This is a genomic window from Conexibacter sp. DBS9H8 (genome assembly GCF_023330685.1).
Lineage (GTDB): Bacteria > Actinomycetota > Thermoleophilia > Solirubrobacterales > Solirubrobacteraceae > Palsa-465.
This window is the reverse complement of the sequence record NZ_CP097128.1, coordinates 1,357,032-1,471,173: the sequence shown is the minus strand read 5'-3', so window position 1 is coordinate 1,471,173 and position 114,142 is coordinate 1,357,032. Positions and strand designations below refer to the sequence as shown.

The 114,142-nt window shown below is 71.7% G+C and carries 102 protein-coding genes, 4 tRNA genes and 4 pseudogenes (2 of these 110 only partly in view); 80 read left to right on the top strand and 30 right to left on the bottom strand.

Translation table 11 applies throughout. The features are described 5' to 3' along the window. On the bottom strand, positions 1–975 hold the 5' portion of the coding sequence (locus M3M55_RS06925; RefSeq protein WP_249012092.1) for a glycosyltransferase family 2 protein. The gene continues 138 nt to the left of window position 1, outside the view; the window shows 975 of its 1,113 coding nt (coding positions 1–975); its start codon is at positions 973–975; the stop codon falls past the left edge of the window. 336 nt (positions 976–1,311) lie between these two features. On the opposite strand from M3M55_RS06925, the gene M3M55_RS06920 reads away from it, so the two are divergent. The 15 genes and pseudogenes from M3M55_RS06920 to M3M55_RS06850 all read left to right on the top strand — a co-directional run bounded on the left by M3M55_RS06920 (position 1,312) and on the right by M3M55_RS06850 (position 17,476). Further along, positions 1,312–4,029, top strand: a complete 2,718-nt coding sequence (locus M3M55_RS06920) for a hypothetical protein (protein WP_249012091.1) — start codon at positions 1,312–1,314, stop codon at positions 4,027–4,029. 64 nt (positions 4,030–4,093) lie between these two features. Beyond that, positions 4,094–4,933 (top strand): SDR family oxidoreductase, encoded by an 840-nt coding sequence (locus tag M3M55_RS06915; RefSeq protein WP_249012090.1) that lies wholly within the window; start codon positions 4,094–4,096, stop codon positions 4,931–4,933. 117 nt (positions 4,934–5,050) lie between these two features. Next, positions 5,051–6,952: an RNA polymerase sigma factor gene (locus tag M3M55_RS06910; RefSeq protein WP_249012089.1), complete on the top strand. Its 1,902-nt coding sequence runs from the start codon at positions 5,051–5,053 to the stop codon at positions 6,950–6,952. Positions 6,953–7,471: 519 nt separating this feature from the next. After that, a complete protein-coding gene (locus tag M3M55_RS06905; protein WP_249012088.1) occupies positions 7,472–7,645 on the top strand; it encodes a hypothetical protein in 174 nt (57 codons plus the stop codon). 212 nt (positions 7,646–7,857) lie between these two features. Next, a complete protein-coding gene (locus M3M55_RS06900) occupies positions 7,858–8,703 on the top strand; it encodes a hypothetical protein (protein ID WP_249012087.1) in 846 nt (281 codons plus the stop codon). Between the two features lie 10 nt (positions 8,704–8,713). After that, positions 8,714–10,456: an FAD-binding protein gene (locus M3M55_RS06895; protein WP_249012086.1), complete on the top strand. Its 1,743-nt coding sequence runs from the start codon at positions 8,714–8,716 to the stop codon at positions 10,454–10,456. Then, on the top strand, positions 10,453–11,235 hold the full coding sequence (locus tag M3M55_RS06890) for a succinate dehydrogenase/fumarate reductase iron-sulfur subunit (RefSeq protein ID WP_249012085.1): 783 nt from the start codon (positions 10,453–10,455) through the stop codon (positions 11,233–11,235). Before M3M55_RS06895 ends, M3M55_RS06890 begins: the two co-directional genes overlap by 4 nt. Positions 11,236–11,257: 22 nt before the next feature. Then, a pseudogene (locus M3M55_RS17415) lies at positions 11,258–11,323 on the top strand (hypothetical protein); the annotation flags it as partial. A gap of 219 nt (positions 11,324–11,542) precedes the next feature. Beyond that, complete coding sequence (locus tag M3M55_RS06880) at positions 11,543–11,962, top strand: hypothetical protein (RefSeq protein ID WP_249012084.1); 420 nt, start codon at positions 11,543–11,545, stop codon at positions 11,960–11,962. Between the two features lie 79 nt (positions 11,963–12,041). Next, entirely contained in the window at positions 12,042–12,716 is a 675-nt protein-coding gene (locus M3M55_RS06875; RefSeq protein ID WP_249012083.1) for a Bax inhibitor-1 family protein, read from the top strand. A gap of 72 nt (positions 12,717–12,788) precedes the next feature. Further along, positions 12,789–13,487, top strand: coding sequence for a hypothetical protein (locus M3M55_RS06870; protein WP_249012082.1), 699 nt, complete (start codon positions 12,789–12,791; stop codon positions 13,485–13,487). Further along, positions 13,484–14,203, top strand: a complete 720-nt coding sequence (locus M3M55_RS06865; RefSeq protein WP_249012081.1) for a universal stress protein — start codon at positions 13,484–13,486, stop codon at positions 14,201–14,203. The genes M3M55_RS06870 and M3M55_RS06865 overlap by 4 nt, the downstream gene beginning before the upstream one ends. 57 nt (positions 14,204–14,260) lie before the next feature. Continuing rightward, on the top strand, positions 14,261–14,578 hold the full coding sequence (locus tag M3M55_RS06860) for a hypothetical protein (protein WP_249012080.1): 318 nt from the start codon (positions 14,261–14,263) through the stop codon (positions 14,576–14,578). 206 nt (positions 14,579–14,784) lie between these two features. Next, entirely contained in the window at positions 14,785–16,185 is a 1,401-nt protein-coding gene (locus M3M55_RS06855) for an ammonium transporter (RefSeq protein WP_249012079.1), read from the top strand. Positions 16,186–16,321: 136 nt separating this feature from the next. After that, positions 16,322–17,476, top strand: a complete 1,155-nt coding sequence (locus M3M55_RS06850) for a CdaR family transcriptional regulator (protein WP_249012078.1) — start codon at positions 16,322–16,324, stop codon at positions 17,474–17,476. A gap of 17 nt (positions 17,477–17,493) precedes the next feature. Here M3M55_RS06850 and M3M55_RS06845 read toward each other — a convergent pair whose 3' ends face one another. Both M3M55_RS06845 and crtI read right to left on the bottom strand, forming a co-directional pair. Then, positions 17,494–18,330, bottom strand: a complete 837-nt coding sequence (locus tag M3M55_RS06845; protein ID WP_249012077.1) for a phytoene/squalene synthase family protein — start codon at positions 18,328–18,330, stop codon at positions 17,494–17,496. Next, a complete protein-coding gene (gene crtI, locus M3M55_RS06840; protein ID WP_249012076.1) occupies positions 18,327–19,787 on the bottom strand; it encodes a phytoene desaturase family protein in 1,461 nt (486 codons plus the stop codon). The genes M3M55_RS06845 and crtI overlap by 4 nt, the downstream gene beginning before the upstream one ends. A 105-nt stretch (positions 19,788–19,892) precedes the next feature. Here crtI and M3M55_RS06835 point away from each other — a divergent pair, with 105 nt between their 5' ends. The 3 genes from M3M55_RS06835 to M3M55_RS06825 all read left to right on the top strand — a co-directional run bounded on the left by M3M55_RS06835 (position 19,893) and on the right by M3M55_RS06825 (position 21,982). After that, the gene (locus tag M3M55_RS06835; protein WP_249012075.1) at positions 19,893–21,182 is read left to right on the top strand and encodes a lycopene cyclase family protein; all 1,290 of its coding nucleotides are present in this window, start codon (positions 19,893–19,895) and stop codon (positions 21,180–21,182) included. Positions 21,183–21,185: 3 nt separating this feature from the next. After that, entirely contained in the window at positions 21,186–21,842 is a 657-nt protein-coding gene (locus M3M55_RS06830) for a sterol desaturase family protein (protein ID WP_249012074.1), read from the top strand. Between the two features lie 50 nt (positions 21,843–21,892). Continuing rightward, a tRNA-Ser gene (locus M3M55_RS06825) sits at positions 21,893–21,982 on the top strand. 81 nt (positions 21,983–22,063) lie between these two features. Here the strand turns inward: M3M55_RS06825 and M3M55_RS06820 are convergent. Continuing rightward, the gene (locus M3M55_RS06820; protein WP_249012073.1) at positions 22,064–22,597 is read right to left on the bottom strand and encodes a glutathione peroxidase; all 534 of its coding nucleotides are present in this window, start codon (positions 22,595–22,597) and stop codon (positions 22,064–22,066) included. A 43-nt stretch (positions 22,598–22,640) separates the two neighbouring features. Between M3M55_RS06820 and M3M55_RS06815 the strand changes: the two genes are divergently transcribed. After that, positions 22,641–22,727, top strand: a tRNA-Ser gene (locus M3M55_RS06815). A gap of 107 nt (positions 22,728–22,834) precedes the next feature. Here the strand turns inward: M3M55_RS06815 and M3M55_RS06810 are convergent. The 4 genes from M3M55_RS06810 to M3M55_RS06795 all read right to left on the bottom strand — a co-directional run bounded on the left by M3M55_RS06810 (position 22,835) and on the right by M3M55_RS06795 (position 30,327). After that, the gene (locus tag M3M55_RS06810) at positions 22,835–25,729 is read right to left on the bottom strand and encodes a penicillin acylase family protein (protein ID WP_249012072.1); all 2,895 of its coding nucleotides are present in this window, start codon (positions 25,727–25,729) and stop codon (positions 22,835–22,837) included. Between the two features lie 57 nt (positions 25,730–25,786). Beyond that, positions 25,787–26,941 (bottom strand): glycoside hydrolase family 3 N-terminal domain-containing protein, encoded by a 1,155-nt coding sequence (locus M3M55_RS06805; RefSeq protein WP_249012071.1) that lies wholly within the window; start codon positions 26,939–26,941, stop codon positions 25,787–25,789. A 32-nt stretch (positions 26,942–26,973) separates the two neighbouring features. Then, positions 26,974–29,334, bottom strand: a complete 2,361-nt coding sequence (locus M3M55_RS06800) for an Ig-like domain repeat protein (protein ID WP_249012070.1) — start codon at positions 29,332–29,334, stop codon at positions 26,974–26,976. A 138-nt stretch (positions 29,335–29,472) separates the two neighbouring features. After that, the gene (locus M3M55_RS06795; protein ID WP_249012069.1) at positions 29,473–30,327 is read right to left on the bottom strand and encodes an alpha/beta fold hydrolase; all 855 of its coding nucleotides are present in this window, start codon (positions 30,325–30,327) and stop codon (positions 29,473–29,475) included. Positions 30,328–30,433: 106 nt separating this feature from the next. Between M3M55_RS06795 and M3M55_RS06790 the strand changes: the two genes are divergently transcribed. The 11 genes and pseudogenes from M3M55_RS06790 (at position 30,434) to M3M55_RS17580 (ending at position 38,714) form a co-directional block, all read left to right on the top strand. Then, complete coding sequence (locus tag M3M55_RS06790) at positions 30,434–30,628, top strand: CsbD family protein (protein ID WP_249012068.1); 195 nt, start codon at positions 30,434–30,436, stop codon at positions 30,626–30,628. Positions 30,629–30,795: 167 nt separating this feature from the next. Next, positions 30,796–31,710, top strand: a complete 915-nt coding sequence (locus tag M3M55_RS06785; protein WP_249012067.1) for a hypothetical protein — start codon at positions 30,796–30,798, stop codon at positions 31,708–31,710. Further along, complete coding sequence (argG, locus tag M3M55_RS06780; RefSeq protein WP_249012066.1) at positions 31,703–32,947, top strand: argininosuccinate synthase; 1,245 nt, start codon at positions 31,703–31,705, stop codon at positions 32,945–32,947. The genes M3M55_RS06785 and argG overlap by 8 nt, the downstream gene beginning before the upstream one ends. Next, positions 32,944–34,413: an argininosuccinate lyase gene (gene argH, locus M3M55_RS06775; protein ID WP_305883321.1), complete on the top strand. Its 1,470-nt coding sequence runs from the start codon at positions 32,944–32,946 to the stop codon at positions 34,411–34,413. Before argG ends, argH begins: the two co-directional genes overlap by 4 nt. Then, entirely contained in the window at positions 34,410–35,636 is a 1,227-nt protein-coding gene (locus M3M55_RS06765; protein WP_249012065.1) for a M20/M25/M40 family metallo-hydrolase, read from the top strand. Before argH ends, M3M55_RS06765 begins: the two co-directional genes overlap by 4 nt. Positions 35,637–35,750: 114 nt before the next feature. Further along, positions 35,751–35,824 (top strand) — tRNA-Arg (locus M3M55_RS06760). 351 nt (positions 35,825–36,175) lie between these two features. Continuing rightward, positions 36,176–36,469: a helix-turn-helix transcriptional regulator gene (locus tag M3M55_RS06755; RefSeq protein WP_249012064.1), complete on the top strand. Its 294-nt coding sequence runs from the start codon at positions 36,176–36,178 to the stop codon at positions 36,467–36,469. Between the two features lie 298 nt (positions 36,470–36,767). Further along, entirely contained in the window at positions 36,768–37,067 is a 300-nt protein-coding gene (locus M3M55_RS06750) for an SHOCT domain-containing protein (protein ID WP_249012063.1), read from the top strand. Further along, the gene (locus M3M55_RS06745) at positions 37,064–37,792 is read left to right on the top strand and encodes a class I SAM-dependent methyltransferase (protein WP_249012062.1); all 729 of its coding nucleotides are present in this window, start codon (positions 37,064–37,066) and stop codon (positions 37,790–37,792) included. Before M3M55_RS06750 ends, M3M55_RS06745 begins: the two co-directional genes overlap by 4 nt. Positions 37,793–37,857: 65 nt before the next feature. Continuing rightward, positions 37,858–38,304, top strand: a pseudogene (locus tag M3M55_RS17585) (VOC family protein); the annotation flags it as partial. Positions 38,305–38,358: 54 nt separating this feature from the next. After that, positions 38,359–38,714: pseudogene (locus tag M3M55_RS17580) on the top strand (VOC family protein). 13 nt (positions 38,715–38,727) lie between these two features. Here the strand turns inward: M3M55_RS17580 and M3M55_RS17575 are convergent. Further along, positions 38,728–39,084: a hypothetical protein gene (locus M3M55_RS17575; protein ID WP_371878743.1), complete on the bottom strand. Its 357-nt coding sequence runs from the start codon at positions 39,082–39,084 to the stop codon at positions 38,728–38,730. Positions 39,085–39,357: 273 nt separating this feature from the next. On the opposite strand from M3M55_RS17575, the gene M3M55_RS06735 reads away from it, so the two are divergent. The 8 genes and pseudogenes from M3M55_RS06735 to M3M55_RS06705 all read left to right on the top strand — a co-directional run. Then, the gene (locus M3M55_RS06735) at positions 39,358–40,566 is read left to right on the top strand and encodes a cation:proton antiporter (RefSeq protein ID WP_249012060.1); all 1,209 of its coding nucleotides are present in this window, start codon (positions 39,358–39,360) and stop codon (positions 40,564–40,566) included. A 75-nt stretch (positions 40,567–40,641) separates the two neighbouring features. Then, complete coding sequence (locus M3M55_RS06730; protein WP_249012059.1) at positions 40,642–40,896, top strand: hypothetical protein; 255 nt, start codon at positions 40,642–40,644, stop codon at positions 40,894–40,896. Further along, positions 40,896–41,165 carry a hypothetical protein gene (locus tag M3M55_RS06725; protein ID WP_249012058.1) on the top strand — a complete coding sequence of 90 codons (270 nt, stop codon included), beginning with the start codon at positions 40,896–40,898 and terminating at the stop codon, positions 41,163–41,165. The genes M3M55_RS06730 and M3M55_RS06725 overlap by 1 nt, the downstream gene beginning before the upstream one ends. A 24-nt stretch (positions 41,166–41,189) precedes the next feature. Next, entirely contained in the window at positions 41,190–41,495 is a 306-nt protein-coding gene (locus M3M55_RS17570; RefSeq protein WP_371878742.1) for a chemotaxis protein CheB, read from the top strand. After that, positions 41,458–41,742, top strand: coding sequence for a hypothetical protein (locus M3M55_RS06720; protein WP_249012057.1), 285 nt, complete (start codon positions 41,458–41,460; stop codon positions 41,740–41,742). The genes M3M55_RS17570 and M3M55_RS06720 overlap by 38 nt, the downstream gene beginning before the upstream one ends. After that, positions 41,739–42,326 (top strand): chemotaxis protein CheW, encoded by a 588-nt coding sequence (locus M3M55_RS06715; protein WP_249012056.1) that lies wholly within the window; start codon positions 41,739–41,741, stop codon positions 42,324–42,326. Before M3M55_RS06720 ends, M3M55_RS06715 begins: the two co-directional genes overlap by 4 nt. After that, entirely contained in the window at positions 42,212–43,090 is an 879-nt protein-coding gene (locus tag M3M55_RS06710) for a diguanylate cyclase (protein WP_249012406.1), read from the top strand. Before M3M55_RS06715 ends, M3M55_RS06710 begins: the two co-directional genes overlap by 115 nt. Next, positions 43,041–45,032 (top strand): annotated as a pseudogene (locus M3M55_RS06705) (glycosyltransferase family 2 protein); the annotation flags it as partial. The gene M3M55_RS06710 and the pseudogene M3M55_RS06705, both read left to right, overlap by 50 nt. 88 nt (positions 45,033–45,120) lie before the next feature. Here M3M55_RS06705 and M3M55_RS06700 read toward each other — a convergent pair. Further along, positions 45,121–47,097 (bottom strand): chloride channel protein, encoded by a 1,977-nt coding sequence (locus tag M3M55_RS06700; protein WP_371878734.1) that lies wholly within the window; start codon positions 47,095–47,097, stop codon positions 45,121–45,123. Between the two features lie 112 nt (positions 47,098–47,209). On the opposite strand from M3M55_RS06700, the gene M3M55_RS06695 reads away from it, so the two are divergent. From M3M55_RS06695 to M3M55_RS06660, 8 genes are all read left to right on the top strand, one after another. Further along, entirely contained in the window at positions 47,210–47,413 is a 204-nt protein-coding gene (locus tag M3M55_RS06695; RefSeq protein ID WP_249012054.1) for a heavy-metal-associated domain-containing protein, read from the top strand. Positions 47,414–47,444: 31 nt separating this feature from the next. Beyond that, positions 47,445–49,634, top strand: a complete 2,190-nt coding sequence (locus M3M55_RS06690; protein WP_249012053.1) for a cation-translocating P-type ATPase — start codon at positions 47,445–47,447, stop codon at positions 49,632–49,634. A gap of 32 nt (positions 49,635–49,666) precedes the next feature. Beyond that, the gene (locus M3M55_RS06685; protein WP_249012052.1) at positions 49,667–50,035 is read left to right on the top strand and encodes a metal-sensitive transcriptional regulator; all 369 of its coding nucleotides are present in this window, start codon (positions 49,667–49,669) and stop codon (positions 50,033–50,035) included. 172 nt (positions 50,036–50,207) lie between these two features. Next, positions 50,208–51,227, top strand: a complete 1,020-nt coding sequence (locus M3M55_RS06680; RefSeq protein WP_249012051.1) for a hypothetical protein — start codon at positions 50,208–50,210, stop codon at positions 51,225–51,227. A 64-nt stretch (positions 51,228–51,291) separates the two neighbouring features. Further along, the gene (locus tag M3M55_RS06675) at positions 51,292–52,731 is read left to right on the top strand and encodes an aminotransferase class V-fold PLP-dependent enzyme (RefSeq protein WP_249012050.1); all 1,440 of its coding nucleotides are present in this window, start codon (positions 51,292–51,294) and stop codon (positions 52,729–52,731) included. A gap of 605 nt (positions 52,732–53,336) precedes the next feature. Beyond that, entirely contained in the window at positions 53,337–53,684 is a 348-nt protein-coding gene (locus tag M3M55_RS06670) for a hypothetical protein (RefSeq protein WP_249012049.1), read from the top strand. Between the two features lie 104 nt (positions 53,685–53,788). After that, positions 53,789–55,600 (top strand): recombinase family protein, encoded by a 1,812-nt coding sequence (locus M3M55_RS06665; RefSeq protein WP_249012048.1) that lies wholly within the window; start codon positions 53,789–53,791, stop codon positions 55,598–55,600. Positions 55,601–55,810: 210 nt separating this feature from the next. Then, positions 55,811–57,397, top strand: a complete 1,587-nt coding sequence (locus tag M3M55_RS06660; RefSeq protein ID WP_249012047.1) for an FMN-binding glutamate synthase family protein — start codon at positions 55,811–55,813, stop codon at positions 57,395–57,397. 25 nt (positions 57,398–57,422) lie between these two features. On the opposite strand, the gene M3M55_RS06655 is transcribed toward M3M55_RS06660, so the two are convergent. From M3M55_RS06655 to M3M55_RS06645, 3 genes are read right to left on the bottom strand one after another with little or no spacing between them, the layout of a single operon-like run. Continuing rightward, entirely contained in the window at positions 57,423–58,469 is a 1,047-nt protein-coding gene (locus M3M55_RS06655; RefSeq protein ID WP_249012046.1) for a Gfo/Idh/MocA family oxidoreductase, read from the bottom strand. 11 nt (positions 58,470–58,480) lie between these two features. Continuing rightward, entirely contained in the window at positions 58,481–60,064 is a 1,584-nt protein-coding gene (locus M3M55_RS06650) for a GMC family oxidoreductase (protein WP_249012045.1), read from the bottom strand. A 17-nt stretch (positions 60,065–60,081) separates the two neighbouring features. Further along, positions 60,082–61,314, bottom strand: a complete 1,233-nt coding sequence (locus M3M55_RS06645) for a cytochrome P450 (protein ID WP_249012044.1) — start codon at positions 61,312–61,314, stop codon at positions 60,082–60,084. 149 nt (positions 61,315–61,463) lie between these two features. Between M3M55_RS06645 and M3M55_RS06640 the strand changes: the two genes are divergently transcribed. Then, positions 61,464–62,108 (top strand): TetR/AcrR family transcriptional regulator, encoded by a 645-nt coding sequence (locus tag M3M55_RS06640; RefSeq protein WP_249012043.1) that lies wholly within the window; start codon positions 61,464–61,466, stop codon positions 62,106–62,108. Here the strand turns inward: M3M55_RS06640 and M3M55_RS06635 are convergent. The 3 genes from M3M55_RS06635 to M3M55_RS06625 are packed head-to-tail and all read right to left on the bottom strand — an operon-like array spanning position 62,081 to position 66,416. Then, complete coding sequence (locus M3M55_RS06635; protein WP_249012042.1) at positions 62,081–63,658, bottom strand: glycoside hydrolase family 6 protein; 1,578 nt, start codon at positions 63,656–63,658, stop codon at positions 62,081–62,083. The genes M3M55_RS06640 and M3M55_RS06635 overlap by 28 nt on opposite strands. Before the next feature lie 42 nt (positions 63,659–63,700). Continuing rightward, positions 63,701–65,965, bottom strand: coding sequence for a chorismate-binding protein (locus M3M55_RS06630; RefSeq protein WP_249012041.1), 2,265 nt, complete (start codon positions 65,963–65,965; stop codon positions 63,701–63,703). Between the two features lie 7 nt (positions 65,966–65,972). Next, positions 65,973–66,416 carry a Fur family transcriptional regulator gene (locus M3M55_RS06625; RefSeq protein WP_249012040.1) on the bottom strand — a complete coding sequence of 148 codons (444 nt, stop codon included), beginning with the start codon at positions 66,414–66,416 and terminating at the stop codon, positions 65,973–65,975. A gap of 134 nt (positions 66,417–66,550) precedes the next feature. Between M3M55_RS06625 and M3M55_RS06620 the strand changes: the two genes are divergently transcribed. The 4 genes from M3M55_RS06620 to M3M55_RS06605 are packed head-to-tail and all read left to right on the top strand — an operon-like array spanning position 66,551 to position 69,966. After that, a complete protein-coding gene (locus M3M55_RS06620) occupies positions 66,551–67,462 on the top strand; it encodes a metal ABC transporter solute-binding protein, Zn/Mn family (RefSeq protein WP_371878741.1) in 912 nt (303 codons plus the stop codon). A 4-nt stretch (positions 67,463–67,466) separates the two neighbouring features. After that, the gene (locus tag M3M55_RS06615; RefSeq protein ID WP_249012038.1) at positions 67,467–68,258 is read left to right on the top strand and encodes a metal ABC transporter ATP-binding protein; all 792 of its coding nucleotides are present in this window, start codon (positions 67,467–67,469) and stop codon (positions 68,256–68,258) included. Positions 68,259–68,269: 11 nt separating this feature from the next. After that, positions 68,270–69,187 carry a metal ABC transporter permease gene (locus M3M55_RS06610; RefSeq protein WP_249012037.1) on the top strand — a complete coding sequence of 306 codons (918 nt, stop codon included), beginning with the start codon at positions 68,270–68,272 and terminating at the stop codon, positions 69,185–69,187. Then, positions 69,187–69,966, top strand: coding sequence for a metal ABC transporter permease (locus M3M55_RS06605; RefSeq protein ID WP_249012036.1), 780 nt, complete (start codon positions 69,187–69,189; stop codon positions 69,964–69,966). The genes M3M55_RS06610 and M3M55_RS06605 overlap by 1 nt, the downstream gene beginning before the upstream one ends. Here M3M55_RS06605 and M3M55_RS06600 read toward each other — a convergent pair. Both M3M55_RS06600 and M3M55_RS06595 read right to left on the bottom strand, forming a co-directional pair. Then, the gene (locus M3M55_RS06600; protein ID WP_249012035.1) at positions 69,947–70,201 is read right to left on the bottom strand and encodes a hypothetical protein; all 255 of its coding nucleotides are present in this window, start codon (positions 70,199–70,201) and stop codon (positions 69,947–69,949) included. The genes M3M55_RS06605 and M3M55_RS06600 overlap by 20 nt on opposite strands. 3 nt (positions 70,202–70,204) lie before the next feature. Continuing rightward, entirely contained in the window at positions 70,205–71,635 is a 1,431-nt protein-coding gene (locus tag M3M55_RS06595) for an NRAMP family divalent metal transporter (RefSeq protein WP_249012034.1), read from the bottom strand. A 53-nt stretch (positions 71,636–71,688) separates the two neighbouring features. Between M3M55_RS06595 and M3M55_RS06590 the strand changes: the two genes are divergently transcribed. Further along, positions 71,689–72,372 carry a metal-dependent transcriptional regulator gene (locus M3M55_RS06590; protein WP_249012033.1) on the top strand — a complete coding sequence of 228 codons (684 nt, stop codon included), beginning with the start codon at positions 71,689–71,691 and terminating at the stop codon, positions 72,370–72,372. A 58-nt stretch (positions 72,373–72,430) separates the two neighbouring features. Then, positions 72,431–75,412, top strand: coding sequence for a penicillin acylase family protein (locus tag M3M55_RS06585; protein WP_249012032.1), 2,982 nt, complete (start codon positions 72,431–72,433; stop codon positions 75,410–75,412). Here the strand turns inward: M3M55_RS06585 and M3M55_RS06580 are convergent. Further along, a complete protein-coding gene (locus tag M3M55_RS06580) occupies positions 75,375–76,982 on the bottom strand; it encodes a serine/threonine-protein kinase (protein WP_249012031.1) in 1,608 nt (535 codons plus the stop codon). The genes M3M55_RS06585 and M3M55_RS06580 overlap by 38 nt on opposite strands. A gap of 34 nt (positions 76,983–77,016) precedes the next feature. On the opposite strand from M3M55_RS06580, the gene M3M55_RS06575 reads away from it, so the two are divergent. After that, a complete protein-coding gene (locus M3M55_RS06575; protein WP_249012030.1) occupies positions 77,017–77,709 on the top strand; it encodes a PASTA domain-containing protein in 693 nt (230 codons plus the stop codon). An 8-nt stretch (positions 77,710–77,717) separates the two neighbouring features. Here M3M55_RS06575 and M3M55_RS06570 read toward each other — a convergent pair whose 3' ends face one another. Both M3M55_RS06570 and M3M55_RS06565 read right to left on the bottom strand, forming a co-directional pair. Then, the gene (locus M3M55_RS06570) at positions 77,718–77,984 is read right to left on the bottom strand and encodes a DUF6295 family protein (RefSeq protein WP_249012029.1); all 267 of its coding nucleotides are present in this window, start codon (positions 77,982–77,984) and stop codon (positions 77,718–77,720) included. A 6-nt stretch (positions 77,985–77,990) separates the two neighbouring features. Beyond that, positions 77,991–78,734, bottom strand: a complete 744-nt coding sequence (locus M3M55_RS06565; protein ID WP_249012028.1) for a dienelactone hydrolase family protein — start codon at positions 78,732–78,734, stop codon at positions 77,991–77,993. 141 nt (positions 78,735–78,875) lie between these two features. Here M3M55_RS06565 and M3M55_RS06560 point away from each other — a divergent pair, with 141 nt between their 5' ends. Further along, positions 78,876–79,625: a hypothetical protein gene (locus M3M55_RS06560; RefSeq protein ID WP_249012027.1), complete on the top strand. Its 750-nt coding sequence runs from the start codon at positions 78,876–78,878 to the stop codon at positions 79,623–79,625. Between the two features lie 40 nt (positions 79,626–79,665). Here M3M55_RS06560 and M3M55_RS06555 read toward each other — a convergent pair whose 3' ends face one another. The 3 genes from M3M55_RS06555 to M3M55_RS06545 form a co-directional block, all read right to left on the bottom strand. Next, positions 79,666–80,016 (bottom strand): hypothetical protein, encoded by a 351-nt coding sequence (locus M3M55_RS06555; protein ID WP_249012026.1) that lies wholly within the window; start codon positions 80,014–80,016, stop codon positions 79,666–79,668. A gap of 56 nt (positions 80,017–80,072) precedes the next feature. Continuing rightward, complete coding sequence (locus tag M3M55_RS06550; protein WP_249012025.1) at positions 80,073–80,855, bottom strand: LLM class F420-dependent oxidoreductase; 783 nt, start codon at positions 80,853–80,855, stop codon at positions 80,073–80,075. Positions 80,856–80,936: 81 nt separating this feature from the next. Continuing rightward, positions 80,937–81,362 (bottom strand): cupredoxin domain-containing protein, encoded by a 426-nt coding sequence (locus tag M3M55_RS06545; protein WP_249012024.1) that lies wholly within the window; start codon positions 81,360–81,362, stop codon positions 80,937–80,939. A 161-nt stretch (positions 81,363–81,523) separates the two neighbouring features. On the opposite strand from M3M55_RS06545, the gene M3M55_RS06540 reads away from it, so the two are divergent. The 8 genes from M3M55_RS06540 (at position 81,524) to pyrE (ending at position 86,025) form a co-directional block, all read left to right on the top strand. Further along, positions 81,524–82,258, top strand: a complete 735-nt coding sequence (locus tag M3M55_RS06540) for a ferritin-like domain-containing protein (RefSeq protein WP_249012023.1) — start codon at positions 81,524–81,526, stop codon at positions 82,256–82,258. Positions 82,259–82,338: 80 nt separating this feature from the next. After that, positions 82,339–82,914: a ferritin-like domain-containing protein gene (locus M3M55_RS06535; RefSeq protein ID WP_249012022.1), complete on the top strand. Its 576-nt coding sequence runs from the start codon at positions 82,339–82,341 to the stop codon at positions 82,912–82,914. A gap of 238 nt (positions 82,915–83,152) precedes the next feature. Further along, positions 83,153–83,225, top strand: a tRNA-Thr gene (locus M3M55_RS06530). Positions 83,226–83,571: 346 nt separating this feature from the next. Next, complete coding sequence (locus M3M55_RS06525) at positions 83,572–83,727, top strand: hypothetical protein (protein ID WP_249012021.1); 156 nt, start codon at positions 83,572–83,574, stop codon at positions 83,725–83,727. Between the two features lie 20 nt (positions 83,728–83,747). Continuing rightward, the gene (locus M3M55_RS06520; RefSeq protein ID WP_249012020.1) at positions 83,748–84,059 is read left to right on the top strand and encodes a hypothetical protein; all 312 of its coding nucleotides are present in this window, start codon (positions 83,748–83,750) and stop codon (positions 84,057–84,059) included. Between the two features lie 15 nt (positions 84,060–84,074). Continuing rightward, the gene (locus M3M55_RS06515; protein WP_249012019.1) at positions 84,075–84,326 is read left to right on the top strand and encodes a ribbon-helix-helix protein, CopG family; all 252 of its coding nucleotides are present in this window, start codon (positions 84,075–84,077) and stop codon (positions 84,324–84,326) included. Further along, positions 84,310–84,723, top strand: a complete 414-nt coding sequence (locus tag M3M55_RS06510; protein WP_249012018.1) for a putative toxin-antitoxin system toxin component, PIN family — start codon at positions 84,310–84,312, stop codon at positions 84,721–84,723. The genes M3M55_RS06515 and M3M55_RS06510 overlap by 17 nt, the downstream gene beginning before the upstream one ends. 363 nt (positions 84,724–85,086) lie before the next feature. After that, positions 85,087–86,025, top strand: a complete 939-nt coding sequence (pyrE, locus tag M3M55_RS06505; RefSeq protein ID WP_371878733.1) for an orotate phosphoribosyltransferase — start codon at positions 85,087–85,089, stop codon at positions 86,023–86,025. A 121-nt stretch (positions 86,026–86,146) separates the two neighbouring features. Here the strand turns inward: pyrE and M3M55_RS06500 are convergent, their stop codons facing one another. Next, positions 86,147–86,857 carry a phosphotransferase gene (locus tag M3M55_RS06500; protein WP_249012017.1) on the bottom strand — a complete coding sequence of 237 codons (711 nt, stop codon included), beginning with the start codon at positions 86,855–86,857 and terminating at the stop codon, positions 86,147–86,149. Between the two features lie 501 nt (positions 86,858–87,358). On the opposite strand from M3M55_RS06500, the gene M3M55_RS06495 reads away from it, so the two are divergent. The 4 genes from M3M55_RS06495 (at position 87,359) to M3M55_RS06480 (ending at position 89,594) form a co-directional block, all read left to right on the top strand. Further along, positions 87,359–87,595, top strand: coding sequence for a CopG family transcriptional regulator (locus M3M55_RS06495; protein ID WP_249012016.1), 237 nt, complete (start codon positions 87,359–87,361; stop codon positions 87,593–87,595). After that, a complete protein-coding gene (locus tag M3M55_RS06490; RefSeq protein WP_249012015.1) occupies positions 87,592–88,014 on the top strand; it encodes a type II toxin-antitoxin system VapC family toxin in 423 nt (140 codons plus the stop codon). The genes M3M55_RS06495 and M3M55_RS06490 overlap by 4 nt, the downstream gene beginning before the upstream one ends. 152 nt (positions 88,015–88,166) lie before the next feature. Then, positions 88,167–89,069 (top strand): GNAT family N-acetyltransferase, encoded by a 903-nt coding sequence (locus tag M3M55_RS06485; RefSeq protein ID WP_249012014.1) that lies wholly within the window; start codon positions 88,167–88,169, stop codon positions 89,067–89,069. 24 nt (positions 89,070–89,093) lie between these two features. Continuing rightward, positions 89,094–89,594, top strand: a complete 501-nt coding sequence (locus M3M55_RS06480; RefSeq protein WP_249012013.1) for a hypothetical protein — start codon at positions 89,094–89,096, stop codon at positions 89,592–89,594. A 90-nt stretch (positions 89,595–89,684) separates the two neighbouring features. Here M3M55_RS06480 and M3M55_RS06475 read toward each other — a convergent pair whose 3' ends face one another. Then, positions 89,685–89,837 (bottom strand): hypothetical protein, encoded by a 153-nt coding sequence (locus M3M55_RS06475; protein WP_249012012.1) that lies wholly within the window; start codon positions 89,835–89,837, stop codon positions 89,685–89,687. Between the two features lie 71 nt (positions 89,838–89,908). Here M3M55_RS06475 and M3M55_RS06470 point away from each other — a divergent pair, with 71 nt between their 5' ends. Both M3M55_RS06470 and M3M55_RS06465 read left to right on the top strand, forming a co-directional pair. Continuing rightward, positions 89,909–92,818: a LuxR family transcriptional regulator gene (locus M3M55_RS06470; protein WP_249012011.1), complete on the top strand. Its 2,910-nt coding sequence runs from the start codon at positions 89,909–89,911 to the stop codon at positions 92,816–92,818. 149 nt (positions 92,819–92,967) lie between these two features. Next, complete coding sequence (locus M3M55_RS06465) at positions 92,968–96,630, top strand: right-handed parallel beta-helix repeat-containing protein (RefSeq protein ID WP_249012010.1); 3,663 nt, start codon at positions 92,968–92,970, stop codon at positions 96,628–96,630. Positions 96,631–96,656: 26 nt separating this feature from the next. On the opposite strand, the gene M3M55_RS06460 is transcribed toward M3M55_RS06465, so the two are convergent. Next, complete coding sequence (locus M3M55_RS06460) at positions 96,657–96,950, bottom strand: putative quinol monooxygenase (protein ID WP_249012009.1); 294 nt, start codon at positions 96,948–96,950, stop codon at positions 96,657–96,659. Between the two features lie 199 nt (positions 96,951–97,149). Between M3M55_RS06460 and glgX the strand changes: the two genes are divergently transcribed. The 4 genes from glgX (at position 97,150) to M3M55_RS06440 (ending at position 102,283) form a co-directional block, all read left to right on the top strand. After that, positions 97,150–99,282, top strand: a complete 2,133-nt coding sequence (glgX, locus tag M3M55_RS06455; protein ID WP_249012008.1) for a glycogen debranching protein GlgX — start codon at positions 97,150–97,152, stop codon at positions 99,280–99,282. A 5-nt stretch (positions 99,283–99,287) separates the two neighbouring features. After that, positions 99,288–101,000: a DEAD/DEAH box helicase gene (locus M3M55_RS06450; RefSeq protein ID WP_371878732.1), complete on the top strand. Its 1,713-nt coding sequence runs from the start codon at positions 99,288–99,290 to the stop codon at positions 100,998–101,000. 11 nt (positions 101,001–101,011) lie between these two features. Next, on the top strand, positions 101,012–101,974 hold the full coding sequence (locus tag M3M55_RS06445) for an asparaginase domain-containing protein (RefSeq protein ID WP_249012006.1): 963 nt from the start codon (positions 101,012–101,014) through the stop codon (positions 101,972–101,974). 132 nt (positions 101,975–102,106) lie between these two features. Continuing rightward, positions 102,107–102,283 carry a hypothetical protein gene (locus M3M55_RS06440; protein WP_249012005.1) on the top strand — a complete coding sequence of 59 codons (177 nt, stop codon included), beginning with the start codon at positions 102,107–102,109 and terminating at the stop codon, positions 102,281–102,283. A 73-nt stretch (positions 102,284–102,356) separates the two neighbouring features. Here M3M55_RS06440 and M3M55_RS06435 read toward each other — a convergent pair whose 3' ends face one another. Both M3M55_RS06435 and M3M55_RS06430 read right to left on the bottom strand, forming a co-directional pair. Further along, entirely contained in the window at positions 102,357–102,911 is a 555-nt protein-coding gene (locus tag M3M55_RS06435; RefSeq protein ID WP_249012004.1) for a type 1 glutamine amidotransferase domain-containing protein, read from the bottom strand. A 128-nt stretch (positions 102,912–103,039) separates the two neighbouring features. Next, entirely contained in the window at positions 103,040–104,077 is a 1,038-nt protein-coding gene (locus tag M3M55_RS06430) for a dipeptidase (protein WP_249012003.1), read from the bottom strand. 246 nt (positions 104,078–104,323) lie between these two features. Between M3M55_RS06430 and M3M55_RS06425 the strand changes: the two genes are divergently transcribed. Continuing rightward, on the top strand, positions 104,324–105,301 hold the full coding sequence (locus M3M55_RS06425; protein WP_249012002.1) for a GGDEF domain-containing protein: 978 nt from the start codon (positions 104,324–104,326) through the stop codon (positions 105,299–105,301). A gap of 57 nt (positions 105,302–105,358) precedes the next feature. Here the strand turns inward: M3M55_RS06425 and M3M55_RS06420 are convergent, their stop codons facing one another. Continuing rightward, a complete protein-coding gene (locus tag M3M55_RS06420; RefSeq protein WP_249012001.1) occupies positions 105,359–106,174 on the bottom strand; it encodes an SDR family oxidoreductase in 816 nt (271 codons plus the stop codon). Between the two features lie 236 nt (positions 106,175–106,410). Here M3M55_RS06420 and M3M55_RS06415 point away from each other — a divergent pair, with 236 nt between their 5' ends. The 6 genes from M3M55_RS06415 to M3M55_RS06390 form a co-directional block, all read left to right on the top strand. After that, entirely contained in the window at positions 106,411–107,829 is a 1,419-nt protein-coding gene (locus M3M55_RS06415; RefSeq protein WP_249012000.1) for a class II 3-deoxy-7-phosphoheptulonate synthase, read from the top strand. Between the two features lie 112 nt (positions 107,830–107,941). Then, entirely contained in the window at positions 107,942–109,108 is a 1,167-nt protein-coding gene (locus M3M55_RS06410) for a glycosyltransferase family 1 protein (RefSeq protein WP_249011999.1), read from the top strand. Beyond that, positions 109,105–110,169 (top strand): lysylphosphatidylglycerol synthase transmembrane domain-containing protein, encoded by a 1,065-nt coding sequence (locus tag M3M55_RS06405; RefSeq protein ID WP_249011998.1) that lies wholly within the window; start codon positions 109,105–109,107, stop codon positions 110,167–110,169. Before M3M55_RS06410 ends, M3M55_RS06405 begins: the two co-directional genes overlap by 4 nt. A 69-nt stretch (positions 110,170–110,238) precedes the next feature. Continuing rightward, positions 110,239–111,231 carry a CHAP domain-containing protein gene (locus M3M55_RS06400; protein WP_249011997.1) on the top strand — a complete coding sequence of 331 codons (993 nt, stop codon included), beginning with the start codon at positions 110,239–110,241 and terminating at the stop codon, positions 111,229–111,231. Between the two features lie 11 nt (positions 111,232–111,242). Next, entirely contained in the window at positions 111,243–112,226 is a 984-nt protein-coding gene (locus tag M3M55_RS06395; protein ID WP_249011996.1) for an NADPH:quinone reductase, read from the top strand. Positions 112,227–112,298: 72 nt separating this feature from the next. After that, positions 112,299–114,142, top strand: partial view of a protease pro-enzyme activation domain-containing protein gene (locus M3M55_RS06390; RefSeq protein WP_249011995.1) — the 5' portion only. Its footprint extends 613 nt past the window's final position; only the first 1,844 of its 2,457 coding nucleotides appear in the window; it begins with the start codon at positions 112,299–112,301; the stop codon falls past the right edge of the window.

Below are 114,142 nucleotides of genomic sequence, written 5' to 3'. Positions count from 1 at the left end.
GGCCAAGCGAGTGCGACCGTGTCCGGTGCGGGCGGCAAGAACATCGCGGCGCTCGGAGCCGGCCGGCACCCACTGGGGCGTTCCCGGCGCGGGCACCTTGATCGGCACGAGGCGCACCGGTTCTGCATCAGCCGGCGTCCGACGGGTGGCGTGAAGGCGCTGGTGCAGCAGGGTGCCCAGCACACGCCACCCATCCCGCCACGCATGCAGATTCGACACCCCCGAACGACGACACAACTCCCAGGACGGCACCTCCACCACCGACAACCCCGCCCGCAACGCCGAACACACCAACTCCATCTCAATCTCAAACCCATCCGCAACCAACCCCAACCGCCCCACATCCCGCCGCCAAAACGCACAAAACCCATAACACAAATCCGTGAACGCCACCCCGAACAGCCGATTCGCCAACCACACAAACCCCCGATTCCCGACATCCCGCAACCACGTGAAATCAGACGACCCACCCCCCGGCAAATACCGCGACCCCTTCACAAACTGAGCCCCCCCCACCAATGCATCGACAAACACCCCCACCTCACGCGGATCCGTCGACCCATCCGCATCCAACATCACCACCACATCACCTGAGGCCGCCGCAAACCCCGCCCGCAACGCCGCCCCCTTCCCCCGCGCCCGCTGATGCACCACCACCACATCCGGACGCACATCCGCCACCACCAACTCCGTCCCATCCACCGACAACCCATCCACCAACACCACCTCATCCACCCACCCAGGCAAATTCTCCATCACCCACCCCACCGACTCCTCCTCATTCAACGCCGGCACCACCACACTCACCGACGGACGGACGGCATCCGCCGCCGCTGTGACGGTCGTGCCCCGCCGCTCGGCGGAGGGCCCGGGCGCGGGGCGTCGTGCGGCTGCGGAAGGCCCGGGCAGCGCCCGGAGGATCGCCGTCGCGAGGAGGGCAGCGAGACCGATGATCGTGAGGACGGCGAAGAGCATTGGCGGAGACCTCGTGTGTTCAGCTGAAGAGCGGGCGTGCGGGTGCGGGGACGGGATCGATCACCGCGAAGACCCGCCCCGGCGGCTCGCCTTCGCGTGCACCGCCCCGGAACGTGCCGCCTGGTCATGACCCCTGTCCACAGCGCGTTGTGTTCGTCGGCGGCACGTGGCCCGACTTCGGCCCCATGCCTCATCCGTTTGATGCCGTGAAGGCTACCGGATGACTCCTGTGAGGTCGAGTACATTTACGCTCCAAATTTCAGGTTTTCGGGTTTGTCGAGGGTGCTCGACGGTGATGCGGTCCTCACCGGGCGCGGGAGCGAATATGGTGGCGCCATGTGCCCCGTACCCGAGCCTGCGCCCGCCGGGTCGACGGCGGAGGCGTCCGCCGAGGCTGCGCCCGCGCCGGAGGCGGCGCGCCTGGCCGATCCCGCCTGGCGTCGGTGGGGCCCCTTTCTGTCCGAGCGCGCGTGGGGGACCGTCCGCGAGGACTACTCCCCCGACGGGGAGGCGTGGCGATCCTTCCCCCACGACCACGCCCGCTCGCGCGCCTACCGATGGTCCGAGGATGGCCTCGGGGGGATCTGTGATGAGCGCCAGCGCCTCTGTTTCGCCTTCAGCTTCTGGAACGGCGCCGACCCGTTTCTCAAGGAACGGATCTTCGGCCTCAACGGGGAACAGGGCAATCACGGTGAGGACGCCAAGGAGTATTGGTGGTACCTCGACTCGACGCCGAGCCACAGTTGGATGCGCTGGCGCTATGTCTATCCCCAGCGAGCCTTTCCCTATCAGGATCTGATCGACGCGAACGCGCGCCGGGGACGCGAGCAACCCGAGTACGAGCTGCTCGACACCGGGGTGTTTGCCGAGGACCGCTACTGGGAGATCACCGCCGACTACGCCAAGGCGGGACCTGACGACCTGCGGATTCGGCTGTCGATCGTCAATCGCGGTCCCGAGCCGGCGAGCCTGCACGTCCTGCCGACCCTGTGGTTCCGTAACCGCTGGAGCTGGCAGCCGGGCGCGGTGGCGCCGGCGATCCGGCGTGACGGTGACGCGCTGGTGACCGGTGCCGAGGATGGCCTCGACGCCTACCGGCTGTCGGCGTCGCTGCCGCCGGTGGGGTCGGCGACACCGACCGGAGACCGCGCTGACCCGGGCGCGGGCGCCGTCACCCGACCCGGCGTGGTCACGCCGCTCTTCTGCGACAACGAGACGAATGCCACGGCGCTGTGGGGAAACCCCGAGAGCCCCGCCTACCCCAAGGACGGCATCGCCGACCACGTCGTCTCAGGCGGCGCCGCCGGGACGGTCAACCCCGCCGAACGGGGCAGCAAGGCGGCGCTATGGGTGACGCTCACCATCCCGGCCGGCGAGACCGCCGAACTTGCGTTGGTGCTGTGCGCGGAGGGGGCGGAGGTGGCGACCGACAGCTCAGCCGTATGGGAGGAGCGCCGCCGTGAGGCCGACGACTTCTACCGCCAGCTCGCGCCGACCGCCGACGCTGACCGCGCACGCGTGCTGCGTCAAGCCTGCGCGGGCATGCTCTGGTCCAAGCAGTTCTACCACTACGACGTGGGCCGCTGGCTGGACGGCGATCCCGGTCAGCCGCCCCCGCCGCCCGAGCGGCACCAGGGCCGCAACGCCCACTGGCGCCACCTGTCCAACCATGACGTGATCTCGATGCCCGACAAGTGGGAGTACCCGTGGTACGCCGCCTGGGACCTCGCCTTCCACACGATCGTGCTCGCCCACCTCGACCCCGGCTTCGCCAAGGAGCAGCTGCGGCTGCTGACCCGCGAGTGGTACGCCCACCCCGCCGGCAAGCTTCCCGCGTATGAGTGGAACTTCGACGACGTCAACCCGCCCGTCCACGCGATCGCGGCGCTGGCGGTCTACCGCCGCGACGGTTCCCGCGACCCGACCTGGCTCGCGCGGATCTTCCACAAGCTGTTGCTCAACTTCAGCTGGTGGGCCAACGCGAAGGATCCTGAGGAGCGCAACCTGTTCGGCGGCGGGTTCCTCGGCATGGACAACGTCGGCCCCTTTGACCGCTCGACGCCACTCCCGGACGGTCTTGTCCTCGAACAGGCCGACGGCACGGGCTGGATGGCGATCTACTGCCTGTCGATGCTGGAGATCGCCCTTGTCCTCGCCCACCACGATCGCGCCTATGAGGACGTCGCGATCACGTTCTTCGAGCACTTCACCCTGATCGCCGAGGCGATCAACGCCCACGGCCTGTGGGATGAAACCGACGGCTTCTACTACGACCGGGTGCGCCGCCCCGCCGACGGCACGGTGTGGCCGGTGCGAGTGGCGAGCATGACCGGCCTCATCCCGCTCTGCGCCGTCGCCACGGCCGAGCACACCGACGGCCTCAACGAGTTCAACCGGCGCGTCGGCGACTACCTGCGCCTCCACCCCGAGGCCCGCGATTACGTGCGCCCGGCCGTGGACGGGCGGCCGATGCTGATGGCCCTCGTCGGCCCGGAGAAGCTGACGGCGATCCTCTCCCGAGCGCTGGACCCGGACGAGTTTCTCTCCCCCCACGGCCTGCGTGCCCTGTCCGCCCGTTACCGCGACCGCCCCTACGCGTTCTTCATCGACGGTGAGCTGACCGCCTCCGTCGACTATGAGCCGGCCGAGTCGACGACGCCGCTGTTCGGCGGGAACTCCAACTGGCGGGGCCCCGTGTGGTTTCCGGTCAACTACCTCGTGCTCGGCGCACTGGCGCGGTTTGCCGCCGCCGACCCGGCCGGGGCGGTCCGCTGCCCAGCCCCGGGCCAGGCCGGCGGCCAGCTCACACTCGCCGAGGTGGTCAGCGACCTGTCCGAACGGCTCGTCTCGATCTTCTGCGCCGACGCCGACGGGCAGCGCCCGGTGTTCGGCGCCGCGGCCGGAATGCCGGCCGAATGGCAGGAGAACCTCCTCTTTCACGAGTACTTTCACGGTGACACGGGAGCCGGTCTCGGCGCCTCGCACCAGACGGGGTGGACGGGGCTGGTCGCCGACCTGATCATCGGCGGCCTCCAGGGGACCGAGACGAAATGAGCGCGGCCCGGGCGCCCACAGACCCGGCGGACCGGGCGCGCCGTCGGCCTGTCAGAATCGCGCCGTGAATTCAAGCTTCCGTCCCAATCTGTTCGACGGCCAAGTTGCCATCGTCTCCGGCGCCGGCTCGGGAATCGGCCGTGTCACCGCCCTCGAGCTCGCCGCGCTCGGCGCCGAGGTGTGGGTCTGTGGCCGGCGCCCGGAGCCGATCGAGGAGACCGCCGGGCTCGACCCGCACGGACGCATCCACCCGGTCGTCGCCGACATCCGCGAGGAGGCGGACGTCGAACGATTCCTCGACGCCGTACTCGGCGCCCACCCGAGGATCGACCTCCTCGTCAACAACGCAGGCGGACAGTTCCTCGCACCGGCGGAGACGATCAGCCCAAAGGGCTTTCGCACCGTCATCCGACTCAACGTCGAGGGGACGTGGCTGATGACCCATGCGGTCGCAACCCGGTCGATGATCCCATCCGGCGGCGGCAAGGTCGTCTCGGTCACCCTGTCGCCCCACAACGGACAGCCGGGGATGGCCCACTCCTCCGCCGCCCGGGCTGCGGTGGAGAACCTGATGCGCGTGCTGTCGATCGAATGGGCGCGCTTCAACATCAAGCTCAACGCGGTCGCCGCCGGACAGATCGGGACCGACGTCTTCTACACGAAGTACCCGCGCGAGGTCGTTGACACGATGGCCGCGTCCGTCCCCCTCGGCCGGGTCGGGACCCCGGAGGAGATCGCCGGGGCGATCCTCTACCTCGCCTCACCGGTCGGCGACTTCGTCTCCGGGACCGTTCTCACCGTCGACGGTGCCCGCGATGACTGGCTCGGCCCGTTCCCCCCACGAGAGATGGCCGGCGCCGACGGCAGCATGGTCGCCGAGCAGCGCAAGCCTCGGCGGGACTGACCCCGGCGTCGACAGCGGCGACCACTCGCACCGAACCATCCGCGTCCGGCGGCGATAAAGTTTGGCGATGACGGTCCTGACTTTCGCTCTCGCCTCCGCGTGACGACAATGTGAGTGATGGGGACGGCATTGACCCGAGATGCGCGCCCGCCCGGCGACCGCGCCGGCGCGGCGCCGACCGACCCGGTGGAGGTCGACGACCCGGCCGTTGCCGAACGGGCCCGCGACGACCGCTTGGCGCGCCGCGTGCGAACAGGCGACGATCGTGCCTTCGAGGCGCTCTACTGGCGCTACCAGGTGCCGCTGTCGCGGTATGCGCGCTCGATCGTCGGATCCGAGGCCGATGCGCAGGACGTCATGCAGACGGCGATGACCAAGGCCCTGCTCGCGCTGCGCGCCAACCGTCGCGACGCCCCGATGAAGGCGTGGTTGTTCCGGATCGTGCACAACGAGGCGATCTCCCTGCTGCGCCGCCGGCCGCCGGGGACCGATCGCGACCCGGAGTCGATCGTCGAGCTGGCGCTCGGCGAGAGCCGGGCCGCAGACGTGGTCGCCGAGGAGCGGGCCGCGCTGGCCACCCTCGTCGCGGACCTCAACGAGCTGGGCGAGCGCCAGCGCGCCGCGCTCGTGCTGCGGGAGCTGAGCGGGCTCACGCACGAGGAGATCGCCGCCGCGCTCGGGATCAGCGTCGGCGTCGCCCGCCAGACCGTGCTGGAGGCACGCCGGTCGCTGATGGAGTTCGGTCAGGGGCGTGAGATGAGCTGCGAGGAGATCCAGACGCTCGTGTCCGCGGGGGACCGGCGCACGCTGAAGGCCCGCCGCGTGCGCGGCCACCTTCGCGACTGCCAGGCCTGTACCGCCTTCTCGGGCGCGATCGACGCGCGAAGCCGTGCCCTGTCGGTGCTCGCTCCCCCGCTGCCGATCGCCGCCGCCGCCCTCCCGCTGCTGGGGGCGCTCGGCCACACCGGAGGAACGGGCGGCACCGCGACGACAGGCGGATCAGGCGCCTCGGGAGCCGCCACGGGAACCGCGGGCGGGTCCGCATCGGGCAGTGCGGCCCTCACCACCAAGGCGGGCCTCGGAGCGATCAGCGCCGTCAAAGTCGCCGCCGGCGGAGCGGCCCTCGTCGCAGCCGCCGGCGGTTCCCTCGCCGTGCTCGGCCACGCCGGCCGTCCGCATCGTGCGGGGGGCGCGCCGATGGTCCACAGCGACGTCCGCAGCGGCGATCGACCGACCTCCGGCCAGCCCGGCGGAGGAGCCGGCGCACAGCGGACGCCCGCAGGGGCGTTCAGCCGAACGTACGCCGGTCACAGCCCCGGACGCGACACGCCGGTCGGTGCCGGTCACCCACCGGCGCACGCTCAGGGCACCTCCGACGGCCACGCCCATGGCGCCGGCGCGACCCACGCGAGTGGCAGATCCGCTCGCCTCGGCGCCGGCCCACCCCGGCACGCCGGTTCGACGACCCACGGCCGCGCCGGGACAGCCGGCAGTTCGGCGACGCACGGCGGCGCGGGCCACCACAGCAACTCCGGGAGCGACGGCCGGTCAGGCACGCACGGCACCCTCGGGACCCATGGCCGATCGGGAGGCGCCAGCGCGAGCGGCCGCCACGGCGGCGCAGGCACCCACGGGCCCGGCGGCTCCAGCCGTCGCGGCGGAACGTCGAGCACCACGTCCGGCCGTCCCGCCGGCACCGGCCGCCAGACCAGCTCAACTCCCACCGGCGCACCGACCACGGCGAGACACGGCGGCGGACGTGGAGGCGCGAGCGCCTCCACCGGTTCCAGCGGGTCGGGCAGCGCCAACGCGACCGCGGGGACGGCGGGAACCACCACGACCGGCACCGCCACGACCGGCACCGCAGCGGGCGGGGGCGACACGAGCGGCGCCGGAACGGCCAGCCGCGGCACCGTCGCCGGCCGAACGACTCCGTCGACCGCGACGCCACCGACCGCGAACCTGGGCACGGCGTCTCCGGCTGGGGGACTCCCCTCGGGCAGCACCACCGCGGGCTGACGCGCCGCGTCCGGGACTAGCGGCAGTCGGTCCTGACGTCGGCTGGACCCGCGCGTCTCTCTTTCGACGGGAAGCGGAGGCCCGGCGTGTCCAGCCCAAGGAGAGAGAGTGCCGTTTTCCCGTTGCATCAGTCAACCCGCCGACGATCCGACGCCGCGTCCACCGGCAAGCGAGCCAGCCGCCAGGGTCGGCTCTCGCCCGCGGCAAGGGCGGCCCCTGCGCACTTTTTTCCGCATCCGGCCGACTTCGCCGGTCCGCCGGCGTTGGAACAGGCAACGGACGGAGAGCACCTCCGCCCTGGGACCTGAGGTCCGCGCCTGTCCCCCGGTGCGGCACTGAGGTTCGGGACCATACGGCCCCGCCAGGCCGGACCGGGAGTGCCCTCACCCTGAGGGCCTCCCCCGGTCCGGCCGCCATCGCACCCGGTCCGTTCTGCGGGCAAGCTCACATTGAGCCGACCGGTCCGCTGCGACAGTCATCGGTGTCGGTCCCCTCCACCCCCGTCTGAAAGGAGCACGGTTGACCCTCTCCGTCACCCTGATCCTGCTCTGCCTCGCCGTCGTCCTGACCCTCGCTGCCGGACGCATCATCAGCGGGCGAGAGACCCCGCGCCACCCGCCGGCGCCCACCGCGCCCGGCCGCGTCGAGTCCGAGCTGCTCCGGCGCCGCCTGCGCTCACGTCACAGCGCATGAAGTGATGGCCCGCCCCGCGCCCGATTGTGAGCGCTCACGCGGCCGGGGGGCCGGTCCGGCAGACCGGCCGAAACCGGGCCGTCTCGAAACCCGTCCGAACCCGCCGCGCGGGCCGGCCTCGGACCGGCCGGTCCTTTAGGCGCCCTTAGAGATAAGGTGCAGGGGACGGAGCAGCCCCACCGTTTTCAAAAGACCAGTAGGAAAAGGCCCCAATGAGCACTACGACAGAAACCGTGAAGCCGGGACCGGCCGGCGGCGCTCTGAGCGCCAAACCGAGTCCGACCTACGGCAGCCCACGCAAGCTCGGTGACACCGCCCGCCGGGACCGCTGGTGGATCGGCCCCGCCTGGGTCGTCACCTCGCTGACGCTCTTCGGCATCTACACGATCGTTCGGGTGATCGTCTCGACCAGGTACTCGGGCATCTACACCGACGGTGCGCACCTGCAGTCCCCGATGTTCTCGCCCGACCTGGCGGGCATCTTCGGATTCAAGACAACCCTGCCGTGGTCGTTCCTCGTGCTGTGGGCTCCGCTCGGGATGCGGAGCACCTGTTACTACTACCGCAAGAGCATCTACCGCTCCTACTTCCTCGCCCCGCCGTCCTGCGCGGTCGCCGGCGCGGCCCGGCGCAAGTACGACGGCGAGACGAAGTTCCCGTTCGTGTTCATGAACTTCCATCGGTTCTTCTGGTACGCGGCGGCGATCGTCGTCGGGTTCCTCTGGTTCGACGCGATCCGTGGTCTTTTCTACACCGTCCACGGCACCACCCACTTCGGGGTGAGTCTCGGCTCGTTGATCATGTTCGTCGACGTGATCGCCCTGTCGGGCTTCACCTTCGGCTGCAACAGTTTCCGTCACCTGATCGGCGGCGGACTCAACTGCTTCGACTGCTCGAGCTCGGCCAAGACCCGGCACGGGCTCTGGCAGCGCGTCAACATCCTCAACGTCAACCACCGGCAGTGGGCGTGGATCTCGATGTTCACCGTCTGGGGAACCGACCTCTACATCTGGCTCGCCGGCAGCGGCGTGTTCACCGACCCCCATCACATCTTCTAGAGGCGAAGCCATGGCCAAGATCGATACCCACAGCTATGACGTGATCGTGATCGGCTCGGGCGGCTCGGGCCTGCGGGCGGCGATCGCCGCCGCCGAGGCCGGGGCGCGGACCGCGGTCGTCTGCAAGTCCCTGCTGGGCAAGGCCCACACGGTGATGGCCGAGGGTGGGATGGCCGCCTCGCTCGGCAACGTCGCCCCGGAGGACAACTGGGGCACCCACTTCCAGGACACGATGTTCGGCGGCAAGTACCTGAGCAACTGGCGGATGGCCGAGCTGCACGCCCGCGAGGTGCCCGACCGGGCGATCGAACTCGAGCACTGGGGCGCCGTGTTCGACCGCACTCCCGAGCGCAAGATGTCCCAGCGTGCCTTCGGCGGGCACACCTACAACCGGCTCGTGCACATCGGCGACCGTACCGGCCTCGAGTTGATCCGAACGCTGCAGGACAAGACCGTCCACTCCGGCATCGACGTGTTCATGGAGACGACGGTCACGACCCTGATCAAGGAGGGCGACCGGGTCGTCGGCTGCTTCGGCTTCCGTCGCCCGACCGGGGAGTTCATCAGCTTCGCCACCAAGGCGCTCGTGCTCGCCACGGGCGGCTCCGGGCGGATCTACAAGATCACCTCGAACTCCCAGGACTGCACCGGGGACGGGTACCACCTCGCCTACGCGGCGGGCGCGGAGATGGTCGACATGGAGTTCATCCAGTTCCACCCGACCGGGATGGTGTACCCGCCCGGCGTCGCCGGACTGCTCGTCACCGAGGCGGTCCGCGGTGAGGGCGGACGGCTGTTCAACGCCAAGGGCGAGCGGTTCATGGAGCATTACGACCCCAAGCGGATGGAGCTGTCCACCCGTGACGTCGTCGCCCGGTCGATCTACACCGAGGTCAAGGAGGGGCGTGGCTCCCCGCACGGCGGCGCCTTCCTCGATGTCACTCACCTCGACCCCGAGTACGTCAAGATGCGGCTCCCGTCGATGTATGAGCAGTTCAAGGAACTCGCCGGCGTCGACATCACCAAGGAGCCGATGCAGGTCGGCCCGACCTGCCACTACTTCATGGGCGGGATCAAGGTCGACGCCGACACCGGCCAGACGTGTGTCCCGGGCCTGTTCGCCACCGGGGAGGCGTCCGGCGGGATGAACGGCGCCAACCGTCTCGGCGGCAACTCCCTTGGCGACCTACTCGTGTTCGGCCGCCGGGCCGGGATCGGTGCGGCGGAGGTCGCCAACGGGCTCGAGCCGGTGCGCCTGTCCGAGGACGCGGTCGCCGAGGCGCACCGCCAGGCCGAGGAGGACCTCACCGGCGGCCACCTCGACGGTGCCGAGAACCCGTTCAAGCTGCACAAGGAGCTGCAGAAGGCGATGGGGGACGGCGTCGGGATCTTCCGGGACCGGGAGGGACTCGAGGAGGCGATCGCCAAGGTCGAGGTCCTCTACGGGCGCGCCCAGGCCGCCCGTGCCCCGTCCCCGCGCCCTGACTACAACCCCGGCTGGCAGCTCTGTCAGGAGCTGCGCAACATGACGACCGTCTCTTTGATGATCGCCAAGGCCGCGCTGCTGCGAGAGGAGAGCCGCGGCGGTCACAGCCGCCTCGACTTCACCGCCTACGACGACTACTGGGCCGAGCACAACATCGTCCAGCGCGGGACCGGACCCGATCTCGAGCTGATTCCGACACCGGTCCTGAAGAAGGACGATCTGACCGAACTGGTCGAGGCCCGCAAGCTACAGGAGGCCGCCGCATGAGCGAGCATGAGATGAAGGGTGGCCCGCGCACGTTCCAGATCTGGCGCGGAGACGAGGCGGGCGGCGAGCTCGTGGAGTACCACCTCGAGACCGAGCCGGGGATGGTCGTCCTGGACGCGGTGCTCGAGATCCAGCGCGAGCAGGAGCCCGACCTCGCCGTGCGCTGGAACTGCAAGGCGGCCAAGTGCGGCTCGTGCTCGGCCGAGATCAACGGCAAGCCGCGGCTGATGTGCAAGACCCGGCTGGACCACCTGCCCGCGGACGAGCCGATCCAGGTCGAGCCGATGCGGGCCTTCCCGCCGATCCGCGACCTCGTCACCGACGTGTCCTGGAACTATGAGGTGAACAAGAAGATCCCGCCGTTCAGCCCGCGGGAGACCGCCGGGGAGATCTTCGAGATCGGCCAGGCCGACACGGACCGGATGAGCGAGTTCCGCAAGTGCATCGAGTGCTTCATGTGCCAGGACGTCTGCCACATCCTCCGCGACCACCGGCTGCAGGAGAAGTACTACGGGCCGCGGTTCATGGTCCGGCTCGCCTCCCTGGAGATGCACCCCCTCGACGGGGTCGACCGGATCGACCTGATCGCCGATCAGGCCGGGGTCGGCCTGTGCAACATCACCAAGTGCTGCACCGAGGTCTGCCCGGAGAACATCCACATCACCGACAACGCGATCATCCCGTTGAAGGAACGTGTCGCCGACGAACGGTATGACCCGCTGCTGAAGATCCTGCGCCGGACCGGGCGGAACCGGCGGGACGGACGCAAGAAGGTCTGAGCGCGAGCCCGTCCGCGGCGGCCTGGGGGCGCTTCGCCCCTCCCCCACCGGTGATCTGCACCTCGGGGCGCCGCGGACCGCGCTCGTCACCTGGCTGATGGCCCGCCCGGCGGGAGGTCGCTTCCTTCTGCGCCCGCTCCGCCTGCCCGCCTCCCCGGGGCACGCCGAACGCGAGCCCGCGGTTCCCGATGGTTCTCTGACCCCCGTTTGGGGTAGTGACCAACCTTGGCCCGCGGGCCACGTTAGGACGCATACGGACCGACCTCTGAAGCGGCACGGGACCCCGAAAGAAAGCACTGTCACCACCATGCTCACCTGCCCTGACGGGCGTGCCCAGCAGCCCGACCGCCGCCGTGTCGGCGCCGAGCGCGAGCTCCTGCTCAACAACCTGCCCCTCGCCGCCCGTCTCGCCCGGGACGGCGCCGACGACCACGCCGAGGACCCGACCCGGTTCGGGCGAGCGCTCGTCGGACTCGTGGACGCGGCCGCGAGCTTCGGCGCCGCGGGCGCGACCGGACGGTTCGGCGCCTACGCCGAACCCCGGATCGCGGCCGCCCTCGCCGAGTCGGCCGATCCCGTCCGGCTCGCCGATGCCCGGGCGACGATCGCCGCGGCGATCGCCAGCCGCCAGCGGGTGCGGGAGCTCGCTGCCTTCCTTGGCGTTCCGCCCGCCGCACTGGGGGGTGGGCTCGCCGACGCGCTCAGGTCGGACGGCCGCGCCGTCTGATGATCTTCTTCGAGTGAGATTTTCCCCGATCGTCTACCGTTTGCGCTAATCACCAACCATCTCAGGAGCTGTCAGAGAGATGCCTACCTACGAACAACTTGGATTCGGGCAGGGCGCCAGCCTCACCGGCGATCGTGCACGCTCCGTCTTCGGCCACGTGATGGGCCTCGTCGCCTGCACGCTCGGATTTGCGGCGCTCGGCGCCTATATCGCCCGCGATCTCAACGGCGGCGGTGGAATCATCTTCTTCCTGCTCGCCTTCGGCGGCCTGTTCGGACTCAACCACGCCGCCGCCCGCGGCCGCGAGTCCCTCGCCACGGCGATGCTGTTCGGCGTCGGCCTGCTGCTCGGCCTCGCGGTCGGACCGATCCTCAACTACTACGCCCACGCCAACCCCGGCGCGGTCTATGAGGCGGCCGGCTCGACGGGACTGTTCGTCGCGGCCCTCGGTACCTACGGCTACAGCACCCGGCGTGACCTGTCGGTCTATATGCGCGGGCTCCTGTGGGCGTTCCTCGCGGTGTTCGTCTTCGGCCTCGTCGCCCTGTTCGTGGCGATCCCCGGGTCGAACATCATCTACTGCGTCGCGATGCTCGTGATCTTCGGCGGATTCACCGCCTTTGATTTTCAGCGGCTCGCCCGCAACCCGAGTTATCAGACGGCCGCGCCGATCGCCGCGGCGATCTTCCTCGACATCTTCAACGTCTTCCTGCTGCTGCTGAGCCTGTTCGGCGGCGGCTCGAGCCGTCGCTAGACCCGCCGAGGCGCAACGATCCGTCCCACGGTTCGGGCGGCCCTCGCGGCCGCCGCCCTCGCGGCCGGACTGGTGCTCAGCGCGTGCGGAGCCCAGTCCGGCCCCTCGTCGGTCGCGACAGGCCCGCCGTCGGCCGCGACCGCCGGCCTGACGAGCACGACGACGACGTACACCTACACGGTCGTCGGCACGACCCCCAGCGGTCAGACCGAGACCGAGACCGACGCGTACGTGAGCACGACGCCAGCCGGCCCGAACGGGGTCGCGCTCGAGCCGGGGCCACTGCTGCCGGCCGCGAGCCCCAGCCTCACCGGTCAGACGATCGACGGGATCGGCTGCAGCCGGCTGACCCAGCTCGCCTACCAGGCCTACGCGCACCTGCAGATCGACCGTCGCGGCCGGCCCCAGGCCCTGCCGGGCGGGATCGGGCTCGTCACGCCGGTGCCGTCAGCCACCGGCACGGTGACCACCTACAGCGCGGACCTGTGCTCCTACTGGATCCACACCCGCGCCGCCAACGGCCTGATTGAGGTCGACTCCCCCGCCCCGGAGACCTTCACGCTCGGGGACCTGTTCGACATCTGGGGCCAGCCGCTCGGCGTCCGGCGGGTCGCCGGGGACCGCGGCCGGGTCACCGCAATCGTCAATGGTCGCCGCTGGCACGGCAGCCCACGGGCGATCCCGCTGCGCGAGCACGAGTCGATCGAGCTGGCGGTCGGGCGTCCGATCCCGCGCTTCCATGCCGTCGACTGGGCGGCGACACAGCTGTGAGCGGGGCGGTGATCGTCTCCTATGACGGGACCGCCAACGATGATGACGCGCTCGTCCTCGGAGCCGGACTCGTCCGTCGGGGCGGCGGGACCCTCGCCCTCGCCTATGTCCGACACTCCCGCGAGATCGATCCGCGCCGGGAGGCGCTCGCCCAGTTCGACGCCGAGCGGCGTCTGCGCAGCGGCCTCGCCCTGCTCGACGTTCCCGACGCAGACGTGCATGTCCTGTTCAGCGCCTCAACCGCCGACGGCCTCACTGAGCTGGCGGCAGCGACCGCAGCCGCGGTGATCGTGTTCGGCTCCGACTACCGCACCGCACCCGGGCGGGCCGAGCCGGGCGCGAGCGCCCAACGCCTGCTTGACGGGGCCCCGACGGCGATTGCCGTCGCCCGGGCGGGCCTGCGTCTCACCCGCAGCCGGCCGTTGGCCACCGTCGCCGCCGTCAACCCACAGGACGACCCGGCCGTCGAGGCGACCGTCGTCGCGCTGAACCAACGGCTCGGCGCCCGGCGGGTGGGGGCGGAGACCGACGGTGTCGACCTGCTCGTCGTCGGCTCGCGGCCGGGAGCGCGCACCGGCCGCGTCGCGCTGTCGGGCCGCACTCGCGCCACGCTCAACGGCGCCCGCGGATCGGTGCTCGTGCTCGCACGCGAACGGCCGCTGGCGCTTGGGAACGCCGGGTCCGGCCCCGCCACGGCCGGCCCCGCCGGCCCCTGAGCGCGCTCGAAGGCCCCTTGCCCCACCCCGTACGCTGTGGGCGCGATGCCCGGAGCGATGCCCCCTGACCACGCCCGTGCCGTCCGTGAGCACCGACCCCTCAGCCGCGCCCAGCGACGGCTCGCGCTGATCGCCACGACGGCCGTCATCGCGCTCACCACGGTCGTCATCCTCCTCACCACCGGGGGCCCGCCTCAGCTCGGCTGCATCAACACCTATCTGCCGGGCGCGATGGGCGCGGAGGCGTTGCACGAGTGCGGGAGCGAGGCGCGGCAGACCTGCGCGACCCTGCACGACTCCTTCCGTCAGTACGGCCAGGTCGGCGAGCTGATCATGGAACGGGCCTGCCGGACCGGCCGACTGCCTGTCGGCTGACCGCTGGCTGGCCATCTGGACAGAACCGCTTGGCCACAGGGCCGTGGCCGTATGTCGAATCGGTCCTGATCAGGCTTAGACGAGCGGACATGGCCGCGCCCGAGCCGCTCGGGGACCCTTTCCGGTGTACCGACCCGTCGGGTCGTACGGCCGCGGTGACGCGGCGATGTCAACCGAGTCCCTCTGAGGCGAGGGCAAGGAGATCCATGACCACCTTTAGTAACTACGCGGGGACGTGGCTTGTCGGGGGCGACACCGCCTGGCAGATCACCGCCGCGACGCTCGTCGGACTGATGAGCATCCCCGGACTGGCGGTCCTGTATGGCGGCGTCATGCAGAAGCGCTGGTCGATCAACTCGATGATGCTGACCTTTGCCGGGTTCTCGACGGTGGTGATCGTCTGGGTCCTGTACGCGTACAAGATGGGCTTCGGCCACTCGTGGACGGGTGCGGGCACCGGGTTCTTCCATAACTTCATCGGGCGGCCCGGCCCGGTGCTGAGCCCAAGCGGGGAGCAGAGCCAGGGGATCATCCCGACGTCGGCCACGGCGACGGGCTTCCCGATGTCGGCCCTCGTCTACTTCCAGCTCGTCTTCGCCGCGATCACGCCGCTGCTGATGCTCGGATCGGTGCTCGGTCGGATCAGCTTCAAGGCGTGGATTCCCTTCACCGCCCTGTGGTGCTCGATCGTCTACACCGTCGACGCGTTCCTGATCTGGGGCGGCGGCTTCTTCGCCCAGAAGGGCGCCCTCGACTTCTCCGGTGGGTACGTGATCCACCTCTCCGCCGGTGTCTCGGGGTTCGTCCTCGCGGCGGTGATCGGTCCACGACTGGAACGCGACCGGGAGATCGACGCGCCGAACAACGTCGCGATGGTCGCCGTCGGCGCCGGACTGCTGTGGATGGGCTGGAACGGCTTCAACGGCGGGGACCCGTACACGGCGAACGCCTCGGCGGCCGCGGCTGTGCTCAACACGAACCTGACGACCGCCGTCGCGCTGATGATCTGGGTCGCCTGGGACTACCTCACCGGTCGCAAGCCGAGCCTGCTCGGAGCGATCAACGGGATGATCACCGGATTGGTGGCGATCACACCCGCCGCCGGTTACGTCGACGGCTGGGGGGCGATCGCGCTCGGGGTGATCGCGTCGACGATCGTCTACTTCGCGCTCAACTATCTCAGCCGGGTGCGACCGTTCCGCAACGTCGACGACACCCTCGGGGTGATCTACACCCATGGGATCGCCGGCTTCGCCGGCGGGTTGCTCGTCGGCATCTTCGCCGACCCGAACATGGCGGTGAACTATTCGGTCCACAAGGTCGGGCACAAGCTCGTCTACCTCGCCCACGGCTCTTCGGCCGGGCTGATCTACGGCAGCGGACACCTGTTGCTGTGGCAGTTGATCGCCGGCGTGTGGGTGATCCTCTGGTCCGGCGTGGCGACCTTCGTGATCGCCAAACTCGTCAACCTCGTCATCCCCCTGCGGATGTCGGAGGAGAACATGGAGATCGGCGACGTCGCCGAGCACGGCCACGAGGTCTACCCCTCTGACGTTCCGTCACTCGGGTACCCGGGCACGGTGACCGCCGCACCGGCCCGCGCCTGAGGCCGGTGCGGGCCGACCGGGCCAGGCAAGCGACGGAAGCCCTGCGGTGGGACACGCCCACGCACCGGGCACCGGCCCTGAGGATTCCGGGGGGGCGGCATTTGCCGCCCCCCCGGTCCCTGGGGCCCACCGTCGGATGAGCCCGATCCGGCTCGTCGAAGCCGCCCTCGACGGCCTCGACCTGACCGGGCTCGTGGCGGCGACCGCCGCGGGCTGTGGCCGGGCCGTCAGCGCCGTCCTCCCCGACCTCGGCCCGCCCCGCCACGCGCCGGAGGGCGCCCCAGGCCGGGATGGGCGGCTGCTCGACTACGCCGCCGCCCTGCGTGGCGGTGCCCCGGCGACCCTCCCGGACGGGGTTGCCGGGGTCGCGCCGGTCAGGATCGGCGGGTCGACCGTCGGGGTCATCGCCGCCTTCGGCGCCGGACCGGCCGGCGCGGCTCTCGAGCCGTGGCTCGAGGCGGCCGCGGCCGCCGCCGCCGTGATCGCCCGCCTCGGCAGCGGAGAGGAACCGGGACGTGACGGCGGACAGAACGGTCGCCGGCGCTTGCTGCACGCGCTCGAGAGCGCCGATCCGGCCGAGCTGGGCCGCCTCCTCGAGCGAGCCGCCGCCTCCGGGGTCGAACTCCGCGCCGGCGCGATCGGTGTCTGCGCGCTCGGTCCCGCCGACTGCCTCGAGGTGCCGACCGCGCCCGCCGGAACGCTCGTCGACGCCGTCGAGCCCGGTCGGGTCCTCGGCCTGCTCCCCGCCGGGCTGGCGGGGGCAGACGTGCTGATCGACCGCTGGCTCGCTGACTGGCGTGCCTGCGGAGCCGACGGGGCGCGCTCGGCGGCACGGACCGGCCCCGGAGAGGTCCAGGGCGCCCTGTGGGAGGCGGCGCTGCTGGCCGAACTGGCCGCCGGACCCGGGCTCACCCCGCTCTCCGATGCCCAGGGTGACACCTACCGTCTGCTCGTCGGGCTGTTCCTCCACACGCCCGAGGCGGTCGTCGCCCTGCGGGCAGGGACTGTCGAGGAGCTCGAGCGCTACGACGCCCTGCACGACACCGAACTGGCCGTCACCCTCGCGGCGTTCCTCGCCCACGACGGGTCGACGACCGACACCGCCGAGGCGCTCGGCCTGCACCGCCACACCGTCGGGTACCGGCTCAGCCGGATCCAGGAGGTGGCGGGCCTCTCCCCCTATGACTCCGAGGGCCGGGAGCGACTCTCGCTCGGGCTCAAGGCCGACCGGATCCTCGCCGCCGACCGCCGGCGGCGGGCCCGGTGGCCCGCCGCCGGACCGGGCGCCTGAGCGCGCGCCGCCGCGGTTCAGGCAGCGCCGAGGATGACCCGGCCGGCGATGGCGAGCTTGCGGGCGTCGGAGACGACCGCGCGTGCGGCGAGCCCGCGGCGGTCGCGCCGTTCGATCTCCCGCAGGATCTCCCGGTAGAGGGCGGCGGCGAGCCCGACGGCGAAGCGGCCGTGACGGAGGCTGGCGATTCCAGCCTCCCCCTCCCGGTAGAGGTCGTCGGCCTCCCGGATGAGAGCGCCGAGCAGCCGGCCGCGCCGGCCCGGCTCGAGTCCTCCGGGATGGCGGTCGCGTACCTCCTCGCTCACGTACAGCCGCCCGGCGGCGAGATCCTCATCGAGGTCGCGGAGGATGTTCGTGCGCTGCATCGCGATCCCGAGCGCGACCGCGCAGGCGTCCGCGTCCGGACCCGCGGCGCCGAGCAGGCCGACCATCGCCAGCCCGACCGTGCCCGCCACCCGGTAGCAGTAGCGGTCGACGTCACGTTCGCTGAGAAACGGCGCGGGCGCGAGGTCCTGCTCCATGCCGAGGCAGAAGTCGCTGACCGCCTCCCGGGAGAGCGGGTGCCGGCGGGCGAGGTCGTCGAGGGCCCGCACCTCCGGACTGTCGGCACCGGGCTGAGAGCGGGCCCAGGCGCCGACGGCGGCGACCCGGTCGGCCGCCTCCGGGTGGCGGTCGTCGACGAGGTCGTCAAGGGTGCGAAAGACGAGGTAGAGGCGAGCGACGTCATCGCGCAGGGCGGGTGGCAGCAAACCTGAGGCGAGCGAGAACGTCGTCGCCCGGGACGACATCACGGCACGGGCGGCGTCGAGGCCGGCGGTGACCGGACGGGAGGCGGCCGGCGCCGCCCGGCTCACCGGTGACTCCAGGCGGCGGCGGTCAGCCGGTGGTCGGCGGCGACGAGCCCCGCGGTCACCTCCGCGCCGAGCAGCACACCGGGGATTCCGGCACCCGGGTGGGTGCCCGCGCCGACGTGGTAGACGCCCCGGACCCCGCGCACCCGGTTGGGGGGACGGAACAGCGCCGACTGGGCGAGCGTCGGCTCGAGCGAGAAGGCGTTGCCGTCGACTGCCCCGAACCGATCCCTGAAGTCAAGCGGGGAGAACCGGTGCTCGGAGACGATCGAGCCGGCCAGACCGTCCATCCCGTAGGCCTGCTCCATGTCGGCGAGCAGCCGGTCCCGGAGCCCGTCGGCCGCCTCGGACCAGTCGACGGGGGCCCGCAGGTTCGGTACCGGCAGCAGGATCGCGAGCGAGTCACCGCCCGGGGTGGCCATCGCCGCCTCAGTCCGGGCGGGGGCGTGCAGGTAGGTGGAGAAGGAGTTCGGCAGGCCCCGCGCCCGGGTGACCGTGTGAATGAAGCTGCGGTACTCGCCGACGAGCAGGGTGTGGTGGAGCAGGCTGCGCTGGACCCGGTCGAGGCCGAGGTAGAGCAGGAAGCAGGACATCGACGGGGTCATCGGCCGCAGCGTCGGACGGCCGAGGAGGGCGTCGGTGCTGAGCACGTCGGCGTTGGAGATGACGACGTCGGCGTCCACCCGCTCGCCGCTGATCAGCCGCACCCCGCGCACCTGACCGCCACGGGTCTCGATCGCCTCGACGCGCTCGCGGTAGCGGACGTTGAGCGGACGGGCCATCGCCTGCACGAGGCTGTAGACCCCACCGTCGGTGTACCAGCCGCCGTCGAGGACCTGCAGGTAGACGAGCGCGCCGTAGATCGACGGGACCCGGTAGGGGTCACCGCCGATGAACAGCGAGTGGAAGGAGAACGCCTCCTGCACGCGCGGGTGGTTGAAGTAGCGGGCAACGAACCCGTGCAGCGGGCCGATCGCCCGGGTCCGGGCCATCATCGGCAACAGGCCGAGAAACGAGCCGACGTCCTGGATCGCCCGCCGGCCCGCCCCGAGGATCCCCTGCTCATAGATCGGTTTCAGGGCCGCGAGGAACGCGTCGAGGCGGCCGGCGTCGGCGGCGGAGAAGCGGGCGATCTCCGCCTTCAGCGCCTCCGCGGACTGGTGGAAGTCAAAGGCCCGCTCCTCCCCGGCCCAACGGATCCGGTAGAGCGGGTCGATGCGGTGGAGGGTGACCTCGGAGTGCAGGTCCAGCCCGCCGGCGGCGAAGGTCTCCTCGAGCACCCACGGCATCGTGATCAGCGACGGCCCGGTGTCCCAGGTGAACCCGTCCGCGCGGATCTGCCCGGCGCGTCCGCCCGGACTGGGCCGCCGCTCGAGGACGGTCACCTCCGCGCCGAGGGCCTGGAGGCGAAGGGCGGCCGCCAGCCCGCCGAGCCCGGCCCCGATGACGACGACCTTCACCGGCCCACCTCGGTCGCTGGGGGGCGGGCGCGAGAGCGGCCCGGCCCGACGTGCCCGTGCAGCATGATGGGACCAGACGGTACCGCCTGCCCGTCGCCGCCCGCCGTGAGACCCGCCACCCATCCGCCGATCATCGTCCTCGGTGCCGGCCTGTCCGGCCTCTCCCTGACCTGCGCGCTGCTTGACGCGGGAGTCCGCTCGTCGATCACCCTGATCGACCGCCGCCGCGGCTACACCCGCGACCGCACGTGGTGCACGTGGGAGACCGCCGACCTGCGCTTTCCCAGCGCGGTCACCCACCGCTGGGCGAGCTGGTCTGTCGGTGGACCCGACGGGGTCCAGATCGCCACCAGCCACCGGCACCCCTACGTCCACCTGGCCGCCGAGCGGGTCTACGTCGCCGCGCTGGAGCGGATCGACGCGGCGCCGACGGTCACCCTCTGTCTCGGGGAGAGCGTCCGTGACGCCGTCTGCGGCCCCGGCCCCGGCCCCGGCCCCGGAGCGCCGGTGAGGGTCACGACCTCCGCACGGACCCTCGAGGCCCCGCTCGTCTTCGACGCGCTCGGCCCCCACAGCCCCCTCGCTGCCGGGGCGCCACCGGACCGCCTCGACTTCGCCCAGCGGTTCGTCGGCTGGGAGATCGAGTCCGACCGACCGGTCTTCAACCCTGCCGTGGCGACCCTGATGGACTTCCTCCCCCACGCCGGGGTCGGGGTCACGTTTCTCTACCTGCTCCCGTTCTCCCCGACCCGGGCGCTGATCGAACACACGGCGATCGAACCGCTCGCCGCCCCTGCCGTCGACCGCGACGCCGCCCTGGCCGAGGAGATCGCCCGGCGCTGGCCGGAGATCCGGTACGAGTGCCGCCACCGCGAACGGGGGCTGATCCCGATGACCCCGCGCCGGTTCCCGACCGAGCGCGGCCCGGGCCTCTATACGATCGGCGCGGCTGCGGGAGCGATCCGCCCCTCGAGCGGGTACGCCTACAGCCGGATCCAGCGCCAGGTGAGCGCGGTGGCGGGAGCGGTCGCCACCGGGCGTCCGCTCCCGGGCGACGTCGCCGACCCCCGGACCCTTCTCCTCGACCGCGCCTTCCTGCAGGCGCTCGCGAGCAGCCCCGACCCCGCGCGGTTGTTTCAGGCGGCTGCCGCGATGGAACCGGACGCCTTCGCCCGGTTCATGACCGACGCCGGCGGCCCTCGTGACGTGCTTGCCGCCGTGCGGGCCCTGCCGGTGCGCGAGATGGGCGCGGCGGCGCTGGCGAGCCTGGCCGGCGGGTGGGGGCGGGCCGGCCGGCGGGGATGGGCGCCCGCGGGCGACGGACCCGGCGGAGCTGAGCGCCCGCGGGCGGCGGACCCGGCGACGGCGTCGGGCCGGGTGCCCCGATATCCTTAGGGGATGCCTCTGCTCGCTGACCGGTCCGAGGAACTTGCGGGGATGAGCCGCTCGGAGGTGCTTCGGGCCTCCCCGCCGATGTTCCGCTGGGCGTGGCTTGACCGCCTCTCCCGCGTCCACCCCGCCGTCCCGCCGCTGCTGTTCGGCCCGGCCATCGTCGCGATGTTCGTGATCGGTCTCGCCGACGGGTCGGGTGTGATGACCGTCGTCTGGGTGCTTGCGGGCTACCTGTTCTGGACACTCACCGAGTACTGGCTGCACCGGATCGTCTTCCATTTCGAGCCCGAGGGCGGCTTCGGCCGGGAGCTGCACTGGATCATCCACGGCGTCCACCACGACCACCCCAACGACCCGATGCGGCTGGTGATGCCCCCGTCGCTGTCGGTGCCCCTGGCCGTCCTGTTCGACTTCGTCTTCTACCTCGTGCTCGGCGCGCCCGCCTTCTGGGTGTTCGGCGCCGCCTTCCTCGCCGGCTACCTCAGCTACGACATGCTCCACTACCACGTCCACCACCACCGGCCGACGACGTGGCTGGGCAAGCGCCTGCGGGAGCTGCACATGCGCCACCACTTCCAGGACCATGACCGGGGCTACGGGGTGTCGGCCCCGTTCTGGGATCACGTCTTCGGGACCGCGCCCGAACCCCGGCCCCGTGCCTGAGTCCGGACGCCACTAAACTGGCCGTCTCCCCGCGGGTCGGGGAGCCAACTGGAGAGGTGGCCGAGTGGCTGAAGGCGCTCGCCTGCTAAGCGAGTATGGGGTTTAAAGCCCCATCGGGAGTTCGAATCTCCTCCTCTCCGCTGACTGACCGGTCGCCGTCTGTCCCCGCCAAGGGGGGCGGACGGCGACCGTCAGCGGGCGGTGTGGGCGCGTGCGAGCGCTCAGCCCGGAAGGGCGGCCTCGATCGCGGAGATCACCTCCGGCGCCTCCGGCTTGACCTTCGTCCCGAACCGGCGGATGAGGTGGCCGTCCGCGTCGATCAGATACTTGGTGAAGTTCCAGTTCGGCGGCGCGCTGTTGGGCTGGGTGATCAGGTCTGACCAGAGCGGGTCGGGGTCGGCCCGGACGCTCGTGGGCGCCGTCAACGGGAAGCTGACGCCGTAGTTCTTCCGACAGAACGCGCCGACCTCATCGGCGCTGTCGAACTCCTGGTCGGCAAAATCGCCCGACGGCGATCCGAGGATCTGCAGCCCGCGCTCACCGTAGGTCTCATACAGGTGCTGGAGCCCGGCGTACTGGGGGGTGAAACCGCACTTGGACGCCGTGTTGACGATCAGCGTCGGCCGCCCCCGGAGCGTGTTGAGATCGAGGGTGCTTCCGTCCAGCAGCGTGACCGAGTGGTCGTAGAGATCGCTCGCGCTCCCCCGCTTGGCCGGACGCTTGAAGTACATCTTGGCTGTGGACAGGATGCTCATGGCCCCCATGGTGCCACTACCATGCGTCATCCGTCGCGTCCCCGGAGGGGTGGCAGAGCGGTTGAATGCACCGGTCTTGAAAACCGGCATGGGTGTGAGCCCATCGCGGGTTCGAATCCCGCCCCCTCCGCTGTCCCGGGCCGGACGTGCCGCACTCGCGACGGGCACCTGCAACGTTCCTCCTCACACGCGCCGAGCCGCATGGCGGCGAGTTCTGGCTCCTCGCGAGCCCGAGCCCTAATTCATGTGGCCGTAGATGGTGTCGGCCTGCTGGAAGGTGGGCCGGTTGACCCACTCGATCATCGGCATCGAGATCGTGCCGATCGCCCGGAAGTTGATCGCGTCAGCGCACATCTGATCGCCCGCCGCGCACGGACCGCTCGCCGGGTAGACCTGGTCGGCGCTCTCTGAGGCGGCCTGCGTGAGCGTCCGGATCAGCGCCGCGCGGCAGGCCGCGCGCGACCCGGCGCCGCAGAAGATCCGGTTGAGGCCGCCCTTGACGACATGGCCGGCGAGGATCGAGCGCAGGTCCTCCTGAACGATGCCGTAGAACCCGACGTCGAAGGACGAGCCGAGGTGCCCCGGCCCGTATGGCGGGTTGTCGATCGAGTAGTCCGACTCGACCGTGGCGAGCAACTTCGGGCCGAGCACACGGCCGAACTCGGCGTTGACGAGCAGCGGATACCACGCGTCCATCAGCTGCACCGCGGCGCCCTGCTGGTAGGTCCCGTGGGGACCGGGGTTGGCGGTGTTGATCCGGTGCGCTCCGGTGGCCACCCAGGTCCTCAGCTCCGCGACCGCCGTCGCGATCGGGCTCGAGCGCGGCAGCCGACCGATGATCTTGAGCGCGTAGGGGAGGACCGCGACACCGCGGAGATCCTGGGTGCCGGCGCTGCCCATCGCGTTGACCAGGTCCGTCAGCGACATCTTGCCGTGCCCGAGCTTCAGGTAATGCTGAATCTGGGCGTCGAGCAGTTGGGAGCGCCACACCGAGCTGTACTGCTGTCCGGTGGCGGCGTCGTTGTAACCCGGTGCCTGCTTGTTGTTCCAGCTCGTCAGGTACGCCTGGTCGATCACGTGGGGGTGGGCCGACTGCGGCGTGTCCCGTTCGACGAGTGTCTGCGGGCTGAGCTGCGGGGTGCCCTTGTACCCCGCCCAGGCCGAGGACGCCCAGGACGGGAACAGCGGGTCGGTGTGGGGCGCCCGCACCGGGTTCAACCCCGAGTTGAAGTAGCCGATGTGCTTGCTGTCGGCGTAGAACCAGTTGAACGTGTAGCCGATCTGGTCGGCGGCGTCGAAGAAGTCCTGCGGGCTGCGGATCTCCGCCGGGGTGTTGAACGCCTCGAACCCGAGCGCCGAGTCGAGCTCGTGGAAGTAGGTCGAGCGCAGGTTCGTGTAGGCAACCGGCCGCCCGTGAACGGTGGCGCGGGCGGTGACGAGGCCGTAGGCGGTGCGGTAGGTCGTGAAGGTGACCGAGCCCGCCGGCGTCGAGTCGGCGAGGTTCGGCTTCCAGGACTCGCTGTCGGTCAGCGCCTGCATCGCCACGCAGCTGCCGTGGTAGAGGTAGTAGTCCGAACTCGTCGAGACCGGACCGCCGGACGGGTTGCACAGCCGCACCGCGAAGGTGTCGATGATGTTCTGCCCGGCCGAGGTCGCCGACCACGCGTAGTCAGGCCCGTGGCCGAGCTCGACGTACAGGTTGACCCCCGGGAACGCGGCCCCGGCCGCGTCGATCCCCGGTCCGTGGATGTCCTCCTCCATGAGGATCTGCGGGGCGAAGTAGCCGACCTGGGGTCCCATCACCTCGATCGGGTGACCGTTGGTCGAATGCCGGGCGCTGACCAGCAGCGCGTTGGACATCGCCCGGGGGAAGGCGAACAGCCCGTGGGAGGCGGCGCTGGCGATCCCCGCCGTCAACAGGGACGGGGAGACGCGGTGGGGCAGGGCACCGCCGGTCACCTCACTCGGGTACTGGACCGAGCCGGGGTCGGGCAGCGCGATCGTCGACAGGACCCGGCGCGAGGGCATCGGCAGCTGCTGGTAGGGGAAGCGGTGACCGTGCACGGTGGTCGGGGCGGTCGGATCCTTCGGGTCGTCGAAGCTCATGAACGTCGCAAAGCCGGAGTGGTCGACGCGCACCGTGTGCCGGTGGCGCCCGTGATGACGGGCGCGGTGGCGGCCGGGGCGGCGGGTCAGGGCCGTGATCGCCCGGCCGCCCCGGCGGCGTGCGGGGACCTTCACGAGCTCGGGGGAGCCGGGCACGTTCGCGTGCTCACGGCCGAACTTGGCGAGCATCTGCTCGTACAGGATCGCGTTGTTGAGCTGTCCGCCGCCGCCGTTGCCGAAGATGCCCCCGACGAGCGTGGCGATCGAGACGAGGTCCTCCACCGTGAACGGCTGCGGCGTGATGTGCAACAGCGTGTACTCGGCCGGCTCCATCGACGGCGAATTGAGCGGGTTCTGCATGTCCGCGATGTAGGCGTTGATCCCCGCGACGTAGTTGGCCGCGTCGGCGTAGACCTGGGCTCCGCCGGGGAGGTCATAGCGGATGTAGTTGACCTGCGCGACACGGTCGGCCTCCGTGTAGGGCTCGCTCTGCCAGACCTGCTCGTCCGTCGCCACGTTGGCGCCGCCGGCGAAGGAGGCGAGATCACCGGCGCCGTAGTGGCGAAGCACGTCGATCAGGAACAGCCGGTCCTCCGCGGTCGCCCAGCCGATCCCGAACATCAGCTCGGCGCGGGTGTCTCCGTAGATGTGCGGGACGCCGTAGTTGTCCCACTCGATCGTGACGCCCGGCTCCGGCGACTCGGTCTTGGTCACATCCCCGGCCGGCACACCGAAGATCGAGCTCTTGTAATAGAGCCCGAGCTGGCTGGGCTGGATGTTCGGGGCCGCCGTGGTCAGCGAGCTGTACATCTGCAGCTGATCCATCGAGTGCGGCGGGTAGGTCTTCATCGTCTCGAAGCTGAGCGCCTGGGGCAGCGTGTCGAGCCCGTTGGCCCCGGGCGGCAGCACGTCGTTGAAATAGCCGTAGTTGTCGGTCCCGTACGGCGTCGGCTGGGCTGACGCGACGGCGGGCACCGACATGACGATCGCGGCGGCGAGCGCCGCGATGACCCCTTTCCTCCTCATGCCGAGCCACCCTATAGGAAACGGGCGTCACCCGTGCCGGATGCGCGTCCGGCGGGGTCAGGGGCGAATCCAGGCGCGGAGAGCGCTGACGCGGGCGCCGGAATCCTCGAGGGCGGTGAGGTTGAGGTGGTGCTCCAGCAGCGCGGCGGCGATCGCGCTCACCGCCGCGTGTCCGATCGCCGGCGTGTTCGCCGGCGGGGTGGGGGCGCAGGCGAGGATGAGGTCAGCCCCGGCGGCGGTGGCGAGCACGCTGCGGGCGCCGACGCCGCCGTAGCCGCGGAGGGCACCCGCCTCGATCGCGTCGGTGATCGTCACCCCGCGGAAGTGGAGGCGACCGCGCAGCTCACCGCCGATCACCCGCGAGGACAGGCCGGCCGGGCGGGCCGGGTCGAGGGCGGGGTAGACCGCCCAGGAGACCATGACGAGACGGACCCCGGCCCGGATCGCCGCGACGTAGGGGGCCTCATCGACGGTGCGCAGCTCGCTGAGCGGGACGTCGAGGCGAACCGGGACGGTGTCCGTGTCCTGCGCCCGCGTCGCGCTGCCGAGGCCGGGGAAGTGCTTGGCGGTCGCGGCGATCCGGTCGGCCTGCTGGGCGTGGATGAACTGCGCCCCGAGCCGGGAGACGACCGCCGGGTTCTGTGAGTAGGAGCGTCCGTACTGATCGATGAAGTTCCCGGGGCTGCGATAGACGTCGAGCACGGGGGCGAGGTTGACGTTGACCCCGGCGCGGCGGAGGGTGGCGGCCGCCCCCGCCCCGGCCTGGGCGGCCAGCGCCAGCCGGTCCGGTCGGGCCCCGATCGCCTGCTCGGAGAGGGCGGGGGCGCCGGGGAGACGGCGGACGAGCCCGCCCTCCTGGTCGGTGAGGATGAGCAGCGGCCGGTGCTCGGGGCTCGCGGAGGCCGCGGCCTGCATCGCAGCGACCGCCCGGTGCAGGGCGGCCGGGTCAGCGACGTTCGGGGAGAAGAGGATCACCCCGGCGGTCTGGCCCGCCCGGATCGCGGCGATCAGGGACGGCGGCGGGTTCGGGCCGGCGTAGGCGTCGATGACGTGCTGGCCGGCGATCGCGAGGGCCGCCGCGGGGGTGAGCGAGCCGACCCGCGGCGCTTCCCCCATCGACGCGCGATTGCGGACGGGGGCCGGGCGGGTCTCGCCGCCGCTGGCGACGGCCGCGGCGAGCGCGAGCAGCAGCCCGCCGACGAGGGCCGCCACCGTGGCGGCCCTCGCCCGCTGTCGGCAGCCCCTCACCCGCGCGGCGCGGTCACCCGGTAGACGACGGTGACGGTGCGGCGCACCCCGGCCCGTGTCGTCACCGTGACCCGGAAGACGTGGCGGCCGAGGGTCCGGGTGTTGAGCCGCTGGTGGTCACGCTGGGTGGCGACGCAGCCGCGCCGGCGGGCCAGGCCGACCGTCGCCCGGCAGATGTAGACGACACGGACGAACTGGCCGCGGCGGTAGGTGCCGTTGCGCCGGGGGGAGCGGATGATGATCGTGATGCCGGGGAACGCCTTCTCGACCCGCGGGCCTGAGGTCGCTGCGACGAACCCGGTCGCGCCGCTGTAGGTCGCCACCACTCGCGAGATCCCGACCCGAAGGGCGCTCGTGGCGCAGGACGCGCTCCCGCCGGCGCCGACGGTGGCGACACACAACCGCTCGCCGTCGAGGAGGTGGAAGGTGACCGTTCCGCCGCTCACCTGGGCGCTGCCGGCCGCCGCGCTCACCGTCGTGGTGAAGGTGACGCGCTGGCCGGCGGCGAGGAACCGCTTGGACGCCGCCGGCACCGCGACGTTCGTCGCCACCGCGGCGACGCTGATCGTCGTGGCCGCCCTGCTCGGCGCGAGCACGCTCTCGCCGGGGTAGGCGGCGCTGATCGTGCCGTTGCCCAGCGCGGTCGGGGTGAAGGTGACCGAGCAGGCCGCCTGGCCCGCGGTCGCGGTGCCCGTAAGGCCACAGCCGCCCGCCGGAGCGAAGCTGCCCGCGAGCGTCGAGGCGAACGTCACCGTCCCGGCCGGGGTCACGCCGGCGCTGTCAGAGACGGTGACCGTGCAGGTGATCGGCACCCCGAGCTGGCCCGACGGGTTCGCGCAACTGAGCGCCGCCGTGCTCGGATGCCCCGACACCGTGACGGTCGTCGTGCTCGAGCTCGCCGCGTGGGAGCTGTCGCCGACGTAGGCGGCGGTGATCGTGTGGGTGCCGCTGCCGATCGCTGAGGGGGTGTAGGTGACGCTGCAGCTGGCCGTCCCGAACGTGCTCGTGCTCGTCAGCGTGCAGGCGCTGGTGGGTGAGAACGCACCGGGACTGTTGGAGCTGAAGCTGACGTTCCCCGTCGGCGTGCTCACCCCGCTGCTCGAGGTGTCGCGGACGGTGGCCGTGCAGGTCGAGCCGCCTGAGACGGTGACCGACGTGGGAGAGCAACTGACCGCCGTCGCCGTCGGATGCAGGCTCGTGCTCACCGTCGTGCTGCCCTCAGACGTGCTGTGGGCGGTGTCCCCGCCGTAGCTCGCATACAGGGTCTGCACGGAGCCGGGGTTGAAGCTGGACGGCGTGTAGGTGACCGTGCAGTAGCCGGCGACGTTCTGGCTTGCGGTGAGCGTGCAACTGGAGGAGCTGAAGGAGCCCAGGCCGGTGGAGCTGAAGCTGACGGTGCCCGTCGGGCTCGTCGGGCTTGATGCGTTGTCGACGACGTAGACGCTGCAGGAGGCTGAGGAGCCGACCGGGACGACCGCGGGCGCGCAGGAGATCTGGGTGGAGGTCGGGTCGAGGAACGTGACGACCACCTCCGGCGTCGCCGCCGGGGCACTGACATTGATGCCGGTCGCCGAGGACTCGACGTAGCTGAGCCCGGCACCACCACCGCCGCCCGCGTCGGTGCCCGAACAGCCGCCGTCCCCGCCGAACCAGCCGCCGCCGCCGCCGCCCCCCGCCTCCGTACCCGTCTCCCCAGCCCCGCCGGTTGTGGCGCTGCCCGGGGTGCCACCGGTGCAGTCGGTCGGCGCACTGCCGGTGCTCGACGTGTAGTCGGCGCTGCCGCCCTCCGCCCCGGCCGTTGTGGTGCTCGAGCCGACCCCGCCGATGCCCGAGGTCGATCCGGTCGTGCCCGTCCCGGCGTTGCCGCCGGGCCCACCGGCCACCGTGGACGTGCCCCCGCCACCACCGCCACCGCCGGCGGCGACGAGCAGGCGCGGGTCGGACCCGACGATGCCTGTGTCGGTGCACCCGGAGGCGATGTCTGAGCAGGTCTGGACGTCCGAGGCGGTGCCCCCTGCCCCCGCCGTCGCGCCCGCCGCGCCAACCTCCGTGTAGTAGGTGGTCCCCGCGGACACCGGAAGGTCGGCGGTAACTGTCGCCCCCCTCCCGCCGGCGGCGCCGGGGCCGCCGCCGTCGCCCGCTCCTCCGACGGCGGTGACCGTGATCTCGGTCACCCCGGCGGGGACCGTGAACTGGTTCTGACCCGCCGTGGTGTAGGTGCAGGTCTTGCCGGAGAGCGTTCCCGTGCCACATTCGGCCGCCAACGCCGATGACGCCATCACCGCCGCCACCAGGACGGTGAGCAGCAGGCTCACCCCGAACACGCCCGTCCTGCGACACAGCGCCGATGACCTCATGCCCACACCCTCATTTCCGCTCGGTGGTCCGGCACAGCCGCCGGGACGACTCGCTCCGAGTCTATGCGCAGGGAACTTGCCGTTCAACTCGGGACCGTCGCGGACCGCGGGACCGTCGCGGACCGCTCGCGACTCCGGTCAGCCGAGGAAGTCGACGAGCGCGGCGCTGACCGCCTCGGGCGCCTCGAGCTGGGGGTAGTGGCCGACCGCTGGGGGATCGTCGAGGGCGACGCAGCGGGCGGCGGGCAGCCGCTCGCGCAGCCGGGTGAGGACGTGGGCGCCGCTGATCGGGTCGGCCGGCCCCCACAGGCACAGGGTCGGGCCGGGGTAACCCTCGAGGGCGGCCCGCCAGCGCTCGGCGTGACGGCGACGGTCGTCGATGTAGCTGAGGAGGCGGTGCTGGACCCAGCGGCCACCCCCGGCGCGGGTGGCGAGCCACAGCTCGTGGGTGAGCGGCGCCGGCCAGGGGCGCCCGAGGATCTGGGCGAGCGCGGCGGCGAAGGTCCGCTCGGAGGCGAGCGGGCCCAGCAGCACCCCCGCCGGGCTGTGCAGCAGCCGCTGGACGGGGATCGGGCGGTGCAGGTCCGGGTAGAGGCCGCCGTTGAGCCACACCATCGCCGAGACGCGGCCGGGGTCGCGGGCGAGCAGCTCCTGGGCGACGCTGACCCCGTAGTCGTGGGCGACGATCGCCGTTTCGGTGATCCCCCAGGCCCGCCACAGCGCCATCACGAGATCGGCCTGCTCGAGGATCGAGTAGCGGTGCCGGCGCGGCTTGTCACTCGCTCCGAAGCCGAGCAGGTCGAGAGAGATCACCCGCCGACCCGCGCCGGCGAGCGCCGCCACCTGGAGGTGAAAGTCATAGGAAGAGGTCGGAAACCCGTGCAGGACGGTGACCGCCGGCGCCCCAGGCGGACCGTCGGCCCGGCAGAAGATCGAGGCACCCAGCAGCGTCTGGAGCTCCCCGGCCCGCACCCAGTCGGCGTGGCTCAGCATGAGCCGGACCTTATATGAGCAAGCGCACAGTCGTCCGGGGATTGACCGGCACCGCCCCGGGGCATCTCATGAGTACCAACGTTGTCCCCGACACAAGGAGCGCGACATGAGCTTGACCGACGACGCGAAGAACAAGGCCGAGAACCTCAAGGGCCAGGCCAAGGAGACGGTCGGTGAGAAGACCAACGACCCGGACCTCGCCAACGAGGGCCGCAAGGACCAGGTCGTGAGCGAGATCAAGGGCATCGGCAACGACCTCAAGGACGCCGCCCAGAAGGTCAAGGACGCCGTCAGCCACTGACCCGTCCGTTCGTCCTGACCGACACGGCCCCGGCCGGGCCGGTCAGGGCTTGACCGACCCCGCTGACCGGCCGGTCACAGTCGAGCGCCGCCGCGTGTCCCCCGCGTGGCGGCGCTCGACTGCGTCCGGAAGCTACCCTCGCGCCTGTGGATACGAGCCCCGCAGGCGTGAGGTCGAGGTGCGCGGAACTCGCCGACCTCGGCGTGCAGTTCTTCGTCGCCGCCGCCCCCGCGAACCTCGCGAACTTCAACCTCACCCCGCTCGGGGTCGACCTCACCCCGCTGCCCTTCCTCGCGCGCGGCTGGCGTCACGACGACCTCCTGCGCCTGTGGAACCAGATGGACGCCTACGCGTTCGGGCCGCGGGAGATGCCGATGCCCAACTGGGTGCTCGTCGATCACGCGCTGATGGCCTCCGGGCTGATCATCGCCGCCTGTGACCAGGCGAACCTCGAACCGATCCTCACCCGCTTCCGGGTCGGCCCCAACGAACGCCACATCCTCGAGCTCGTCCTCGCCGACGTCCACGCGCAGGGGTACACCGGGCCGGTCCCGATCGCCGGCTACTGCGCGGCCCCGACCGCGCAGCGCGGCCGCTGGATGGGCTGGTCGATGTGCTCGGCGATCCCCCACGCCGGCCTCGGCTTCGCCGTCAAGGCGATCGGACTGGAGACCTACCGGGCCGAGGTCGTCACCGGCGTCACCCAGTACGACAACCTGTCCCTCCGCGCGCACGTCAAGTTCGGACCCGCCCGGATTGAGGCGGCGACCGTCGACCTGCACACCGCCGCCGGATCCTTCGTCTACGCGACCGACGTCACCGCCTGGCGCGCCGGTGCCGCCACCCCGGCGCGCCCGCTGTCGAGCGACGGCACCCCCGCGGTCGACGCGGGCGCGAGCCCCGGCGAACCGACGCTGCTCGTGGCCGCCGGTGACCGCGCCCGCCACCTCGAGCTGCAGGCGACCATCGATGCCGGCCGTCACCGGGTCGAGATCATCGAGCCGGGGCTGATCATCGCCGACGGCCAGTCGCTCGTGCCCGTGCGCATCACCCCCATCGAGGATGGAGTCGACCATGGCTGAACCGATCGTGCTCGCCTTCTCCGGCGGGCTGGACACCTCCTACTGCCTCGCCCGGCTCACCGAGGAGGGCGCCGAGGTGATCACCGCGCTCGTCGACACGGGCGGGATGGACGAGGCCGAACTCGCCGCCGTCGCCGCCCGCGCGAGCGAGCTCGGGGCCGCCGAGCACGTCGTCCTCGACGCCCGCGCCCGGCTCTACGACGACTTCATCACCTACCTGCTCAAAGGCAACTACCTGCGCAACGGGGCCTACCCGTCCTGTGTCGGCGTCGAGCGGATGGTCCAGGCCGAGGCGGTCGCCCGGCTCGCGGTCGCGCGGTCGGCGACCGCGGTCGCCCACGGCTCCACCGGCGCGGGCAACGACCACGTCCGCTTTGACACGGTGATCGCCACCCTCGCGCCCGGCCTGGCGATCCTCAGCCCGATCCGCGACCAGGAGATCACCCGGGAGGTCGCGACCGAGTGGCTGACCGCCCGCGGGATCAGTGTCCCCGCGAAAACCTCCACCTACTCCTACAACCAGGGGCTGATGGGCACCTCGATCGGCGGCGCGGAGACGTACGGCTCCTGGGAGTACCTGCCCGAGGAGGCGTGGCCCGCGACCCGGGCGATCGCCGACACGCCCGCGGACCCGGTCGAGCTCGAGATCGCCTTCAGCGCCGGGCTGCCGACGGAGGTGCGGGTGATCGCCGGGGCCGCCGACCCGGTGCACGAGCCGGGCTTCGAACTGCTGGCGGCGCTCAACCGCCTCGGGGCCGAGCACGGGATCGGACGGGGGATCCACACCGGGACGTCCATCATGGGGACGGGGGCGCGGCTCGGGTTCGAGGCGCCCGGCATCACGATCCTGATGGCCGCCCACCGCGAACTGGAACGGCTCGTGCTCAGCACCCGCCAGCAGAACGAGAAGGCCGCCCTCGCCACCACCTTCGGCGACCTGCTCCATGAGGGCCACTACTACGAGCCCCTGCTCGAGGACATCCGCGCCTTCCTCGACGCATCCCAGCGGCGGGTGAACGGGACCGTCCGTGTCCGCCTGCACCGGGCGAACGTGATCTGCCTCGGGGCCGACAGCCCCCACAGCCTGCTCGCGAGCAGCTCCCGGCTCGGATCGACCTACGGGCACGGGTCGGCGGCCTGGAGCGGGACGGAGGCGCGCAGCTTCGCGCGCGTCTACGGCGTCGCTGGCCAGGTAGCCAGCGACGCCGCCGGGGGCTCCCGGGAGTCCGGCGCATGAGCACCGACACCGATGCGTGGATCGCCTCGGCCGAAGCCGAGGGCTTTGACCGCATCCTCGCCGAGTACGACTGCCTCGCCACCCAGGCCCACGTGCTGATGCTCGCCCGCCAGCAGATCATGTCCGAGGCGGACGCGCGGGCCGCGCTCGCCGCGCTCGTGGAGATCGAGGCGATCTGTGTGGCCGGGGAGTTCCGCTACGAGCCCGGGTACGGAGCCCAGCTGACGCTGGAGAAGATGATCGTCGACCGGGTCGGGGACCACATCGGCTACCAGGTCCACACCGGCCGCTCCCGCAACGACCAGGTGCTGACCGCCCAGAAGCTCGCGGTGCGGGCGCGGCTGCTCGTGGTGATGGAGCGCCTCGCCGGGCTCGTCGGGGCGTTCGTCGCGCGGGCGGCGGCGGACCGGGACACCGTGATGCCCGGCTACACGCACATGCAGCCGGCCCGGCCGACGACCGTCGGGCAGTGGTGTGGGGCCTACGCGGACATGTTCGCCCGCGATTTCGACCGGCTCCGCGACGCCTACGCACGGCATGACAGCAACCCGCTCGGGGCCGCCGAATCGCACGGCACGACCTGGCCGCTGGACCGCGACTACACCCGCGAGCTGCTCGGGTTCGCGACGACGGTCGAGATCCCCCTCGACGCGATCTCCTCCCGCGGGGAGAGTGACGCGGACTTCCTCTCCGGCCTCGCCTTCCTCGCCCTGCACCTGTCGAAGTTCGCCCAGGACCTGCTGCTGTTCAACACCTGGGAGTACGGGTACGCGGTGCTCGGGACCGGGCAGGCCGCCCGGATGGGACGGCTGACGGGCAGCTCGATCATGCCCCAGAAGCGCAACCCGGACGTGCTCGAGCTGCTGCGCGGGCAGGCGAGTGAGATCTACTCCTACCTGCTGCACGCCCTGGAGGTGCTCAAGGCGCTCCCGTCGGGATACAACCGTGACTCGCGGGACACCAAGGCGCCGATCCTGCGCGGACTGGCGTCCCTCAGCGCGAGCCTGACCCAGGCGGAGCTCGTCATCGACGGGGTGCAGTTCAACGCGGAGGCGATGCTCGAGGCCGTCCGGGCCAACCACTGCATGGCGACCGATCTCGCCGAGTACCTCGCCCAGACCCATCGCGTGCCGTTCCGGGAGATGCACGGCATCGTCGGGCGGGCGGTGAAGGCGGCGATCGAAGCCGACCGGCGGGTCGAGTCACTCACCCCGGAGGAGATCGCCGAGCAGGCGGCGGTGATCGGCCTCGAGCTGACCGTCAGCGCCGAGGAGATCGCCGCGGGCACCGACCCGCGGGCCGCGCTCGCGCGGCGGGGCAACATCGGCGGGACGACCCCCGAGCGGATGGAGGCGTGGCTGGCTGACCGGCGCGAGCGGGCCGGGGAGCGGGCCGCCTGGGCGCGGGCGGAGACCGAGCGGGTGCAGGCCGCCCGGGCACGGATACGGGCCCTCGCGGAGGGATGAGCGGGCCGCGGGAGGGCGGTGGGGCCGGCGCGGGTGCGCGGGCGGGCGCGGTGCCGGACGCGGGGGCGGGGTTGGGCGCGGTGCCGGAGGCGGGCGCGGCGCTGCCGCCACCGCCGGGCACCCCGCTGGAGCTGTTTCTCGCGCTCAGCGCGATCCCGTCGCCGAGCGGCGCCGAGGGGGCCCTCGCCGGCGCGATCGAACGGTGGCTCGGAGAGTGCGGGCTCGCCTGTGTCCGTGACGGCGCGGCCGCGCTGACGGGCTCGGACACCGGCAACCTGATCGTCCGCCGGCCCGGGCGACCGGGTTCACCGACGGTCCTGTTCGTCGCCCACCTCGACACCGTGCAGGAGCCGGGCGAGCAGATCGTCCCGGTCCTCGATGGGGACGGGGTGATCCACAGCGCCGGACCGACGATCCTCGGCGCCGACAACCAGGCGGCGGTCGCTGCGCTGCTGTCGCTGCTGGCCCGGCCCCGGCCCGAGCACGCGAACCTGATCGCCGTCTTCAGCACATGTGAGGAGCGCGGGCGGATGGGCGTGACCGCGCTGGACCCGCTCGCGGCCGAGGTCGACCTCGCCTTCCCGGTGGACGGCAGCTCCCCGGTCGGGACGGTGCTCGAATCGGCGCTCGGACAGGTGCCCTTCCGGGTGCTCGTCGGCGGCCGTCGCGCCCACGCGGCCAAGGACCCCGCCGCGGGCCGCCACGCCGTTCAGGCCGCCTGTGAGATCGTCGCCGGGCTCGAGCTCGGCTGGGTCGGCGAGTCGGTGCTCAACATCAGCGCCGTCCACGGCGGGTCGGCGAGCAACATCGTCCCGGACCGGGCCGAGCTCGTCGGGGAGGCGCGGGCGTTCACCGCCTCGGCGCTGGCGGCGCGGATCGAGCAGGTGCGCGCCGTCGCCACGGCGGTCGGCGCCCGCCGGGAGGTGAGCGTCGAGGTGATCGAGATGATCGAGGAGGGGGCGCCGCCGTTCCCCCCGGGCGGGGCAGAGGTGAACCTCGCCCTCGTGACGGCGGCGGCCGACCGCCTCGGGCTGAGCGTCGTGCGTGAGAGCTGCTCGGCGACCCTGGAGGCGAACTTCCTCGCCGGCATGGGCCTGGCGACGCTGGGAATCGCCTCCGGTGGGCGCAATCCGCACTCGGTGCAGGAGAGCCTCCCCGCCGTCGAGCTCGAGCATCTCACCGCCCTGCTCGACGGGGTGCTCGCCGCCGCCGGCGAGCTGTGAATCCGCCGCGCGTCTCAAGCGGCCCGGCAGGGCCCGTGGCGCCGCGGGACGACCGCGCTACCATCGACCTCCGCGCCGGAACCTCCCGGCGCGACCGGCGGTCCGCCGCCACCCGCGCCCGTAGCTCAGCTGGATAGAGCGTCGGTCTACGGAACCGAAGGTCAGGGGTTCGAATCCCTTCGGGCGCGCTCAAAAATCTTCCGGTAATCGGCCTCTTTCAGAGGCCGATTTTCGTTTGGGCGGACCGCCGATGTGAAGGAGTACCAGCGGGGAGTCGCAGCGAGCGGCACCGATTGGTCCGATGCGCGTCTCCGAGGGGCTGTCGCGTCGCAGGCTCGGGGGGTCAGACCTCGATGCGGTCAGACAGTTCGGCGAGCTTGAACCCGTGAGCGCCGATGCGAGTCGTCGGCGTACGTGTGTGCCCGGCCGGCTATCCGGAAGGGACACCGACACAGTGGTAATATCTAGATATATGGATCTCACGATAGGTCGTATAGGGGTGGCTTCAGATGGCGGCAGCTGAAACGCTCTCTGCGCCGATGGAGCTGATCGAAGCCCAAGCGCTGGCCGAGTTGCTGCAGGCGCTCGCTGACCCCACGCGGCTGCGGATCCTCTCCGCGCTCGACACCGCATGCGTTCCCGTGGGAGCGATCGTTGAGGCGACCGGGCTGCGTCAACCGACGGTCTCACACCATCTACGGATCCTGCGCGACCGCGGGCTGGTGCGCGCCGAGCGTCGCGGGACCTACATCTACTACTGCGCGTCCAGCGAGGCGCTGCGTCCTGCGCTGGATGCGGCCTGCTCACTGCTTGACGCCCGGAGCCTGCGGTGAGCTCACACGTCCCCTCTATTGCCGCACCTGCTTCCTCGCCCGTCGCAGCGTCGCCGCTCAACTCTCCGACTCCGACATCCCGGTCGACGTTCGTGACATCACCCGCGACCCGGACGCCTTTGAGGAGATCACGGGACTTGGGTTCCGCTCACTGCCGGTGCTCCTCGCCGCGAACGGATCCCGCCGCCGCGGGGGCGCAGGTGACCACGCTGGCGATCTCCCTCGGCCAGATCCCGGTCTCACCGGAGGGCGAGACCCACACCCACATGACCAATCAAGAGGCAACGAAATGATGCAGATGGGATACGGCTTTCCCTGGCCGCTCGTGATGCTGGCCGTGATGGCGATCATGGCCATGGTCATGATCGGCCTCGCCCGTGTAGGGCTACACCGCGCGGGACGCGTGCCGCACTGTGGCCCGTCCAGTCCCAGACGCGCCGACATTGGACCAGCCGTCAGCCGCGCGGGCGCCGATCCGCTGGTCACCCTGCGAGATCGCTACGCCCACAGTGAGATCGACGCCGACGAGTTCGAACGCCGCCTGGACGGGCTACTGCGCACCGAACCAGCCGAGAAGACCCACGGGCGACGGCCATGAGCGACACTCACCCGCCCCGCGAACCCACGACGATCACCCACGCAACCCTGGCCGGCAACCCGACCCCGGCTGACGGCGCCGCAGGACTGATCGCCGCTCAGCGCGAGCACTGGCAAAGCACCCTGACCGCACGGCCCGGCATGTACGGAGCAGAGCCCAGCCAACCCGGACGCTACGCAACCGAGCGCTTCAGCGCCGAGCAGCTCACCCGGGTGCTCGAACTCGGCGCCGGCCAGGGCCGCGACACGCTCGCATTCCTACGCGCAGGCCTGCATGTGCACGCCACCGACTACGCCCCCGGCGGACTGGCCCAGATCACCGCAGAGGCCGGACCCGAACTCTCACCGCTGCTGGCGACCACCGTGCATGACGTCCGCCAGCCGCTGCCCTTTCCCGACCGATCCTTTGACGCCTGCTACGCGCACATGCTCTTCACGATGGCCCTCTCCAGCGACGAGCTTGCCGCCCTGGCTAGCGAGGTCCACCGCGTCCTGGAACCCGGCGGGCTGTGCATCTACACCGCGCGCCATACCGGCGATGCCGACTACGGAACCGGCCGCGACCTCGGCGACAACCTCTATGAGAACGGCGGCTTCGTCGTCCACTTCTTCACCCAGGCCCTCGTCGACCGCCTGGCGGAGGGCTTTGCGCTTGAGGACATCACCGCCTTTGAGGAAGGCAACCTCCCCCGCCGGCTGTGGCAGGTCACCATGCGCCGGACCTGACCACGCCAGCCCACCGCGCGCCGTTTGCCCAACCTCTCGATCAGTGCCGTGAGCTGATAACCACCATGCGCTCGACCCTGCGTATGTATCGGCGAAGGATCACGCATTGGCGCGACGCGCACCGTCGCCGGTACCGCGCCAGCTGCAGGGCACCGCGCATCGGGAGAGCCGGCCGGTACGCTCGCTCGGTGTTCGATCACGTCGGAGTGGCCGTCGGCGACTTCCCCGCATCCGAGCGGTTCTACCGCACGCTGCTGTCGGCCCTCGGGGCCCAACCGAGCTACACGGGGGCGGACATGATCGGGTGGGAGGACTTCTGGATCGGCCCGAGCGACGCGCGACACCCGGTCATCTGCGGTCTGCACGTCGGCTTCCGTGCGCCGTCCCGCGCGGCGGTGGACGCCTTCTGGCAGGCCGGAGTCGACGCGGGCCACCGGGCCGCCGGCCCGCCGGGTCCGCGAACCGCCGACCGGTCCGACCACTACGGCGCCTTCCTGCTCGACCCCGACGGCAACCACGTCGAGGCGGTTCACACCGGCCGGGAGCCGCACGTGCCCGACGGCCACATCGACCATCTCTGGCTCCGGGTCCGGGACCCCGCCGCGTCGTCGCGCTTCTACGGCGCGATCGCCCCGCACACCGGGTTGCGGACCGGCGTGCAGGAGCCCGGCCACGTCCAGCTGCTCGGCGGCGACTTCAGCCTCTCGCTCGTCTCCGATGGGCGCCCGCTCACCCCACCCGCGCACATCGCCTTCTCCGCCGCCGACAACGCGACCGTCGACGCCTTCCACGCCAGCGCCCTCGCCGCGGGGTATGCGGACCACGGCGGCCCGGGTGAGCGGGACTATCACCCCGTTACTACGCCGCCTTCATTCTCGATCCCGACGGACACAACATCGAGTCGGTCAATCACGACGGCTGAGCAGCGGACCGCCTCACGCCGACCCGGCCCACCCGCTCACGGCGACGATCTCAAACACGAGCAGACGGTCCCAGACGGCGGCCCGGTAGGGCGGGTAGCGCTGACGGAGACGGTCCCCGAGCGCGGCGGACCGCGCCGGATCGGCGGGGACCGCCAGGAGGTTCGCCCGCACCCACCACAGCCGCGTCCAGTCGACCGGGTCCCAGTGGTCGATCAGCAGCGTCGCGCGCGGGTCGCGGGCGAGGTTGCGCTCCCGCTGGAGCGGTCCTGGCCGCTTGGGCTTGATCTGATCGACGGGCACGGCGAGGTGGCCGTCCCCGTCGACGGCGTAGACACACGGCACCGCGTCCACGCCCCGGGTCGAGTGCACGGTGGCGAGGACACCGTGATCGTGGGCGAGCAGCCGGGCCCGGGCCTCGGCGGAGGTGAGCCTCACCCCACGCCGACCGCGCCAGAGACACTCAGCGTTTCGAACACGGCGCGGATCCTCGCAGCTGACCGTCCCTCGCGGCCCCACCAGCGTCCGTAACGATCCCGCCGGGCGCGCGGCACGGACCACCGGACCGCTAGGGTTATCCCCGGTGCGCCGGGAAGCCTGGTCGGCATTCTCTGTCCCTGCCCGACCACAAGGAGCGTGCTGTCTGTGAGCGAGTCCGCAAGCTTTGGGCTGGCCGTGCTCGTGGTCGCCGGCACTGGCCTCGCGGCGGTGCTGCTCAACCGGGCGGGCGAGCGCATCCGGATCCCCCTCCCGGTCGTCTTCCTGGTCGCGGCCGCCCTCGCCCGGCAGCTGATCAGCGGCCTGGGGCCACCCCCGGACCGGCTCGTGGAGCGGATCGTCAGCGTCGCGCTCGTCTTCATCCTCTTTGACGGCGGCCGCCAGATCGGCTGGCGGCGGTTTCGGGCCGCGGCGGCCCCGATCACCGTCGTCGGCGTGCTCGGCACCTTTCTCACCGTCGCGGCGACCGGCCTGCTCATCCACCTCGGCTTCGACCTGACGTGGTATGAGGCGTTGCTCGTCGCCACCGCGGTCTCCCCGACCGACCCGGCCGTCGTCTTCTCCGTCCTCGGCCGGCGTGAGATTGCCGGCCACAGCAGCACGATCCTCGAGGGCGAATCAGGCGCCAACGACCCTGTCGGGATCGCGCTGATGGCGAGCCTGCTCGGCGCGGGCGCGATCGGCCCCGGCGCGCTCGGGCATGTCGCCGGCACGTTCGGCCTGCAGATGGGAATCGGCGCGGCGGTCGGCGTGATCGGCGGCCTCGCGCTCGGCTGGCACATGCGCCACGTGTCACTGCCGAGCGAGGGCCTCTATCCGCTGCGCACGCTCACCGGTGTGCTCGTACTGTTCGGGGCCGCCTCGCTCGCCCACGGCTCAGGGTTTCTCGCCGTGTTCGTCGCCGGGATCGTCCTGGGCGACCGTCCGGCCCGCTACCGGCGGGAGATCGAGCAGTTCCACGCCGCGCTCGCCAGCCTTGGCGAGATCGTCGCGTTCATCGTGCTCGGGCTGATGGTCAACCTCGCGAGCCTCACCCACCCCGACGTCTGGGGGCCCGGGCTCGTGATCGCCCTCGCCCTGGCCCTGGTGATCCGCCCCGTCCTCGTCGGGCTCTGCCTGCTCCCCGCCCGGCTCGACCGCAACGAGCGGATCTTCGTCCTCGCGGCCGGGCTCAAGGGCGCGGTGCCGATCCTCCTGGGCACCTTCATCCTCGCCGCCCATCCGGCCCAGGCCGGACGGCTGTTCGGGATCGTCGTCGTCGTCGTGCTCGTCTCCGTCACCGTGCAGGGGAGCCTCGTCCCCACCCTCACCGAACGGCTCGGCCTCCCGACCCGCGCGCCGGACAGCGAATCCTGAAAGCGGCGTCACCCTGCCCCGGTCGGCCGGTAGGCTGCGAGCGGGCCGAACCCCACATGAGAGGAGGAGCCGCTGATGGCCGACTACGGCGTCGCACACCTGGAGGAGTTCGACGAGCTCTACCTCGTGCTGACCGGCAGCGCGCGCTTCGAGCTCGCCGGGGAGAGCCACCGCGCCCCGGCCGGCACCTTCGTCCACGTCCGCCCCGGCGTCATGCGCACCGCGTTTGCCGAGACCGCGCCGACGACGATCCTCGCGATCGGCGGCGGCCGGAGGGTGAGGCCTACCGGCCCGGCGGGTGGGAGCTGTGGTCGCCGCTGCGTCCCCTGATGGAGGCCGGCCGCCACGAGGAGCTGATCGCCCGCGCCGAGTCGCTGCTCGCCGGGGAGGTCGCCTACCCGGAGCTGCTCTACAACGTCGCCTGCAGCGAAAGCCGGCTCGGCCGCCACGCCGACGCGCTCGCGCACCTGCGCAGCGCCGTCGCGTTGATGCCCGAACTCGCCCGCTTCGCCCGCGACGATGCGGATCTCAACGCCCTGGCGGACCTGCCGGAGTTCCGGGAGCTCATCGACGTGCCGAGCACCGACAGTTCGCGCTGAGAGCCGCCCCCAGGCGGGCAGAACATCCTGCACGCGGGCACCCGCCGGATCGGCTGCATCCTCACGGGCATGGTCCGGAATGGGGCCGACGGGCTCGCTCGCCTGCGGGCCGCCGGCGGGATCTGCTTCACCCAGGACGGGGAGAGCGCCGTCGTCGACGGGATGCCGCGCGCCGACCGTGAGAACGGGGCCGCCCAGCAGCCGCCGCGATCGCCCCCGACAGCCCCGCCCTCGACGACCTGCTCCCGCTCGTATCGATGCATGAGAGCGCGTGGTTCCGGGACGTGTCCCTGTGGAGCACCCTCGCCGAGGACATCCTGCCGGCGCTGATCGCCCGGGTCGGGCCAGCCCCGCTGACTGTCTTCCGCCGTCCCCGCCCGTACCCGGTCCGCCGTCCCCGCTCGCCCTCGGGCTCGCCCTCGAAGCGGCCGGGGACCCGGGCGCCGGTCGCGCCTTCCGGGCGGCCTGGGACGCCCTCGGCCGCAGCGACCCGACCACCCTCGGCGTGAGCCTGGGTGGCTACCGCCCCGAGGAACTCGTCCATCTCCTCGCCGACAAGATCGCGCCCCACCGATGAGGGCGATCGTCACCTTCCGCGCGGCGGACACCCGCTACGGCATCGACGTCAGCGCCGTCTCACGGGTCCTCGAGCGCGAGAGCATCCGCCCGCTGCCGGACCCTCTCCCGGGCGTCAGCGGCCTGGTGAGCCTCAGCGGGCGATCGCTGCCGGTGCTCGGGCTGCTCGCCCCCGCAGGCGCGCACCTGCTCATCCTTCGCAGCGAAGGTCTCGACTTCGGCCTGCTCGTCGACGAGGTGACCGGAGTCCTCAGGATGCGTGCGAGCGACCTCCAGGCGCCCCCGGCCGGCCAGGCTGCGCCGACCGTCCTCAGCACCGTCGCCGACACGCTCCTGCTCGACCCCGCCGTCCTCACCCGTCACCTGCGGGGAGCCGCCGCCCCCGCACAGGAGGCCACCGGCGGACCCGAGCCGACGCCCCCGGGGCGGACCGCGGGAGCCTCGGCCGGGTGCTGCTCGCCGACGATTCGATCGTCGCCCGCCACGCTGCCGAGACGGCGCTGCGCACGGCCGGATATGACGTCCTCACCGCCGAGGACGGGGCCGACGCCCTCACCCTCGCCCGCGAGTACGTGCCGGACGTGATCCTGCTCGACCATGAGATGCCGATCCTCAACGGACACGAGGTGCTCGCGCAGCTGCAAGCCGATCCTCAGCTGGCGGAGATTCCCGTGATCTTCCTCACCGGGGTCGAGGACGCCGGGCACATGGCGGCGAGCCTTGCCGCGGGCGCCTTGGACTACCTGCGCAAGCCGTTCGAGCGCCGGGAGCTGCTCGCGCGCGTCGGAGTCGCCCGCCGCCTCAAACGGGTCCAGGACGAGTTGCGCGCACGCAACGAGCAGCTCGAACAGCTCGCCTTCATCGACCCGCTCACGCGGCTGTTCAACCGCCGGGCCGCCGCGGACAAGCTCGCGGAGCTGATCAGCCGCAGCCAGCGCCGCGGGGCCGCCCTGTCGGTCGTGCTGCTCGACATCGACTCGTTCAAGGCCATCAACGACACCTTCGGCCACGACGCCGGGGACCGGGTGCTGAGCGGTGTTGCCGCCCGCCTGCACACGCGCGCCCGGCGTGAGGATGTGCTCGCCCGCTGGGGCGGTGAGGAGTTCGTCGCCCTGCTCGCCGATATCGGACCGGCCGGGGCGCTCAAGGTCGCCGAGGCGTTCCGGGACATCGTCGCCAACACTCCGTTCACTGCCGCCGACGACGGGACCTCGTTGAGGGTCACCGTCAGCGTCGGGGCCGCAAGCTGGACGGGCGACGGTGCCGAGGCGCTTCTGCGCCGGGCCGACGCGGCGATGTATGAGGCCAAGCGCGCCGGTGGCGACGCCGCCCGGCTCGCCCCGCTCTGAAGCCTGGACGTGTGTACGACGCTGCGCCCGGACAGGCAAGGACGGGGGCGATGGCGACGACTCAGGGGACATGACGTGGTGGAAATGGCTGCTGCTGGGGATCCGCCCGGAAATCGGGGCGGAACGGCCCGGTGAACGGGCGCAGACCCGCTGGGGGCGCTGGTGGGAGCGCCACCCTCGCACCCTCCGGCTGCTCGCGCTGATCGCCCTCGGCTGGGGGGTGGTCTACCTCGTCTGGCGGATCGGCTGGAGCGCGCAGGGCGCCAACCTGTGGCTGTCGACTGTCCTGCTGGTCTGCGAGTCCTACGGCCTCTACAGCCTGGCGATGCTCACGTGGTTCGGGTGGGAGCGGCCCGCGGCGGTCCGGCCGCCCCTCCGCACGTCCGAGCCGCCGACCGTCGACGTGTACGTGTGTACCTATGACGAGCCCGAGTCGGTGCTCTCAGCGACCCTGATCGGCTGCGCCGCTCTGCGTCACCCCCACACCACCTACCTGCTCGACGACGGCCACCGGCCCGAGGCCGCGGCCCTCGCCGCCCAGTACGGAGCCCGCTACCTGACCCGGACCGAGCGGACCCACGCCAAGGCGGGCAATATCAACTCCGCCCTCGAGCGGACCGAAGGCACGCTCGTGCTCGTCCTCGACGCCGACCACGTCCCGCTCCCCGACACCCTCGACGCCCTCGTCGGGTACTTCGACGACCCGCGGGTCGCCCTCGTACAGACCCCGCACGACTTCTCCAACCACGATTCGGTGCAGCACTACGAGCCGGGCCGACACGAGCAGTCGGTGTTCTTCTCGGTTGTTATGCCCGGTAAGGACCGTCACAACGCGGCGTTCTGGTGCGGCTCGGGTGCGGTCATCCGCCGCGCCGCCCTCCGGGAGGTCGGGGGGGTTGCCACCGACACGATCGCCGAGGACTTCCACACGACGATCAAGCTCCACCAGGCCGGCTGGCGCACCCGCTACCACGATGAGGTGCTCATCCAGGGCCTCGCCCCCCACGACCTCGCCAGCTATCTGCTCCAGCGCGACCGCTGGGCGCGCGGGAACCTCGCCGTCTTCGGTACGCGCCAGTCGCCGCTGTGGGCCCGGAGGCTGACCGTCGCCCAGCGGCTCAGCTACTTCGGCAGCCTCACCTCCTACCTGGCTGGCCCGGTGCGGCTGCTCACCCTGGCGACGCTCGCGGCGATGCTGTGGAGCGGACAGCTCGCCCTGCATGCGACCGTCGCCACGCTCGGCCTCCTGTGGGCGCCAGCGACGCTGCTGTCGATCGGCGCCGGCAGCGGCCTCTGCCGCGGCTACCAGCGGATCGCCGACACGACCCACTTCGAGCTCTCCACCGCCGAGATCTACGGGCGGGCTCTGCGCTGCGTGATCCATCCCGGGCGGACGACCTTCCGGGTCACCCCCAAGGAGGGCGTCGACGTCGGCGGCTGGACGGCCCTGTCTCAGCTGCGCCTGTTGCTCGCCGTCGCCGGCGCGCTCACCCTCGGCGTGATCGCCCGTCTGCTCACCGACCTCGGTGTCGGGGTGCTCCCGCCCGTGCACGGGATCGCGCGCTGGATCGTCCCCACCCTCGCGCTGATCGAGCTCCGCCGCGTGCTGCGCACCCTCGTCCGGCTCGGCGGCCGCTCCCAGTTGCGCACCCAATACCGGGTCAGCCTGCACGCCCCCGTCTCCCTCACCGTCGCCGGCCTCGAACCGGCGATCCTGATCTGCCACAGCACCGACCTCACTCCCGCCGGGATCGGTCTGAGGACGGGGAGCGCGCTCCCGGTCGGCCTCCACGCTCGCGCCCTCGTCTCCCTGCCCACCCTTGGCGACGACCCGCTCCCAATCGCCCTCGGCGTGGAGATCGTCAGCTGCCGGCCGGCCGGCGACGGCTGGGCGGTCGGCGCGCTGATCCGTGACGCCGACCCGGCCGCCCACCGCCGGCTGCTCGAGTACTGCCACGTGCTCGCGCCGCTGCACCGGCTGCGCGGCCGCGAGAACGTCCCCCCGGTCGCGGAGGCGCCGTTCGGGACGGTCAGGTCTCTCCAGCCGGGTCAGGCGTCGGGGTCGGTGCCACCTGCGGTTCCGGTGCCAGACCGCGACCCGTGGGACTGGACGATCCCACTGGCGTCCGCGGCAACGACGCGTCGGGCCCCAGCTCGTCGGCCGGGTCGTCGGGAGCCGGCGCGGGTGTGACCGGGAGGGCGGGCGGCTCGGTGATCTGAGTGCGCGCCCGGCGTCCGAGCGGATACAACAGCCGCTCGGCGTGGCGCTCCTCGGTCAGCAGCTTCTGGCGGGCCCGGAGCAGGTTGAACTCGGTGATGAGCCCCTCCAGACGGGGCCGATCCTCACGGCTGAGCACGGGCAGTACCCCGAGCTCGCGCTCACACATGCGGTCGGCGACCCCGCGGAGGATCTCGTCGGCGTGCGCGCTGACCGGGGCGCTCACCATCGCGTCGGCGACCGTCACGGAGCCGTCCCGCTCGGCGAGCACCGCCGAGAAGGCGAGCACGCCGAGGAGGCGGGCGTCAGGGTCGATGACCGGGTAGAGGCGCTGGCGGCGGTGCGGTGAGCCCTCGGCGAGGGTACGACGCAGTTCGGCGAGCGGCTGCTCGGGCGTGACGGTGAACACGTCGGTCTCCATCACCTCGCGCACGAACGTCGCCTCGAGCGGATCGACAGCGTACTCGCGCATCACGTGGAAGCCGCGGCGCGCGACCTTCTCGGTGAGGATCGACCGCTTCAGCACGAGCACGCTGACGAGGTGAGCGACGGTCGCGGCGATCAGCAGCGCGAGCAGGCTGTTGGCGTCGTGGGTCAGCTCGAAGGCGAAGATGATCGCGGTGAACGGGGAGCGGGTCACCCCGCCGAGGGCCGCGGCAAGCCCGATCAGGGCCCACACGCCGGCCGTCGCCCCGGGGAGGATGTGGCCGAGGATCCCGCCGATCGCCGCCCCCATCATCAGGATCGGGGCAAGGATCCCCCCGCTCGTCCCGCCGCCCAGCCCGCCTGCCCAGATCACCAGCTTGGTGCAGAACAGCGCGATCAGCGCGCCGAGCCCGAGCCGTCCGAGCAGCTCGGCGTGAATCGAGTCATAGCCGACCCCGAGGGCGCGGGAGTCGACCATTCCACCGAGTCCGATGATCAGCCCGCCGATCATCGGCCACCACATCCAGTGCAGGTGGCCGCTGAGGCGCTTGAACAGATCCTCGGCACCGTAGACCGCTTCGGTCATCACCCAGGCGGCGAGCCCGACGACGAGTCCGACGGCGGCGGCGCCGAACAGGGCGAAGCCGTGCACCGGCGGGTGACCGGGGATCGGGAACAGTGGCTGGGGGTGGACGAGGTGGTGGGCGGCCATCACCATCCGCAGCCCGTCGGCGGTCGCCGAGGCGATCCCGATCAGGACCATCGAGCGGGGCTTGAACTCGAACGCGAGCAGCTCGACGCCGAACAGGGTCGCCGCCACCGGCGTCCCGAACACCGCGCTCATCCCGGCCGACGCACCGGCGACGAGGAGGCTGCGGCGCTGGGCCGCGGTGAGGGAGAACATCTGGCCGATGAGCGAGCCGACCGCACCGCCGGTGAGGATGATCGGCCCCTCCGCGCCGAAGGGACCGCCGGTGCCGATGCTGATCGCGCTCGAGATCGGCTTGAGGATCGCCAGCCGCGGGGCGACGCTGCTGCCGTTGATGAGGATCCGCTCCATCGCCTCGGGGATGCCGTGCCCGCGGATCTGCTCGGAGCCATAACGGGCCGTCAGGCCGACGATCAACCCACCGCCGATCGGAATGAGCACCGAGATCCAGCCGAGCGTGTTGTGGTCGGGGGAGACGAGGCTGACGCTGAGCCGGCCGTAGTAGAGGAGGTTGGTGAAGAACCCGATCATGTCGAGCAGGGCGAGGGAGATCCCGGCCGCGAGCACGCCGACGAGCACGGCGACGGGGACAAGCCAGAGCAGGGATGGGGTGGCGGTGAAGTCGCCGAGGTGTCGCTCGCTCTGCTCTTTCATCGTGACACGATGTTATCGGGCAGCGATACATCTGCCGCGTGCCGATCGCTATATACTCCAGGGGGGTATCTGTGACCCGCTGCTCACTCTCACTCTCCTGAGGAGGCCCCCGATGGCTGAGACGCTCGACTTCCACGTTCCCGGCATGAGCTGCGCCCACTGCGAGACGGCCGTACGGGAGGAGCTGACCCAGGTCACCGGCGTCGTGACCGTCCACGTCGACCTGACGAGCAAGCGCGTGACCGTGAGCGGGGAGAACCTCGACGATCGGGCCCTACGGGAGGCGATCGACGCCGCCGGGTACGAGGCGGACTGATGGCCGGCCTCCCCGGGCAGGAGGCGGACTGATGGCGGTCTCCCCCGGGACCTCCGAGTCCGGCGCGGCGACGGTCGAGCTCGAACTCGACGGCATGACGTGTGCCTCGTGCGCCGCCCGGATCGAGAAGCGACTCAACCGTCTCGAGGGTGTGAGCGCGAGCGTCAACTACGCCTCCGAGCAGGCGAGCGTCGCCTTTGACCCCGAGCGCGCCTCCGTCAGCGCGCTCATCGCCGCGGTCGAGGCTGCCGGTTACCACGCGGCGATCGCCGGACCGACCGGCACCCCGTCTGACCCGGTCGGTCCCTACCGCCGGCGTCTCCTCGGCGCCGCCACGCTGTCGGTTCCGGTCGTGCTGCTCGCCCTAGCCCCCGGGCTGCGCTTCAGCGGCTGGGAGTGGGTCGCCCTCGCTCTCACCGTCCCGGTCGTGTTCTGGGCGGGCTGGCCCTTCCACACCGCCGCCCTCACCAACGCCCGTCACGGGGCCGCGACGATGGACACGCTCGTGAGCGTCGGGACCCTGGCCGCCTGGACCTGGTCGGCGGTCGTGCTCCTCACCGGGCTGTCAGAGCCCGTCTACTTCGACACCGCCGCCCTCATCACCACCTTCATCCTCGCCGGGCGCTTCCTGGAGGCTCGCGCCAAGCGGCGGACCGGCGAGGCGACGCGGGCTCTGCTCGCCCTCCATCCCCAGGAGGCGTCGCTGTGGGAGGACGGAGAGGCCCGACCGGTGCCCGCAGCGACGCTGAGAGTCGGTGACCGCTTCCTCGTCCGTCCGGGCGAGCGGATCCCGACGGACGGCATCGTCGAGGAAGGGGCCGCGGCGGTGGACGCCTCGCTGCTCACCGGTGAGCCGCTTCCGGTGCGGGCCGAGCCGGGGAGCGAGGTCACCGGCGCGACGATCCTCACCACCGGCCGGCTCGTCGTCCGCGCGACCCGGGTCGGCGAGGCGACCACGCTCGCGCAGATCGGCCGTCTCGTCAACGCCGCCCAGGCCGGCAAGGCGCAGGTGCAACGGCTCGCCGACCGGGTCGCGGGCGTGTTCGTACCCGTCGTCATCGCCCTCTCTCTGGCCACCCTCGTCGGGTGGCTGGTGTCGGGCGCGGACGCGGCGGCCGCCTTCACCCACGCGGTCGCCGTGCTCGTGATCGCCTGCCCGTGCGCGCTCGGGCTCGCGACGCCGACGGCGCTGATCGCCGGCACCGGCCGGGGCGCCCAGTTGGGGCTCGTCTTCTCCGGCCCCGAGGTGCTCGAGCGCAGCCGCAGGATCACGACGGTTCTCCTCGACAAAACCGGAACGGTGACCGAAGGTCGGATGAGCGTCGTGGCGGTCATCGCCGGCCCGGGCCACGACACCGAAGGGCTGCTCGCCGCTGCGGCGGCCGCCGAGCGCTCCAGCGAGCATCCGGTCGGCGCCGCGATCCTCGCCCACGCCGCGGCGACCGGGGTGACCGTTCCCACCGCGGAGGCCTTCAACAACGATCCGGGCCTCGGTGTCCGGGCCGAGGTGGCCGGCCACACCGTCACCGTCGAGCGCCCCCCGGATCCCGGTGACGCCGAGGCCCGCCTCCCGGCGGAACTGCGCCGCGCCGTCGTTGAGCAGGAGGCCGCGGGACGGACCGTCGTCGTCGTCGGCATCGACGGCGCTGGGGCAGGAGTCGTCGCGCTCGCCGACCGGGTCAAGCCCACAAGCGCGGAGGCGATCGCTGGGCTCACCCGGCTCGGCCTCCGGCCCGTGCTGCTCACCGGGGACAACCCGCGCGCGGCTGGCGCCGTCGCCGCCACCCTGGGGATCGACGAGGTGTGCGCGGGCGTGCGGCCGGACGGGAAGGTGGCGGAGGTGCAGCGACGCCAGCGCGCCGGGGAGGTCGTCGCGATGGTCGGGGACGGGATCAATGACGCCGCCGCCCTCACCCAGGCCGACCTCGGCCTGGCGATCGGAACCGGCAGTGACGTCGCCATCGAAGCCTCCGACCTCACCCTCGTCTCCGGTGACCTGCGCGCCGCCGTCGATGCGATCGCCCTCGCCCGCCGCACGCTCTCGACGATCAAGGCCAACCTGTTCTGGGCCTTCGCCTACAACGTCGTCGCGCTTCCGCTCGCCATCACCGGGGTCGTCGACCCGATCGTGGCGAGCGCCGCGATGGCCGCCTCGAGCGTCACCGTCGTCGCCAACTCACTCACCCTGACCCGATTCCGGTCGAGCCGGACCGGGGCATGACCGTGCCGCCGGCTCGCCAGCCTGCACGGGAGGTGACAGCGCCGTCGACCCCGGCGCCGAAGCGCACCACGCCGGCGTCGTCGGCGCCGGGCTCCTCCCCTCCGCCCGCCGGCGGGTATGGCTACGCGCCGGAGAAGGACGCGCTCGTCAAGCGGCTGCGCCGGATCGAGGGTCAGGTCCGCGGACTGGAGCGAATGGTCGCCGATGACCGTTACTGCGTTGACATCCTCACCCAGATCTCCGCGGTGAGCACGGCCCTGGACGCGGTCGCCTTCCGGATCCTCGACGCGCACGTCAACCACTGCGTCGCGGATGCCCTCGCCGCCGGGGACCCGGACGCGGCGGCGACCAAGAGCCGGGAGCTGCTCGCCGCCGTTCACCGGTTCATGCGCAGCCGCTGATCCACGGCGATCTGCGCGCCGTAAGGTCAGTCAGGGTCGTCGACGGGAGGGGTCGCGGATGCGCGCATGGAACGGTTCATGGACAGGTGGGCGGAGGCGTGGGGCGTCGCGGTCACCGCGCCGGTTGTGGGCGGCGCTCGTCACCGGGTTCGCCACGCTGGCGGGAGCGCTTGTGACGGCCACGCCCGCTCTGGCGATCACCTACGCCCCCGTGAATCAGCCCGGACCGTCCCTCAGCGTTCCCGCTGCCCAGTTGCGCAGCGCCCTTGTCTGCACCGCCTCGGTCACCCGCGCCCGCCGCGCCCCGGTTCTGCTCGTCCCCGGCACCCTGCTCAACCCGTCCGAGTTCGCCTGGAACTGGGAGCCCGCCCTCAGCCGAGCGAAGATTCCGTACTGCACGGTCGACCTGCCCAACGACGGCATGGCCGACATCCAGATCGCGGGCGAGTACATCGTCTCCGCGATCCGCACGATGCACGCGATGTCCGGGCAGAAGGTGGACATCGTCGGACACTCCCAGGGAGGGATGGTGCCCCGCTGGGCGCTGCGCTTCTGGCCCGACACGCGGCCGCTGGTGAACGCCGTAATCGGTCTCTCCCCGAGCAACCACGGAACGGTCGACGCGAACCTGGCCTGCGCCGACGGCTGCGCCCCGGCGATCTGGCAGCAGGCGATCGGCTCCCACTTCCTCGCTGCCCTCAACTCGTACCAGGAGACCTTCGCGGGCATCTCCTACACGAACATCTACACAGACACGGATGAGGTCGTCGTGCCCAACATCGGGCCCCACCCGTCCTCGGCCCTCACCACCGGGGACGGGGCGATCACCAACGTCGCGATCCAGCAGGTCTGTCCCAACGACGTCAGCGAGCATCTCGGCATCGGCACCTACGACGCGACCGCCTACGCGATCGCACTGGAGGCGCTCACCCATGCCGGACCGGCCAACCCGGCACTCGTGCCCCGGTCGGTCTGCCTCGATCCGCTGATGCCGGGCGTCAACCCGCTCACCTTCCCGCTCGACTTCGCCACGCTCGGGGCCGGCGTCGCAGAGACGCTTGCGACCTACCCACACGTGTCCACCGAGCCGCCGCTCGCCTGCTACGTCACCGCACACTGCCCGGGCCAGCCGGCGCCCCGCACCCGCGCTACGCGAACGGTCCGCCGTCGCACCGCCAGACGATCGGGCTGAGGACCGGCGCCGGCCGGCGGAAACGAGCTTGGGCCTGGGCCCAGGCTGTACTAGGGTGGCGTTCATGTCAGAGTTCGCGCCCCCGGCCTCCCCGCTCTCCCCGCCGCTCGGGCTCGCGGGGGCGGACGCGATCGCGCTCGGGCGCCTCAGCCAGGAGCTTGCGACCGCCTGGGACGGCTTCCGCCGGGCGCGGGAGGTCGAGCCCGCCGCCGACGACGCGCTGCGCACACTGCTGGCCGAACCGCTTCCCGAGCACGGGCGCCCACTGCCCGAGGCGATCGACGCAGCGATGTCAGTGCTCGACCGCAGCCTCGCCCAGTCCCGGCCGCGCTACTTCGGCTTTGTCGGCGGCTCGGGGCTCGAGTCCGGGGTCCTCGCCGACGCGCTCGCGGAGTCCTTTGACATCAACCTCGCCGCCTGGTCGGCGGCGGCGAGCGAACTCGAGAGCCAGGCGATCGGGTGGCTCGCCGATTTCATCGGCTTCCCGGCCGCCGACGGCCACTTCACCAGTGGCGGGACGATCTCCAACGTCACCGCGCTCGCCGCCGCCCGCCAGCACCTCTACCCGGACGTCCGCACCCGCGGGCTCGCCGGGCGGCCCGTCGCCGTCTACTGCTCGGCGGAGGCGCACGCCTCCGTCGTCCGCGCCGTCGAGCTGCTCGGCATCGGCCGGGACTTCACCCGCGCCCTCCCCCAGCGGGCCGACCGGGGCGTCGACCCCGCCGCCGTCGCGGCGGCGATCGCGGCCGACCGGGCCGCCGGGATCGCGCCGATGGCGGTGGTCGCGACGGCCGGCACGACGCTGACGGGCGCGATCGACCCGATCGACGAGCTCGCCGACATCGCCGCCGATCACGGCGTGTGGCTGCACGTCGACGGTGCCTACGGCGCCCCGGCGGCGGCGATCCCGCGGCTGCGCGCGCACTTCGCCGGACTCGAGCGGGCGGACTCGCTCACCGTCGACCCGCACAAGTGGCTGTACCTGCCCAAGGCCTGCGGCGCCGTACTCGTCCGCGACCCCGCGGTCCTCGAGGCGACCTTCGGACACCCCAAGTCCTATATGCCCGACGAGGAGGAGCTGCCCAACGCGGTCGATCACACACTCGAGTACTCACGGCCGTTCCGTGCCCTGAAGTTCTGGCTCGCCTTCCGGGTGCACGGGGCCGAGCGGTTCCGAGCGGCGATCGAGCAGAACCTCGCCCACGCCCAGCTCCTCTACGACCTCGTGGCGGCCCATCCCCGGCTCGCGCCGCTCACCGGCCCGCCGAGCCTGTCGGTGCTTCCCTTCCAGCACCTCCCGGCCGACCCGGCCGTCGACATCGACGAGCACAACCGGCAGGTGACCCGCCGCCTCCAACAGGACGGACACGTCTGGGTCGCCTCCGCCGTCGTCGACGGAGCGACGGCGATCCGCCCCTGCTTCGTCAACTTCCGCACGACCGACGCCGACGTCCACGTCCTCGTCGACGAGGTGCTGCGCGTCGGCGCCGCGCTCGGCGGCTGAGACCGGACCGGCCGTCGTGGCCTCCCCCGGCTCGACCCCGCCGTCCGTCGGCGGCGGGGGCGGTCGGGATCCGCCGGCGGCCCCCGCCGCCGCCGTCCGCACCCTCAGCCGCCGAGTCGGCGACGCAGCGGCGAGCTCGAGGCGGCGCTCGCTCTCTTCACCGCGAGCGTCGGTCAGCTCGACGACCTCCATCCTGAGCTCCGACAGGCCGTCGGCCGGGCGGGCGGGGAGAGCGCCCGCGAGGCTCGCGGCCGGGGCGAACTGCCGCAGCAGCCGCCCTCGCGCAGCGTGCGGCCGCCCTGCCCACCGGTCTCCGGACCTCGACGGTGAGACGGCTCCGGGGAGCGAGGGGCTCCTCGGCATCGCGCTCGAATGCCACGGGGCGATGCTCGGCCAGCTCGGCCGCGAGGCTCGCGAGGCCGAGGCCCGCGAGGCCGAGGCCAGCGAGGCCGGAAGGCCGTGGCCCGCCGGACCCTCTCCGAGCTGTGGGCGCGGTTCGGCGGAGACGAGAAGACACAAACGCAGTAGGTACCTTCGAGTTTGAGTGGCTGGGTGGGCGTCCGGTGGGAAGGAGTCTGCCGTGATGTGTAGTACTCAAGGGACTGATGGCTTCGCGTCGTGCCTCCGCGGACGAATTCGCCGTTCGAGTGAACCGGGCGGTTGTGTTGCTGGCCGATCGGTCGCCCGCAGACGTGGTGCGTGGGTTGGAGGCCGAGTTCGGCCTCTCGGAACGTCAAGGGCGTCGGTACGTGAATGAGGCGTTGGCGCGGCCAGAGGGTGTCGTGGTGCCGGAGCGCACGGTGGTGTTCACGGTCAGGCTGGCGCCGTCCTTGATCGCTGGGCTGCGCGAGCGTGCGCGGTCCAACGGTCTGTCGTTGAGCGCGACCACGGCCGTGGCGGTGGCCGGGTATCTCGATCAGACGGGCGCGCGGCCCGGTGGCCCGACGCGTTGAGATCGAGTTCGTGGGTGACCGGCTCGCTGATGCGCGGCTGGCGCAGGCGTATGTGCTGTTGGCGCCGGAGCGGCGCCGTGTGACCGGCAACGAGCGGAGGGATGATGAGCGAGAGCAGCACCGTGGAGCGGCAGTCGGTAGATCGGCGGGGCCGGGTGGCGGCGATCTACGCGCGGGTGTCCTCGGATCGTCAGCGTCGCGAGCAGACGATCCAAAGCCAGACCGCCGCGCTGCGTGAGCTTGCCGCCGACCGCGGACTGCTGACCGCCGACGATCTGGTGTTCGAGGACGAAGGCGTCTCCGGCGCGGTGTTGCGCCGCCCGGAGCTTGAGCGGCTGCGTGATCTGGCGGTCGAGGGGCGGTTCGAGGTGCTGCTGTGCCACGCGCCGGACCGGCTCGCGCGGCGGTACGCGTATCAGGTGCTGCTGCTCGAGGAGTTCCAGCGAGCGGGGATCGAGGTCGTCTTCGCGAAGGAGCCAGAGCGGTCCGGCACACCTGAGGATGAGCTGCTGCGCCAGTTTCAGGGGATGATCGCCGAGTATGAGCGGGCGCAGATCGCGGAGCGGTGCCGTCGCGGGAAGCTGCATCGCGCTCGGGCCGGCGCAGTGTCGGTTCTCGCCCGCGCTCCGTACGGCTACCGGTATGTCAAGAAGTCCGAGCACGCCGACGCGTTCTTCGAGATCGACGAGGCCGAGGCGCCGGTCGTGCGCGAGATGTTCCGGCGCTACACCGAAGACGGCTATTCGATCGGCCGGCTCGGACGCTGGCTCGCAGAGCAGGGCGTTCCGACCAGGACCGGCAAGACGGGTTGGAACAACGCGACGATCTGGGGCATTCTCCGCAACCCGGCGTACTCCGGTCAGGCTGCCTACGGCAAGACGCACGCGACCGGCCAGCCGGTCCGCGAGACGCGTCATGCCCGCCAGCGTGGGCAACGCTCCGCCAGAGGAGCGCGCGAGCAGGTCAGCCCTGAGGAGTGGAAGCCGATCGCGGTGCCGGCGCTCGTGACCCCCGAGCGGTTCGCGCTCGTCCAGCAGTTGCTTGAGCGCAACGGCCGCTTCTCGCCGCGCAACACACGCCGTCCGTCGCTGCTGCAGGGGATCCTTACCTGCCGTGAGTGCGGCTACGCGTACTACCGCTGCTCGACGCGGAACAAGAACGGGCTCCTGCGCGAGTACTACCGCTGCTCAGGCACCGACGGTCACCGCCGCCCCGAAGGTCGCGTCTGCGATAACCGGCCCATCCGCTTGCCAGAGATCGACGAGCTCGTCTGGGGACGCGTGCTCGGACTACTCGATGACCCGACACTGATCCAAGCCGAAATCGACCGGCGGCTCCAGACTCTCCGCGCCGCGCACCCAGCAACCACGCGCCGGGACGCGCTCCAACGTGACCTCACTCGCGCCCAGAACGCGCTGCGACGGCTGCTCGACGGCTACCAAGAGCAGCTCGTCACGCTCGACGAGCTCCGCGCCCGCACCCCTGAGCTACGCAAGCGCGAAGCTGCCCTCCAAGCGCAACTGGACGCGCTCGACGCCGAGCTGCACGACGCCGAGACCTACCTCAAGCTCACCGAGACCCTCGACGGGTTCCGAGCGCGGCTCTCCACCAGCGGCGAGAACCTGACCGTCGAGCAACGCCAACAGATCATCCGGCTCGTCGTCCGCGAGGTCCTGATCGGCGAAGACGACGTCACCATCCGCCACTCCATCGCTATCCCGACACGCGACCAACCGCCCGGTTATCTACTGCGTTTGGGTAGTCGAGGACCCCCAGATCCGGGCGCTGCTGGTGACCCTGCCGGCTCCCGGGGGCTGAGTCGCCCCGTCGCGCTCCGTCGCCCGGCGTGTTCTGCTTCACAGGGCCGCTCCCGGCCCGCTGCGCGGGCCCGCCCCGTAGGCGAGCCCGCCCCGTAGGCGAGCCCGCCCCGTAGGTGGGCCCGCCACCCAAACGAGGGGGGAGTTTCGTGTCGTGGGAACGCATTTGTCCCCCCTCGTTCGTGCGGTGAACGGGCCCGCGCCCTCAGCGGTCGCCAACCGCGGCTCGGTTCGCGCCGCCAACCGCGGCTCGGTTCGGGCCGCGAACCGAGCGGAGCCTCCCCGCGGTCGCTCTGATATGGATGCTCGATGCGTTTCAGCGGCCTCGCCCTCTCTGTCATCTTCACCGCCCTCGGCGTCCTGCTCAGCCTCACCTTCGGCCCGGGCTGGATCGCCTTGGTCGCCGTGTTCGGCGCCCTCACCGGGCTCGGCGTCTTTGACCTCCTCCAGCGTCGCCACTCGATCCTGCGCAACTACCCGATCCTCGGGCACGGTCGGTTCCTGCTCGAGGCGATCCGCCCCGAGCTGCAGCAGTACTTCATCGAACGCAACACCGACGGCACCCCCTATGACCGGGATACCCGCACGGCGATCTACGAGCGCGCGAAGGGAATCAAGGACGAGGAGGCCTTCGGCACCGAACGGGATGTCGGCGAACCCGGGTATGAGTGGCTGCTGCACTCGCTCAACTCCCAGGACCCGCCCGATGAGATACCGCGCGTGCGTGTCGGGGGCCCCGACTGCACCCAGCCCTATGAGATGGCGCTGCTGAATGTGTCGGCGATGAGCTTCGGCGCGCTGTCAGCCGCGGCGATCACCGCGCTCAACCGGGGCGCGGCCAAGGGCGGCTTTGCCCACGACACCGGTGAAGGGGGCCTCACCGACCACCACCTCCAGGGCGGCGACGTGATCTGGGAGCTGGGCACCGGCTACTTCGGGGCCCGCACCGCCGACGGCGGCTTCGACCCCGACCTGTTTGCCGACAAGGCGGCCCAGAGCGCCGTCAAGTGCGTCGAGCTGAAGCTGAGCCAGGGCGCCAAGCCGGGGATCGGCGGCGTCCTGCCGGGGGCGAAGGTGACCGCCGAGATCGCCCGTGCCCGGGCCGTCCCGGCCGGACAGACGTGCGTGAGCCCGCCCGGCCACCGGGTCTTCTCCACCCCGCGCGAACTCGTGCTGTTCATCGCCCGGATGCGGGAGCTCGCCGGTGGCAAGCCGACCGGGTTCAAGCTGTGTGTCGGACTGCGCCACGAGTTCCTCGCCGTCTGCAAGGCGATGGTCGCGGAGGGGGTCACCCCCGATTTCATCGTCGTCGACGGCGCGGAGGGCGGAACCGGGGCCGCCCCCGCCGAATACGCCGATCACGTCGGGTTCCCGCTCACCGAGGGCCTGATGACCGTCCACAACGCGCTCGTCGGGACCGGGCTGCGGGACCGGATCCGGATCGGCGCGAGCGGCAAGGTCGCCACCGGGTCCGACATCGTCAAAAGGCTCGCCCAGGGCGCCGACTACACGAACGCCGCCCGGGCGATGATGATGGCCGTCGGCTGCATCCAGTCCCAGCGCTGTCACACCAACCAGTGCCCCGTCGGGGTCGCCACCCAGGATCCGGCCCGCAGCCGTGCCCTTGATGTCGCCGATAAGTCCGAGCGTGTCCACCGCTACCAGCGGGCGACCGTCGCCGAGGCCCAGCGCCTGATCGCCTCGATGGGACTGCCCGGCCCGACGGCGGTCGGCCCCCACCAGCTGATGCGCCGGGTCGATCACATCCGTGCGGCGAGCTACGCGGAGCTGTATCGCTGGCTCGAGCCCGGAGAGCTGCTCACCGATCCGCCCGAGGCGTGGGCGAGTGACTGGAGCCGCGCGGACCCGGACACGTTCGCCCCGCTCAGACGCTGAGGATGACGACCGAGGCAGCCCACGCTCAGGCGCCGAGGGTCACGACGGCGCGCCGGGTCGCGCTCTCCCGGGCGGCCGCGAGCACCTCCAGGCCGGTGACGGCGTCGGCGGGGTCGACCGGGACGGGGGCGCCGTCGCGTACCGCCGCCGCCATCTGGGCGTAGAAGGCCGGCCAGTCCCCGGGCCGGCTCGGAACCGGTTCGATCGCGTCCCCGCGGATGATGTGGCCCCAACCGGGCTCGGCCACCTCCCCCCACGGTGCCCCGTCCCCCGGGCGCCGGCCGGCGCGCAGAGCGTCCTCCTGACCGTCGATCGCAGCGACGACATAGGCGCCGGTCGTGCCGATCACCCGCAGCCGCGGTCCCGGGGCCGGGCAGACCGCGGAGACGTGAAGGTGGGAGACGACCCCACCGGCATGGGTGAGCGCGAGGAAGGCGTCGTCCTCGGCGGCATGGCCGGGGCGAACGGTCGCCGATTCCGCGTAGACGGCGGCGACGGGTCCGAACAGACGCAGGGCCTGATCGACGAGGTGGCTGGCGAGGTCGAGCAGCAGCCCGCCCCCCGCCTCAGGCGGACGGGCGCGCCAGCCGCCGGCAGACCCGTCAGGGCGCCAGCGCTCGATCCGGGACTCCCAGCGACGTACCGTCCCGAGCCGGCCCTCTCTGACGAGCTCGGCGGCGGTCAGCATCTCGGCATCCCAACGGCGATTGTGGAAGACGGACAGCGGCACCGCCGACTCGGCTGCCCGAGCCACCAGCCGGGCAGCCGACCGCGCGTCCGGGGCGAGCGGCTTGTCGACGACGACAGCGATCCCGCGCGCGATCGCCGCCTCCGCCAGCGGGACGTGGGTCGCGTTCGGGGTCGCGACGACGAGCAGGTCGGTCGTCTCCCACCCCCCACCGAGGCTGTCGCGGACCTCGGCCTCGGGGTGCTCGGCGCGGGCCTTGGCCACCCGCTCGGGGTCGGTGGTGAGGATGTGGGCGAGGCTGAGGCCGGGCGTCGTCGCGATCAGCGGCGCGTGGAAGACGCGTCCGGCCAGCCCGTAGCCGGCGAGGGCGACGCGGAGGTCCATCACGACCGGTCTCAGCGGCCCCCGGCGGGAACGGCCGGGACCGGCCCGGCGGCGTCCTCGACGATCATGTCGGCGGCCTTCTCGGCGATCATGATCGTCGCCGCGTTCGTGTTCCCGCGCACGATCGTCGGCATCACCGACGCATCGACGACCCGCAACCCGTCAATCCCATAGACCCGCAGCCGCGGGTCGACGACCCGGCCGATCGCCGCCGTCGAGGTCGGGTGATAGATCGTCATCGTGTTCTCCCGCACGAAGGCCATCAACTCCTCATCACTCGCATCCGGCGCCGGCGCGCTGAACGGGCCGGTGATCACCGCCTGCAGCGCCGGCGCAGCGGCGATCTCCAACGCCAAACGCATCCCCGCGAGGATCGACGCGCGATCCTCCTCCGTCGCCAGATAGTTGTGGACGATCCGCGGCTTGCTGTACGGACTCGCGCTGCGCAAACTCACCGACCCGCGACTCGTCGGCTTGACCACCCCGGGACCGAACGCAAGCGCATGCTCTGACGCCGCCCCCAACCCCTCCTCAAAGAACGGGGCGGGCGCGAAATGGAACTGACAGTCCGGCGCCTCCAACCCCGGCCGGGTCCGGAAGAACCCGCCCGCCTCCGCGATGTTCGACGACAGCGGACCACGCCCCTCCGCACCCAGCAACTCGACGTTCTCATCCGTCATCGCCGTCAACAACGTCTCGGTATCGGTCGACCAGTTGATCAACGTCATGCAGTGATCCTGCAACCCCTCACCAACCGGCAGATCTGCGACCACCTCCAATCCCAGGGCCGCCAACGACTCCGCCGGCCCGATCCCCGACAGCATCAACAACTGCGGCGACTGATACGCCCCCGCACAGAGAATCACCTCACGGGCCGCAGCGATCACCTCATGCTCGCGGTGATCAACACGCACCCCGACCGCCCGACCGGACTCAATCAACACCTCCAACACCATCGCGTCGGTGACCACCGTGAGATTCGGCCGATCCTCCACCGGATGCAGAAACGTCGCGGCCGTGCTCGCCCGCATCCCGTCCCGCTGCGTGGTCTGATAGCGGCCGACCCCCTCCTGACGGGCTCCGTTGAAATCCGGGTTCTCCTCATGCCCCACCTGCTTGGCCGCCTCCACAAACGCGGTCGCCAACGGATGCATCGACCGGCTCTCCCGCACCGGCAACGGACCGCCGACCCCATGAAAGGCATCCTCCCCCCGCTCGTTGTCCTCTGAGCGTTTGAAGTACTCCAACACCTCCGCACACGACCAGCCCTCGGCCCCCAGCGCCGCCCACTCATCAAAGTCCGCCCGGTTTCCGCGGATGTAGACCATCGCGTTCATCGACGAACACCCACCCAACACCTTCCCGCGCGGCAGATAGCAGCGCCGACCGTTCAAAAACGGCTCAGGGTCCGTCGAGAAATCCCAATCCCGACGCCCCTTGAACAACGCCCCGAACGCCGCGGGAACGTGAATCTCGATGTCAGAATCCTCCCCGCCGGCCTCCAACAGACACACCGACACCGCCGGATCCTCACTCAACCGGGCCGCCAGCACCGCACCGGCCGAACCCGCCCCGACGATCACGTAGTCGAACATGGTCGCTCTCCTCTCCGTCAGGCCGCGGCGCCGAGGCGCACGGGCAGGGTGGTGAGCTGGTTGACGAAGATCGCCGTCGCGTAGCGCGGCGGTCCCGCGAACTGGGGGTGGGGGTGGCGGGCGAGGAACTCCTCGAACATCACGCGCAGCTCGAGCCGCGCGAGGGCGGTGCCGAGGCAGAAGTGGCGCCCGCCGGCACCGAAGGCCTGGTGCTCGGGGTTGCGTTCGACGTCGAAGCGGTCCGGGTCCTCATAGACGGTCTCATCGCGCCCCGTCGACGGATACCACATCATCACCTTGTCACCGCGCTTGATCGGGCAGCCGCCGAGCTCGGTGTCGCGGGTCGCGGTCCGACGGAAGTGGGCGAAGGCGGGAAACATGCGCAGACACTCCTCGACCGCACTGGGGATCAGCGCCGGTACGTCCACGAGCTTCTGGCGCTCGTCCGGGTTCTCCATCAGCGCCTTGAGGCCGCTGCAGAAGGTCGCCTTCGTGCTGTCGTTGCCGGCGGTGACGAGGAGGATGAACCCCATCACGATCTCCCAGTCGGTGAGCCGGTCACCGTCGACCTCAGAGTGGATGAGGACGCTCATCAGATCGTCGGTCGGTATCACCCGGCGCGCGTCGATGAGCGCCTGACAGCGCTCGACGATCCGCGGGACCACCTCGGTCATCACCGCCTCGGGACCCTCCGGGTTCATCTCCGCGTCATCGCCACCGACAAGTCGGTTCATCAGCTGCGCCCACATCGCGTCGTCCTCGGGGGCGATCCCCATGAAGCTGCCGATCACCCGCGAGACGACGGGCTGGGCGAAGTCGCTGACGACGTCGATGCTCTCGCGCCCCTCGAGCCGGTCGAGCACCTCGCGCGTGATCGCGCGGATCGCGCCCTCATGCTCGGCCGTCCGCTTCGGGGTGAACCCACGCTGGAAGAGCGCCTTGATCCGGTCGTGCTTGGGTGGATCCATCCCGATGAACATCCCGTTCTGCACCTTGACGGCCGCCCACGGCATGCCGACCATCCCGCCGAGCTCGGAGGAGTAGGTCTGCCAGTCCCGGCTCACCTCGTGGACGAACTGCTGGTTGGTGACCGACCAGAAACCCGGCTCCTCCGGGAAGCTCGTCATCCCCGAGGACCAGTGGACGGGACAGTGACTCCGCAGCTCGCGGAACAGCTCCAGTGGCGGCCCTTCGCGCCAGTGCTCGGGGTCGGCGACGCGCACGGCGTCCAGGTCGGTGATCGTCGACATCTCGTCTCTCCCTCGGGTCCCTGTGGTCGTGGGGCTTCAGAGACGGACGGCGTCCTCTATCCCTCACGGAATCTGAGCCTAGCGGAATATCTTACAGCATGTCAAGACCAACGTTGTGCAGCTGTCAGGGCATCTGCTAAGATGTGCGCGTGAGCGTGCTCTCTCGACGTCCGACCTCGGGCCGGAGCGCGGCCGACAACCGGACGGCCATCCTTGACGCGACCGTCGGGCTGCTGGAGCGGGGAGCCGCGGTTGCCGAGCTCAGCGTCGTGGCGATCGCCGCCGAGGCGGGCGTGTCGCGGCCGACCTTCTACGCGTACTTCAACGACAAGCGTGACCTGATGCTCGCGCTCGGGGAGCGCTTCGAGGCCCGCACCCACGCGGTCACCGATGCGTGGCTGGAACTGCGCGACGACGACGTCGAGGGGACTCTGACCGGGGTCCTCGAGGCCTTCCGGGCCGACCACGTGACGCTCCGGGCGATCGCGGAGGCAGCGACCTATGACCCGGCGGTCGGCGCCTTCTGGCGCGCCTTCCACGGCCGCTTCATCGAGGCGGTCGTCACCCGCGCGGCCCGGAGCGGCCGCGAGCCCGGCGCGGACGCCCAGCGCGCCCGCGCCGACGCGTTCGCGCTCGTGTGGATGACCGAGCGGGCGATCGCCGAGCACCTCGACGCGGCCCAGGTGCCCGACGCGGCGCTGATCGACGCCCTCACCCGGCTGTGGCGTTCGGTCCTGCCCGCTGACGGGCCCGCCGGCCCCGGCGCTCAGGGGGTGGCGAAGGCGGCGCTGTAGGGGACGAACGTGCCGTCGCGGGAGAGCCTGCGCGGCGGCCCGGTGACCCCGAAACGCCGGTTCTCATAGAGACCGATCGCGTAGGCGGGCCAGAACGTCGCCGTCGGCGGGGCGCCGGGGCGACAGGCACCACCGGAGTTGCCGACCGGCGCGAACCACAGCAGCCCGTCCAGGCCGGTGTAGCCGGTCTGGGTCGACATCGTGCCGAGCCCCCGGCCGGGCGGGTTGCAGAGATCCTCGACCCCCTGGTAGGTCGGATGGGGGTTGAGCAGGGGCCCGCGGCCGTTGACCCCGCTGGAGACGAGGAAGTGCTCGCCGCCGAGCATCCGGCTGACGGTCTGACCGTAGGCGATCTCGGTCGTATCCCACTGAAAATGCGTCGAGTTGACGAAGAAGCCCTGTGCGTCGGCGACGCCCGCCTCACGCAGGCGGGCGGCGTCGACGCGGGCCGACAGCGCGTCGGAGGCGCCGCCGTCGAGGTAGAGAACGAGGTGGGGGTCCTGCTCGAGGATCGCGATCGCCGGCTTGAGCTGGTCGACGAGGCGCTCGTGCAGCTGGGTGGGGGACAGACAGGCCGTCGTGATGATCGAGTCGATCTCAAAGAACATCACAACACGGAAGTTGCCGATCCCCTGGGCGAGCCCACGCACCCAGTTGAGGTAACGGGAGGTGAAGGCGGGGTTGGCGGTCGCGCCGCAGTGGTCGTGGACGATCGAGTAGGTCGACAGCTCGACGACCCGGCCCGGCTCACCGTACTGGGCGTTCTCGAGGAAGCGAGCGACCTCCGGAGCGGGGTCGGCCGGGGTCTTCCAGAACCAGAACCGGTAGCCGGTCGGCTGCTGAGCGATGAAGTTCAGTGCGGTCGCATCGGCGACCGCACCCTGGGTGAGGTCGAGGTTCGCCGCCAGGCCGGCTGCGGTCTGGGCCGGCGGCTCGACGTAGAACTGGGCGCCCGTGAGCGGATCGCCGTTGGTCGGGGCGGGGTTCAGCTCGAGCGGATTGGCCGGGTTGCGAACCTGGAGGGGATCGTTGCGGAGGATCGTGATGACAACGTTGCTCGGGTCGGGGGTGAGTTGGGCGACGGAGGAGCCGAACAGGTAGGCGTCCGCCTGGACCGGCGGGCCGTTCATGCCGTTGTCGGCGATCGTCACCGGGAACTGACAGGAGGCCTGGCCGGGGACCATCGTCGCCAGCGTGTTCGGGACCGCCTGGAAGTCCCATGGGGACTGGGCACTGTCCTGGCGAACGCCGTAGCGGATCTGCTCGAGCGCAGCGGTGCTCGTGCGGGTGATCGTCAGCCAGATCTGGCCGGCGTTCTCATTCGCCGTGTACGCCGACTGGCTGAAGGCGATCGTCCCGTCGCCACCGCCACCGCCACCGCCGAGGCCGAGGCTGCCGCTGCCGCTGCCAAGGCCGTTGAGGAGGTTGGGGATCGGGCTGCAGACGGGAACCCCGGGGGCCGGCGCGTCCGCGCTCGCGGCGCCGGGGCTGAGCAGGGTTCCGAGGCCAATCAGAAAGACGGAGAGGAGCGAGAGGAGAGAGCGACGCACACCACCGGTTTTCGGCAGTGGCAGGCCAAACGTTGACCAGTCTCAGCAGATGACCGATCGTTCGGGCCGGGTCAGGCGCGCCTCACGCCATCCGCCGATGGAGGAGCTGAGCCGGATCGCCTCGGCCGCGGAGAGACGATCGAGGTGAATCGGCTCGCTCCCCCCCGAGGCCGTCGTGAGACGGTCACGGTGAATCGGCTCGGTCCGCGCCGCGGTGGCGGGATCGTCGAGGATCGCCGCCCGGGTGACCCCGGGGAGCAGCCGGCCGTCCGCGGGCGGGGTGATCCACCTTCCGGCCTCGAGGATCCACACGTTCGCCCATGCCGCCTCCAGGACCGCGCCGTCGCCGTCGAGGAGGAGCGGGACGGTGCCCGGCCGCGCCGCCGCGAGCGCGGCGAGCAGCCGCCGGTCTGACCACTTGTGGGCGCCGAGACCCCCAGGCAGGCTCCAGGGGGCGAGCGCGACGGGCACGAGCGGTCCGGGGTCGGGCTCCGCGGTCACCTCGATCCGCGCCTCACCGTCGGGATCGGCCCAGATCCGGATCCGGGCTCGGATATGGCCGGCGGCCGCCCGTTCGAGCCGGGCGCCGAGATCGTCCCGGATCTCGCAGTCATAGAGCATCGCGACAGAGGTGCGCAGGCGGTGCAGGTGCGCATCGCCATCGACGGCGCGACCATCGGCGGCGAGCACGGTCTCGAACACGCCCGCCCCCGGGTCGGGCCGGGTGCCGTGGGCGAGCGCTCGCGGCACCCCAGCGGGCAGTCTCGCCCGGGGGGCGGTCACCGCCGCAGACCCAGCGCGGTTCGCTCCCACTCCGCGGTTCGCTCCCACTCCGCGGTTCGCTCCCTCACCCGTGACGAGCCGCCCTCCGACGGCGGCGAGCGGGCCGGCGGCCTTGGTCAGGGCCTCAGCAAGCTCAGTGGCGGGGTCGGAGTCGGCGACGATCCCCCCGCCGACACCGAGCCGGACGCGGCCGCCGGCCACCTCGAAGGTGCGGATCGCGACGCTGAGATCGAGTCCGGCGATCGGGCTGAGGATCCCGATCGCGCCCGTGTAGACGTCTCGGCGGGTCCCCTCGAGCTCCCCGATCGCCGCCATCGCGGCGATCTTCGGTGCACCGGTGACCGAGCCGGGCGGGAACGTGGCGCGCAGCAGCGCCTCGTCGTCGACCTCCGGACGCAGGACCCCGGAGACGGTGGAGACGAGCTGCCAGACCCCCGCGTGCGGTTCGACCCGGGGCGGCGCAACCGCGACGGTCCCGTAGACGCAGACCCGGCCGAGGTCGTTGCGCATCAGGTCGACGATCATCGTGTGTTCGGCCCGGTCCTTGGGAGCGGCCGCGAGCTCCGCCGCGACCGGGTCCGTTGGCCCCGCAACCTCGCCGGCAACCTCCGCCGCGACCGAGTCCGCGGCGCGCGGCCGTGTCCCCTTGATCGGCTCGGTCCACACCCGCCGGCCGCGGCGACGCAGGAACCGTTCGGGGGAGAAGCTGGCGACCCCGCCGACGACCGCGCCGAACCGGGGCGCCGCCCGCTCCCAGCCGCGTCCGAACAGGTCGAGCGGGGACCCGTCCCAGGTGCCGGCGAGCTGGAGACAGACGTTGGCCTGGTAGAGCTCGCCGGCGGCGATCCGTTCGCGACAGTCCGCGACCGCCGCGAGGTGACCGGCCGCCCCGGCCCCGACGGGAGCGAGGCATGGCCCTGCGCTCCTTGCGACCGCGCACCGATCCGGGCCGGCCGCCCCGGACCCTTGCGCGGCGTCGCCCGCCGACACCGTCGCGGCCGCCTCGAGGCGCTCCCGCCAGGTGGCCGCCCGCGCCGCGAGCCAGTCGGTACGAGCCGGGGTCTCGAGCATCTCAAACGCCCAGGCACCCGCCTGATGGATGAGCAGATGGTCATAGAAGGCAAGCGAGAACCGCCGCGGCGCGCCGGGCCCCGGCGGGGGCGGGCCGAGCACCCCCGGTTCGGCCAGCTCAGCGAGTCCGTAGCCGAGCCAGCCGATCCAACCGCCGCCGACCCGAACCGCGGCCGTGGCGGCCGACGGCACGGCCGCGGCGGCCGAGGGCGCGCGGGCGAGCAGCGCGAACGGATCCTCCCCCGGGTCGGCGAGGAGCAGCGGTTCGGAGGCGAGAATGGTCAGGGGCTCCTCAGCACCGGGGCTGGCGGCGAGCCACTGGCCGCTCAGCAGGGCCGGATGGGCGTCCCCGGCAAGGGCGTGCAGGAGCGCGCCGGGCGCCGGCCCGAGCCCAAGCTCGAGCCGGCGCGGAACGGGTTGGGAGCCCAGCCCCGACGTGACGGCGTCAGGCACGAGGACCTCAGGGACAGTCCGGGCAGCGCCCGCGGAGGGTGACCTCGTGCTCCTTGGTCGTGAAACCGAGGCGGCGGGAGAGCTGGCGGATGCTCCGCTCGAGGCCGGCGTCATCAAAGGGGACGAGTTGGCCGCAGCGCTCACAGAGGAGGTGGTGATGGTGGTGATGGCCACTCGGGTCGGCCGGCTCGTAGCGGGCCACCCCGTCCCCGAGCTCGAGGCGGGTGACAAGCTCGTGGTCGTGGAGCAGCTCCAGCGTGCGATAGACGCTCGCGCGAGCGACCGGTCCGTCGCGGCGCAGACCGTCCTCGATCTCGAGGGCCGAGAGCGCGCAATCCTGATCAGAGAGCAGGTCGATCAGACGCTCCCGTGCCGCCCCGCGATGATGTCCGGCGCGCTGGAGCACCTCCCGCGCGTTGACGGCCCAGGCCTGTCCCGCAGGGTCACTCATGGCGTCGAGCATACTGCCGGCCTCCCGGTTCGAGATAAGAATGAGACTGGTACTCATTTTAGGCTATGCTCGGTGTCGTGTTCGGTTCCCCACGTCTCCTCACCCGCGTACGGCGCCTGCTCGCAGCGCCCGTCCTGACCCGCGGACGGTGGCTGCTCGCCGTACCCGTCCTCACCCTCGGCCTCAGCGCCTGCGGGATCACGGAACCGGTGGCGGGACGCGGCCAGATCGTCGCCGTCGGCGCCGAGAACGAGTACGCGAACGTGATCTCCCAGATCGGCGGGCGCTACGTCAAGGTGGCGGCGATCATGTCGAACCCGAACACGGACCCCCACACCTTCGAGGCGAGCCCGTCCGTCGCCGCCACCGTCGCGGAGGCACGCCTCGTCGTCCAGAACGGCGTTGGCTACGACACGTTCATGAACCGGGTGGAGGCGGCGTCCCCCGATGCGAGCCGCCGGGTGATCGACGTCCAGACCCTGCTCGGGCTTCCCGCAAGCACCCCCAACCCGCACCTGTGGTACTCGCCGGCGACGATGCCGAGGGTGGCGGCGGCGATCGCCGCCGACCTCTCCCGGCTGCTGCCCGCCCACCGGCGCACCTTCGCGGCCAACCTCGCCCGCTTTGACCGCTCCCTCGCCCCGTGGCGAGCGGCGCTGGCGGCCTTCCGCGCCCGCTACGCCGGGACGCCGGTGGCGGTCACCGAACCCGTGGCCGACTATATGCTCGAGGCCGCCGGCACGCGCATCGCGACCCCCTTCAGCCTGCAGGCCGACATCATGAACGGCACCGACCCCGCCCCCCAGGCGGTCAGCCTCGAGGACGGCCTGTTCAACGACCACACCGTCAAGGTGTTCCTCTACAACCGCCAGGTGACCGACACGCTCACCCAGGGGTTCCTCGCCCTCGCCGCCGCCCGCCACATCCCGGTCGTCGGCGTCTACGAGACGATGCCGACCGGATACGACTACCAGGGATGGATGCTCGCAGAGGTCCGCGCACTCACCCGGGCGGTCGCCGACCGCACCTCCACCACCCACCTGTAGAGCGATGCCCCGCCGCGAGCCACCCAGCCCCGCCGTGCCCTCCGATTACGCGCTCAGCGTTGAGGGGCTCGGTGTCCGCTTCGGCGCCCGCCAGGTGCTCGAGGACGTCTCCTTCCGACTCGCCCCAGGCAGCGTCGCCGGCCTGATCGGCTCCAACGGGGCAGGCAAGACGACGCTGCTGCGGGCGATCCTCGGCCGCCAGTCCCTGTCGAGCGGGTCCGTCCACGTCGCCGGCCAGATCGGCTATGTCCCCCAGAAGTTCCTGCTCGACCCGGACCTGCCCCTGCGCGGGCGCGACCTCGTCGGGCTCGGTCTCGACGGCCACCGCTACGGCCTCACCCTCCCTTCCCGGACGCGGCGCGAACGGGTGGCCGAGATGCTCGACGCCGTCGGCGCGAGCGACTTCGCCGACACCCGCGTCGGCCGCCTCTCCGGCGGCGAGCAGCAGCGGATCCTCATCGCCCACGCGCTGATCTCCGAGCCGGCCCTGCTCCTGCTCGACGAGCCGCTCGCCAACCTCGACCTGCACAGCGCCAAGCAGAGCGTCGAACTGCTCGCCCGGATCGCCCGGGCCCGCAACCTCGCGGTGTTCATCTCCGCCCATGAGCTCAACCAGCTGCTGCCGGTGCTCGACCACGTCGTCTATCTCGCCGACGGACGCGCGGTCGCCGGTGCCACCGACGAGGTCATCCGCCAGGACGTCCTCTCCCGCCTCTACCGCAGCCACGTCGACGTGATCCGCGTCCACGGCCGCGTGCTGGTGGTCGCCGGCGAGAGCGGCCAGGTCGTCTCCTGAGGGCGTGCCGGATGCTGCGCGCCCTCATCGCCCCCGGGTTCTTCTCCAGCTCCGCGGTCACCCTCGCCCTCGGCGTCGGCGCGGCCGTCGCCGTCGTCGGCGCGGCCGTCGGCGTCTTCACCGTCATCCGCGGCCAATCCTTTGCCACCCACGCCCTCGGCGACATCGGGGCTGCGGGCGGCGCGAGCGCCTACCTGGCCGGAGCGAGCGCGCTGTGGGGCTTCACCGTCGTCGCCGTCGCCGGGGCGGCGGTGATGGAGCTGATCGGCATCCAGCGCCTGCGCGGCCGCGATCTCGCCACCGGCGTCGTGCTCGGGGTCGGCTTCGGACTGTCGGCCCTGTTCCTCTACCTCGGCTCGACCTACGACAACACGACCGGGGCGGCGGTGACGATCCTGTTCGGCTCGATCTTCGCCCTCCAGGGCTCGGTCCTCCCGTTCGTGCTCGGGCTTGGCGGCGGCGCGATCGCGATCCTCGCGACCCTGTTCCGGCCACTGCTGCTCGCCTCCACGAGCCCCGATCTCGCCGCCGCCAAGGGCCTCCCGGTGCGCCTCCTCGGAGTCGGCTACCTGCTGGCGATGGCGATCGCGGTCGCCCTCGCGGCCCTCACCGTCGGCTCGATCCTCTCCACCGCCCTGCTGATCGGACCGGCCGCCGCCGCGCTCAAGCTGACCGCCCGCCCGCTGCCGGCGATCGCCACCGCGGCGGGGATCGGGATCGCCGCGGTGTGGCTCGGGGTGCTGCTCGCCTACGACAGCTACCGCTGGCCCCCGGTCCACCAAGGGTGGCCGGCGAGCTTCTTCATCGTCACTCTCGTCCTCCTCACCTACCTCGCCGCGGGCGGGGTCAGCCGGCGGCGCGCGCGCCGGCCCCGGCCTGCCGGGCCGGGGCCGGCCTCCCCAGTGGACGTCGCAGCGGAGCGGAGCTGATGTTCGCCCCGTTCATGGTCCATGCCTGGGTCGTCGCGACGCTCGTGGCGATCCTCGCCGGCGCCGTCGGCTTCTTCGTCGTCATGCGCGGGGCCGCGTTCGTCGCCCATGCGATCCCGAACGGCTCCTTCGCCGGGGCGGCAGCGGCCGCGCTGCTCGGCACGAGCACCCTGCTCGGACTCGCCGTCTTCTCCGTCGGTGGGGCGCTTGGGATCGGCTGGCTGAGCCGGCGCGGGCGGCCCGATGTCGCGACCGCGCTGACGCTCGTGTTCCTCCTCGGACTCGGCGCTCTGTTCCTCTCCCTCGCCGGACAGTACGGGCCGGAGGTCGAGTCGCTCCTGTTCGGGGAGGTGCTCGGGATCTCCGCCAACGAGATCCTCCCGACCGCCGTCCTCACCGCCGTCAGCCTGCTCACCCTCGCGGCGATCTTCCGGCCGCTGCTGCTCGGATCCGTGCTCGGGGAGGGGGTGAGCGCGGGCTGGACGGCCTGGCTGTTCCTGCTGGTCGTCGCCCTCGCGACGACGGTGACGGTCCCGGTGGTCGGCACGACGCTCATCTTCAGCCTGCTGATCGGGCCGGCCGCCGGCGCGCGAGCGCTCACCGACCGGCCTGGCCGGGCGCTCGCCCTGTCGGTCGTCCTCGCGTTGGCGACGGTGTGGATCGCGATCGCCGCCTCCTTTGCCTCCGGCTGGCCGGTCGGGTTCTGGGTCGGCGTGGGCGGCGCGGGCTGGTATCTGCTCGGCCGCGCCTACGGGGCGCTCAGCCGAGCTGGGCGATGAACGTGTAGATCACCATCGCGCTGACGAGCAGGCAGAAGATGCGCAGCGCCCACAGGCCGACGGTCGCTGCGGGACTGAGCCGGGCGGGCGGCAGCGGACGGCGGCGGTCGGCGCTGAGCTGATCGAGCTCGAGGTGCATGTAGACGGCCTCGCCCGTTTCCTCCGACGGGGCGTGCCCGGAGCACTCGGCTGCCCGCCGGGCGGGGGAACGGGAGAGGAGCGGCTCGGGCGCCATCCCTCAGCCACCGACCAGGTGGACGGTCTGGAGGAAGGAGTCGATCCCGTACGCGGCCCCGGCGACGGTGATGAAGAGGACGATCGCGACGGCGATCGTGTTGATCAGGCGGCCGTTCGCCCACGCGCCCATCAGCTGGCGGTCGTTGGCAAGCATCACCATGAAGATGAGGGTGACCGGCAACAGCACGGTCGCGAGGACATTCGCGTTGAGGGCAATCGACAGCAGGGGCGCACCGGGGATGAGGATCACCGCGGCGGCGACCGCGGCGACGAGGACGTTGACCCCGTAGAAGGTGACGGCGTGGCGGGGGGCGCTGTTGAAACTCGAGGAGCGGCCGATCGCCTCCCCGACCGCGTACCCGGTGCTCGCCGAGATCGTCAGCACCGCAACCGCCCCAGCCTCGATCAGCCCGAGCGCGAACAGGGTGCCGACCAGCCCGCCCGAGTGGGCCCGCAGGGCCGCGGGGAAGCCGGCCCCGGCCAGCCCTTGGATGCCCGCTCCGCCGTGGGTGGCGAGCGCCGCCCCGGCGATCAGGGCGCCGCAGCCGAACACGGCGGCGAGCAGCCCGCCGACGGCCGTGTCAATCCGGCCGTGGGCGATGTCCTTGGGGGTGAGGCCCTTGTCGGCGGAGGCGCTCTGCTGGAAGAAGACCATCCACGGGGTGACGGTCGCACCGATCGTCGAGGCGAACAGAAGCAGGATCGTGTTGAAGCTCCCCCCCGGAAACGGGCCAAAGCTGGTGAAGGCGTGATCGACGCCGTGCCAGTCGGGTTTGACGAGCAACGCGGCCGCGAGGAAGAGGCCGTTGAAGAGGGCGAGGCCGAGGACGACCCGCTCCCAGCGCCAGTAGCGCCCGCCACCGAGCGTGAACACGACGAGGGCGACGCCGAGTCCGGCGGCGACCCCCGCACCGAGGTGGAAATAGGCGAGCCCGACCCGGATCGCGACGAACTCGGCGACGAGCGTGACGACGTTGGTGAAGACGAGGTCACCGGCGGCGAACCAGCCCCATACCCGGCCGTAGCGCTGGAAGACGAGCTCACCGTAACCGCGGTGGGTGACCGCCCCGACCCGCATGCTCATCTCCTGGCAGACCATCGCCATCACGAAAGTGATGACGATGAAGGGGAGGAAGAACCCGTACCCGTAGGTCGCCCCGGTCGCGGCGTAGGAGATCATGCTCGGTCCGTCGTTCTCGCCGAGCATCGCCAGGATCCCGGGGCCGATCAGCAGCCAGAGGAGGTAGATCCGGCGTTTGCCGTGTCGGGCGCCGGCCACCCGGGAACGGTCGCGGGAGCGGGCGACATCCTCCGCGCTCAACGCCGGTCCCTCCCCGGGGGTTCGGGATGGGCCGAGCGGAAGCGTCGCCGCGCCGCCTGAGCTCATCTGCGGATCCCCGTTCACCCCACACAGGCTAGCGTAGAAGTTCACAGACGCAAAATCTAACTTTTGCATGGCGCCGAGGGGGGCGTAGAATGGCGGACATGGCACCCGGTGCCCCCGCCCACCCCGTTTCCGCTCCGGTCGAGGACTACGTCAAGGCGATCTACGCACTGACCCCGCAGCCGGATCAGACCGCCTCGACGAGCCAGATCGCCGACCGCCTCGGGCTCACGGCCGGTTCGGTGTCGATGATGCTCAAACGGATGGACGCGGCCGGGTTTGCCGAGCACGTCCCCTACCGGGGGGTGCGGCTCACCGAGGACGGGCGCCAGCTCGCGCTCGGGGTGATCCGCCGCCACCGCCTGCTCGAGGCCTTCCTCGCGCGCAGCCTCGACATCCCGTGGGAGGACGTGCACCGGTTTGCCGACGCGCTCGAGCACGCCGCCTCCGACGAGCTGATCGAGCTGATCGCAGCCAAGCTCGGCGACCCGCTCGCCGACCCGCACGGGGACCCGATCCCCAACCGCCGGCTCGAGGTCGACGATCGGCCCCACCCCGCCCTCGCGGATCTCACCAACGGGGAGGCGGGGACGATCGTGCGCGTCTCCGACAGCGACCCGGAGATGCTCCGCTATCTGACGGAGCTGTCGATCGGGATCGGCGACCGGCTCGAGCTGCTGAGCCGCCAGCCCTTCGACGGGCCGTTCGAGGTTCGGGTCGGCCAGCGCCGGATCGCCCTCGGACCGCCGCTCGCGCGGGCGATCCGGATCGAACCGAGCGCCTGAGGGGCCGGCGGCCACCCGAACCACCACACGCCGCCGACCGCGGCTCTACAGTCCTCGCATGAGGAGAGTCGCCCTGTCGTGGTCGGCCGCGCTTGCGCTGGCTGCCACCGTCGCGTTCGTGCCCGCAGCGGCCGCCGCGACCACCCCCCCGCTGCCCAGCTACGTCCAGGCCTACGGGGCCGGAACCGTTCCCGGCTTCTACAACATCCTGCCACCGGGGGAGAACGGGGCCGACAACATCGCCCAGTACCTCGCGTACAAGGCGACCGGTCAACGACCGGCCAACTCGGTCGATCAGCTGCCGCTGTATGAGAACCTGCTCTACGCGGCGCCGACGCTCACCGACAGCCAGGTCCCCAACTACTTCCTCAACGCGACCTTCGGAGTCCCCAGCGCCGACATCACCCGGGTCGAGCAGCCGATCCCGGGCGTGACGATCATCCACGACCAGTACGACATCCCCCACATCTACGGCGCCACCCGCGGCGACGTGATGTTCGGCGCCGGGTACGCGGCGGCCGAGGATCGCCTGTTCCTGATGGACGTCCTGCGCCACACCGCTGAGGCGACGCTGTCGAGCTTCCTCGGCGGTGGTGCCGGCAACGAGGCGATGGACGCGGCACAGTGGACGGTCGCCCCCTACACCCCGGCGGACCTCCAGCGCCAGGTCAACGACCTCCCGCGCCTCCGCGGCGCAGCCGGGGCCGAACTGGTGGATGACATCGGCAACTACGTCGACGGGATCAACGCCTACATCGCCAAGATCCGCAGCGACCCGACCCTGCTTCCGTTCGAGTACTCGGCGATCAACCAGACCCCTCAGCCCTGGCAGGCGACGGACGTGGTGGCGATCTCCTCCCTGATCGGCGCGATCTTCGGCAAGGGCGGCGGCAATCAGGTCAACTCCGCCCTCACCGAGGAGGCGTTCGTGCACCGCTTCGGTACGCGCGTCGGGCGGACGGTGTGGGCGAACTTCCGGGAGGCGAACGACCCCCAGGCCCCGACGACGGTGTCGCACCCGTTCCCGTACCAGACGAACTCCCCGTTCTCACCCTCGGGCCTGGCGATGCCGGTGCCCGGAAGTGTCCGCTACGTCTCCCCCGGCCAGACAAACCCTGCGAACGCGCAGATCCGTCGCGCACAGCCGGCGGCCCGGACCGCGACCGCGCGGTCGGCGGCCGCCGTCAACGTCGCCACCACCGCTCCGGGGACGCTCGGGAAGACCGACACGCCGAACCCGGTGCCGATCCCCACCGGGAACTCGCTCGGCTCCGCGCTCCTGGAGAACTTCTACGGTCAGAAGGCCCTCGCCTCCAACTGGGAGCTCGTCAACGCCGCCCACTCCGCTGACGGGCACGCGATCGCGGTGATGGGCCCCCAGGTCGGCTACTACGCCCCGCAGATCCTGATGGACGAGGACCTGCACGGTCCCGGGATCGATGCGAACGGCGCGTCGTTCCCGGGGGTCAACCTGTACGTCGAGCTCGGGCACGGCAACGACTACGCCTGGAGTGCCACCACCGGCACCACCGACAACGTCAGCACGTTCGCGGAGGTGCTCTGTCACCCGGGCGGGGGACGGCCGAGCCCGAACAGCATCGACTACTACTGGCACGGCCGCTGTCGGGCGATGCAGAAGCTCGTGCGCACGAACACGTGGACCCCGAACCTCGAGGACCCGACCCCCAAAGGTTCGGAGACGCTCGTCACCTACCGCACCGTCCACGGGCTCGTGTTCGCCCGCGGTGAGGTGACCGTCCCGTCCTGTCACGCGGTCAGGGTCCCGACCGTCGACTGCATCAGCCGCCACCGGATCGCCGTCGCGTTCGTCAGCGCCCGCACGACGTACATGCACGAGGTCGACAGCGCGATCGGCTTCTCGCAGTTCAACAACCCGGCCGACATGCAGACACCCCAGGCGTTCAAGCGCGCGGCGGCGAACATCAGCTTCGGGTTCAACTGGGCCTACGTCAACGCCAAGCACATCGCCTACTTCGAGTCCGGCGCCTACCCGGAGTGGTCGACCAAGAGCTCGCCCGACTTCCCGATCCTCGGCAACGGCCCGTACGACTGGTCGCACTTCAACGCGGCCTCCTTCACCGAACGGGACGTGCCCGCCAGCGGCCATCCTCAGGCGATCGACCCGACCTTCGAGGTGTCCTGGAACAACAAGCAGGCTCCGAAGTGGTCGGCGGCCGACGACAACTACGGCTACGGTGCGGTCTACCGCAGCCAGCTCATCTCCGCCCACATCCAGGCCGACCTCGCCCACGGCCACAAGGTCGACATCGCCCAGCTCGTCCAGTCGATGGAATTCGCTGCGACCGAGGACATCCGGATCGTCAAGCTGTGGCCGCTGCTGCGTCAGGTGATCGGCCGTCCGCGCAGCCCGGCGCTCGCCCGGGCCGTCAGCGAGCTCAACGCCTGGTATGCGGCGGGAGGGCATCGCTGGGACCTCAACCCGGCCGACACCAACCTCACCGTCTCAGGCAGCGATGCGAACACGCCCGCGATCGAGTTGATGGACGCCTGGTGGCCGAAGCTGCTGAGCGCCGAGTTCCTCCCCCGCCTCAGCCGGCCCGTCTTTGATGACCTCCGAGGGATGCTCAACTTCGGCAGCGTCTACACGGGAACGGCGCCGAACGAGCCGGACATGGCCCAGGGCTGGTTCAGCTACGTGTACAAGGACATGGAGGACCTTCTCGCGGCCCACCGGAACGCCCAGTTGCGGGCCCACGGTCACCGCGGCCGGGTTCACGTCCCCGGCGCCTACGCGAAGATCTTCTGCGGCAACGGGTCCTTCAACGCCTGCCGGGCCGCCCTCGACGCGTCCCTCCTCACGGCGATGTCGGTCACGCCGAAGTCGATGTACGGGTACGGGATCTGCGCCAAGAACCCGCAGCCGAGCTGCTTCGATCAGGACCAGTCCACCGAGGTGTCGGCGATCCCGGTCACGCCGTTCCCGTTCCAGAACCGCCCGACCTTCCAGCAGGTCGTCGAGCTCACCCAGACACTGCCGCCGTCCGCGAGCGGCGGCTGAGCGAGCGGGGGGCCGGACTCGGCCGGGTGACGCTGTCCTGCTGGGTGGCGATCAGCCCGATCCGGGGCCGGCCCGCGATCTCCTGGACCGCGAAGGTGACGTGTCCGCGGAGGACCGTTCCTCCGGCCAGAGTGACGGCGTAGCTGCCGGCCGCGCGCCCCACCCAGCCGCCGGTGGCGACGACGCCGGTGAGGGTGTAGGACACCGGCCGCGGCGCGCGGTCGAGCTGGTGGCGGTACTCGGCGCTCACCGCCGCCCGCCCGTGCTGAGTGTTCACCGAGTCGATCCGCGTCACCCCGGGAGCGAGCAGGGCGACAAGCGCCCGCACGTCGTCGTGACCGACAGCGGCGCCGAAGCGTCCAAGGACGCCCATCACCTCGGCATCGGTGAGCGGCCGGAGGGGGACCGCTCGTGGTGCGCTGAACACACCGCCGACCCCGAGCGCCGCCCCGGCGAGGACGATGAGCCCGCCCGCGGCGAGGACGCGCCGGCGGCGGGACCGCCCGCGTCCCGACCGGAGCGTAGAGCCGAAGGCTAACGTGGGCGCCTGATCACGGCCGGCGACCCGGGTGGGCGCCTCACCGGCACCGGCGACCCGGGTGGGCGCCTCACCGGCACCGGCGACCCGGGTGGGCGCCTCACCGGCGGTGCTGCTGCGGTCAGCAGCACCGCCGCTCCGGCCCTGGGCCGTAACCCCCGGCGACACGGCTGCTCGGCGGCTCACCCGGCCCCAGCGGTGGGGCTGCCCCTCCGCGGCGGCGGTCGCCGCCGCTGCGAACGCCCCGGCGCTCGGGTAGCGGTGAGCGGGGACCTTGGCGAGCGCGCGCCCGATCACCTCGTCGAAGCTTCGCTCAAGCCCCGGGTTGGCAAGTGAGGGCGCGGGCGGGCGTTCGGTGAGGTGACCTGCGATTGTGGCGGCCGTCGTCGGACGCCGGAACGGCGGCACCCCGACGAGGCAGGCATAGAGCACACAGCCGAGCGAGTAGACGTCGGCCCGGGCATCGGTCTCCTCGCCGCGCAGGTGCTCGGGTGACATGAAGTCGACGGTGCCGACCCAGTCGCCGGTGTCGGTCGTGTAGGTGCTCTCCTGCACCAGCCGGGTGATTCCGAAGTCGCTGAGGTAGACATGATCGGCGGCGAGGAGCACGTTGGCCGGTTTGATGTCGCGGTGCACGAGCCCGCGGGCGTGGGCGGCGTCGAGGGCCCGGGCGACCTGATCGACGATCCGGGCCGCCTCCCGCGGGGCGAACGGACCGTGCTCACGCAGGTGCTGCTGGAGGTCGACCCCGTCGACGTAGCGCATCACGAGGTAGAGCGAGCCGTCCTGCTCCCCGGCGGCGTAAACCGGAATGACGTTGGGATGGTCGATCGAGGCCATCAGCCGTGCCTCCCGTTCAAAGCGCCGGCGGGCGGTCGCATCCCCCGACCGGTCCCCGGCGATCAGTTTGATCGCGACCGGGCGCTGGAGGGAGAGGTCGGTCCCGCGGTAGACGACACCCATCCCGCCGCGGCCGATCTGCGCCTCGACGCGGCAGCCCGCGAACTCGTCTCCAACCGCCAGCTGAGCCACCGGGCCATTCTGACGCACCGCTACCGTTGCGCCGATGGCCGGCTCGTCGTGTCCCCTCCACCTCAGGGTCCGGGCGTCATCCGGCGTCTTCTGGGGTCGCGTCGCGCGAGTCGGCGGCTCGTGGCGCCGCCTCGGACGGTTGAGCGCGGGGCGGGTCGGCGACTCCGGGCATGGCCTCGGGCGGCCGGGCCTCGCGCTCCTCGGCGTCATGCTCGTCTGCGCCGGCTGCGGAGCGGCCGCACCCGCTCAACCCGGACCGCGGGTCAGCCTCACCCTCAGCTCCCCCGCCGACGACGCGCGCCTCGCGGGCCCTGACGTGACGGTGAGCGGCACCGTCTCCCCCGCCCGGGCGACCGTCGAGGTGCTCGGTCAGGCCGTGAGCGTCGACCCGACGGGGCACTTCTCCACCCAGATCGCCCTGTCGGTCGGAACGAACCTGATCGACGTGGAGGCCGCGGCCCCCCGCTCCAGCGGCGCCGTCGCTGCCGTCCGGGTGATCCGCTACCTGCTCGTCGCGGTCCCGAGCGTCATCGGGGAGAGCCCAGGTCAGGCGACCGCCGCCCTCAGGGCCCTCGGCCTGCGGGTCACCGTGCTCGCCAGCACCGATCCGCTCGGCTTCCTCCTCCCGACGAGCGTCCGCGTCTGCTCGAGCACCCCGGGCGCCGGCGCCCGCGTGCAGCCCGGAAGCAGCGTCATCCTGCAGACCTCGAAGCTCTGCGGGCTCTGAGGCGACGGTTAGGCGATGAGAGCAGCGGGGGCGGAGGCGAGCGCGCCCTCGATCGCTGTCACGAGCGCACGCGCTGAGGCGGCGGTCAGCTCGACCGCGACCCGCTGGCCGGGACCCCGGTCGGGGTCGGTGAAGTCGATGTTGAGCGTGTGCTCGGCCATCGCGTGGACGGGATGGTCGAAGTAGACGGTCGCGTGGCTCACCTTGAACCAGGCGGAGTCTGGGCCCTTGGCGCTGCCTTCGATGTCGGTGTTCAACGTCGCGTAGGTGCACATGATCGATCAGTCTCCGAGGTGGGTCACAAAGAACGCCCCGATCCGCTCCCAGCCGTCATTGGCGGCGGCGGGCCGGTACGCGAGCCGGTCGGTGGCAAAGAACGCATGGCCGGCATCGTCGTAGCGGTGCAGGGCAAACGTTGCCCCCTGAGCGGTGAGGATCGCCTCGAGCTCGTCGACGTCGGCCGGGGACGGGTACTTGTCCTCGTTGCCGAACAGGCCCAGCAGCGGGCAGCGCAGGCTGGGGAGCTGGTCGACGAGGTTGGTGATGTTGAGCGGAAAGTCAGCCGGGGGCGTTCCGGTGACAAAGGCGCCGTAGCAGTCGACGGCCGCCTGCAGATCGACGTGGCAGGCGGCGAGCACCGACTGGCGTCCTCCGGAGCAGTAGCCGATCGTGGCGACCTTGGCGTTCGAGGTCGCGAGCCCGCGCAGGTACGCGGCGGCCCCGGCAATGTCGCCGACGAGGCGCCCGTCGGGCACCCCGCCCCGCGCCCGGGCCGCAGCCGCCGCGTCATCGGGGGCCGCCCCGGGGGCCTCCCGCCAGTACAGGTTCGGCATGATCGCGTCATAGCCCATCTCGGCAAACCGCCGCGTGATCTCCTTGGTCCCGCGGTCATAGCCGGGCATGTGGTGGATGACGATCACCCCACCGCGCGTGTGCGCGCCCGCCGGGCGGGCGAGGTAGGCCTCGATCTCATCACCGCCGTGGCCGGTGAACTGGATGGTCTGTGCCGAGAGTGAGTCGCTCATCTGAGACATCCTCGCACCGAGGGCCCGTGCAGGCACCACCTGCTCCGAAAGAGCGCCGCCTGAGCGACCGAGGCGACGGCCGCCGCCCCGAACTGGCGACAATGGCGGGCATGATGTCCCCTGCACCCCCTCCCGGCCGGCGTGGCTGAGAGCGAACCCAGGCCGGTCGGCGAGAAGGCGTGGGCAAAGGCCGACACGATCGCCCCCGTCCTCACCGACCGCCTGCCCGCCGAGATCTCCGACGGCAGCGGCCTCGGGTTCGCTCCGAGCGCGCTCACCGGGGAGGCCGCCGGCCTGGACCCGGAGGAGGGGGCGGTGCGCGCCCTCATCCAGCAGATCGACTACGCGGCGAGCGGGCCGCAGGTGAAGCTGCCGTGGCGTCGCGATCCCCGCAGCCCGGCGGAGCTGGGAACCCTGCTTGCGGGCTGGCGCGAACTGGCCCGCAGCGAGGAGCGGCGGCTGTTCGGCAAGGGGGTCCCGCCCCGGCTGCTCACCGTCGCAGTCAAGCGGGAGCGCGGGGACCGATGGGCGATTGAGGCGGTCAGCCCCGCCCGGCAGCTGCGAGCGAGCCGGGACGGTGTGCGGGCCTCCTCCTTCCGGGTCGATCCCGAGCGTCCCCCGGCGCCGGACGACGACGTGCTGCACCTGCTCGTGGTCGAACAGACCCGGGCGGGCGGACGCCTCGCCTACGGCCGCTTCCAGGCCCCTGAGCTGTACGGGGACGCGGAGGAGTTGCTGCTGCGCTGCTACATCACCCCGTTGGAGGGCTGGCAGGCCGGGACGCGACGGTGGGAGACCCCGGTCCACGTGCAGCTGCCCGAACCGGTCGGGAACCGCCGGATCGTCGACGGGGCGATCTTCTTCCAGGGCGTGCCCCGCTCGGCACGCTGACTCAGGGGGCGGCCACCGGGCCGCCCCGCCCCGGACGCGCTCAGGCCGCGAGCCCGGCGCGCGGGCGGGCGGCGCGGCGCCCGACCCAGCCGGCGTCGGAGAGACGCCAGCAGGCATAGGCGGTCGCGGCGGAGACGACGAACACCGACGGCCACGCGCCGATGACCAACCCGAGCACGTGGGAGAGGGCGAAGGCCAGCAGGCCGATCCCGGTGAGCAGACCGGCGGTCCGGCGCCCGTCGCGCTGGAGCCAGAGAACGATGCAGGTGAGGCCGAAGGCCGCCATCACCAACCCCCCGAGCGGTCGCGACCCGCTGGCGACCGCCACGCCGAACCCGGCGATCAGACCGGCGGCGGCGAGCGGGGCGGTGAGGAGGCGCGAAGCGGTCATCGGGCCATTATGACGGGCGAGGCGCACCGGCTCACGGGCGCGGCGCGGCCCCGTCGTCACGCCGCGGCGTTGTACTCGTCGCGCCAGGCGAGCAGCTCGCGCAGCGGCCCGAGGTCGTAGCCATGGCCGTCCCCGCCCACGCCGATCGTCACCTCGGCGACCCCCGCGTCCGCGAGCGGGCCGGCCTCCTCGAGGATGTTCGAGCCGGCCCCGATCACGTGCTCGATGGTCGCCGGGTCACGGCCGATCTTCGCGCAGTGCTCGGCGAGGACCGCCGTCTTGTGCAGGTACGTCTCGACGTCCGCGAACCCATGCCACATGTGGGCGTACTGGGCGACGAGAGCGAGGGTGACCTTCTCTCCCGACCCGCCGATCAGGAACGGAATCTCCCGAGTCGGCGCCGGGTTCAGCTTGCCGAGCCGCTCCTTCATCAGCGGCAGATCACGGCGCAGGGCGCGCAGGCGGTCCGGGGCGGTGCCGAACGCGTACCCGTACTCGTCGTAGTCGCGTTCGAACCAGCCGGCACCGATCCCGAGGATCACCCGACCGTTGGAGAGGTGATCGATCGTCCGGTGGGCGTCGGCGAGCAGTTGCGGGTTGCGGTAGGAGTTGCAGAAGACGAGCCCGCCGACGTTGGCCCGGGAGGTGACGGCGGCGAGCGCGGTGAGGGTGGTCAGACCCTCCCAGTGCTTGCCGTCGGGCTCACCGTAGAGCGGGTAGAAGTGATCCCAGGTGTAGATCGTGTCGACCCCGAGCTCGTCGGCTTGGCGGAAGGCGTCGAGCATCGCGTGGAAGTCGCTGTGCTGGGGCTGGATCTGAACTCCGACGCGTACGGGCACGGCCTGGCCTCCTGAGGTTCGGGGGTGAGCTTTCAATAAAGCACCTCGGCGAGTTTGCGCGAGCCCCCGGGGCGGCGCGCGCTACTTGGCGACGACGGTGATCGTCCCGGTCATGAAGGCGTGAAAGAGGCAGTGGTAGGGGAACTTGCCGACCTTCGTGAGGGTCACCGTCGCGGACTTCCCCGGCTCGATCGTGCCCGTGTCGAAGGACTGGTTCAGTGCCGTTGCCGTGTGCGCGGTCTGATCCTCGTTGTGGAAGGTGACCTTCGTTCCGGCGGTGACGACGAGATGATCGGGCGAGTACTGGTAGTTGTGGATCGTCACGAGGACGTGCCCGGACATCGGCGTGCTGCTCGATCCCGCGGTCGTCTTGTTCGGCGCCACCGTCGCCATGTGCATCGTCGTCGTCGAGGCGGCGGTCGTCGAAGACGAGCTGGAGCTGCCACAGGCCGCGGCGAGGAGCGCGACGGTGAGAGCGACTGCGGTGAGGCGAAGGGTCTGGGCCATGCTCTGTCTACGACGGCCCGGGGCAGGCGGATCAGCCGCCCGCGTCTCCGAGGCCGACGTAACCCGCCGCACACACCCCAGGGTGATCCACCCGGCACCCGCGGGCGTACTCCCCACTAGATCCCGGCCTTCGGACCGGGCTTCACACCCAAGGAGATGCTGTGAATCCAACAGTTCAGGGCGACACGGAGCAATCCGGGATCGTCGTCGAGCTCGCTCGTGACGACGTCGCGCGCAAGAAGTTCCTGAAGATGGCCGGCAAGGGCATGGGTTCGGCCGTGGCCGCCAGCGGCCTGGCCGCCTTCATCGCCGCCTGCGGTTCGAGCTCCAACACCGCGACCAAGAGCTCAGCTCCGGCCAAGACCTCGAGTTCGTCGGGTTCGACCTCCAGCGCGAGCGGAGCCACCTCTGAAACCGCGAGCTTCGGCGCCGGCGACCTGGGGATCGTCAACTACGCCCTCACGCTCGAGTACCTCGAGGACCAGTTCTACGCCAAGGTTGCCGCCAGCGGTCTGTTCAGCGGCTCCACCCTCTCCCTACTGAAGACCTTCGGTGCGGAGGAGGCCCAGCACGTCGCCGCCCTCCACGCCGTCGCGATGAAGTTGGGCACGCCGGCGAAGGAGCCGACGGGCAAGTTCCCGCTCAAGAGCGCGGCGAGCGTCGCGAGCCTCGCGGCGACCGTCGAGAACCTCGGCGCGGCCGCCTACCTCGGCCAGGCCCCGCTGATCAAGAGCCCGGAGATTCTCGCGGCCGCTCTGGCGATTCACACCGTGGAAGGCCGGCACGCGGCGACGCTCAACACGCTCACCAAGCAGTCCCCCACCCCTGACGGCGCGTTCGCCAAGGGCATGTCGGCCAGCCAGGTGCTCGCCGTCGTCAAGCCGTTCATCGCGTGACCTTCGAACTAGAGGACGACCTTTCCATGACTGAAACAATGACTCCCAGCCCTGGGCTGGACGCCGTGGAGGTTCACGGCATGAACCGCGCGACATTCATCCTGCGGGGTGCGATGGCCGCGGGTGCGACCTTCGGCCTCGGCGCGGTCGCTCCGTTCGTCTCCACCGCGTTTGCCGCGGATGCCACCAGTGACCTGGACATCCTCAACTTCGCGCTGACGCTCGAGTACCTGGAGACGAACTTCTACCAGGTCAAGGCCAAGGCGGTTGGTCTCACCGGTGAGGCCAAGGCCCTCGCCGCGATGTTCGGCGCCCAGGAGGCCGAGCACGTCTCGGCTCTGACTGCCGCGATCAAGTCCGGCGGCGGAACCCCGGTGAAGATGCCGACGTTCGTCTTCCCGGTCACCACCGCGGCAACCTTCCTCGACCTGGCCTACACGGTCGAGAACCTCGGTGTCGGCGCCTACAACGGCGCCGGCCCGCTGCTCAAGAGCAAGGCCCTGCTCGGCGCGGCCGGCTCGATCGTCCAGGTCGAGGCCCGTCACGCCGCGGCGATCGGCCTGCTCACCGGCAAGTCGCCGGTGCCGAACGGTGGCTTTGACAAGCCGCTGACCAAGGCCCAGGTCCTCAAGGCCGCGGGCCCGCTGATCAAGTAGTCCAGCCGTCGCTGCGGGGACGGGGGCGTTCGCGTCCCCGTCCACCGCGTGCGCGATCCGGGGGTGGGGCGGACCGGGCCTCATCACCGGACCCGGGGCGAGGGTGGTGGGCGGGGACGGACCGGGTTTCCGACCGCCACCCTCCGCACCGGCGTCTTCGGACCGTGATCCCGAGGTTCCCACCCGTGTGCGATCGCCCACCACTTTGGCGCCGGTCCGTCTATCCTCTCCCCTCCGCGCCCTCCTAGCTCAGTTGGTAGAGCACTTCCATGGTAAGGAAGGGGTCATCGGTTCGAGTCCGATGGAGGGCTTCTGGACCGCCCGATCGCTCGGGCGTTTTTCCGTTGCGGGGCCCCGCCGCGGGCGGGAAGCTGTCCCCAACATGTCCCGGGATTCGCTGCGCCCCACATCGAGTCGGACGCCAGCCACCCTCGGGACACGGGTTCAAGCTCGTGAGGGTGCATGCGGCTCGCGAGCAGACGCGGTCGTCTTTCCCTCTTTGCACGAGAGGCCGCGCGGCAGGAGCGTGTACTGGTCGTATCGCCCTCGCGGCACACATCTGTCCCGGCAGCCCGTCACGGTCGTGGGTTGATGCCGAGTGCCTTGAATCCGTTCGTGTGGGGCCGCCCTGTCGATGATCCGTCGAAGATCGTCGGGATGGAGACTTTCGCCAACCAGGTGTCGCTGATCTTGAAGGGGCAAGCCAACGTCGCGCTCTTTGGTCCACGCGACACCGGTAAGACGACGTTCATCAATCAGCTCGCGCTCGAGCTCGCTCGCACGGAGACGACGCGCCGCCGTTCGACGTCGTAAAGGTGAATCTTCAACGGGTTGTGAGCATTCCCGGCTTCATTGGGTGCGTGCACGACGCGATGGTCGGGCGCCCAGAGAAGCGGCTACGGCGAGCGGCGCAGCGTCAGATCGGGGCGCTGGAGAAGGAGATCGGGTTCGACGTAAAGGAGATCAAGGGCACCGTGCGCAGTCCGGCCGCCGCGCCAGCCCAAGACGCCGAGACGCTCCATGCCCAGCTTCTCGCACTCCGATCACTGTCGGAGCATCTGGTGGTCGTGTTTGACGAGTTCCAACGGCCCCGGCACTGTCCAGGCGACCCGCTGGCGATCTCCGTTCGCATCACCGCATCATGATGATAAGATGCGGCCGTGGCGAAGGTTCGTACAACGCTGACGATCGACGAGGATGTCCTGAAGTGGGTCAAGATCCGCGCCGCACGGACCGGCGCCTCCGATAGCGCCGTGATCGAGGAATCGCTGCGTCGCGATCTCAAGCTTGACGTCCTCGACGAACTGTGGGCAGACGCGACGATGTCCGAAGCAAAGGCGTCCGAGCTCGCCGTCGAGGCGCAGCACGCGACGAGGCCTCGGCGACGGTCATCTGGTGCGCGCGGTCGTTGACGTCAACGTCCTGATCTCAGGTGTGCTGTCCGCCAAGGGATCGCCGGCCGAGATCCTGCGTGCCAGCCGCGACGGCCAGTTCGAGCTCGTCGTCTCCGAGTTCCTGCTCACAGAGCTCAAGCGGACGCTCGCCTATCCCAAGCTTCGCCAACGGATCGCCCCGGAGAAAGCCGGCGCCTTCACCAACTGGGTCCGCGACCATGCAACCCTCGCCGAGGATCCCGCGAGCCCACCGTCAGTCGGCTCCCGAGACCCGGACGACAACTACCTCCTTGCCCTCGCCATCGACCGCCGCGCGTACCTGGTCACCGGCGATCAGGACCTCCTCGTCCTGAGCAACGACCTGCCGATCCTCACACCGGCACAGTTTGCGGCGAACCTCCGCGAGACCCGCTGAGCAACCCCAGCTCCCGTCGCCCGGCCGGCAACGAGCCGGAGCTTCCAGCCAACACCCCTCGGCGGCAACGCCGCCGAGCCAGCAGTGCGTCGCAGGTGCGACCGTCGCAGTCGGGTCAGCCTCCCTAGATCAAACGCCAGAGCCTCCATCAACCCAGGCCGGCTCACCGGGCTGTGACCGCCGTGGAACGCTGGCAGACCCCCAGGCCCCGTCAGCTGTGCCGGGACCGATCGCGGGCGGCGCCTTCGAGCGAGCTGACACGATCGGGAGCCGCGAGCGCGGACTGGGCCGCGGTGGCCAGCGCCCCAAGGTCCGAGCATGGCGACTGAGCGCGCCCGTCACCTCATCTAGACTGCCCGGCCAGTGTTGGAAGGACGTTCTGACGTCGCGCTGGCCCGACGCATCTATGAGTCTGCGCACCTGTCTGGCGAGTTCGTGCTCCGGTCCGGGCAGACCAGCACGGAGTACTTCGACAAGTACCAGTTTGAGGCCGAGCCTGTCCTGCTGAGGGTTGTCGGCGAGTCGCTCCTACGGTTGCTGCCCGCTGACGTCGACGCTCTCGCGGGCCTGGAGCTCGGCGGGATCCCGTTGGTCACGATCCTCTCCCAGCTCACCGGCCTGCCTGCAGTGTTCGTCCGCAAGAAGCCGAAGGAATACGGCACCTGTCGTCTCGCGGAGGGTGGGGAGGTCGCGCGTCGGCGGCTGGTGATCGTCGAGGATGTCGTGAGCACGGGCGGGGCGATCATCGACGCGGCCCGAGAGCTCCGCGCCAGCGGCGCAGAAATCATCGCGGTTCTCTCGGTCATCGATCGCGAGTCCGGCGGCACCGAGAATCTCGCGGCAGAAGGTCTCGAGCTCCGTGCCGCGTTTACCTGGAGTGAACTCGTGGCCGCGGGCGCCGCCGCTGAGCCGCCGATCGTGGGTGATGTGGTCGGTCTTGACCACGTTCAGCTTGCTGCGCCCAGCGGATGTGAGGAGGAAGCACGCCGCTTCTTCGGCGAGCTTCTCGGGCTACCGGAGATCGAGAAGCCGCCGCTCCTACGCGGGCGTGGTGGAGTCTGGTTCGCGCTCGGCTCCCAGCAATTGCACATCGGTGTCCAAGAATCGTTCGCGCCAGCGCGGAAAGCGCATCCCGCGCTGCGGGTGACACCCGGACGACTCGACGAGATGGCGGCACGTCTGTCGACCGTCGGCGCCCCGGTCAGCTGGGACGAGGCCCTGCCTGAATGTCGGCGCTTCTACACAGAAGATCCCTGGGGCAACCGGATAGAGCTCTTGAGCGCCAAAGCGGCCGGGCCGTAGGAGACAGTCGGTCGGGAGGCGGTCGATCGGGGTGGGTGTCCGCCCTGCCGACCTGGGCATCGAGCGAACCCCGTGAGCAGAGCAGCGTCCCCCTGGCGAGCCCAGGGAGACCGCTTTGCGGTCACCCGGCGGCCTCGAAGGTGGCGGCATCGCGATCGAGTTCGGCGAGGGCGCGCCGTTGAGCGTCGACGGTGCCGTCGGTGACCATGCGCCTGAACAGCGGGTCTCCCTCACGGGCGAGCCTCAGCACCGTGTCGGAGAGATCCTCGACGCGCGCTCGCACCGCGGCGAGGATCGCTGTCATCGTGCCGGTGTAGCCGTAGGCGTCCAGCAGCAGCCGGACGCGGCGCGGACGGTCCTCGAACCGGCTGAACCCCTCAGCGGTGACGGTGTCCCGTGCGTGCAGCGGACCCCAGGAGAACACGACGTAGGCCAGGTCCCAGATCGCGGAGCACGGTCCGGCAAAGTCCCAATCGATGAACCCACTGAGTCGTCCGCCGCCCTGGGTCGAGACGGCGCGCCAGACGGCGTTGTAGGGCGCGGCATCGTTGTGGCCGACGATCATTCCCGGCTTCCATTGCTGTGAGGCCAGCCGCCAGGCCGCGTCAGCGGGAGGGACAAACCCAGCGACGGTGTCGTGATAGCGACGCAGCCAGGCCCCAACGTCGAGCAGCGCCGCGTCGGAATGCACCCACGCGGGCCACGGCTGAGCGTCTCCAACGGTCTCCCCGGGAAGGAACGTCAGGACCTCCCGGCCCTGGCCGTCGATACCGATCGCTCTCGGTGAGCCGGAGAACTGCTGAGCCTCGAGGTAGTTCAGCAACGCATGCACCGTGGGCGTCCACGGCCCCGCCGGGCGACGCACGGTCTCTCCGACGCGCGTCGCGCCGCCGGCATTACCGCCGGGTAGTCGCTGCTCCTCCACACCATCAAGTCTCCCAACCGACCAGGCGACCCGGCCGAGTCGCTGCGGCACCGCGTGCACCGAGACGACGTAGCGACCTCAGAGGCCAGCCCTCCTCGGCGCGTCCGACCACTCGTCGATTCGCGTCCACCAGTACGCGCGCGCCTTCCCGCGTTGCGCCGGCCTGCGTCGGACTGGGGCGACCTGACGCCCCAGGAGGCTGCGAGTCGAGGGAACGGTGCTTGGCGCAGAGGAAACAATCGGGCATCGGCGGTCGGTCCCATCGTGCCCCAGATCGAGGCTCCCTGTGCGCCGACGCGAGTCCGCGTCAACTCCAGGACACAGCCGGGTAACCCGACGGGTCAAACGGACGGGCTGGCGCCAGCAGGCAGCCGCCGCATGCCCTACGTGTTGCCCTACACTGGGCGTGTGCGCAAGACCAGCGTCTATCTCAACGTTGAGCAGGCCGAGCGCCTGGCTCGACTTGCGCGCCAGGAGGGCCGATCCCAAGCCGAGATCCTGCGCGAGGCGGTCGACGCCTACCAGTCGCCACCGTCGCGGGACCGGGGGTTTGCTCTCGCGGCGGGCTTCGTCCGGATCGACGGAGATCCCCGCCCGATCTCACAGATCCCCGAGCACGAGTTCCTCGACGGGTTCGGCACGTGACGCTGCTGATCGACGCGGGACCGCTCGTTGCGCTCGCTGATCCTGCCGAGCCTCAGCGCGAGAAGATCCTGGAGACACTCGAAGGTGAACCCGGAGCACTCGTCATCCCCGCGCCGACGACGGCAGAGATCGACTATCTCCTCGGCCAGCGGTTCGGCCAGGCCGCGCGACGCGCGTTCCTGGCCGACCTCGCGGCCGGGCGTTTCGACGTGGCTGGGCTCGACCGTGACGACTACACCACGGTCGCTGGGCTCGAAGCCCGCTACGAGGGCCTCGACCTCGGGCTCGCCGACTGCGCGCTGATCGTTCTCGCCGACCGTTACCAGACCGACCGAGTACTGACCTTCGACGAACGGCACTTCCGAACCGTCGCGCAACTGGGCGGAGGACCGCTCACCGTGCTGCCCGCCGACGGGTGAACCGGCAGGCCGACCTTCCCGCGTCGCCAGCCGGTCCACCCGTTCGCGTTCGATGGTTCGGGTGCGCGGACAGCGGGCAGCGAGACGGGGTCGGCCGCCTGAGCACGCCCGGCGCCTTCACGCGCCTGCCCGCCCCCGTAGCATTGCGGGCCGTGCCGATCGTGGCGGTCGACCCCAACGAGATGGACGCGGTCGCGGCGTTCCATCGGATCTACGTGACGGTCGGGGAGGCCGACAACCCGGACACGTTCGTCGCCGCACCGCTCGAGGAGATCCACGACCTGTTGGCGATCGCCAGTGCGCGCTTTGCCTGTCGCGGACTCCTCGCGCTGGAGGACGGCGCCCCGGTCGCCTCGGGTCTCTGTGCCCTCGACCTCAAGGACGAGCCCGAGCGTGCCCTCCTCACCCCACGGGTGCTGCCCGGCCACCGGCGCCGCGGACACGGTACGCGCGTCCTCGAACACCTCGAACGCCGCGCCGTCGCGCACGGACGTTCGCTCCTCCAGGCCACGGCGGTGTGGTCGTCCGCCCACCCCAACGGAGCCACCGCCGCACCGGCCCGGTTCGCGGCCGCGCGCGGGTGGGCGCTCGCGCTGACCAACGTCCGGCTGCGTCTCGCGCTGCCCAGCGACGCGGAGCAGATCACGACCGTGGTCGCCGAGCGCGCCGGCCGACGGGAGGGGTACACGACGGTCGATCCGGACGCGATCCGCGACGACGAGCGGCACCTCGCTCGCTCCGGGCGGGTGAAGATCAACGCGGCGGCGCTGTCGCCGACCGGGGAGGTGGTCGCCCTCTCGAGCATCCTCACGCGCCCTGACGGCCCCGGTCCCGCCCATCAGCAGGGCACCGTCGTCGACGAAGCTCACCGTGGACGGGGACTCGGGGCGGTGGTCAAGGCGGCGGCGCTGGAGCAGCTCGAACGCACCCGGCCGGACATTCGCGCCGTGATCACCGAAACCGCCCAGGACAACGGGCCGATGCTTGCGCTCAACCGCGCCCTCGGCTGGGTGCCGGTCCTCTCCTCCGGGGACTTCCAGGCGCCTACGCGCTGAACGCCGAGGCGGTGGGCGACCGGAATGGGGGATCCGCGCAAATACGCCGTCGTCGAGACCGAGCGCCGTTTCCTCGTCACCACCGTGCCCGATGGGGTCCTGACCGCCTCCCGGATCGTCGACCGTTACATCACGGGCACCCGCCTGCGGTTGCGGGAGACCGTCGCCGCGGACGGCACCGTGACCCGCAAGCTCGGCCACAAGGTCCGGCTCGGACCCGGACCGGAGGCGATCGCCTGCACGTCCCTGTACCTCGATGACGCCGAGTGGGCGCTGCTGTGCGCCCTGCCCGCCAGAACGCTGGAGAAGACCCGCCACATCATCGAGCGTGACGGCCTCCGCGTCGCGGTGGACGAGCTTGAGGACGGGACGCTGCTTGCCGAAATCGACGGCGGTGCCGGGCCGGCGCCCGACCCGCCGGCCTGGTTGGAGGTGCTCGCCGAAGTCACCGCCGATGAGGGGTGGACCGGAGCGCGGCTCGCGCAGGAGTGGCCTCGAGGGTCCTCCCGGCGCCCCCGTGGGTAGCATCCGCCTGCGATGGGAACCGTTCGCGTCGGGGTCAACGCCGGCGCCGGCCGTCTGTCGGGCCGGCGCGTCCCCGGCTCCGCCGGCCGCCTACCGGTCGGCGGCCGGTTCCGGCTGGGCGCAGAGTCGCTCGATAGCGGCGAGCAGACGCACCCGGCCGGCGAAGGGGATCGGCGGTCCGCCGCTGGACCGCACCCAGCCGCACGGGGGGTCAACCGTCTCGATCTCGATCTCCAGCCGCATCCCGGCAGCGTGACCGCTCGCGGCAGGCGAAACATCGCTCAGTCAACGATCTTCGACAACCAAGGGGTGGCATGAGCAGCACCCTCCCGCCCCACGGCCGTGAGGTTCCCGCCCCGCCCCGGGGGCGCGAGCGGGAGCTCGCCACCCTGCTGGAGGCGGTCGAACGGGCACAGAACGGGGTCGGCTCACTCGTGGTGGTGGAGGGTGAGGGCGGGATCGGCAAGAGCCGCCTCAGCGCCTGGGCGCTCGAGCAGGCCCGGCGCCGCGGTCTGCACACCCGGGCGGCCGCCGCGGACGAGTTCGAGCGCCACCGTCCCTTCAGCGTCATCGCCGCCTGCCTCGGGGTGACCGGGGACGCCGCCGACGAGCGCCGCCGCCAGGTCGCCGACCTGCTCACCGGCCAGCCCACCGCGGCCGGGCCGGTCCAGCCGCCGGATCGCCCCGCCGCCGTGCGCGCAGGCAGCGGCGTCTACACCGTGTCGGCCGACGAGGCGCTGCTGGCGGTGCTGGAGGACCTCACCGGCCCCGGCCCGGCCGTACTGTTGCTCGAGGACCTGCAGTGGGCCGACCCGGCATCGATCGGTTTCCTCGCCCGGCTCGGCCGGCGGATCGGCCCGATCGGGGCACTCGTCATCCTCACCGTCCGCCCCGGCCCGCGCCCCCCCGAACTCGACCGCGTCCTGCACGCCGCCGAAGGGCTTGGGGCGGTGCGGATCGCGTTGGACCCGCTCGGGCCGGCGGCGATGACCGCGGTCGCCGAGGACCTCCTCGGCGCACCGGCGGGGCCACGGTTGCAGGGCAAGCTCGCCGCCTGTGGCGGCAGCCCGCTGTTTGCCTGCACGCTCGTCGACGCCCTCAGCGCCGAAGGCACGATCGTGCGGCAGGAGGACGGCCGCGTCGACGCGACCGACGACGGGGCCCCGGAACGGCTCGGCGTCACCGTCCTGGGGTGGCTCTCCTCCCTTCCCGCCGAGACCGTCGACGCGTTGCAGATCGCCTCGATCCTCGGGGCCGGCTTCTCCCTCACGGACCTCGCCCTCCTCACGGGAACCCCGGCGATGACGCTCTGGGCCCGGCTGCGGCCCGCCGTCCAGGCGCAGGTGATCGTCGAGGTTGAGGACCGCCTCGGGTTCCGGCACGAGCTCGTCCGCGACGCCCTCTACCAGGACCTTCCCCGCAGCGTCCGGGCCGCCCTGCACCTCGAGCTCGCCCGGGCCCTCGCGCACCGGAACGTCTCCCCGCTCACCGTCGCCGAGCACCTCCTGCGCGGCCCCGGCGAGCGTGATCCCGACACGCTCGCCTGGCTGGTGGACGCCGCCGCGGAGGCGGCACCTCAGAGTCCCGCCAGCGCCGTCGAGCTGCTCAGCGCCGCCCGCGCTCTCGCGGCCCCCGAGGACCCGATGTACGCCGAGATCGTCGCCCAGCTCGCGCTCAACCTCGTCACCGCCGGCCGCCGCCAGGAGGGCGAGGCGATCTGCCGGGAGACACTCGATGCCGGCGCGACCGGGGAGGCGGCGGCACGGCTCGGGCTCATCCTCGCCCGCTCCCTCACCGAACGGGGCCGGCCCGCCGCCGCGGCCGGTGAGGCCCGCCGGGTCGCCGACACGGCAGGAGCCACGCCCGTCCAGCGGGCCGAGGCGCTCTCCTACGCGCTCGTCGAGCCGATGCTGGAGGGCCGCTTCGCAGAGGCTGAGGCGATGACCCGAGAGGCTCTCGCGGTCGCCGAGACCGCGGGCGCGCGCGACATCGCGGCGGTGCTGTGGGTGCGCCTCGCCCACCTCGCCGCCTTTCACGGCCGCTTTGAGGAGGAGGAGCGCTGCGCGGCCCGCGCGCTCGCGATCAGCCTCGAGGCGGCCGACCGCGGCACCCACCACGCCTCCCACGCGCACCTCAACCTCGCTCTCGCCCTCGCCGACGGTGAGCGGGCGCGGGAGGCCATCGAGCTGGTGGGTCAGGCCCGTCGCCTCTACACCGAGCTCGGCATGGAGGAGGACATCAACAACAGCCATCACTACGCCTGCTGGCCCCCGGTGCTCGCCGGGGAGTGGGATGACGCGCTCGCGGAGATGGAGACCGCGCTGTCGCTGTCTGAGGAGGGTGGGATCGCCTGGGTCCTCGACGTCCTCGCCCTCCAGGCGGTCCTCCTCACTCGCCGCGACGAGCTCGAGCCCGCGGCGGCGGCCCTCGCCCAGGCCGAGCAGGCCCAGGCGGCCGGGGCCCCCGCGTTCCGCCCCGGCCTGATCGCCTGGGCCCAGGCGCTGCTGGCCGAGGCTCGCGGGGAAACCGCGCCGGAGGGGCCGCTGTGGGAGGCGTTCCTCGCCGCAGGCCAGCAGGGTAACCGCGGCACCCAGCGGATGATCGCCGCCGACCTCACCCGGATGCTCGCCCAGGCGGGCGACGCCGACCGCATCGGAAGCGTCGCCGCCACCGTCGGCGCGCTCGCACGGGACAACCCGAGCCTGCGCTCCCTGCGCGCCCTCGAGGACTACTGCCAGGGCCTCCTGACCGGTGACGTCGCTCGGATCAGCCGCGGCTGGTCGGCGCTGGACCCGACGGTCCGGCCGCTCGAGCGCGCGCTCGCCGCCGAGGCGGCCGCGGTCGGCCACGCCACCGCGGGCCGGCGCGCGGAAGCCCGCGCATACGCCGAGGCGGCGATCAGCGGCTTGGAGTCACTCGGGGCAGCCCGTGATGTCGCCCGGGTCCGTGCCCGGCTGCGCGCCGCCGGACTGGCCCCCGCCCGCCGCGGACCACGCCGGCGCGAGCTGTCGGGCTGGGGATCGCTCACCCACAGCGAACGTCGGGTCGCCGAGCTCGCCGCGGCCGGCCTCTCCAACCCGCAGATCGCCGACCGCCTCGTCATCTCCCGGCACACGGTGGCCACCCACATCTCCCACATCCTCACCAAGCTCGAGCTGCGCTCCCGCTACGAGCTCGCCGGTGCCCTCGCCGCCGCAGCCGACCCCGACAAGATCACTCACTGAGCGATGTCTTCGCCGCCGGCGGTGGCGAAGATCCTCGACAGATCGGCCAGGCCCCCATCCCGCGTCGGGGCCTGGCCCGATCGATTCGGAGCCGCCCACCCGTCCTGAGCGTCCGAGACCGAGCCCGCCGACCCGAGAGACGCCCACCCATGCCCGCACGCCACCGTCCCCCCGCCCGTGGACTTCTCCTCACCGGGCTCAGCCTTCTCGTCGCTGCGACGGCGACCCCCGCCACCGCGGCGGCGATGGTCCCCCACTCCGCCGCCACCGCGCCGGACTTCAGCGTCCAGACCTTCACGGTCACCTCCACCGGCGATGACGCGAACGCGTCCGCCACATCGACGACCTGCGCGACGACAGCCGGCACATGCACCCTCCGGGCCGCGATCGAGGCCGCCGACGCCTCCGGCCTCCCGGCGACGATCAGCTTCGACCTGCCCGGCAGCGGCCCCCAGACGATCTCCCCGGCGACCGCACTGCCGACCATCACCGTCCCCGTCGATATCAACGGGATCAGCCAGCCCGGGTCCTCGGCACCGACCGCGTCGGCGCCGGCCACCATCAACGTCCTCATCTCCGGGCTCGACCAGCGCCGGCAAGGCATCGACACTCCCGGCCTGACCCTCGCGCCGACCGCGGCCGGCAGCGTCATCTCCGGCCTCGATCTGTTCTTCTTCGGCACCGCCGAGATCGCCTCCCAGGCCGACAACGCCCAGTTCAGCGGCGACGTGATCGGCAACCCGCCCGGGCAGAGCGCGTTCGATCCGGTGGGAATCGCCCTCAACGGGGTGACCGGGGATGTCGTCGGCGGCACCGACCCCGCGGACCGAGACGTGATCATCGCCTCCACCGGGGAGGGTGTGCTCGACAACGGCGGGTCCCAGAACACAGTCGCGGGCTCCTACATCGGGACGACCCAGGTGGCGGGCTGGACGGCGAACCCGTTCAGCGCCGTCGGCGTCGACCTGCAGAACACGACCGCCGACACGATCGTCGCCAACGTGATCAGCGGCAACTCCGACAATGCCGTCGACGTCACCGGCGGCAGCGCGGCCACGATCGCCGCCAACGACATCGGCACCAACGCCGGTGGTACAAGCGTCGACGGGAACGGGGGCGCTGGGATCGCCGTCGACAACAGCTCGCAGGTGACCATCGGCGGCCCGACTCCCGCGGCGATGAACGTGATCGCCGCCAACGGCGGGGACGGGATATTGCTGCTGGGCGCCAGTGGTGGGGCGCAGATCCTCAACAACCACATCGGCACGAACGCGGCCGGGACCGCCTGGGACGCCAACTCCAACCCGGTCACACCCAACCGGACCTGGGGCAACGAGGGGTTCGGGATCGACGTGGAGGGCGGCTCCGGTGACCAGATCGGCGCACCCGGGGCGGGCAACGTCATTGACAGCAACGACTTCACCCAGGAGGGCCAGCCCGCCGAAGCCCAGATCGAGATCACGGGCGCCAACGCGACGACGGCGAATGTGCCAACCGGCGCGACGGTCGAGGCGAACCTGCTCGGGGTCACCGCAGCCGGGGCCAGCTTCGGCACCTCACTGATCGGCGTCGCCGACGGGATCGACGTCAGCTCCGTCGGCTCGGTGACCATCGGCGGACCCGTCGCCGGGGACGGTAACGTCGTCGCCAACATGCCCTACCGGGGCATCGTCCTCGACCACGTCGACGGCGGGGCGATCCAGGACAACCTCGTCGGAACCGACTCAAGCGGCGAACAGGCTGCGGGCAACAACGTGACCGGGTACGGGGAGGTGTTCCTGTATGAATCAGCGAACATCCAGGTCGGCGGCGCCCGCCCGTCCGGGACCGGCAGCTGTGCGGCCGGGGCGACCTGCAGCGCCGCCTGGCGTGCCCTCGGTCCCGGCAACGTCCTCTCCGACGCCGGGCCGGTGCAGCGCCAGGCCGCCTTCGGGTTGAGCCTGGAGGGCGGCCAGGACAACACGATCGAGGGCAACCTGATCGGCACCGACATCACCGGTGAGCAGGCGCTCGGCAACGCGACCTGCGGCCTCGTGGTCGACGGCGGGGCAACCGGCACCCAGATCGGCGGGACCGCCGCCGGGGAGGGCAACCTCATCTCGGCCAACGGGCTGCACGGCATCGAGATCAACACCGCCACGGACACGACGATCCTCGGCAATGAGATCGGCACGGACCTGACCGGCGACCAGGCCCTTCCGAACGGGTCCACCGGGGTGTTCGTCATCGGCCCGGACGCCTCCGGCACGGTGATCGGCGGCGCGGCGGCCGGCGCGGGCAACCTCATCTCCGGCAACCTGGCCGGCGACGGCGGAGTCGGGGTCCAGATCGGACAGGCCGGTGACCCCGCCGGTTCGGTGACTGCGACCACCTTGGCGGGCAACCGGATCGGCACCGACGCGGCCGGGACCGCGGCGCTCCCGAACGCCGGCGACGGCATCGACGTCGCCGACGGGGTGCAGGGTCTCACCATCGGCGGAACCGCCACCGGGGCGGGCAACGTCATCTCCGGCAACACCGGTGACGGCATCCAGGTGAACCCAACGACGGCGACCGTCTCGGACCTGTCGATCTTCTCCAACCTGATCGGCACCGACGCCACGGGCAGCGCGGCGCTCCCGAACACGGGCAACGGCGTCGAGGTCGACGCGCCCGCCGCCGGGTTCGCAATCGGCGGAACCGGACTCGGTGAGGCGAACCTGATCGCCGACAACACCGGTGACGGGGTCCTGCTCGACGGTGCCTCCGCGATCACCGTGCGCGGCAACGCGATCGCTGACAACGGGGACCTCGCCCTCGCGCTCACCGGCGCCGCCAACGCCGCCCTCCCGGCCCCGACGCTGCAGTCGGCGCTCCCGAGCGGGTCTGCGCTGACGGTGACCGGCAGCCTCGCCGCCGCGCCGGATGCGACCTACACCGTCGACTACTACGCCAGCCCGGGGACCGGACCGAACGGGGCCCCGCAGGCGGCCCGGTGGCTCGGCGCCGAGACGGTCAGCACCAGCAGCCAGGGAGCGGCCGCCCTCAGCTTCACCTACACGCCCGACAGCAGCGATCCCACCCCGGTGACCACCGCGACGGTGACCGACCCGGCGGGTGACACCTCCGCGCTGTCAGACGCGATCGCCGACGGAACGGTCCCGCGGCCGGTCGGCGTCGGGCGACCGCCGTTCGGCGGGGGCAGCGGGACCGGCCGGGGGAGTGGAACCGGCGGGGGGGCGGGCGCCCCGGGAGTGGGGACGGGCGCCCCGGGAGTGGGGACGGGCGCCCCGGCCGCGGGTTCGACGCCCGGCGGCGCGGGGGCGAACCCGGTCGGTACGAAACCGGCCGGGGCGAACCCCGGCGGCGGGACCGGGACGGGATCGGGCGCGGGGACGGTGGGGACGGGCGGCACGGGCTCGGGAACGGGCGGCGGCCCGGCGCACCCCCAGCCCCCGGTCCGCGTCCTCACCGTCCGCCCGGCGCCCGGGTCCGATCGGCTCGCGGTTGTCCTCGACACGGGCGGGCAGTCCCGCCGCGCCCGGGAAGCGGTACAGATCACCGTCAGCCTCCGCCGCCACGTCGGCAGCCGCCGGCACGGCCACGAACAGACCGTCGTCCTCACACACATCCGCCTGCGCCTGGGGACCGGGATGCGGCGGCGGATCGTGCTCAGCGTGCCCGCCAGCCGCCTGCGCACCCTCAGGCTCGGCCACTCGGGGCGGCTGCGGGTGCGCGTGACGATCGCCACCGGCTCAGCGAGGGTCACCCGGACGGTCGTGATCACCGTCGCCCGGGGGCCGCGCCGTCATGGCCGGGGCCGGCCCCGGTAGGCCGGCCCCGGACCACCCGGGCCGGCTCAGAGAATCGGGACGAGCGGGTGGATCGCCGGCGCGGCGGCGAAGGCGTCCCCCGCCGCCTGCAGGGCCGCGGCGATGTGCGGGGTCTGCATGTGGGCGTCGAGGTCCTCCTGGGAGCGCCAGCGCTCGACCGTGACGAAGCTGAGCGGGTCCGCGGCGGAGCGGAACAGCTCATAGGCGAGGCAGCCCGCCTCCGCGCGCGTCGGCTCGACGATCCCGCGGAGGGCCTCCTCGAGTACGGCCTCAGATCCCGGCCGGGCGGTGAGGACGGCGACGACGTGCAGGTCGGACATGGGAGCTCGCGTTTCTGTCGGGAGGTGAGGACTTTCGTCGGCGCCCTCGGACGGCCGGCTCAGACCGGGCCGTCACCGCGACCGCGCGTGGGCCCCAGGAAGGTTATGTACCGACCGGCCACGCCGCGCCGGCCGCACGGTTTCCCACCGTGCCGGGCGGGTAGGAGGGGCGGGTGCACTCCACTCACAGCCAGCCGCGATGATCGACCCGTCCACCCTCCGCCCCGGGCGCCCGTTCCCCCAGGGCGCGACCTGGGACGGCGAGGGAACCAACTTCTCGCTCTTCTCCGAGCACGGTGAACGGGTGCTGCTGTGCCTGTTCGGAGACGACGGCGATGAGCAGCAGCTGGCCATCTATGACCGCACCGGCCACCAGCATCACGTCTACGTGCCCGGGATCGGGCCGGGCACGCGCTACGGCTACCGGGTCCACGGCCCCTACGCTCCGGCCGCCGGGCACCGTTTCAATCCGGCCAAGCTGCTGATCGACCCCTACGCGAAGGCGATCGAGGGAGCCGTCGACTGGGGGGCGGCGAGCGTGCTGCCCTACCAGGCCGACGGCTCAGAGGACGCCGACCTGGCCATCGACGAGACCGATGACGCGACGGCGATCCCCAAGTGCGTCGTCGTCGACCCGCGCTTTGACTGGGGCGAGGATCGCCTGCTCGAGCACCGCTGGTCGGAGACGATCATCTACGAGACCCACGTCAAGGGGTTCACGATGCGCCACCCCGACGTCCCCGAGCCGCTGCGCGGCACCTACGCGGGCCTCGGCTCTGAGCCGGCGGTCCGCTACCTGCAGCAGCTCGGCGTCACCGCCGTCGAGCTGCTGCCGGTCCATCACATCATCGATGAGAGCTTCCTGGTCGACCGCGGCCTGTCGAACTACTGGGGCTACAGCTCGATCGGATATCTCGCCCCCCACTCGGCCTACAGCGCATCGGGCGCCCGCGGGCAGCAGCTCAACGAGTTCAAGGCGATGGTGAAATCCCTGCACGCGGCCGGAATCGAAGTGATCATGGACGTCGTCTACAACCACACCGCCGAGGGCAACCATCTCGGGCCGATGCTCGCCTTCAAGGGGATCGACAACGCGAGCTTCTACCGCCTCAGTCCTGAGGACCCCCGCTTCTACATGGATTTCACGGGGACCGGCAACAGCCTCAACCACGTCCATCCGAGCGTGCTCGGGCTGATGATGGACTCGCTGCGGTACTTCGTCCTCGACTGCCACGTCGACGGGTTCCGCTTCGACCTCGCCTCCACGCTCGCCCGTGAGCTCTACGACGTCGACCGGCTGTCGGGCTTCTTCGACGTCATCCACCAGGACCCGGTCCTCTCCCAGGTGAAGCTGATCGCCGAGCCCTGGGACGTCGGGCCGGGCGGCTATCAGGTCGGCAACTTCCCGATCCTGTGGAAGGAGTGGAACGGCGCCTACCGCGACAGCGTCCGCGACTTCTGGCGGGGCCAGACCCCGGCGGCCGAGTTCGCTCGCCGTTTCACCGGCTCCTCGGACCTGTATGAGGGCGACGGCCGCAACCCGGAGGCGTCGATCAACTTCGTCTGCGCCCATGACGGGTTCACCCTGGCGGACCTTGTCGCCTACAACGACAAGCACAACGAGGCGAACCTCGAGGACAACCGGGACGGGACCGATGACAACCGCTCCTGGAACTGCGGGGCGGAAGGGCCGACCGACGACCCGGAGATCACCGCGCTGCGGGCCCGCCAGCAGCGCAACCTGATCGTCACGCTGCTGCTCTCCCAGGGGGTGCCGATGCTGCTCGGGGGGGATGAGTTCGGCCGCACCCAGGGCGGCAACAACAACGCGTGGTGCCAGGACAATGAGATCTCGTGGCTGGACTGGGAGGCCGCGGACGGGGACCTACGCGCGTTCGTCGCGGAGGTGATCGCCCTGCGCCGGCGCGAGCCGGTGTTCCGCCGCCGGGACTTCCTCCTCGGCGAACCGGGCGGCTCCGGGCTCGCCGACGTGATCTGGCTGCGTCCCGACGGGGAGGAGATGACCGACGGGGACTGGGAACGCGACGACGCCCACGCGCTCGCGGTGTTCCTCAACGGACAGGAGATCCCCACCCACGACCGGGAGGGCAACCCGATCGAGGGGGCGTCGTTCCTGATCGTCTTCAACGCCCACCACGAACCGATCACGTTCGCGATTCCCGACACGCTCACCGCGCCGTGGGAGACGGTGCTCGACACGGCGCGCGCCGCCACAGGGGACCGCCTCGGTAACGGCGACGGAGACGGGGAGCCGGACGCTGACAGGCTCGAGATCGAGGCGCGGTCGGTGCGGGTCCTGCGCCGGCGCTGACCGTCGTGGGCCCCCGTCCGGCGTCGACCGGAGCGACGCAATCGCGGGCGGGGTCCTACCGTGGGGGGCACATGACGACGTTTTCTGACCTCGCCCTCGGCGAGGAGCTGCTCCGGGCCCTCGCCGAGCTCGGCTATGAGGAGCCGACCCCGATCCAGGCCGAGACGATCCCGCCGCTGCTGGCGGGGACCGACCTGCTCGGACAGGCGGCAACCGGGACGGGCAAGACCGCCGCCTTCGCCCTCCCGCTGCTGCAGCGGATCCCGCTTGGCGGCCCACGCCCGGGCGCGCTCGTGCTCGTCCCGACCCGGGAGCTGGCCACCCAGGTGTCGGAGGCGATCCACAAGTACGGCCGCCACCTCGGCGCCCGCGTCCTCCCCGTCTACGGCGGCGCCCCGATCGTCCGGCAGATGAAGTCACTCGAACGCGGCGTCGACGTCGTCGTCGCGACCCCCGGACGGGCGATCGATCATCTCAGCCGACGGACCCTCGACCTCCGGGATCTGCAGGTCGTCGTCCTCGATGAGGCCGACGAGATGCTCGACATGGGCTTTGCCGAGGACATCGAGACGATCCTCGCCCAGACCCCCGCGTCCCGCCAGACCGTCCTGTTCAGCGCGACGATGCCCCCGCGGATCCGCCACATCGTCGACGAGCATCTCCGCGACCCGACGACGATCAGCGTCGGCCTCGGGCAGGCAACCCCGGGGGAGACCCCGCGGATCCGCCAGACCGCCTACGTCGTCAACCGCGCCCACAAGGCGGCGGCGCTCGGGCGCATCCTCGACGTCGAGCAGCCCGGGCAGGCGCTCGTGTTCTGCCGCACACGAGCGGACGTCGACCAGCTCACCGAGACCCTCAACGGACGCGGCTACCGCGCTGAGGCGCTGCACGGCGGTCTCAGCCAGGAGCAGCGCACCCGTGTCCTCAACCGCCTCCGCGCCGAGACCGCCGACCTGCTGATCGCCACCGACGTCGCCGCCCGCGGCCTCGACATCGAGTCGCTCACCCACGTCGTCAACTTCGATGTCCCGTCCGCGCCGGAGTCCTACGTGCACCGGATCGGCCGGGTCGGCCGGGCCGGACGTGAGGGGACGGCGATCACCCTCGCCCAGCCGCGCGAGCACCGGATGCTCAAGACGATCGAGCGCCTCACCCGCCAGCCGATCGCGATCGCGACCGTCCCGACCGTCGCGGACCTCCGCGCGCGCCGGCTCGAACTGACCCGGGCGGCGTTGCACGAGTCGCTGATCGAGGACGACCTCGAGCCCTTCCGGGTCGTCCTCGACACGCTGTCGGACGAGTTCGACCCGCTCAACATCGCGCTCGCGGCGATCAAGCTCGCCCATGAGGCGACCTCGGTCGGCGGCGAGGAGACCGACGAGGCGGAGATCCCGCAGATGACCCTGCACCCGGCGGGCAAGGAGGCGCCGGGACGGCGCCCGCCCCGGCGCACCGGCTCGGGCGACAGCGCCCGCATCTTCATCGGCCTCGGCCGCTCCGCCCAGGTCCGCCCCCAGGATCTCGTCGGCGCGATCACCGGGGAGAGCACCCTCTCGGGCCGCCAGATCGGCGCGATCGAGATCGCCGACCGGTTCAGCCTCGTCGAGGTTCCCCTCGACCGGATCGACGAGGTGATCCGCGCGCTGCGCAAGACGAAGCTCAAGGGCCGCAAGGCGACCGTACGGCGGGAGAAGTCAGACCGCCCGGACCGCTGAGGGCCGCGCTGGTGGCGGAGCTCGTCCATCTCGCCCTCGGCGGCACGATCTCGATGCGGGTGATCGACGGCCTTGCCGTCCCCGACCTCAGCGCCGCCGAACTCGCCCGGCGCGCCGGGATCACCACCACCCCGGTCGACCTCGCCACCGTCGGCGGTCCCCAGCTCACCTTTGCGACCCTCGTCGACCTCTCCGCAGCGATCGTCGCCGCCGAGGCCCGGGGAGCGGGCGGGGTGATCGTCACCCTCGGCACCGACGCGATCGAGGAGGTCGGCGCGTTCCTCGCCGACACCGGGCCGTGGCGGCTCAACGTCGTGATCACCGGGGCGATGGAGCCGGGAGCCGAGCCGGACTCCGATGCGGCATCGAACCTCCGGGACGCGGCCGCGGTCGCGCTCGGACCCCGGCTGCCCGAGCCGGTCGTCGTCTTCGCCGGGCGGGTACTGCTCGCCCGGGCGGCGGTGAAGGTGTCCGGCGTCGCCCGCGACGCCTTCCGCTCCCCGACCGTCCCGGCCTGGACGGTCAGCGAGGTGCGCGAAACCGGGGTTTTGACCGGGCACGCACGGACGGCGCTCAGTCTCGGCCGGCCCGGCCCCGCCGCCGTCGAGGTTCCAGTGCTGCTGAGCCTGCTTGCCGCCGCCCCCGACACCCCGGCCGCGACCGGGCCGTTCGCGCCCGCACTCGTCTGCGTCGCCTCGGGGGCGGGGAACCTCACGCCGCCGGTGGCGGCGATCGCCCAAGCCGCCCTCCACGCCGGTTCGGTGGTGGCGATCGCCACCCGTGCCGCGGACCGGCGCCTGTCACCCGGGTACGGCTATCCGGGCGGATCGGGGCTGCTCGCGGGCGCCGGCGGGGTGCTCGCTGCCGGGATGTCAGCGCCCCGACTGCGAATCTTCCTGATGGTCGGGCTCTCCCAGGGCCTGGTGGGCGAGCGGCTCCGCGACCGCCTGATCGCGCACCTCGACAGCCTCTGAACCGGGACCGGAACCGCCGGGGAACCCGCCGCTCACCCGGCGGTCGCGTGCGTAGCGCACCGCTTCTGTGGGTATTCCCGTTCGGGACATCGAGACCGGCCGACGCCCGTCGGCCCTGGCAAGGAGGATGCAATGATCGCGCTGGTTGCTCTGCTGTTGATCCTGGCGCTGTTTGGCGGACTTGGCTTCGCCGCCCACTTCCTGTGGATCGTCCTGCTCGTGGCCCTCGCCCTGTGGGTGCTCGGGTTCTTCGTCGGCGGCGTCGAGGCCGCGGCGGGCGCCGGTCGGCGCCGCTGGTACGGCCGCTGAGCTGAGTCTGTGACGCTCACGGGTGGTTCTGGGCGCGCCCACCGGGGCGCGCCCAGAATCGGAGCGTGTCCGCTCAGCGCTCCTGTGCGACGGCGGCGAGCCGGTCGATCAGCGCGTCACAGAAGACGGGCAGGTCATCCGGGTTGCGGCTGGAGATGAGCTCACCGTCGACGTGGACGGCCTCATCCACCCAGGTGGCGCCGGCGTTGCGCAGATCGGTCTGCAGGCTCGGCCAGGAGGTGAGCGTTCGCCCGCTGAGGACTCCGGCCTCAATCAGAGTCCAGGCTCCGTGGCAGATGACGGCGACCGGCTTGTCCGCCTCGAAGAAGCCGCGCACGAAGGAGACCGCCGCCTCATCGACGCGGAGCGCGTCCGGGTTGGCGACCCCGCCGGGCAGGACGAGCGCGTCAAAGGAGTTCGCGTGCGTGTCCGCCGCGGCGACGTCCGCGTCGATCAGGTCGCTCCGGTCGAGGTGGTTGAACATCTGCACCGGGCCGGATGCGAGCGAGACGAGCGTCGTCGCGGCACCGTCGCGCCGGACCGCGGCGAGCGGTGTCGTGAGTTCGGCCTGCTCGACGCCTTCGGTGAAGAGAAAGGCGACGCGGACACGATTGAGCTGACTGGTCATGGGCGACCTCCTGATGGCGGTGAACGGCACGGCGATGGGCGCCGTGGGCAGTCCCCGGCCCCAGGATCAGGCTTACCCGCCGCCGAGCGGAACGAACCCCGCCGGCGAGCCAGGCCACCACGGGGCGATCAGTCCCGCCACCACGCGTCAAGCACGCGCCGCCAGTTACGCCAGGCGATCGCCTCGCGCTCGCCGCGGTCAAAGCCCGCCTGGGCGAGCGCGGCGATGAGGAGCCCGAGCCCGGCGGCCGAGCCGAGCGCCGCGGGAACCGTCGTGCCGTCGAAGTCGGACCCGAGCGCGACGTGCTCGACCCCGATCCGGTCAGCCACGTAGCGGATGTGGTCGACGATCAGGCTGATCCCGAGCTCCGGGTCGACCCGGAAGCGAGGATCGAGGAAGTAGACGGCGAAGACGATCCCGACCAGGCCGCCCGAATCGCGGATCGCGTCGAGTTGGGCGTCGGTGAGATTGCGGGAGGTGAGCGCGAGCTCGCACGCGCCGGCGTGGGAGCAGACGAGCGGGCCCGGCTCGAGCGCGGCGACGTCCCAGAACCCGGCCTCGTTGAGGTGGGCGAGATCAACGAGCACCCCGAGCTCGGCACAGCGGGAGACGAGCCGCCGGCCCGCGGGCGTGAGGCCCGGGCCGGTGTCCGGCCCGGCGCCGAACCAGAACGGCACGCCGGAGCCGAACGCGTTCGGCCGGCTCCAGACCGGCCCGAGCGACCGCAGCCCGGCCGCATACCAGAGTTCGAGGGCGGCGAGCTCCGGATCGATCGCCTCCGCCCCCTCCAGGTGCAGCACCGCCACGGGGGTCCCCATCTCCGGGGCGGCGAAGGCGTCGTCGAAATCGGCGATCCCTCGGGCGATCGTCACCTCACCGGCCCGTTCGAGCGCGAACAGGCGACCGGCGGCTGTCGCCGCGGCGTCGACGGCGCGAGCATGGGGCAACGGCGAGGCGAACGGTCGGCGCAGAACGCCGTCCTCCCCACGGCGCAGCCGGACGGGATTGCGGGCCGACTCGCTGAAGACGGCGAAGATGCCACCCCGCATCCCGCCCGCGCGCATCCGCGGAAAGTCGACGTGGCCCTGATCGCTGCCGGAGGCCAGTTGCCCATGGTGCTCGGCGGTGAGCGCGTCATTGTGACCGTCGAAGATCGGGATCTCCATGGAGACGATGGTGACAGTCTGAGGGGACGGCTCCGGGGGACGCCCGCGGGACGCGCGTCCGTCCCGCATCACGCGAGGTTTGCGATGGCCTGCACGCCCCGAGCTCATCCCCTTGACGGTTGCTGCCCCCTGGGGCTCGTCAAAAATGCGAACGTTGCCGATAGTAGAGAGATGCGGGACATCCCGGATAAACAGCGGCTGTCATGGCTATGCCGCACCCAGGCCGAGCGCGACCGTGCGGTCGACATGGAGCCACGCCTGCGGCCGCTGCGCCAGCTCGCCTTCGGGCTGCTCGCCGCCGCGCTGCTGGTCTGCGGCCCCTGGGTCGGCTGGTGGACCCTCGCGCCGCTGCTCGGCGCCGGTATCGCCTTCACCCTCACCGACCGCGGCCTGGAGAGCTCCGGCCGTCCCGAGTATCGCCTCGCCGCGGCCTGGTGCGTCGCCGAGCTGGCGATCGCCGCCAGCGTCGCCCTGACGGGCGGGCCCCACAGTCCGGCGCTGGCCTGGATCGTCCTTCCCGTCGTCACCCTCCCCGCGCGCTTCGACCGCCGCGGCGTCCTCGCCGGCAGCGCCCTCGCCGGAGTTCTCATCCTCGCCAGCTCCCTCGGCGTCGACCCGGCGGCGGTCATCGCCGACCCGGCGAGCGTCGTCTTCGCCCTCGCTCTGCTCGGTGCCATCGCGCTGCTCTCAGTGGCGCTCATGCACTCGGATCTCCAGCATCGCCGCGAGTCGGTGATCGACCCGCTCACGAGCATGCTCAACCGCCACGCCCTCAACGGACGCGTGGACGAGCTGCGTGACCAGGCCAGGGTCGTCCATCAGCCGGTCGGCCTCATCGTCGGTGACCTCGACCACTTCAAGCAGATCAACGACACCCACGGCCACGCCACGGGGGACGCCGTCCTGCGCGACGTCGCCTACTCCCTGCGCAAATGTCTGCGCGCCTTCGACCTCGCCTACCGCCTGGGTGGCGAGGAGTTCCTCGTCCTTCTGCCCGGAGCCGACCCGGACCAGGCGGCGCACGTCGCCGAGGCGCTGCGCGCGACCATCGATGCTGGACAGCCGGGCGGACTGGCCGTGACGATGTCCTTCGGGGTGAGCGCCAGCCCTCCGGACTCCTTCGACTACAACGAGGTCTTCCGGGCGGCCGACGCTGCGCTGTACGCAGCCAAGGCCGGCGGTCGCAACCGGGTGGAGGTCGCCGGGGCCATCCCCGTCCGGTGAGGTTTCGGCGCTCGGGTGCGAGCGCCGCAGATCTCGGCCCCCGGCTGAGGCCACCGCTCAGCCGGCATCCGCGCGCACCCGAGCCTGGAGGCGGCGCATCCCGGCGAGCCAGCGGTCGGGATTCTCGGCCTTGGCGCGGATGAAGTCGGCGACCTCGGGGTGGGGCAGGATGAGGAAGCGCTCGGCGCCGATGGCGGCGATCACGTCCTCGGCGACGTGCGCGGGGTCGAGGATCGCCCCGGCGGCCATCACCGTCCGCGCCGCCAGACCCCACGCCCCTTCCGTCGACCCCGCCTCGGCGAAGCCGCCCAGCGGCGTGTCCACCCCCATCGGGCACAGGCAGCTGACCCGGACGCCCCGGTCGCCGTAGGTGATCGCCAACCACTCGGCGAAGGCGACCGCGGCGTGCTTGGAGACCGTGTAGGCGACATCGCCGATCTGGCTGAGCACGCCCGCGGCCGAGGCGGTCGAAACGAAGTAGCCCTCCCCGCGAGCCAGCCAGGCCGGGAGCAGGCGCCGGGCGGCGTGGACGTGAGCCATCAGGTTGACCTCGAGCACCCGGCGGAACTCGGCGTCCTCACTCTCCAGCCCGGTGCCGCACGCGATCCCCGCGTTGGCGCAGAAGATGTCGATCACGCCGAAGCGCGCCTCCACCTCGCTGATGAGCGCGTCCAGTTGAGCCGGGTCGCTCACATCCACGCCCACCCCGAGGGAGGGCACGTCGAGTTCGTCCGCCACGGTGTTGGCGCCCTCCGCGTCGAGGTCGGCGACGACGACCGCGCCGACGGGCTCGGCACCGCAGCGCCGAACAAGGGCTCTTCCGATCCCCGAGGCTCCACCGGTGATGATCACCACACGCCCGTCGAGGTTCACGCTCGTCTCCTCTTTCGTTGGTCGGTGCCCATGCTCGCAGGCGGCCGCTCCCGTGACAGCCACCATGCCCGGGGCCGGGGCCGGGGCCGGGGGCGGTACGGCGGGCACGGGGGCGGTACGGCGGGCCGGGCCGTGGACGGGGCGCCGATCCCGCTAGGGTGCGAAGGGATGTCGCTGATCGTGTTCCGGTCACCACTGCGCCCGCGCCCGAGCGCCGGGCCCCTGGGGAGCACCCGGTGAGCTGGACCGTTGACATCGCGGCTCCCACCGAGCCGCGACACGATCTCCTTGATCCGTTCGCCCCCGCGGTGCTCGCGGCCCTCGACCGGCCGGCGCTGCAGCAGCCGTCCTGGCCCGACCCCGAGCAGGCCTCCCGGGTACGCGGTGTGCTTGAGGCGGTGCCTCCGATCGTCGTCGCCGCCGAAGTCGACACGCTCCAGGCTCGCCTCGGGGCGGTCGCCCGCGGGGAGGCGTTCCTGCTCCAGGGCGGCGACTGCGCCGAGACCTTCGTCGACAACACCGAGGCCCAGCTACGCGCGACGATCCGCACGCTGCTGCAGATGGCCGTCGTGCTCACCTACGGCGCGGAGATGCCGGTGGTGAAACTCGGGCGCTACGCGGGCCAGTACGCCAAGCCGCGAAGCTCCGACACCGACTCCTCCGGCCTGCCCTCCTACCGCGGGGACATGGTCAACTCACTCGAGCCGACCCCCGAGGCCCGCCGTCACGATCCAGGCCGGATGATCCGCGCCTATGCGAACGCCGCCGCGGCGATGAACCTCGCCCGCGCGGTCACCGGCGCGGGCCTGGCCGACTTACACCACCTGCAGGAGTGGAACATGGACTTCGTGCTCCGGTCGGGCGCGGGGGAGCGCTATGAGCGGCTGGCGACCGAGATTGACCGCAGCCTGCGCTTCATGGCCGCCTGCGGGGTCGATGACGGAGCCCTGCGCACCGTCGAGCTGTTCGCCAGCCATGAGATGCTCGTGCTCGACTATGAGCGCGCGCTGCTTCGGGTCGCGGGTGATCGCCTCTACCTGCTCTCGGCCCATCAGGTGTGGGTCGGTGAGCGGACCCGTCAGCTTGACGGCGCCCACGTCAGCCTGGCGGCGCTGATCGCCAACCCGGTCGGGGTGAAGATCGGGCCGAACACCACGCCAGGCCAGGCCGTCGAACTCGTCGAACGCCTCGACCCCGACCGCGTCGACGGGCGGGTCACCCTCATCTCGCGCATGGGCAACGCGGCGATCCGTGAGCGGTTGGCGCCGATCATCGAGGCGGTGAACGGCTCAGGCCACCGGGTCGTCTGGCAGTGCGACCCCATGCACGGCAACGGCGAGGAATCCCCGACCGGTCACAAGACACGGCGCTTTGACCGCATCCTCGACGAGCTCGAGGGGTTCTTCGAGGTGCACGAGCAGCTCGGCACCCACCCCGGCGGCATCCACGTCGAACTCACCGGCGAGAACGTCACCGAGTGTGTCGGCGGCGCCCAGATGATCACCTTCGGTCAGCTCGAATCCCGCTATGCGACCGCCTGTGACCCTCGCCTCAACCCCGAACAGGCGTTGGAGCTCGCTTTTCTCGTCGTCGAGATGCTGCGCCGGCGGGGCGCCCGGACACCAGAGGCGCGGGCCGGCTCACCCTCCGCGTGAACGGCCGCCAGGCCGGCCGGCGGACCGGCCGGCGGACCGTCACCCGACCCAGCGAGAGAATCCTCACGGACTCTTTAAGGCGATTCGGTCCTCGACCTTGCAAGATGTACGCGTGCGCGTAGCGATCGTCTCTGAGGTCTTTCTCCCCGCCGTCGACGGGGTCGTGACCCGGTTGATGCGCACCCTCGAGGAGTTCAGCGCCGGTGGCGATGACGTCGTCCTGATCGCACCGCGGGCCGGGGCGGTGCTCAACGACTATGCCGGCATCCCGGTGATCGGCGTCCCCGAACTGCGTCTGCCTCTCTACCCGGATGGCGAAGGGTACCCACCCAAACGGGTGGCTCTGCCCGGCCCGGCGCTCGGACGGGTTCTGCGCAGCGTCCGCCCCGATCTCATCCACGCGATCAACCCGGTGCTGCTCGCCGCCGGCGCGGTCGCCCACGCCCACCAGCGCCGACTGCCGCTGGTCGCCTCCTACCACGCGAACCTGGCGACGTACGCGAACCTGTACCGGATCGGCTGGCTGTCGGGGGCTGGCTGGCGCTACATCCGCATGCTGCACAACAACGCCGACGTCAACCTGGCGACGTCCGCGGCCACGGCCGAACTGCTGCGCCAGCAGGGGGTCGAACGGGTCGACCTGTGGCCCTATGGCATTGAGACCGAGCGCTTCTGTCCGGAGAAGCGCTCGCCGCAGTGGCGCGACCGGCTCAGCGGCGGAGCGGCTGAGGAGCTTCCGGTCCTGCTCTACGTCGGCCGGCTCGCGAAGGAGAAGACGGTGGAGCGGCTGCTCGAAGCGGCCCAGCGCCCCGACGCGCGCCTGGCGATCGTCGGCGACGGTCCCCTGCGCCAGGAGCTCGAACAGACGTTTTCCGGTACCGGCACGACCTTTCACGGCTTTCTCGGCGGCGAGGACCTCGCCCAGGCCTACGCATCGGCCGACGTCTTCCTCATGCCCAGTGAGACCGAGACGCTCGGATTCGTCACGCTCGAGGCGCAGGCCTCCGGTCTCCCGGTGATCGCCGCCGAAAGTCCCGCCGCCCGGGAGCTGATCGCCCACGGCGATGACGGCCTGCGTTACGCCCCGGCGTCACCGGGCGCACTCAACGCGGCGGTCGACACGCTCGTCCGGGACCCTGAGCTGCGTGCCCGCATGGGGCGCACGGGACGGGAGAAGGCGGTCGGGGCGACCTGGGCACGGGCGACCGACGTCCTGCGGGGGCACTACCGCCGCGCTTACGAGGCCCACGCCGCCGACCCGCGGGGTCTCGCGGCGTGACCGAGCCACTCACGCCGGGGGTGTCGCACCGGCGCGGACGGCGGGCCTCGATTGTCGCCCTGGCGGCGCTGGCGATCCTCGTCGTTCTCGGGGTCACCCGCATTCACCTGTCCGACGCCGCTGCCGCCCTTGGACACGCCTCCCCCGGCTGGGTCGCGGTGGCCGTCGTCGTCTTTGCCGGATCCTTCTTCGCCCGGGCCGAATCCTGGAGCGCGGTGCTGCACGCCGCCGTCCCCGGCTCGGACATCGCGCGGCGGACCGTCACCCACAGCCTCCTCATCGGCATGGCCGCCTCGACGCTCGCGCCCGCCCGGGTCGGAGAGGGCGTCCGCACCTGGCTGGTCGCCCGTCGCATCAGCTGCCCGGACGGGGTAATGACCGTGCTCGGCACCGTCCTCGCCCAGACGCTGTTCAACGTCGTCGCGCTCGCGCTGCTCGCCGTCGTCACTCTCAGCGCGCTCAGCACACACGGCTGGTCGCTCTCCTCGGTCGCGATCGTCGTCGCACTCCCGGCGGGCGTCGGCCTGCTGCTGCTCCTCACCGCCCGGCACCGGCGGACCGGCGCCGGCGTACCCCTTCCGGCGCCGGGTGCCTCGCGGAGGACCCGGTTCACCGCCTGGGTGCTCGCTCGCCTGGCCGGCGCCGGCCGCGGCCTGACCGTCTGCACCCAGCCGGCCGGACTCGTGCACGCCGGCGGAACCCAGCTGCTCGCCTGGGCGCTGCAGTGGGCGGCTGCCGACAGCGTGCTGCTCGCCCTCCACCTGCATCTCCACGCCGCCCCGGCGGTCGCGGCGGCAGCGGTGCTGCTCGCCGTCAACCTCACTGCGATCCTTCCGGTCACCCCCGCGAACGTCGGCGTGTTCCAGGCCGTCTGCATCGCGGTGCTCACCCCGCTCGGGGTCGGGGCCGGGGCCGCGCTCGCCTACGGACTGCTGCTGCAGGGGATCGAAGTCGTCCTCGCCCTCACCCTCGGAGCGGCCGCGCTCGTCCGTGAGGGCCTCTCCCTACGGGACGTCGGCACCCGGGAGGGACGCCGGCGCCTCGCGCTCGCCCGCGGCTGATGGCCGTTTGATCGAGGGCTCGAGCGTTCCCTCCGCGGTGTCGGAGCCGAGGCCGATGATCGGGGCGTTATGGTCTCGGTCCACCGGATCTGGCGAGCCGCCGTGGCGGTCACCATCACCTTGGCGGGCACCGCAACCCTTCCGGCGCTCGCTCGAGCACAGACCCTGCCGGCGGCCGCGCCGAGCGCGTTCAACGAGACCCCGGACTGTCCGGTCTCCCCCACCAGACCGGTCTGCGCCTGGAACGTCCCCGTCGACGCCGCCAATCTGTTCACCGCCACCGACTACGGCCAGTGCCCCTACTGGGCGGTGGAGAAGTACCCGGCCCTGTTCCTCGACGCGCTCGCCAGTGATCCGCTCGCCAGCGACTGGGACGGCGGCACCTGGGCCGAGCACGCCAAACTGGAGGGCCTGCCGATCTCCCGTACCCCCGCCTCCGGGGACCTCGCCGTCTGGGGGGGCACATCCTCAGACTCGGCGGGTCACGTCGCTTACGTGGAGGCGGTGACGGGCAGCGGGATCATCGTCTCGCAAATGGACGGCGACTCCCAGCCACCATTCCCACCCCGGCAGGGCTCGACCGAGTGGATCTCCAACGCCAACCTCGCCTACTTCGCCCAGACCTTTGACGTTCAGTTCATCGTCACCGGCGACCCGAGCACAACCCCGCTCGCCTTCCTTGAGAAGCCCGCCGCCGCGGTGAGCGCCCCTCCGGTCACCGAGTCCGCCACTCCTGCCGACACCGCACCGTCCGAGGTGGCCAACCCTCCGGGGAACACGAGCCGCGCGGCGGCGTCCGCGGCGCGGCTGCGGGCGCGAGCGCGGGCCGCTCGGGCCCACCGCCAGCAGACCGCTCGGGTGCGTCCGCGGCGCGGCTGCGGGCGCGAGCGCGGGCCGCTCGGGCCCACCGCCAGCAGACCGCTCGGGTGCGGGCGCGGCGGGCTCGGGCGCGGCGGGCTCGGGCGCGCCGTGACGGCGAGGACGGGGCGGTCAATCATGGGGCTTCACCGGCGGTGCTGTGAAGGGTGCGGCGGGCGCTGGTCCACGCGAGACCTGCGGTAGTGTGGGGTCCGATGAAGGCGGCGATCTACCGGTCCGGCGGCAGCCCCGACGTTCTCGAGTTGGCGGACGTTCCCACCCCTGAGCCCGGACCGGGAGAGGTTCGCGTGCGCATGGTGTGTGCCGGGGTCAACCCCACCGACTGGAAGGCTCTCGCCACCGCGACGGGCGCACCGGAGGGGTTTGCCATCCCCGTTCAGGACGGAGCTGGCGTGATCGACGCCGTCGGTCCCGGCGTGGCGCCAGACCGCCGCGGAGAGCGCGTGTGGGTGTTGCTCGCCGCGCACTCGGGGCGCTGGGGCACCGCCGCGGAGTACAGCGTCGTCCCGGCCGACCGAGCCGTCCCGCTCGCCGCGTCGGCGAGCTTTGAGCTCGGCGCCTCCCTCGGCGTCCCGGCCCTCACCGCGTGGCACTGCCTGTCCCCGGACGGCCGCCCGCTGCACGGAGCGTCGGTGCTCGTCAGCGGAGGCGCGGGAGCGGTCGGCAACATGGCGATCCAGCTCGCTCGCTGGGCGGGCGCGGGCCGAGTGGTGGCGACCGTCAGCGGCCCCGACAAGGGCCGATTGGCTGCCGGGGTCGGCGCCGACCACGTGATCACCTACACCGACGACGACGCCATCTCCCAGATCCAGGCGGCAGCCCCGGAGGGAATCGACCGGTTCGTCGAGGTCGCCCTCGACACCAACCTCGACCTCGACCTCGCCGTCGCCGCCCCACACGCCCGCCTGGCCTGTTATGCCGCCACCCCGGACACCGTGGTGGCCATGCCGGTGCGCGCCCTGATGGCGGCCAACCTCACCGTCTCCTTCATGCTTCTCTACACCGTCACGCCGGGGGAGCTCGGCGCGGCGGTGCGCGCCATCAGCGCCGCTGTCGCGGCCGGGGCGCTCTCCCCCCTTCCCTTCCACCGCTTTCCGCTCGCCGACGCCGCAGAGGCCCTCGCAGCGGTCCGTGACGGGGCCGTCGGCAAGATCCTGATCGACCTGCCCGGCGCCTGAGCGCCGCCATCTGTCGATCCGCCGGTCTGTCGATCTGTAGTGATCGCCTGAGCTGCCCGATACAGACGAGGCATGCCTCGCGTCCGTCTCACCGTCGCCCCTCTCGGCGCGTTGCTGTGCGCCATCGGGGAGGCGGCGGTGACGGTCGCCATCACAGTCGCGCTCCTGGCCGCTCCGCCGGCGCAGGCGGCCCTTGTCACCCGGCGGATCGGAGTCGCCCCGGCACTCCCCGCCGGCGCCCGCCAGGTCGGAGTCCTGGCGGCGGACACCAGGCTGGCGATCGACATCACCCTCCAGCCGAGGAACCCCGTCGCGCTCGCGGCGTACGCGGCGGCCGTTGCCTCCCCGCGTGATGCCCATTTCCACCACTACCTCACGCTCGCCGGCTTTCGGCGCCGGTTCGGGCCGACCGCCAGCGCGGTGCGCGCGGTCCGGCGGGCGCTCGTCCGTGCCGGCCTCACCCCGGGGGCCCTCAGCGCGAACGGGCTCAGTCTGCTGATCCGTGCCAGCGCCGCACGGATCGACCGTGCGCTCGGTCTGCGGCTGATCGCCGTTCACCTCCCGGACGGACGGCTCGCCGTGACCAACACCGCCGCCCCACGCTTCCGCGCGACCGTCAGCGGCCTGATCCAGGGCGTCGTCGGTCTCAACACGCTTGTGGTGCCCCACGCCCTCGGTCTCCTGCGCCCGCGCGGCGCCGGGCAAGCGCACGGGAATCTGCGCGGCGCGGCCGCGCAGGCCCACCTCACGGGCGCACCGGCCCCCTGCACGAGCGCGACGGCGACCGCGAGCGCTGATGGCGCCTATACCGCGGACGAGATCGCCTCCGCCTACGGCTTCAGCAGCCTCTACGGCGCCGGTGACACAGGGGCGGGTCAGACCGTCGGCCTGCTTGAGCTCGAGTCCTACGCACCGTCGGACATCAGCGCCTTCCAGAGCTGCTACGGCACCAACGCGCCCGTCAACACGATCACCGTCGACGGGGGACCCGGCGGACCGGCCGCCGGGCAGGGTGAGGCGGCACTCGACATCGAGCAGATCACAAGTCTGGCGCCGGGGGCATCTGTCGATGTCTATGAGAGCCCTGACACGGGCACGGGGGTCCTCGACGGCTACCAGCAGATGATCGATAACCCGACCGTCACCGTGATCTCAACGTCCTGGGGGGAGTGTGAGAGCGACGCCACCAGCGCTCTGCTTTCGGCTGAGTCGACTCTGTTTCAGGAGGCCGCGACGCTCGGCAAGTCCGTGTACGCCGCCGCCGGCGACAATGGATCGACTGACTGCTACGGGTCCGACGGCACCGCCGCGCTCGCCGTCGATGACCCCGGGTCCCAACCCTACGTCACAAGCGTCGGGGGTACCTCGCTACCCTCCGCCTCGGCCCCGTCTACCCAGGTCGCCTGGAACGACTCGAACCTCAGCAATGGTTCCGGTGGTGGCGGGATCTCCTCCGCCTGGCCGATGCCGAACTATCAGGCGGGCGCCCCGGCCGCCCTCGGGGTCGTCTCGCCGTTCTCTTCGGGCCGCCCCTGCGGCGCCATCAGCGGCGACTGTCGCGAGGTGCCAGACGTGTCAGCCGATGCCGATCCCCAGACCGGTTACGTCATCTACTGGAACGGAAGCTGGGGCGCGATGGGCGGCACAAGCGCGGCGGCACCGCTGTGGGCGGCGCTCACCGCCCTGACGAACGCCTCCAGCGCCTGTCACGGCAGCACGGTCGGCTTTGCCAACCCCACCCTCTACGCACTCGCGGGCGATCCGACGGTCTATCGCAGCGCCTTCACCGACATCACCGCCGGCAGCAACGACTACACCCCGTCCGGATACACAGGCGGACTGTACCCCGCCACGACCGGGTTTGACATGGCCACCGGGCTGGGGGCGCCCCAAGCAGCCACGCTCGCCCCCGACCT

What these genes read in the sequence shown, in the direction of transcription:
- M3M55_RS06920 (WP_249012091.1), top strand. Translation starts at nt 1,312, where the DNA reads ATGTGCCCCGTACCCGAGCCTGCGCCCGCCGGGTCGACGGCGGAGGCG.
- M3M55_RS06910 (WP_249012089.1), top strand. Translation starts at nt 5,051, where the DNA reads ATGGGGACGGCATTGACCCGAGATGCGCGCCCGCCCGGCGACCGCGCC.
- M3M55_RS06900 (WP_249012087.1), top strand. Translation starts at nt 7,858, where the DNA reads ATGAGCACTACGACAGAAACCGTGAAGCCGGGACCGGCCGGCGGCGCT.
- M3M55_RS06895 (WP_249012086.1), top strand. Translation starts at nt 8,714, where the DNA reads ATGGCCAAGATCGATACCCACAGCTATGACGTGATCGTGATCGGCTCG.
- M3M55_RS06890 (WP_249012085.1), top strand. Translation starts at nt 10,453, where the DNA reads ATGAGCGAGCATGAGATGAAGGGTGGCCCGCGCACGTTCCAGATCTGG.
- M3M55_RS06880 (WP_249012084.1), top strand. Translation starts at nt 11,543, where the DNA reads ATGCTCACCTGCCCTGACGGGCGTGCCCAGCAGCCCGACCGCCGCCGT.
- M3M55_RS06875 (WP_249012083.1), top strand. Translation starts at nt 12,042, where the DNA reads ATGCCTACCTACGAACAACTTGGATTCGGGCAGGGCGCCAGCCTCACC.
- M3M55_RS06860 (WP_249012080.1), top strand. Translation starts at nt 14,261, where the DNA reads ATGCCCCCTGACCACGCCCGTGCCGTCCGTGAGCACCGACCCCTCAGC.
- M3M55_RS06855 (WP_249012079.1), top strand. Translation starts at nt 14,785, where the DNA reads ATGACCACCTTTAGTAACTACGCGGGGACGTGGCTTGTCGGGGGCGAC.
- M3M55_RS06850 (WP_249012078.1), top strand. Translation starts at nt 16,322, where the DNA reads ATGAGCCCGATCCGGCTCGTCGAAGCCGCCCTCGACGGCCTCGACCTG.
- M3M55_RS06830 (WP_249012074.1), top strand. Translation starts at nt 21,186, where the DNA reads ATGCCTCTGCTCGCTGACCGGTCCGAGGAACTTGCGGGGATGAGCCGC.
- M3M55_RS06820 (WP_249012073.1), bottom strand. Translation starts at nt 22,597, where the DNA reads ATGAGCATCCTGTCCACAGCCAAGATGTACTTCAAGCGTCCGGCCAAG.
- M3M55_RS06810 (WP_249012072.1), bottom strand. Translation starts at nt 25,729, where the DNA reads ATGAGGAGGAAAGGGGTCATCGCGGCGCTCGCCGCCGCGATCGTCATG.
- M3M55_RS06800 (WP_249012070.1), bottom strand. Translation starts at nt 29,334, where the DNA reads ATGAGGTCATCGGCGCTGTGTCGCAGGACGGGCGTGTTCGGGGTGAGC.
- M3M55_RS06795 (WP_249012069.1), bottom strand. Translation starts at nt 30,327, where the DNA reads ATGCTGAGCCACGCCGACTGGGTGCGGGCCGGGGAGCTCCAGACGCTG.
- M3M55_RS06790 (WP_249012068.1), top strand. Translation starts at nt 30,434, where the DNA reads ATGAGCTTGACCGACGACGCGAAGAACAAGGCCGAGAACCTCAAGGGC.
- argG (WP_249012066.1), top strand. Translation starts at nt 31,703, where the DNA reads ATGGCTGAACCGATCGTGCTCGCCTTCTCCGGCGGGCTGGACACCTCC.
- argH (WP_305883321.1), top strand. Translation starts at nt 32,944, where the DNA reads ATGAGCACCGACACCGATGCGTGGATCGCCTCGGCCGAAGCCGAGGGC.
- M3M55_RS06765 (WP_249012065.1), top strand. Translation starts at nt 34,410, where the DNA reads ATGAGCGGGCCGCGGGAGGGCGGTGGGGCCGGCGCGGGTGCGCGGGCG.
- M3M55_RS06755 (WP_249012064.1), top strand. Translation starts at nt 36,176, where the DNA reads ATGGAGCTGATCGAAGCCCAAGCGCTGGCCGAGTTGCTGCAGGCGCTC.
- M3M55_RS06750 (WP_249012063.1), top strand. Translation starts at nt 36,768, where the DNA reads ATGGGATACGGCTTTCCCTGGCCGCTCGTGATGCTGGCCGTGATGGCG.
- M3M55_RS06745 (WP_249012062.1), top strand. Translation starts at nt 37,064, where the DNA reads ATGAGCGACACTCACCCGCCCCGCGAACCCACGACGATCACCCACGCA.
- M3M55_RS06730 (WP_249012059.1), top strand. Translation starts at nt 40,642, where the DNA reads ATGGCCGACTACGGCGTCGCACACCTGGAGGAGTTCGACGAGCTCTAC.
- M3M55_RS06725 (WP_249012058.1), top strand. Translation starts at nt 40,896, where the DNA reads ATGGAGGCCGGCCGCCACGAGGAGCTGATCGCCCGCGCCGAGTCGCTG.
- M3M55_RS06715 (WP_249012056.1), top strand. Translation starts at nt 41,739, where the DNA reads ATGAGGGCGATCGTCACCTTCCGCGCGGCGGACACCCGCTACGGCATC.
- M3M55_RS06700 (WP_371878734.1), bottom strand. Translation starts at nt 47,097, where the DNA reads ATGAAAGAGCAGAGCGAGCGACACCTCGGCGACTTCACCGCCACCCCA.
- M3M55_RS06695 (WP_249012054.1), top strand. Translation starts at nt 47,210, where the DNA reads ATGGCTGAGACGCTCGACTTCCACGTTCCCGGCATGAGCTGCGCCCAC.
- M3M55_RS06690 (WP_249012053.1), top strand. Translation starts at nt 47,445, where the DNA reads ATGGCGGTCTCCCCCGGGACCTCCGAGTCCGGCGCGGCGACGGTCGAG.
- M3M55_RS06675 (WP_249012050.1), top strand. Translation starts at nt 51,292, where the DNA reads ATGTCAGAGTTCGCGCCCCCGGCCTCCCCGCTCTCCCCGCCGCTCGGG.
- M3M55_RS06670 (WP_249012049.1), top strand. Translation starts at nt 53,337, where the DNA reads ATGGCTTCGCGTCGTGCCTCCGCGGACGAATTCGCCGTTCGAGTGAAC.
- M3M55_RS06665 (WP_249012048.1), top strand. Translation starts at nt 53,789, where the DNA reads ATGAGCGAGAGCAGCACCGTGGAGCGGCAGTCGGTAGATCGGCGGGGC.
- M3M55_RS06660 (WP_249012047.1), top strand. Translation starts at nt 55,811, where the DNA reads ATGCGTTTCAGCGGCCTCGCCCTCTCTGTCATCTTCACCGCCCTCGGC.
- M3M55_RS06655 (WP_249012046.1), bottom strand. Translation starts at nt 58,469, where the DNA reads ATGGACCTCCGCGTCGCCCTCGCCGGCTACGGGCTGGCCGGACGCGTC.
- M3M55_RS06650 (WP_249012045.1), bottom strand. Translation starts at nt 60,064, where the DNA reads ATGTTCGACTACGTGATCGTCGGGGCGGGTTCGGCCGGTGCGGTGCTG.
- M3M55_RS06645 (WP_249012044.1), bottom strand. Translation starts at nt 61,314, where the DNA reads ATGTCGACGATCACCGACCTGGACGCCGTGCGCGTCGCCGACCCCGAG.
- M3M55_RS06625 (WP_249012040.1), bottom strand. Translation starts at nt 66,416, where the DNA reads ATGAGTGACCCTGCGGGACAGGCCTGGGCCGTCAACGCGCGGGAGGTG.
- M3M55_RS06615 (WP_249012038.1), top strand. Translation starts at nt 67,467, where the DNA reads ATGCCCCGCCGCGAGCCACCCAGCCCCGCCGTGCCCTCCGATTACGCG.
- M3M55_RS06610 (WP_249012037.1), top strand. Translation starts at nt 68,270, where the DNA reads ATGCTGCGCGCCCTCATCGCCCCCGGGTTCTTCTCCAGCTCCGCGGTC.
- M3M55_RS06605 (WP_249012036.1), top strand. Translation starts at nt 69,187, where the DNA reads ATGTTCGCCCCGTTCATGGTCCATGCCTGGGTCGTCGCGACGCTCGTG.
- M3M55_RS06600 (WP_249012035.1), bottom strand. Translation starts at nt 70,201, where the DNA reads ATGGCGCCCGAGCCGCTCCTCTCCCGTTCCCCCGCCCGGCGGGCAGCC.
- M3M55_RS06590 (WP_249012033.1), top strand. Translation starts at nt 71,689, where the DNA reads ATGGCACCCGGTGCCCCCGCCCACCCCGTTTCCGCTCCGGTCGAGGAC.
- M3M55_RS06585 (WP_249012032.1), top strand. Translation starts at nt 72,431, where the DNA reads ATGAGGAGAGTCGCCCTGTCGTGGTCGGCCGCGCTTGCGCTGGCTGCC.
- M3M55_RS06575 (WP_249012030.1), top strand. Translation starts at nt 77,017, where the DNA reads ATGGCCGGCTCGTCGTGTCCCCTCCACCTCAGGGTCCGGGCGTCATCC.
- M3M55_RS06570 (WP_249012029.1), bottom strand. Translation starts at nt 77,984, where the DNA reads ATGTGCACCTACGCGACGTTGAACACCGACATCGAAGGCAGCGCCAAG.
- M3M55_RS06565 (WP_249012028.1), bottom strand. Translation starts at nt 78,734, where the DNA reads ATGAGCGACTCACTCTCGGCACAGACCATCCAGTTCACCGGCCACGGC.
- M3M55_RS06555 (WP_249012026.1), bottom strand. Translation starts at nt 80,016, where the DNA reads ATGACCGCTTCGCGCCTCCTCACCGCCCCGCTCGCCGCCGCCGGTCTG.
- M3M55_RS06545 (WP_249012024.1), bottom strand. Translation starts at nt 81,362, where the DNA reads ATGGCCCAGACCCTTCGCCTCACCGCAGTCGCTCTCACCGTCGCGCTC.
- M3M55_RS06535 (WP_249012022.1), top strand. Translation starts at nt 82,339, where the DNA reads ATGAACCGCGCGACATTCATCCTGCGGGGTGCGATGGCCGCGGGTGCG.
- M3M55_RS06525 (WP_249012021.1), top strand. Translation starts at nt 83,572, where the DNA reads ATGGAGACTTTCGCCAACCAGGTGTCGCTGATCTTGAAGGGGCAAGCC.
- M3M55_RS06480 (WP_249012013.1), top strand. Translation starts at nt 89,094, where the DNA reads ATGGGGGATCCGCGCAAATACGCCGTCGTCGAGACCGAGCGCCGTTTC.
- M3M55_RS06475 (WP_249012012.1), bottom strand. Translation starts at nt 89,837, where the DNA reads ATGCGGCTGGAGATCGAGATCGAGACGGTTGACCCCCCGTGCGGCTGG.
- M3M55_RS06470 (WP_249012011.1), top strand. Translation starts at nt 89,909, where the DNA reads ATGAGCAGCACCCTCCCGCCCCACGGCCGTGAGGTTCCCGCCCCGCCC.
- M3M55_RS06465 (WP_249012010.1), top strand. Translation starts at nt 92,968, where the DNA reads ATGCCCGCACGCCACCGTCCCCCCGCCCGTGGACTTCTCCTCACCGGG.
- M3M55_RS06460 (WP_249012009.1), bottom strand. Translation starts at nt 96,950, where the DNA reads ATGTCCGACCTGCACGTCGTCGCCGTCCTCACCGCCCGGCCGGGATCT.
- glgX (WP_249012008.1), top strand. Translation starts at nt 97,150, where the DNA reads ATGATCGACCCGTCCACCCTCCGCCCCGGGCGCCCGTTCCCCCAGGGC.
- M3M55_RS06440 (WP_249012005.1), top strand. Translation starts at nt 102,107, where the DNA reads ATGATCGCGCTGGTTGCTCTGCTGTTGATCCTGGCGCTGTTTGGCGGA.
- M3M55_RS06435 (WP_249012004.1), bottom strand. Translation starts at nt 102,911, where the DNA reads ATGACCAGTCAGCTCAATCGTGTCCGCGTCGCCTTTCTCTTCACCGAA.
- M3M55_RS06430 (WP_249012003.1), bottom strand. Translation starts at nt 104,077, where the DNA reads ATGGAGATCCCGATCTTCGACGGTCACAATGACGCGCTCACCGCCGAG.
- M3M55_RS06425 (WP_249012002.1), top strand. Translation starts at nt 104,324, where the DNA reads ATGGAGCCACGCCTGCGGCCGCTGCGCCAGCTCGCCTTCGGGCTGCTC.
- M3M55_RS06400 (WP_249011997.1), top strand. Translation starts at nt 110,239, where the DNA reads ATGGTCTCGGTCCACCGGATCTGGCGAGCCGCCGTGGCGGTCACCATC.
- M3M55_RS06395 (WP_249011996.1), top strand. Translation starts at nt 111,243, where the DNA reads ATGAAGGCGGCGATCTACCGGTCCGGCGGCAGCCCCGACGTTCTCGAG.